108 protein-coding genes and 1 pseudogene (1 of these 109 only partly in view) are annotated in these 111,675 nt (G+C 70.1%); 62 read left to right on the top strand and 47 right to left on the bottom strand.

Annotation, left to right across the window (positions count from 1 at the left end; all coding sequences use genetic code 11):
* The 5 genes from MKL20_RS32135 to MKL20_RS32115 form a co-directional block, all read left to right on the top strand.
* A protein-coding gene (locus MKL20_RS32135; RefSeq protein WP_244040082.1) for an MBL fold metallo-hydrolase crosses the window boundary here: on the top strand, positions 1-357 show its end. The gene continues 705 nt to the left of window position 1, outside the view; only the last 357 of its 1,062 coding nucleotides appear in the window; its start codon lies beyond the left edge, outside the window; it ends in the stop codon at positions 355-357.
* Between the two features lie 128 nt (positions 358-485).
* Entirely contained in the window at positions 486-2,105 is a 1,620-nt protein-coding gene (locus tag MKL20_RS32130) for an ABC transporter substrate-binding protein (protein WP_244040124.1), read from the top strand.
* 101 nt (positions 2,106-2,206) lie between these two features.
* Positions 2,207-2,458 carry a hypothetical protein gene (locus tag MKL20_RS32125; protein ID WP_244040081.1) on the top strand — a complete coding sequence of 84 codons (252 nt, stop codon included), beginning with the start codon at positions 2,207-2,209 and terminating at the stop codon, positions 2,456-2,458.
* Positions 2,459-2,635: 177 nt separating this feature from the next.
* The gene (locus MKL20_RS32120; RefSeq protein WP_243969199.1) at positions 2,636-3,049 is read left to right on the top strand and encodes an EF-hand domain-containing protein; all 414 of its coding nucleotides are present in this window, start codon (positions 2,636-2,638) and stop codon (positions 3,047-3,049) included.
* A 298-nt stretch (positions 3,050-3,347) separates the two neighbouring features.
* Complete coding sequence (locus tag MKL20_RS32115; protein WP_244040080.1) at positions 3,348-3,689, top strand: hypothetical protein; 342 nt, start codon at positions 3,348-3,350, stop codon at positions 3,687-3,689.
* A 42-nt stretch (positions 3,690-3,731) separates the two neighbouring features.
* Here the strand turns inward: MKL20_RS32115 and MKL20_RS32110 are convergent, their stop codons facing one another.
* On the bottom strand, positions 3,732-3,971 hold the full coding sequence (locus tag MKL20_RS32110; RefSeq protein WP_244040079.1) for an alpha/beta fold hydrolase: 240 nt from the start codon (positions 3,969-3,971) through the stop codon (positions 3,732-3,734).
* 92 nt (positions 3,972-4,063) lie between these two features.
* Here MKL20_RS32110 and MKL20_RS32105 point away from each other — a divergent pair, with 92 nt between their 5' ends.
* Entirely contained in the window at positions 4,064-4,486 is a 423-nt protein-coding gene (locus tag MKL20_RS32105) for a DUF1810 domain-containing protein (protein ID WP_244040078.1), read from the top strand.
* A gap of 466 nt (positions 4,487-4,952) precedes the next feature.
* Positions 4,953-5,312 carry a hypothetical protein gene (locus MKL20_RS32100; protein ID WP_243969143.1) on the top strand — a complete coding sequence of 120 codons (360 nt, stop codon included), beginning with the start codon at positions 4,953-4,955 and terminating at the stop codon, positions 5,310-5,312.
* A 63-nt stretch (positions 5,313-5,375) separates the two neighbouring features.
* Here the strand turns inward: MKL20_RS32100 and MKL20_RS32095 are convergent, their stop codons facing one another.
* Together MKL20_RS32095 and MKL20_RS32090 are read right to left on the bottom strand one after the other, a co-directional pair.
* Entirely contained in the window at positions 5,376-7,826 is a 2,451-nt protein-coding gene (locus MKL20_RS32095; protein ID WP_244040077.1) for a PBP1A family penicillin-binding protein, read from the bottom strand.
* 145 nt (positions 7,827-7,971) lie between these two features.
* Positions 7,972-8,622, bottom strand: a complete 651-nt coding sequence (locus tag MKL20_RS32090) for an HdeD family acid-resistance protein (protein WP_244040076.1) — start codon at positions 8,620-8,622, stop codon at positions 7,972-7,974.
* A gap of 197 nt (positions 8,623-8,819) precedes the next feature.
* Here MKL20_RS32090 and MKL20_RS32085 point away from each other — a divergent pair, with 197 nt between their 5' ends.
* Both MKL20_RS32085 and MKL20_RS32080 read left to right on the top strand, forming a co-directional pair.
* Positions 8,820-10,070 (top strand): HlyD family secretion protein, encoded by a 1,251-nt coding sequence (locus MKL20_RS32085; RefSeq protein ID WP_244040075.1) that lies wholly within the window; start codon positions 8,820-8,822, stop codon positions 10,068-10,070.
* Between the two features lie 5 nt (positions 10,071-10,075).
* Positions 10,076-11,695, top strand: coding sequence for a DHA2 family efflux MFS transporter permease subunit (locus tag MKL20_RS32080; RefSeq protein ID WP_244040074.1), 1,620 nt, complete (start codon positions 10,076-10,078; stop codon positions 11,693-11,695).
* Between the two features lie 12 nt (positions 11,696-11,707).
* Here the strand turns inward: MKL20_RS32080 and MKL20_RS32075 are convergent, their stop codons facing one another.
* On the bottom strand, positions 11,708-12,961 hold the full coding sequence (locus MKL20_RS32075) for a transglycosylase SLT domain-containing protein (RefSeq protein WP_279595116.1): 1,254 nt from the start codon (positions 12,959-12,961) through the stop codon (positions 11,708-11,710).
* A gap of 322 nt (positions 12,962-13,283) precedes the next feature.
* Here MKL20_RS32075 and MKL20_RS32070 point away from each other — a divergent pair, with 322 nt between their 5' ends.
* From MKL20_RS32070 to MKL20_RS32020, 11 genes are all read left to right on the top strand, one after another.
* Entirely contained in the window at positions 13,284-14,474 is a 1,191-nt protein-coding gene (locus tag MKL20_RS32070) for an inositol-3-phosphate synthase (protein ID WP_244040072.1), read from the top strand.
* Complete coding sequence (locus MKL20_RS32065) at positions 14,474-15,379, top strand: HD domain-containing protein (RefSeq protein WP_244040071.1); 906 nt, start codon at positions 14,474-14,476, stop codon at positions 15,377-15,379. Before MKL20_RS32070 ends, MKL20_RS32065 begins: the two co-directional genes overlap by 1 nt.
* A gap of 63 nt (positions 15,380-15,442) precedes the next feature.
* Positions 15,443-16,624 carry a class I SAM-dependent methyltransferase gene (locus MKL20_RS32060; RefSeq protein ID WP_244040070.1) on the top strand — a complete coding sequence of 394 codons (1,182 nt, stop codon included), beginning with the start codon at positions 15,443-15,445 and terminating at the stop codon, positions 16,622-16,624.
* On the top strand, positions 16,624-17,619 hold the full coding sequence (locus MKL20_RS32055) for a Gfo/Idh/MocA family protein (RefSeq protein ID WP_244040069.1): 996 nt from the start codon (positions 16,624-16,626) through the stop codon (positions 17,617-17,619). Before MKL20_RS32060 ends, MKL20_RS32055 begins: the two co-directional genes overlap by 1 nt.
* A 225-nt stretch (positions 17,620-17,844) precedes the next feature.
* A complete protein-coding gene (locus MKL20_RS32050; protein WP_244040068.1) occupies positions 17,845-19,446 on the top strand; it encodes a YcaO-like family protein in 1,602 nt (533 codons plus the stop codon).
* On the top strand, positions 19,443-20,315 hold the full coding sequence (locus MKL20_RS32045) for a sugar phosphate isomerase/epimerase family protein (RefSeq protein ID WP_244040067.1): 873 nt from the start codon (positions 19,443-19,445) through the stop codon (positions 20,313-20,315). The genes MKL20_RS32050 and MKL20_RS32045 overlap by 4 nt, the downstream gene beginning before the upstream one ends.
* A 103-nt stretch (positions 20,316-20,418) precedes the next feature.
* Complete coding sequence (locus tag MKL20_RS32040) at positions 20,419-21,657, top strand: glycosyltransferase family 4 protein (RefSeq protein WP_244040066.1); 1,239 nt, start codon at positions 20,419-20,421, stop codon at positions 21,655-21,657.
* A 182-nt stretch (positions 21,658-21,839) separates the two neighbouring features.
* The gene (locus MKL20_RS32035) at positions 21,840-22,598 is read left to right on the top strand and encodes a PIG-L deacetylase family protein (protein WP_244040065.1); all 759 of its coding nucleotides are present in this window, start codon (positions 21,840-21,842) and stop codon (positions 22,596-22,598) included.
* Positions 22,588-23,211: a uracil-DNA glycosylase gene (locus tag MKL20_RS32030; RefSeq protein WP_244040064.1), complete on the top strand. Its 624-nt coding sequence runs from the start codon at positions 22,588-22,590 to the stop codon at positions 23,209-23,211. Before MKL20_RS32035 ends, MKL20_RS32030 begins: the two co-directional genes overlap by 11 nt.
* 146 nt (positions 23,212-23,357) lie before the next feature.
* On the top strand, positions 23,358-24,446 hold the full coding sequence (locus tag MKL20_RS32025; RefSeq protein WP_244040123.1) for a lysylphosphatidylglycerol synthase domain-containing protein: 1,089 nt from the start codon (positions 23,358-23,360) through the stop codon (positions 24,444-24,446).
* Between the two features lie 22 nt (positions 24,447-24,468).
* Positions 24,469-25,743, top strand: a complete 1,275-nt coding sequence (locus tag MKL20_RS32020) for an ATP-binding protein (protein ID WP_244040063.1) — start codon at positions 24,469-24,471, stop codon at positions 25,741-25,743.
* On the opposite strand, the gene MKL20_RS32015 is transcribed toward MKL20_RS32020, so the two are convergent.
* Positions 25,725-26,336 carry a glutathione S-transferase family protein gene (locus MKL20_RS32015; protein WP_244040062.1) on the bottom strand — a complete coding sequence of 204 codons (612 nt, stop codon included), beginning with the start codon at positions 26,334-26,336 and terminating at the stop codon, positions 25,725-25,727. The two genes, MKL20_RS32020 and MKL20_RS32015, sit on opposite strands and share 19 nt — an antisense overlap.
* A 111-nt stretch (positions 26,337-26,447) precedes the next feature.
* On the opposite strand from MKL20_RS32015, the gene MKL20_RS32010 reads away from it, so the two are divergent.
* From MKL20_RS32010 to chrA, 5 genes are all read left to right on the top strand, one after another.
* Complete coding sequence (locus MKL20_RS32010; protein WP_244040061.1) at positions 26,448-28,949, top strand: heavy metal translocating P-type ATPase; 2,502 nt, start codon at positions 26,448-26,450, stop codon at positions 28,947-28,949.
* Entirely contained in the window at positions 28,946-29,413 is a 468-nt protein-coding gene (gene cueR, locus MKL20_RS32005) for a Cu(I)-responsive transcriptional regulator (protein ID WP_244040060.1), read from the top strand. The genes MKL20_RS32010 and cueR overlap by 4 nt, the downstream gene beginning before the upstream one ends.
* Before the next feature lie 23 nt (positions 29,414-29,436).
* A complete protein-coding gene (locus MKL20_RS33100; RefSeq protein ID WP_279595110.1) occupies positions 29,437-29,565 on the top strand; it encodes a hypothetical protein in 129 nt (42 codons plus the stop codon).
* A 64-nt stretch (positions 29,566-29,629) separates the two neighbouring features.
* Complete coding sequence (locus tag MKL20_RS32000; RefSeq protein WP_244040059.1) at positions 29,630-30,802, top strand: M20 aminoacylase family protein; 1,173 nt, start codon at positions 29,630-29,632, stop codon at positions 30,800-30,802.
* Positions 30,799-32,160, top strand: coding sequence for a chromate efflux transporter (gene chrA, locus MKL20_RS31995; RefSeq protein ID WP_244040058.1), 1,362 nt, complete (start codon positions 30,799-30,801; stop codon positions 32,158-32,160). Before MKL20_RS32000 ends, chrA begins: the two co-directional genes overlap by 4 nt.
* Positions 32,161-32,169: 9 nt before the next feature.
* On the opposite strand, the gene MKL20_RS31990 is transcribed toward chrA, so the two are convergent.
* Positions 32,170-33,567, bottom strand: coding sequence for a leucyl aminopeptidase family protein (locus MKL20_RS31990; protein WP_244040057.1), 1,398 nt, complete (start codon positions 33,565-33,567; stop codon positions 32,170-32,172).
* Positions 33,568-33,696: 129 nt separating this feature from the next.
* Between MKL20_RS31990 and MKL20_RS31985 the strand changes: the two genes are divergently transcribed.
* The 4 genes from MKL20_RS31985 to MKL20_RS31970 all read left to right on the top strand — a co-directional run bounded on the left by MKL20_RS31985 (position 33,697) and on the right by MKL20_RS31970 (position 40,599).
* Positions 33,697-34,521, top strand: a complete 825-nt coding sequence (locus MKL20_RS31985) for a CDC27 family protein (RefSeq protein ID WP_244040056.1) — start codon at positions 33,697-33,699, stop codon at positions 34,519-34,521.
* A gap of 336 nt (positions 34,522-34,857) precedes the next feature.
* Positions 34,858-37,557 (top strand): aconitate hydratase AcnA, encoded by a 2,700-nt coding sequence (acnA, locus tag MKL20_RS31980; protein WP_243963141.1) that lies wholly within the window; start codon positions 34,858-34,860, stop codon positions 37,555-37,557.
* Between the two features lie 176 nt (positions 37,558-37,733).
* Positions 37,734-38,420: a metal ABC transporter permease gene (locus tag MKL20_RS31975; RefSeq protein WP_244040055.1), complete on the top strand. Its 687-nt coding sequence runs from the start codon at positions 37,734-37,736 to the stop codon at positions 38,418-38,420.
* A 481-nt stretch (positions 38,421-38,901) separates the two neighbouring features.
* Positions 38,902-40,599, top strand: a complete 1,698-nt coding sequence (locus tag MKL20_RS31970; RefSeq protein WP_244040054.1) for a methyl-accepting chemotaxis protein — start codon at positions 38,902-38,904, stop codon at positions 40,597-40,599.
* Between the two features lie 173 nt (positions 40,600-40,772).
* Here the strand turns inward: MKL20_RS31970 and MKL20_RS31965 are convergent, their stop codons facing one another.
* Both MKL20_RS31965 and MKL20_RS31960 read right to left on the bottom strand, forming a co-directional pair.
* On the bottom strand, positions 40,773-41,435 hold the full coding sequence (locus MKL20_RS31965; RefSeq protein WP_244040053.1) for a CoA transferase subunit B: 663 nt from the start codon (positions 41,433-41,435) through the stop codon (positions 40,773-40,775).
* A 21-nt stretch (positions 41,436-41,456) separates the two neighbouring features.
* Complete coding sequence (locus MKL20_RS31960; protein ID WP_244040052.1) at positions 41,457-42,197, bottom strand: CoA transferase subunit A; 741 nt, start codon at positions 42,195-42,197, stop codon at positions 41,457-41,459.
* Between the two features lie 314 nt (positions 42,198-42,511).
* On the opposite strand from MKL20_RS31960, the gene MKL20_RS31955 reads away from it, so the two are divergent.
* Positions 42,512-44,314 (top strand): AsmA family protein, encoded by a 1,803-nt coding sequence (locus MKL20_RS31955; protein ID WP_244040051.1) that lies wholly within the window; start codon positions 42,512-42,514, stop codon positions 44,312-44,314.
* A 162-nt stretch (positions 44,315-44,476) separates the two neighbouring features.
* The gene (locus tag MKL20_RS31950) at positions 44,477-45,256 is read left to right on the top strand and encodes a DUF1499 domain-containing protein (RefSeq protein WP_244040050.1); all 780 of its coding nucleotides are present in this window, start codon (positions 44,477-44,479) and stop codon (positions 45,254-45,256) included.
* Here MKL20_RS31950 and MKL20_RS31945 read toward each other — a convergent pair.
* Together MKL20_RS31945 and MKL20_RS31940 are read right to left on the bottom strand one after the other, a co-directional pair.
* Positions 45,214-46,161 carry an MBL fold metallo-hydrolase gene (locus tag MKL20_RS31945; RefSeq protein WP_244040049.1) on the bottom strand — a complete coding sequence of 316 codons (948 nt, stop codon included), beginning with the start codon at positions 46,159-46,161 and terminating at the stop codon, positions 45,214-45,216. The two genes, MKL20_RS31950 and MKL20_RS31945, sit on opposite strands and share 43 nt — an antisense overlap.
* A gap of 171 nt (positions 46,162-46,332) precedes the next feature.
* Positions 46,333-46,515, bottom strand: coding sequence for a hypothetical protein (locus tag MKL20_RS31940; protein WP_244040048.1), 183 nt, complete (start codon positions 46,513-46,515; stop codon positions 46,333-46,335).
* Between the two features lie 204 nt (positions 46,516-46,719).
* Here MKL20_RS31940 and MKL20_RS31935 point away from each other — a divergent pair, with 204 nt between their 5' ends.
* Positions 46,720-46,896 carry a DUF1328 domain-containing protein gene (locus MKL20_RS31935; RefSeq protein WP_007568853.1) on the top strand — a complete coding sequence of 59 codons (177 nt, stop codon included), beginning with the start codon at positions 46,720-46,722 and terminating at the stop codon, positions 46,894-46,896.
* Positions 46,897-47,024: 128 nt separating this feature from the next.
* Here the strand turns inward: MKL20_RS31935 and MKL20_RS31930 are convergent, their stop codons facing one another.
* Positions 47,025-47,297 (bottom strand): NepR family anti-sigma factor, encoded by a 273-nt coding sequence (locus MKL20_RS31930; protein WP_244040047.1) that lies wholly within the window; start codon positions 47,295-47,297, stop codon positions 47,025-47,027.
* Positions 47,298-47,530: 233 nt separating this feature from the next.
* Between MKL20_RS31930 and MKL20_RS31925 the strand changes: the two genes are divergently transcribed.
* Positions 47,531-48,334, top strand: coding sequence for a response regulator (locus tag MKL20_RS31925; protein WP_007568855.1), 804 nt, complete (start codon positions 47,531-47,533; stop codon positions 48,332-48,334).
* Between the two features lie 427 nt (positions 48,335-48,761).
* Positions 48,762-49,136, top strand: coding sequence for a hypothetical protein (locus tag MKL20_RS31920; protein WP_244040046.1), 375 nt, complete (start codon positions 48,762-48,764; stop codon positions 49,134-49,136).
* A gap of 142 nt (positions 49,137-49,278) precedes the next feature.
* On the opposite strand, the gene MKL20_RS31915 is transcribed toward MKL20_RS31920, so the two are convergent.
* Positions 49,279-49,467, bottom strand: coding sequence for a general stress protein (locus MKL20_RS31915; protein ID WP_007568857.1), 189 nt, complete (start codon positions 49,465-49,467; stop codon positions 49,279-49,281).
* Between the two features lie 251 nt (positions 49,468-49,718).
* Here MKL20_RS31915 and MKL20_RS31910 point away from each other — a divergent pair, with 251 nt between their 5' ends.
* From MKL20_RS31910 to MKL20_RS31900, 3 genes are all read left to right on the top strand, one after another.
* Entirely contained in the window at positions 49,719-49,925 is a 207-nt protein-coding gene (locus MKL20_RS31910) for a hypothetical protein (protein WP_244040045.1), read from the top strand.
* 86 nt (positions 49,926-50,011) lie between these two features.
* The gene (locus MKL20_RS31905) at positions 50,012-50,845 is read left to right on the top strand and encodes a helix-turn-helix domain-containing protein (RefSeq protein WP_244040044.1); all 834 of its coding nucleotides are present in this window, start codon (positions 50,012-50,014) and stop codon (positions 50,843-50,845) included.
* A 55-nt stretch (positions 50,846-50,900) separates the two neighbouring features.
* A complete protein-coding gene (locus MKL20_RS31900) occupies positions 50,901-51,260 on the top strand; it encodes a VOC family protein (protein WP_244040043.1) in 360 nt (119 codons plus the stop codon).
* A gap of 165 nt (positions 51,261-51,425) precedes the next feature.
* Here the strand turns inward: MKL20_RS31900 and MKL20_RS31895 are convergent, their stop codons facing one another.
* Positions 51,426-52,265 (bottom strand): SCO family protein, encoded by an 840-nt coding sequence (locus MKL20_RS31895; RefSeq protein ID WP_244040042.1) that lies wholly within the window; start codon positions 52,263-52,265, stop codon positions 51,426-51,428.
* 76 nt (positions 52,266-52,341) lie between these two features.
* On the opposite strand from MKL20_RS31895, the gene MKL20_RS31890 reads away from it, so the two are divergent.
* Entirely contained in the window at positions 52,342-52,785 is a 444-nt protein-coding gene (locus tag MKL20_RS31890) for a cyclic nucleotide-binding domain-containing protein (protein ID WP_007568861.1), read from the top strand.
* Between the two features lie 2 nt (positions 52,786-52,787).
* Here MKL20_RS31890 and MKL20_RS31885 read toward each other — a convergent pair whose 3' ends face one another.
* Positions 52,788-53,231, bottom strand: a complete 444-nt coding sequence (locus MKL20_RS31885) for a VOC family protein (RefSeq protein ID WP_244040041.1) — start codon at positions 53,229-53,231, stop codon at positions 52,788-52,790.
* A 171-nt stretch (positions 53,232-53,402) separates the two neighbouring features.
* Here MKL20_RS31885 and MKL20_RS31880 point away from each other — a divergent pair, with 171 nt between their 5' ends.
* Positions 53,403-54,083 carry a L,D-transpeptidase gene (locus MKL20_RS31880; protein WP_244040040.1) on the top strand — a complete coding sequence of 227 codons (681 nt, stop codon included), beginning with the start codon at positions 53,403-53,405 and terminating at the stop codon, positions 54,081-54,083.
* 37 nt (positions 54,084-54,120) lie between these two features.
* On the opposite strand, the gene MKL20_RS31875 is transcribed toward MKL20_RS31880, so the two are convergent.
* Positions 54,121-55,233 carry an AI-2E family transporter gene (locus tag MKL20_RS31875; RefSeq protein WP_409568221.1) on the bottom strand — a complete coding sequence of 371 codons (1,113 nt, stop codon included), beginning with the start codon at positions 55,231-55,233 and terminating at the stop codon, positions 54,121-54,123.
* A gap of 305 nt (positions 55,234-55,538) precedes the next feature.
* Here MKL20_RS31875 and MKL20_RS31870 point away from each other — a divergent pair, with 305 nt between their 5' ends.
* From MKL20_RS31870 to MKL20_RS31845, 6 genes are all read left to right on the top strand, one after another.
* Positions 55,539-55,847, top strand: a complete 309-nt coding sequence (locus tag MKL20_RS31870; RefSeq protein WP_243963159.1) for an acyl carrier protein — start codon at positions 55,539-55,541, stop codon at positions 55,845-55,847.
* Between the two features lie 24 nt (positions 55,848-55,871).
* On the top strand, positions 55,872-56,339 hold the full coding sequence (locus MKL20_RS31865; RefSeq protein WP_244040038.1) for a 3-hydroxyacyl-ACP dehydratase FabZ family protein: 468 nt from the start codon (positions 55,872-55,874) through the stop codon (positions 56,337-56,339).
* Positions 56,336-57,466 carry a beta-ketoacyl-ACP synthase gene (locus tag MKL20_RS31860; protein ID WP_244040037.1) on the top strand — a complete coding sequence of 377 codons (1,131 nt, stop codon included), beginning with the start codon at positions 56,336-56,338 and terminating at the stop codon, positions 57,464-57,466. The genes MKL20_RS31865 and MKL20_RS31860 overlap by 4 nt, the downstream gene beginning before the upstream one ends.
* Before the next feature lie 345 nt (positions 57,467-57,811).
* Positions 57,812-58,021: a cold-shock protein gene (locus MKL20_RS31855; RefSeq protein ID WP_007568877.1), complete on the top strand. Its 210-nt coding sequence runs from the start codon at positions 57,812-57,814 to the stop codon at positions 58,019-58,021.
* Positions 58,022-58,131: 110 nt separating this feature from the next.
* Positions 58,132-58,500, top strand: coding sequence for a DUF6481 family protein (locus MKL20_RS31850; protein WP_243963163.1), 369 nt, complete (start codon positions 58,132-58,134; stop codon positions 58,498-58,500).
* 135 nt (positions 58,501-58,635) lie between these two features.
* Positions 58,636-58,836 (top strand): hypothetical protein, encoded by a 201-nt coding sequence (locus MKL20_RS31845; protein WP_243963164.1) that lies wholly within the window; start codon positions 58,636-58,638, stop codon positions 58,834-58,836.
* A 12-nt stretch (positions 58,837-58,848) separates the two neighbouring features.
* Here MKL20_RS31845 and MKL20_RS31840 read toward each other — a convergent pair.
* A pseudogene (locus tag MKL20_RS31840) lies at positions 58,849-59,330 on the bottom strand (N-acetyltransferase family protein).
* A gap of 2 nt (positions 59,331-59,332) precedes the next feature.
* Complete coding sequence (locus tag MKL20_RS31835) at positions 59,333-60,100, bottom strand: NAD kinase (protein ID WP_243963165.1); 768 nt, start codon at positions 60,098-60,100, stop codon at positions 59,333-59,335.
* A gap of 146 nt (positions 60,101-60,246) precedes the next feature.
* Between MKL20_RS31835 and cutA the strand changes: the two genes are divergently transcribed.
* From cutA to MKL20_RS31820, 3 genes are all read left to right on the top strand, one after another.
* Positions 60,247-60,600, top strand: coding sequence for a divalent-cation tolerance protein CutA (gene cutA, locus MKL20_RS31830; protein ID WP_244040036.1), 354 nt, complete (start codon positions 60,247-60,249; stop codon positions 60,598-60,600).
* Positions 60,601-60,793: 193 nt separating this feature from the next.
* The gene (locus MKL20_RS31825) at positions 60,794-61,285 is read left to right on the top strand and encodes a lipocalin-like domain-containing protein (RefSeq protein WP_244040035.1); all 492 of its coding nucleotides are present in this window, start codon (positions 60,794-60,796) and stop codon (positions 61,283-61,285) included.
* Between the two features lie 33 nt (positions 61,286-61,318).
* Entirely contained in the window at positions 61,319-61,750 is a 432-nt protein-coding gene (locus MKL20_RS31820; RefSeq protein ID WP_243963169.1) for a YybH family protein, read from the top strand.
* An 8-nt stretch (positions 61,751-61,758) separates the two neighbouring features.
* Here the strand turns inward: MKL20_RS31820 and MKL20_RS31815 are convergent, their stop codons facing one another.
* Positions 61,759-62,376 (bottom strand): LpxA family transferase, encoded by a 618-nt coding sequence (locus tag MKL20_RS31815; RefSeq protein WP_244040034.1) that lies wholly within the window; start codon positions 62,374-62,376, stop codon positions 61,759-61,761.
* Between the two features lie 305 nt (positions 62,377-62,681).
* Between MKL20_RS31815 and MKL20_RS31810 the strand changes: the two genes are divergently transcribed.
* Positions 62,682-63,290 carry a hypothetical protein gene (locus MKL20_RS31810; protein WP_244040033.1) on the top strand — a complete coding sequence of 203 codons (609 nt, stop codon included), beginning with the start codon at positions 62,682-62,684 and terminating at the stop codon, positions 63,288-63,290.
* Between the two features lie 70 nt (positions 63,291-63,360).
* On the opposite strand, the gene MKL20_RS31805 is transcribed toward MKL20_RS31810, so the two are convergent.
* The 10 genes from MKL20_RS31805 to croR all read right to left on the bottom strand — a co-directional run bounded on the left by MKL20_RS31805 (position 63,361) and on the right by croR (position 74,006).
* A complete protein-coding gene (locus tag MKL20_RS31805; RefSeq protein ID WP_244040032.1) occupies positions 63,361-64,497 on the bottom strand; it encodes a glycosyltransferase in 1,137 nt (378 codons plus the stop codon).
* Positions 64,498-64,555: 58 nt separating this feature from the next.
* Positions 64,556-65,314 carry a lysophospholipid acyltransferase family protein gene (locus tag MKL20_RS31800; RefSeq protein ID WP_244040122.1) on the bottom strand — a complete coding sequence of 253 codons (759 nt, stop codon included), beginning with the start codon at positions 65,312-65,314 and terminating at the stop codon, positions 64,556-64,558.
* A gap of 454 nt (positions 65,315-65,768) precedes the next feature.
* Positions 65,769-67,298, bottom strand: a complete 1,530-nt coding sequence (locus tag MKL20_RS31795) for a phytoene desaturase family protein (protein WP_244040031.1) — start codon at positions 67,296-67,298, stop codon at positions 65,769-65,771.
* Between the two features lie 103 nt (positions 67,299-67,401).
* Entirely contained in the window at positions 67,402-68,244 is an 843-nt protein-coding gene (locus tag MKL20_RS31790; RefSeq protein ID WP_244040030.1) for a type 1 glutamine amidotransferase, read from the bottom strand.
* A 103-nt stretch (positions 68,245-68,347) separates the two neighbouring features.
* A complete protein-coding gene (locus MKL20_RS31785; protein ID WP_244040029.1) occupies positions 68,348-69,556 on the bottom strand; it encodes an ABC transporter permease in 1,209 nt (402 codons plus the stop codon).
* Positions 69,553-70,533 carry an ABC transporter ATP-binding protein gene (locus MKL20_RS31780; RefSeq protein WP_244040028.1) on the bottom strand — a complete coding sequence of 327 codons (981 nt, stop codon included), beginning with the start codon at positions 70,531-70,533 and terminating at the stop codon, positions 69,553-69,555. The genes MKL20_RS31785 and MKL20_RS31780 overlap by 4 nt, the downstream gene beginning before the upstream one ends.
* Before the next feature lie 4 nt (positions 70,534-70,537).
* Positions 70,538-70,984: a DUF2141 domain-containing protein gene (locus tag MKL20_RS31775; RefSeq protein ID WP_244040027.1), complete on the bottom strand. Its 447-nt coding sequence runs from the start codon at positions 70,982-70,984 to the stop codon at positions 70,538-70,540.
* Positions 70,981-72,570 (bottom strand): phytoene desaturase family protein, encoded by a 1,590-nt coding sequence (crtI, locus tag MKL20_RS31770; RefSeq protein ID WP_244040026.1) that lies wholly within the window; start codon positions 72,568-72,570, stop codon positions 70,981-70,983. The genes MKL20_RS31775 and crtI overlap by 4 nt, the downstream gene beginning before the upstream one ends.
* 115 nt (positions 72,571-72,685) lie before the next feature.
* Positions 72,686-73,453: a TrmH family RNA methyltransferase gene (locus tag MKL20_RS31765; RefSeq protein WP_244040121.1), complete on the bottom strand. Its 768-nt coding sequence runs from the start codon at positions 73,451-73,453 to the stop codon at positions 72,686-72,688.
* Between the two features lie 79 nt (positions 73,454-73,532).
* Complete coding sequence (gene croR, locus MKL20_RS31760) at positions 73,533-74,006, bottom strand: MaoC family dehydratase (RefSeq protein WP_244040025.1); 474 nt, start codon at positions 74,004-74,006, stop codon at positions 73,533-73,535.
* 179 nt (positions 74,007-74,185) lie between these two features.
* On the opposite strand from croR, the gene MKL20_RS31755 reads away from it, so the two are divergent.
* Positions 74,186-74,803: a cation transporter gene (locus MKL20_RS31755; protein ID WP_244040024.1), complete on the top strand. Its 618-nt coding sequence runs from the start codon at positions 74,186-74,188 to the stop codon at positions 74,801-74,803.
* 8 nt (positions 74,804-74,811) lie between these two features.
* Complete coding sequence (locus MKL20_RS31750; RefSeq protein WP_244040023.1) at positions 74,812-75,672, top strand: metallophosphoesterase; 861 nt, start codon at positions 74,812-74,814, stop codon at positions 75,670-75,672.
* A 175-nt stretch (positions 75,673-75,847) separates the two neighbouring features.
* On the opposite strand, the gene MKL20_RS31745 is transcribed toward MKL20_RS31750, so the two are convergent.
* Positions 75,848-77,533 carry a methyl-accepting chemotaxis protein gene (locus tag MKL20_RS31745; protein WP_244040022.1) on the bottom strand — a complete coding sequence of 562 codons (1,686 nt, stop codon included), beginning with the start codon at positions 77,531-77,533 and terminating at the stop codon, positions 75,848-75,850.
* A gap of 235 nt (positions 77,534-77,768) precedes the next feature.
* Between MKL20_RS31745 and MKL20_RS31740 the strand changes: the two genes are divergently transcribed.
* Both MKL20_RS31740 and MKL20_RS31735 read left to right on the top strand, forming a co-directional pair.
* Complete coding sequence (locus MKL20_RS31740; RefSeq protein ID WP_244040021.1) at positions 77,769-79,430, top strand: Na+/H+ antiporter; 1,662 nt, start codon at positions 77,769-77,771, stop codon at positions 79,428-79,430.
* A 179-nt stretch (positions 79,431-79,609) separates the two neighbouring features.
* Positions 79,610-80,491: a transporter gene (locus tag MKL20_RS31735; protein ID WP_244040020.1), complete on the top strand. Its 882-nt coding sequence runs from the start codon at positions 79,610-79,612 to the stop codon at positions 80,489-80,491.
* A gap of 12 nt (positions 80,492-80,503) precedes the next feature.
* Here the strand turns inward: MKL20_RS31735 and MKL20_RS31730 are convergent, their stop codons facing one another.
* Both MKL20_RS31730 and MKL20_RS31725 read right to left on the bottom strand, forming a co-directional pair.
* Positions 80,504-80,827 carry a TM2 domain-containing protein gene (locus MKL20_RS31730; RefSeq protein WP_244040019.1) on the bottom strand — a complete coding sequence of 108 codons (324 nt, stop codon included), beginning with the start codon at positions 80,825-80,827 and terminating at the stop codon, positions 80,504-80,506.
* Positions 80,828-80,924: 97 nt separating this feature from the next.
* Positions 80,925-82,370, bottom strand: a complete 1,446-nt coding sequence (locus tag MKL20_RS31725; protein ID WP_244040018.1) for a homospermidine synthase — start codon at positions 82,368-82,370, stop codon at positions 80,925-80,927.
* A gap of 371 nt (positions 82,371-82,741) precedes the next feature.
* Here MKL20_RS31725 and MKL20_RS31720 point away from each other — a divergent pair, with 371 nt between their 5' ends.
* The 3 genes from MKL20_RS31720 (at position 82,742) to MKL20_RS31710 (ending at position 87,171) form a co-directional block, all read left to right on the top strand.
* Positions 82,742-82,918 (top strand): hypothetical protein, encoded by a 177-nt coding sequence (locus tag MKL20_RS31720; RefSeq protein WP_244040017.1) that lies wholly within the window; start codon positions 82,742-82,744, stop codon positions 82,916-82,918.
* A gap of 101 nt (positions 82,919-83,019) precedes the next feature.
* Positions 83,020-83,688, top strand: a complete 669-nt coding sequence (locus MKL20_RS31715; protein ID WP_244040016.1) for an invasion associated locus B family protein — start codon at positions 83,020-83,022, stop codon at positions 83,686-83,688.
* A 141-nt stretch (positions 83,689-83,829) separates the two neighbouring features.
* Positions 83,830-87,171: a hypothetical protein gene (locus tag MKL20_RS31710; RefSeq protein ID WP_244040015.1), complete on the top strand. Its 3,342-nt coding sequence runs from the start codon at positions 83,830-83,832 to the stop codon at positions 87,169-87,171.
* A 279-nt stretch (positions 87,172-87,450) separates the two neighbouring features.
* Here MKL20_RS31710 and MKL20_RS31705 read toward each other — a convergent pair whose 3' ends face one another.
* The 6 genes from MKL20_RS31705 to MKL20_RS31680 form a co-directional block, all read right to left on the bottom strand.
* Entirely contained in the window at positions 87,451-88,899 is a 1,449-nt protein-coding gene (locus tag MKL20_RS31705) for a pilus assembly protein TadG-related protein (protein ID WP_244040014.1), read from the bottom strand.
* A complete protein-coding gene (locus tag MKL20_RS31700; protein WP_244040013.1) occupies positions 88,884-89,591 on the bottom strand; it encodes a TadE/TadG family type IV pilus assembly protein in 708 nt (235 codons plus the stop codon). Before MKL20_RS31700 ends, MKL20_RS31705 begins: the two co-directional genes overlap by 16 nt.
* Complete coding sequence (locus MKL20_RS31695) at positions 89,591-90,127, bottom strand: TadE/TadG family type IV pilus assembly protein (protein ID WP_244040012.1); 537 nt, start codon at positions 90,125-90,127, stop codon at positions 89,591-89,593. The genes MKL20_RS31700 and MKL20_RS31695 overlap by 1 nt, the downstream gene beginning before the upstream one ends.
* Positions 90,128-90,314: 187 nt before the next feature.
* Positions 90,315-91,103 carry a flagellar type III secretion system pore protein FliP gene (gene fliP / locus MKL20_RS31690; RefSeq protein ID WP_409568220.1) on the bottom strand — a complete coding sequence of 263 codons (789 nt, stop codon included), beginning with the start codon at positions 91,101-91,103 and terminating at the stop codon, positions 90,315-90,317.
* 5 nt (positions 91,104-91,108) lie between these two features.
* Positions 91,109-92,152 (bottom strand): flippase-like domain-containing protein, encoded by a 1,044-nt coding sequence (locus MKL20_RS31685; protein WP_279595114.1) that lies wholly within the window; start codon positions 92,150-92,152, stop codon positions 91,109-91,111.
* 87 nt (positions 92,153-92,239) lie between these two features.
* A complete protein-coding gene (locus tag MKL20_RS31680) occupies positions 92,240-92,689 on the bottom strand; it encodes a hypothetical protein (RefSeq protein ID WP_244040010.1) in 450 nt (149 codons plus the stop codon).
* Between the two features lie 181 nt (positions 92,690-92,870).
* Here MKL20_RS31680 and MKL20_RS31675 point away from each other — a divergent pair, with 181 nt between their 5' ends.
* Both MKL20_RS31675 and MKL20_RS31670 read left to right on the top strand, forming a co-directional pair.
* On the top strand, positions 92,871-94,184 hold the full coding sequence (locus MKL20_RS31675) for a capsule biosynthesis protein (protein ID WP_244040009.1): 1,314 nt from the start codon (positions 92,871-92,873) through the stop codon (positions 94,182-94,184).
* A 100-nt stretch (positions 94,185-94,284) separates the two neighbouring features.
* Positions 94,285-94,566 carry a hypothetical protein gene (locus MKL20_RS31670; RefSeq protein ID WP_243963210.1) on the top strand — a complete coding sequence of 94 codons (282 nt, stop codon included), beginning with the start codon at positions 94,285-94,287 and terminating at the stop codon, positions 94,564-94,566.
* A gap of 12 nt (positions 94,567-94,578) precedes the next feature.
* On the opposite strand, the gene MKL20_RS31665 is transcribed toward MKL20_RS31670, so the two are convergent.
* The gene (locus MKL20_RS31665; protein ID WP_244040008.1) at positions 94,579-95,274 is read right to left on the bottom strand and encodes an ArsR/SmtB family transcription factor; all 696 of its coding nucleotides are present in this window, start codon (positions 95,272-95,274) and stop codon (positions 94,579-94,581) included.
* 199 nt (positions 95,275-95,473) lie between these two features.
* On the opposite strand from MKL20_RS31665, the gene MKL20_RS31660 reads away from it, so the two are divergent.
* Positions 95,474-96,733 (top strand): MFS transporter, encoded by a 1,260-nt coding sequence (locus tag MKL20_RS31660; RefSeq protein ID WP_244040007.1) that lies wholly within the window; start codon positions 95,474-95,476, stop codon positions 96,731-96,733.
* A 23-nt stretch (positions 96,734-96,756) separates the two neighbouring features.
* On the opposite strand, the gene MKL20_RS31655 is transcribed toward MKL20_RS31660, so the two are convergent.
* The 8 genes from MKL20_RS31655 to MKL20_RS31620 form a co-directional block, all read right to left on the bottom strand.
* Complete coding sequence (locus MKL20_RS31655; protein WP_243963213.1) at positions 96,757-98,118, bottom strand: sigma-54-dependent transcriptional regulator; 1,362 nt, start codon at positions 98,116-98,118, stop codon at positions 96,757-96,759.
* A gap of 82 nt (positions 98,119-98,200) precedes the next feature.
* Positions 98,201-98,533 carry a flagellar motor switch protein FliN gene (fliN, locus tag MKL20_RS31650; RefSeq protein WP_058194015.1) on the bottom strand — a complete coding sequence of 111 codons (333 nt, stop codon included), beginning with the start codon at positions 98,531-98,533 and terminating at the stop codon, positions 98,201-98,203.
* A 9-nt stretch (positions 98,534-98,542) separates the two neighbouring features.
* Positions 98,543-99,154 (bottom strand): FliH/SctL family protein, encoded by a 612-nt coding sequence (locus tag MKL20_RS31645; RefSeq protein ID WP_244040006.1) that lies wholly within the window; start codon positions 99,152-99,154, stop codon positions 98,543-98,545.
* The gene (locus MKL20_RS31640; protein WP_243963215.1) at positions 99,151-100,197 is read right to left on the bottom strand and encodes a flagellar motor switch protein FliG; all 1,047 of its coding nucleotides are present in this window, start codon (positions 100,195-100,197) and stop codon (positions 99,151-99,153) included. The genes MKL20_RS31645 and MKL20_RS31640 overlap by 4 nt, the downstream gene beginning before the upstream one ends.
* 24 nt (positions 100,198-100,221) lie before the next feature.
* On the bottom strand, positions 100,222-101,847 hold the full coding sequence (gene fliF / locus MKL20_RS31635) for a flagellar basal-body MS-ring/collar protein FliF (protein WP_244040005.1): 1,626 nt from the start codon (positions 101,845-101,847) through the stop codon (positions 100,222-100,224).
* Positions 101,848-102,064: 217 nt separating this feature from the next.
* Complete coding sequence (locus tag MKL20_RS31630; RefSeq protein WP_007569077.1) at positions 102,065-102,340, bottom strand: DUF1153 domain-containing protein; 276 nt, start codon at positions 102,338-102,340, stop codon at positions 102,065-102,067.
* 91 nt (positions 102,341-102,431) lie between these two features.
* Positions 102,432-103,115, bottom strand: a complete 684-nt coding sequence (locus MKL20_RS31625; RefSeq protein ID WP_244040004.1) for a flagellar hook assembly protein FlgD — start codon at positions 103,113-103,115, stop codon at positions 102,432-102,434.
* Between the two features lie 72 nt (positions 103,116-103,187).
* A complete protein-coding gene (locus MKL20_RS31620) occupies positions 103,188-104,789 on the bottom strand; it encodes a flagellar hook-length control protein FliK (protein WP_244040003.1) in 1,602 nt (533 codons plus the stop codon).
* 572 nt (positions 104,790-105,361) lie between these two features.
* On the opposite strand from MKL20_RS31620, the gene mnmA reads away from it, so the two are divergent.
* From mnmA to MKL20_RS31605, 3 genes are read left to right on the top strand one after another with little or no spacing between them, the layout of a single operon-like run.
* On the top strand, positions 105,362-106,516 hold the full coding sequence (gene mnmA / locus MKL20_RS31615) for a tRNA 2-thiouridine(34) synthase MnmA (protein WP_244040002.1): 1,155 nt from the start codon (positions 105,362-105,364) through the stop codon (positions 106,514-106,516).
* Positions 106,517-106,541: 25 nt separating this feature from the next.
* Positions 106,542-107,195: a class I SAM-dependent methyltransferase gene (locus MKL20_RS31610; protein WP_147857268.1), complete on the top strand. Its 654-nt coding sequence runs from the start codon at positions 106,542-106,544 to the stop codon at positions 107,193-107,195.
* On the top strand, positions 107,192-107,974 hold the full coding sequence (locus MKL20_RS31605) for a TVP38/TMEM64 family protein (protein ID WP_244040001.1): 783 nt from the start codon (positions 107,192-107,194) through the stop codon (positions 107,972-107,974). Before MKL20_RS31610 ends, MKL20_RS31605 begins: the two co-directional genes overlap by 4 nt.
* A gap of 343 nt (positions 107,975-108,317) precedes the next feature.
* On the opposite strand, the gene addB is transcribed toward MKL20_RS31605, so the two are convergent.
* Positions 108,318-111,494, bottom strand: a complete 3,177-nt coding sequence (gene addB / locus MKL20_RS31600; protein ID WP_244040000.1) for a double-strand break repair protein AddB — start codon at positions 111,492-111,494, stop codon at positions 108,318-108,320.
* Positions 111,495-111,675: the final 181 nt, after the last annotated feature.

Here is a 111,675-nt window from a genome sequence, read left to right as displayed (position 1 = left end):
GTGATCACCTCGGCCCAGGGCGTCCATTACCACGTGGGCGATACCGGGTTCGGCGATGGCGGCCTGTTTCGCGACATCCGCGCCCGGTTCGGGGCGCCACGCCTGGCGACCCTGCCGATCGGCGCCTACGAGCCGCGCTGGTTCATGCAGGCGCAGCACGTGAACCCGGCCGAGGCCGTGGAGGCGTTCGCGCTCCTCGGAGCCGAGCAGGCGCTGGGCCACCATTGGGGCACCTTCCAGCTCACCGACGAGGGGATCGATCGGCCCGTCGAGGCGCTGGCGGCGGCGCTGGACGCGCAGGGCCTCGCTCCAGAGCGGTTCCTGGCCCTGAGGCCCGGGCAGGTCTGGGCGGGCTGAGGGTCGGAATACCGGCTGCCGCAGCGTTGGGCACGATGCATGCAAGATACCGTATGCGGCCCGCGGCGGTACTTCTCGACGGAGGAGGGCGCTGACCGGCGGTGCGTCCCCTTCTGCCGAGAGACATGATGGACCTGATCAAGCCGACACGCCGCGCGCTCATGGCCGGGGGCGCTGCCCTGGCGGCACTGGGTACGGCGGGACGGGCCGGCGCGCAGGGCGCGGCCGCCGGCAGCCTGACCTACGGCATCTCGATGACCGACCTGCCGCTCACCACCGGCCAGCCGGACCGGGGCGCCGGCGGCTACCAGTTCACCGGCCTGACCCTGTACGATCCCCTGGTCGCCTGGGACCTCGATATCACCGACCGGCCGGGCACGATGGTCCCCGGCCTCGCCACGTCCTGGGAGGTCGACAAGGCCGATCCCAAGATCTGGATCTTCCACCTGCGCGAGGGCGTGGCGTTCCATGACGGCTCGGCCTTCGATGCCGATGCGGTGATCTGGAACTTCGACAAGGTCCTCAACAAGGAGGCGCCGCATTTCGACCAGCGGCAGGCCGCCCAGGTCCGGCCGCGGCTGCCCGGTGTCGCGAGCTACCGGAAGCTCGACGCCAAGACCGTCCAGGTGACCACCAAGAATCCCGACAGCCTGTTTCCCTACCAGATGCTGTGGTTCCTGATCTCCTCGCCCGCGCAATACGAGGCGGTCGGGCGCGACTGGGCCAAGTTCGCGTTCCAACCCTCGGGCACCGGCCCGTTCAAGATGGGCCAGCTGGTCCCCCGGGTCCGCCTCGAGCTGCTGCCGAATGCCGGCTACTGGAACCCGAAGCGGGTGCCGAAGCTCTCCAAGCTGACGCTGACCTGCGTCCCCGAGGATCTCGCCCGGGTGAACGCGCTGCTCTCCGGCAATGTCGACCTGATCGAGGCGCCGGCCCCCGACGCGGTGCCGCGCCTGAAGGCGTCCGGCATGCGCGTCGTCGGCAACGACACGCCGCATGTCTGGAACTACCACCTGTCGATGCTGGAGGGTTCGCCCTGGCGGGACCTGCGCCTGCGCAAGGCCGCCAACCTCGCCATCGACCGCGAGGGCGTCGTCCAGTTGCTCGGCGGCCTCGCGCAACCCGCGGTCGGCCAGATGCAGACGTCGAGCCCGTGGTTCGGCAAGCCCAGCTTCCAGATCAAGACCGACGTCGATCAGGCGCGCAAGCTCGTGCAGGAGGCCGGCTTCTCGGTGAAGAATCCGGTGAAGACCACGATCATGATCCCCACCGGCGGGACCGGGCAGATGCTGTCCCTGCCGATCAACGAGTTCGTCCAGCAGAGCTGGGCCGAGATCGGCATCCAGGTCGAGTTCAAGACGGTGGAACTGGAGGTGGCCTACACGGCCTGGCGCCAGGGCGCGGCGGATCCGAGCCTCAAGGGCATCACCGCCGGCAACATCGCCTACGTTACCTCCGACCCGTTCTACGCGATCCTGCGCTTCTACGATTCGAAGCAGATCGCACCGGGGGGCGTGAACTGGAGCCACTACCGCAACCCGGACGTCGATGCCCTCTGCGACAAGGTAAAGGCGAGCCTGGATCCGGATGAGCAGAACAAGCTTCTCGCGCGCATCCACGAGATCGTCGTCGACGACGCGGTGCAAGTCTGGGTGGTGCACGACACCAATCCGCACGCGTTGTCGCCGCGGGTGAAGGACTATGTCCAGGCGCAGCACTGGTTTCAGGACCTGTCGACCCTGGCCTGAGGCCGGCAAGATCCCTGCGGCGCGACGGGAAAAGCCTTTGGCGAATCGGGAACGATCCTCACGAGACTGTGTTGGGCCTCCAACGCACGAAGGAGTGTCCCATGAAGACCCTGCTCGCCGGCGCCATCCTGGCCGCCTCCCTCGCGACCGTCGTTCCCGCTTCGGCTCAGCGCATCGATATCGGACCCGACGGCCCCAGCGTCGATCTGCGCTCCCGCGGCCAGCGGGAACGCGACTTCCGCCGCGAGGACTATCGCCGGGATCGCGACCGCGCCGACGACGACGACCGGATGTATCGCCGCCAGCGTTTCGATGACGACCGTCCGGCCGTTCGCCGCGGCTACGGCTATTGAGTTGGTCTGCCGACAGCACGGCGTGACCTGAAGATATTGAGAGGGGTCGGCATGCGCCGGCCCCTTTTTCTCATCTCGACCTTCCGGACGGGTGCGTTGCGCGGCCAATTTCGCACTTGCGGCAAAGCCGGCGCGCGACTAGGAAGATCGCGCATCATGTTTCGGGAGCATTTGGCAATGACACGTCGTTTCATCAGTGGTTTCGCGGTAGTCGCGTTCGCCGTCACCGGTCTCGCCGTCCCCGCCGCCCTGGCCAAGCCGGTGAGCGGCGCCAGCGCCGTCAAGATGATCGACACCGACAACGACGGCACCGTCGACCTCAAGGAAGTCGAGGCTGTCGCGTCGGCGACCTTCGATCGCCTGGAGAAGGATTCCGACGGCACCCTCGATGCCAAGGAGCTGAAGGGCCGTCTGAGCAAGGCCGGCCTGAAGCAGGCCGATCCGGACAACGACGGCACCGTCGACAAGAAAGAGTACCTCGCTGCGGTCGACGCGCGCTTCAAGGCGGCCGATCCGGACGGTGACGGCACCCTCGACGCCAAGGAGCTGAACTCCAAGGCTGGCAAGGCGCTGCTCGCCCTGATCAAGTAACGTTTCGTTAGCGCTCCTCGCGCGCACGGAAAATGCCGACGCCCTCGCGAATGTCTTCGCGGGGGCGTTCTTGCGTTCAGCGGCGAATGTCGCGCGATCCGGCGGGACGTAGCGTCGCTTGTTTCTGCATCCTAAGATTGTATAGTATTCGTCTTTAATACTTTATCGATCGAAATATTTTCAGCATAACCCTGCGACAATTGTGCTTCGGACGCCTTCTGCCTCGAAGATGCGCAGGTCGACGGTTGACGGACCGCAACCTGTAGGTGCAGTTTGGTGCCGGTTGGGGGACCGGACCATGCGTAACGACACGCCCGAAGACGCCAAGGGCTTGGAATTGCTGGCGGAGATGCGGGCGATGACCGATTCGGCACGCCAGGTCATCGAAGTCTCGCAGGTGGCACGCGACCAGCCGGTCGGCGAAACCGCGGCCGACCCAGAGCCGCAATCCGTGGACATCCACAGCGATTCCGCGGATCTGCTCGGCGACATCAGCGACAACCTGCTCGTCGCCTATCACCTCGCCCAGCACGATGGCGACCCGATGACCGTGGCGCTGATCGAGAAGGTTCTGTTCCATGTCGGGCGCCGGCTTGCACGCGGCATGTCGCCTGCCGATGCCGGCATTGCTTGCCACTAGAATATCCTTCTCAGCGACGTGCGCCTGTCGGCCCCCGGATCGTCAGGCGCCGGCGGCTTCGATGCGATCGAGGAAGGCCCGGAGGTAGCGGCCGGCCGCGTCGGCACGCTCGACGGCCAGGAGGTGCGCCGCTCGGGGGAGGACCAGCAATTCGGCCTGCGCGATGCCGGCGCAGATCGCCTCCGCCATGGCCGGGGGCGTCGACGGATCGTCGCGCCCGGCTGTGAGGGCGTGGCTCGTCGCCGGGTTCGCGATCATGAAGCCGAGGAGCCTGTCGAGCATCGATGGATCCCTCCCTATTCCCGGCACGGCGCGCCGGCCACGCATCCGGATGCCCGCGATCGGGTTGATGCCGTGCAGACCGGAGGGCGATCATGGCCGAACCGTATCATCTCGACCGTTTCGTCGCGGCCCAGGAGAGCGTCTACGAACGGGCGCTGGCCGAGTTGCAGGCCGGAGAGAAGCGGAGCCACTGGATGTGGTTCGTCTTTCCGCAGATTGCCGGCCTGGGCGCGAGCCCGATGGCCCAGCGTTACGCGATCGGTTCCCTCGGCGAGGCCCAGGCCTATTGCGACCATCCGGTGCTCGGCGCGCGCCTGCGCGCCTGCACGGCGGCGGTGAACGGCGTCACCGGGCGCTCGGCGCACGCGATCTTCGGCTCGCCCGACGACGTGAAATTCCGCTCCAGCATGACTCTGTTCGCGCGCGCCGCCCCGGAGGAGCCGGGCTTCGCTGCGGCGCTGGCGACGTACTTTGGCGGTGAGCCCGACCCGTTGACCCTGGCTAAGCTCGACTGAGCTATAGGATGCGGCAAGCCGTGATCGGGAATGCCCGGCACCGCGATGCGACATGGCGCGATTACACTGCCGGTCGGCGATGCGATCGAGGTCTTTGTTCGGGGGGGGCAGGCGCCGACTCACCTGCCTGTATCGTCCATCAGCAGAGACGCGACGGACGTCCTTGAAAGCCTGCCGATGTCTGACGCCTGATGCCGCGCCGGCCCCGATCTTCATCCTGATAGGCGCTTTTTAGGGATGGACTTAAATTTTCGGCCGCATCTCAAAGCATAGAAATTTAATTTGTCGAAATTATTGATCGAATTAACTGTGAATGTGCATGAAATCCAAATTATGTTCCTAGTAAAGAAATTGTGATGGATAGGTATATGTGGATGGACTGTTGCGTGTGAGCCATAGCGCGGCTCTGGCCCCTGCGTATGTTGCCCTCGAAACCAGGGGGACTTCCGTGTCATCGAAATTTGTCTTGGCGCTGCTTGCTTTGAGCGGCCTGTCTGCTTGCGCGTCGTCGTCGGATAAAGTCGCCGCGACCTACGTATCGCCGATCCAGTATGCGAGCCTGTCGTGCCGGCAGATCGCCGAAGAATCGGCACGGGTCTCCGTCAGGGCCTCGCAAGCCGCCGGTATCCAAGACAAGAAGCGCACGGATGACCAAGTGGTCACGGCGGTCGGAGTCGTCGTGTTCTGGCCTGCCCTGTTCTTCATTGATGGCGACAACATGCACACCGCCGAGCTCAGTCGTCTGAAGGGAGAGATCGAGGCGCTGGAGCAAACCTCGGTCCAGAAGAATTGCGGTATCCAGTTCCAGCGCCAGCCCGCTTCCTGAGGCGCAAGCGGCGTCGCGCGTCGGGGTGCCGATCGTTGCGGACGCGACCGCCCTACGAACGCGTCACCGCCCCCACAGCCCGACGCGCTCGGCCCGGGCCTGCTCCTCGGCGCCGAGGAGGTCGGGCGGGGCATCCTCCGTGGCACGCGCGCCGCCCGCCGTGAGGATCAGGGCGGCGAGGTCGTCGCCCTCGATCCGGCAGCGGGCATTCGCCCCCTCGGAGACGCTGCAGACCACCTCACGGCGGCGCAGGTAATTGGCGAGCTGGCGGGCGAGGTGGCCGCGCTCACCCGCGACGCCGAGCAGATGCACGGTCCGCCCGCGCAGCGACAGGGTCCCGGTATCGATCACCTCGGGCACGCCGCGAATCTCGGCGGATGCCACCGGGGTCGGTGGCTGCACCGGTGCGGCGGCCGGCGCCGGCTCGGCCCGCTCCGCCGAGGGGCGCGGTTTGCCCTTGGCGAGCTGCGCGGAGGCCCGCTGGACGAAATCGTGGAAGATGCCGGCCGGCATCTCGCCGCCGAACATCCGGTTCATCGGGCTGTCGTCGTCGTTGCCGATCCAGACCCCGACCACGAGGTCCGGGGTCATGCCGACGAACCAGGCATCGCGGAAATCCTGGCTGGTGCCGGTCTTGCCGCCGATGATCTGGCCCGGCACCCGCGCCGCCCGGCCGGTGCCCGACTCGACCACCGCCTGGAGCGACTCGAGCATCATCTGGCGCGGCTCCTGCGCCAGCTGGGCGGTCGGCGCCGGGTCGGCCCGGACGTAGAGCGGCTGCGGAGCCGCACCGCGGATCGCGTGGATGCCGAAGCTCGCCAGCGGCACACGGCCGGAGAGCACGGAGCCGTAGGCGCGGGTCATCTCCAGCAGGCTGACCGTGCCGGAGCCGAGGACGAGGCTCGGCACGTTCGGCAGCTCGGACTGGATCCCCAGCTTGCGCGCGGTGGCGATCACTGCCGGGATGCCGACCTCCTGCCCGAGCTGGGCCGCCACGGTGTTGATCGAGAGCGCGAATGCGGTCCGCAGGGGCACCGACCCGCGATAGCGGCCATCGTCGTTCTCGGGCTCCCAGTCGCCGATCCGCACCGGACGGTCGTCCAGCACGGTCTCAGGCGTCAGGCCCTGCTCGTAGGCCGTCAGGTAGACCAGGAGCTTGAACAGCGAGCCCGGCTGGCGCTTGGCCTGGACTGCCCGGTTGAACTGGCTGTCCTCGTAATCCCGGCCGCCGACCATCGCCAGGATCGCGCCGGCCTTCGACAGCACCACCATGGCGGCCTGACCGACCTTGCGCTTGGCCCCGTCCTTATCGAGTCGACGGGCGACGACGCCCTCGGCGAGGCTCTGCAGGTCGAGATTGAGGGTCGAGCGGACGATCATGTCGCCGTCGGTGCCGGCCAGACGCTTCACATCGCCGGCGATCATGTCGAGGAAGTAGTTGGTGCCGGGCGGCGCCTCGGGCGGCGACTTCAGGGTCACGCTCTGTTTGCGGGCCGCGTCGGCCTCGGCTTGCGTGATCGCGCCGGTCTCGACCATGGCCTGCAGCACCACGTCGGCCCGCTCCTTGGCGCCGCCCAGGTTGCGGGTCGGAGCGAGTTGCGAGGGCGCCCGCACCAGACCGGCCAGCATGGCGGCCTCAGGCATGGTCAGGGCCTTGGCGGGCTTGCCGAAATACCGCCGGGCCGCCGCGTCCGCCCCGTAGGCGCCGGCGCCGAAATAGGCGGCGTCGAGATAGCCGAGCAGGATCTCGTCCTTGCTCATCGTGGTCTCGACCCGGAGCGCCAGGAACGCCTCCTGGACCTTGCGCCAGAGCGTCTTCTCCTGGTTGAGGGAGGTCAGGCGGACATATTGCTGCGTGATCGTCGAGCCGCCCTCGCGCACGCCGCCGCCGAGAGCGTTGCGCCAGGCAGCGCGGGCGAGGCCGCGCAGGTCGATGCCCCAGTGGCTGTAGAAGCGCCGGTCCTCGATCGCCACGATCGCCTGAGAGAGATGCTTGGGCATGTCGGCGGCGGTGAGCTTCTGGCCGCGGAAGCTGCCCCGGGTGGCGAAGACCCGGCCGTCATCGGCCTCGACGGTGATCGCCCGCTGGCCGGTATCGACGACGGCTCCGCCGAGCGGCGGCAGGGTCAGGAGGGCGGCGAGCAGGTAGATCGCCAGCGCCAGGACCGGCAGCAGGATCGCGGCGGCGACAGCGAGCAGCGCGGGCCGGCGCCGCAGGCGGCCGAAGCGCCCGGTTCCGACAGGCGCGCGCACCGCCGCGTCCGCTCCCGCGCGCCGATCGGCCGCGACGGGCTGCCTGTTGTCGCGTCTGCGCGCGAGGAATCCGGCGGCGCGCCCGGATGCCGACTGCCCGAGCCGCAGGAGGCTGCGTCCGGCTGCCGCGATCAGGATCCACAGATGGCGGAAAAGATCGCGGGCGGCGCGTCCGGCCTCGCGGGCCGCTTTGCGCGGGTCCGGCGTGTCGGACCTGGAACCCTGATCGGTCGGGGCGCGCTCCGGCGCGTCTGGCGTCATCGCGATGCGTGTTCCGGGACCGGCCTCTCCGGTCGACGGCAGGTTCTAAGCCTCATTCGGCTGCAAGTCCCACCGACAAAGGGATGACGCCGATCTCGGGGCTCGACCGTGGGATGCGGGCCACGCAGCCGAGCCCACCGCCCGGTCACACGGCTCCGGCGGCCCCGTGCCGGCTGCGCAGCTGGAAGGCGAGGATCAGCAGGAGCACGCCGAACGCGAAGCTGTAGGCGCCGATCCACCAGGTCAGGACCAGGGCGGACATGCCCGGCTCCAGGATCAGCGCGATGCCGAACAGGATCGAGACGAGGCCGCCGAGCCCGAGCCACCAGCGCCCGTAATGGAGATGCAGCCGGAAGGCGGCGGCGATCATCAGGCCGCCGGTCACGAGCGCCCAGGCGGCGAGCAGCAGCACGAACGCCCAGACCGCGGCCCCCGGCACCAGCACGGCGGCGACGGCAACGATGATGTCGACGATGCCTTCGAGAAGCAGGAAGCCCCAGCGCTCGTGCCGCTGCGCGGCCCGCACCGCGCCGACGATGGCGAAGATGCCGTCGACCAGCGTGTAGGCGGCAAACAAGAGCACCAGCGACAGCACGAAAGCCTCCGGCGCCGCGAAAGCGACGATGCCGAACAGGATCGCGATCACGCCGCGCAGGGCGATGAGCCACCAGTTGCGGGCGAGGGACGCGCTCATCGCGTCGAGCCGGGCGGTTCCGGTGAGCGGGATGCCGGAGGGCGACGTCGCGGTCGAACCGAAGCCTGAGCCCTGCGGTGTCGGGGACGGGGTGCTGGTCATGGCGGAACTCCGAAACGCGCCGGGCGCGTGCCCGGCCCTTTCGCCCGCAGAACGCTGCACTGCGACAAGCGTTCCTGAACACGCCCGTGTCTCGGGCGGAACCTTGGTGCGGCCGGCGACTTTTGCTGACCGAGGCGGGCATGAGTACAGCCCGGCCGCCGCAGGGCGGCCGGCCCATCCGGTGGTGATGAGACGCCATGTTTGACGATCAGCGGCAGGCCGCCGAGCCCGCGTCACGTCCGCTGCCGGCCGAGGGCCGGCCCGAGGCACCCGATCGCGACATTCTGGATCTCGGCCGCACCGACTCCCGCCCGGAGGGCGAGACCGCGCGCAAGCCGGCCCAGGAGGGCGACGAAGGCCAGAGCGCCCCCGACGACGAGTCCCCCGACGACAGCGAGCCGGAGGACGAGGAGAAACGCCCGAATATCCTGCGCCGCCACCCCTGGGCGTTCCTGTTCGGCGGCCTCGCAGTGGTCGCCCTCTGCGTCGGCGTGTTCGTCTACTGGCTCCTGTACATGCATCCCTACGAGAGCACCGACGACGCGTTCGTCGATGCGCGCAGCATCGCGGTCCAGCCGAAGGTCGGCGGCTACTTGGTCGAGGTGCCGGTCACCGACAACCAGCATGTCGATGCCGGGCAGATGCTGTTCCAGATCGACCAGCGCGACTATCGGATCGCCCTCGAACAGGCCAAGGCACAGGTCGTGGCCGACGAGGCCGCGATCAAGAACATCGACGCCCAGATTCAGGCCCAGTACGCCAATATCGACGTGTCCAAGGCCCAGATCGCCACCGCCGAAGCGGCGCTGAAGTTCGCCCAGGAGGATGCGGCCCGCTACAAGGATCTCGCGGAGCGCGGCTCCGGCTCGGTCCAGCAATCCCAGTCGGCCACCTCGACGCTGCAGCAGCGCCAGGCTTCGGTGCAGAGCGCCAATGCCAGCCTCGTTGCGGCGCAGAAGCAGATCGGCTCGCTCGAGGCCCAGAAGGCCTCGACCCAGGCACAGATGGCCCGCGACAAGGCGCAAGTCGAGCAGGCCGAACTGAACCTCGGCTACACGACGATCCAGGCGGTGCAGCCCGGGCGCGTCGTGCGGCTGACGGGCGGCATCGGGGCGTTCGCCCAGGCCGGCCAGAGCCTGTCGATGTTCGTGCCGGACGACATCTGGGTGACGGCGAACTACAAGGAAACCCAGATCACCGACATGCGGCCGGGGCAGCCCGTCGACATCAGCATCGACGCCTATCCGGACCGTAAGATCCACGGCACGGTGGCCTCGGTGCAGCCGGGCTCGGGCACCGCCTTCAGCCTGCTGCCGGCGCAGAACGCCACCGGCAACTACGTGAAGGTCACGCAGCGCATCCCGGTGAAGATCGTGGTCAAGGAATGGCCGACGGATGTCGCGATCGGTCCCGGCATGTCGATCGTGCCCACCGTCACGGTGCGGTGACCGCGATGGCCGGCACCGGCCGGTCCTCCACCGGCAAATCGTCTGCCGCCAAGGCGCCCGGCGGCCACAACCCGTGGCTGATCGCCGGCGTGGTGGCGCTGGCGACCTTCATGGAGGTGCTCGACACCACCATCGCCAACGTCGCCCTCCGCTACATCTCCGGCGGCCTTGCGGTCGGGCCCGACGAGGCGGCCTGGGTGGTGACCAGCTACCTGGTGGCTAACGCCATCACGCTGACCGCGTCGAGCTTTCTGGCCAAGCGCTACGGCCGCAAGGCGTTCTTCATGTGGTCGGTGGGCCTGTTCACCATCGCGTCGATCCTGTGCGGCTTCGCCTGGAGCCTCGAATCGCTGCTGCTGTTCCGGGTGCTGCAGGGCCTCGGCGGCGGCGGCATGGCGCCCCTGGCGCAGTCGATCCTGGCGGATTCGTTTCCGCCCGAGAAGCGGGGGCAGGCCTTCGCGCTCTATGGCGTCGCCATCGTGGTCGCGCCGGTGATCGGCCCGACGCTCGGGGGCTGGCTGTCGGACAACGCCTCCTGGCACTGGTGCTTCCTGATCAACGGCCCGATCGGCGTGATCGCCCTCGGGCTGATGTACTGGCTGATCGAGGACAGCGAGGCGGCCAAGAAGGAGCGCCGCGCCCTGGTGCGCAAGGGCATCCGGTTCGACCTCGTCGGCTTCCTGCTGGTCGCGCTGTTCCTCGGCTCGCTGGAGGTCATCCTCGACGAGGGACAGCGCAAGGACTGGTTCGGCACCTCGACGCTGATGAACGTGTCGGGCGTGCTGATGGTGGTCTCGTTCATCGCCATGATCCCTTGGCTGTTGAACAAGAAGAACCCGGCGGTCGACCTGCGCCTGATCGGCAACCGCCAGTTCGGCTCCTGCTTCCTGGTGATGATGTTCACCGGGGCGATCCTGATCTCGACCACGCAGTTCATCCCGCAGATCACGCAGGAATATTACGGCTACACCGCCACCCTGTCGGGCCTCGTGCTCGGCCCGGGCGGCATGGTCACGGTGGTGATGATGTTCCTCACTGGCCGCGCCTCGGCCTACGTGCAGCCGAAATGGCTGATCGCCGCCGGCATGACCATCGTGGCGCTCGGGATGTACGACCTGACCCGGATCAACGGCACGACCACCTTCGCGTTCTTTGCGTGGTCGCGGGTCTATATCGGCATCGGCCTGCCCATGGTGTTCCTGTCGATCACCTCGGCCTCCTACGAGGGGCTGCGCAAGGACCAGACCGACCAGGCCTCGGCGTTGATCAACGTCGCCCGCAACGTCGGCGGCTCGATGGGCGTGTCGCTCGCCCAGAACATCCTGGCCTATCGCAGCCAGTTCCATCAGAGCCGCCTGGTCGAGAGCGTCAACCCGGCGGCGCCCGCCTACCAGGAGACCATGCGGCAGGCGACGCAGTACTTCTCCGAGCACGGCTATGCCGGCGTCGAGGCCCGGGGCCAGGCGACCGCCTGGATCGGCAGCGTGCTCCAGACCGAGGTGGCCTACTGGGCCTATATCGACGTGTTCTGGGTCCTGGGCCTGGTCGCCGCCTGCGCGGTGCCGCTCGCGCTGAGCCTGAAATCGGTCAAGCTCGGCGGCGGCGCTCCGGCAGGCGGGCATTGACGTCGGAGAGGATCAGACCCCGTCCGGAGGCAGCGCCTCCGTCACCTCGATGCGACGGGTGTCCGGCGCCGGTCCGGCTTCATTGGCTGCGGTCTCGGTCGGGGTGGACGCCTTGTCGGCAGCTCCCGCCACCGCGGCGACGCCCTGGTAGCGGGTCAGGCGGCGGTCGATCATGTCGTCGATCCGGCCGTGCAGCTCCGCCACCGTCAGGCTGCGCCGCTTGCCGCCACTCTTCTCGGTGAACAGGCTGCGATTGGCCCGGGCGGCGCTGCGGAACTCGCGCCCGGCCACCTCGTCGGGCTTCTCGGAGGACAGCGACAGGAAGCGCCCGGCGCTGGCGGTGCCGAGGAAATGGGCAAGGTACAGCTCGGTGGTGGTGAGCGCCCGCCCGACCTTCGCCTCGATCCGCTCGCGGTCGCGCTTGATCAGCTCGGCCGCCATCAGGGCGGCCACGCGGGGATCGTTGCGCAGGCCGAGCACCCGGGCGCGCATGGTGCCGGCCACGGTGATCGCGGAGCCGCGGCCCTTCACGGCGGCGGCCTCCTCGGCGAGCCCGTAGCGGGCGCCGTAATCGCGGATCATCTCCAGCCAGGTGCGCGCGACGAACTGGAACAGGCCCTGCGCCGAGGAGGTCCCGGCCTTGGCATCCGTGTCGAAGCTCGATTCCTTGTCGGCGAGGGCCATCATGTAGACCGGGTCGACGCCGGCCTCATCGGAGGCCTTCACGATCGTGTCGACCACCTTGCGCGGCACGCTGCGCTCGCCGAACCGGACGGCGTCCTCGCCCTGCTCCTGGGTCACCCGCGGCAGGGTCGCGAGGTCGTCCTGGATCAGCGCGATGGTCGCCGGCTCCTGATCCTCGATCGGCAAGCCGGTCCAGGCTTCCACGCCCTCGACCGGGGTCGCGTCCGAGAAACCGGGCCGGAGGCCCTGATCCGGCTCGCCCGCCTGAGTCCAGCCGGTCTCGCCCTCGGCGGCGAGCGCCCGGGCCGCGCGCGGGCTGGTATCGATCCGGTCATGAGCCTGCGCGGATGGCGCGAAGAAGGCCGGCGCGAAGGCCGCCTGCGGCAGCCCGAACCCGGCGACGAAGCCCAGGGCCAGCGTTCCGGTGAGGCGGCGAAGGCCGCTGCGGCGAAGTGACCGGCGCTCGTTCCCGCGCTCGGCCCGCGGCAGCCACGCCACGGTTTCACTCTCACAAAAGCTCGCGCTCGGCACGAGTCGGCTCACGTCGTCGGCGCAACGCGCCGGCTCCGGGAAAACCCCCATCATTGGTCCTTTTCAGAATGTCCCTTGTGTCGGCCCGGCGTCTGGCGGCCAGGTTCCTTGAAGCGGCGGCCCTATCGGCGCCGGCCGTGACCAGAATGGGACGGCTCCGTGATTCAAGCGTGGCACGGTCAACGAAGGGTTAACCCTGCTTTTTGAGGCCGCCTTAACGCCGCGATGAGGCCGCGCTCGGCCTCGATAAGGCGCGAAGTTGTCGCATTCGACTTGGAACGGCTGCCGTTCGGGCCAGTTAGATATCGCCCCGGGGGGTCGACTATTCATTTCCGAGACGCGGCCCGCGTCCCCACAAGGACAATATTTTCCGATGAGCATGCAGACCGGTCGCCGTGTCGGCGTCGCCTTCGTTGGCATGGGTGGCGCCGTCGCCACCACCGCCATCGCCGGCATCGAGATGATCAAATCCGGCTCGAACCGGCTCGACGGACTGCCGCTCGCCGGCCTCTCCGTGGCGGGCATGGCCGACTACAAGGACCTCGTGTTCGGCGGTTGGGACCTCAACGGTGACGACCTCGCCTCGGCCGCCTCCGGCCACGGCGTGCTGTCGAAGGACGACATCGCGGACGGCGCCCAGGCGCTCAAGGGCATCACGCCCTGGCCCGCGGTCGGCAGCGCCAAGTTCTGCAAGAACATCGACGGCAGCAACCGCATCGTCGCCGCCGGCCACCGCGAGGCGGTCTCGATCATCGCCAGCGACCTGCGGCGCTTCCAGAAGGAAAGCAACCTCGACCAGGTCGTGGTGGTGAACCTCGCCTCCACGGAGCGCTGGCCCGACCTGTCCGACCCGACGCTGAACTCCCCGGACGCCTTCGAGAAGGGGCTCGATTCCAGCGACGAGGCGATCTCGCCCGCGATGCTCTACGCCTACGCGGCGATCAAGAGCGGCATTCCCTACGCCAACTTCACCCCGAGCGTAGCCGCGGACGTGCCGGCGCTGCTCGCCCTGGCCACGGAGATGAACGTCCCGGTGGCCGGCAAGGACGGCAAGACCGGCCAGACCATGATGAAGACGGTGCTGGCCCCCGCCTTCAAGGCGCGCGCCCTCCACGTCGACGGCTGGTTCTCCACCAACATCCTGGGCAACCGCGACGGCCTCGCCCTGAACGACCCGAACTCGCTCCAGTCGAAGCTCAACACCAAGGGCACGGTGCTCGACTCGATCCTCGGCTATCCGGTCGAGGATCACCTCGTGCACATCCACTATTACCGCCCGCGCGGCGACGACAAGGAAGCCTGGGACAACATCGACGTCACCGGCTTCATGGGCCAGCGGATGCAGATCAAGGTCAATTTCCTCTGCAAGGACTCGATCCTGGCCGCGCCCCTGGTCATCGAGATCGCCCGGGTGCTCGACTTGGCGCACAAGCGCGGCGACGGCGGCGTGCAGGAGCAGCTCTCGACCTTCTTCAAGGCTCCGATGGTGAAGAACGGCCATGGGCCGGAGCACGCCTTCGGCAAGCAGGAGACGATGCTCCTCGACTGGCTCGGCGTTCACTGATGTCCGACGCGGCGGCGCCGGCCGCTTTGCGGGAACTCTTCGTCGAGATGAACGACCTCAAGCGCGTCCATTCGGCGGGCCGCGAAGGATCGATCGCCGAGCGACTGTTCGCGCAGGGCTGGAGCCTGCTCACCGGCGGCGCCGCTCCGGAGGATGTCGCCCTCGACATCACTGCGACTACGCTGGCCGCGACCCGGCTCTGCGACCTCGACGCTGCCTTCCTGGCTGCAGCGGGCCTCTCGGACTCGGCGGCTTCCGCCGTGCTGGTTGCGGGCTTCGACGCCGTGACCGGCGATCTCGACCCGGATCTGCGCGATCGCCTGCGGAGCCGGCTCGCGCCGCGCCCGCCGGGCGAGCCCGGACCGGTGCCGTCCTTCGTGGCGGCGCTGGCCCAGCAGCCGCGGGCGGGGGTGACCTGCCCGGGCCGCGCCCGGATCCTGCTGGAGCCGCCGGAGAACCACGCCGAGCATTGCCTGATCGTCGCGGTCTACGGCGTCTGCCTCAGCCCGTTCTACCGGGCGGATCCCGGAACCGTGTTCCTCGCCGCCATGGCGCACCATTTCCACAACGCCGCGATGCCGGATGCCGGCTTCACCGGTGAGATGCTGCTCGGCGACCATCTCGGGCCGATCATGGCCGTCACCACCGGTTGGGCGATGAACGAACTGGACGAGCCCCTGCGCGGGGAGGTCGAGCGCGCCCGCGCCGTACTGCCGGACGACGCCACCGCGGAGGGCCGCGCTTTCCACGCCGCGGATTGCGTCGACCGGGTCCTGCAGATCGCCCAGCACCTGCGCGGCGCCTCCACCACGATGGCGGCCGTGCTCGACGAGTGGGAGCTGGTCCATGCCGGATCGGTGAAGGGCTTCCACGACCGTGTCCTGCGCGACATGCGCATCCCTTAGGACCGAACCCGCGTTGTCCGTCAGACCCGGTCGCCCATCTGACGGGGGCGGTCCCGAGAGCCCATGATCCCGTTCGAACTCAGATCGCCGCAGACCGGCAACCCGCTGAGGCCCGATGCGCCGCACGCCCTGCGCGACGCCGGCACCGGCGCGCGCTGGCCCGTCATCGACGGCATCCCCTACCTCCGGATCGGCCGCGAGGCCCTGATCGAGCGGGTGCTGGCCCATCTCGACGCGGGCGAGCCCGACGAGGCCCTGGCCGCCCTGCTGGTCGACCAGGACGATTGGTGGAACGGCCCCCCGGCCGACCCGGCCGGGATCATCCAGCTCATCAAGGACCGTCGCCACGCGACACTGCGCGACGCGGTCGACAAGCTCGGCTGGGGTCGGGTCGGCGACTACTTCCTGCATCGCTGGACCGACCCGACCTTCCTGGCCGGCCTGACCCTGCTGGAAGCGCACTGGAACGAGCCGCGCTGCGTCTTCGAATTCGCCTGCGGCATCGGCCATTACCTGCGCGAACTCGAACGCCGCGGCTGCAAGACCGCCGGGGCCGACGTGGTCTTCGCCAAGCTCTGGGTCGCCCGCCACTGGGTCGTTGGCCCCAAGCCCCAGCTCGTCTGCTTCGATGCCGGCTCGCCGCACTGGCCGATCCCCGGTGCGCCGGTCGACCTCGTCGTCTGCAACGACGCCTTCTACTTCCTCGACGACAAGGCGACTCTGCTCGAGAACCTGCGCCAGAATGCCGGTGACGACGGCTGGCTGGCCCTCAGCCACATCCACAACCGCGAGTGCCCGGGCTTCTCCGCCGGCCGGGCCGTCACCGCCGAGGAGATCGCCGAGCTGTTCCCCGACGCCCTCGTCTACGACGATGCTGAGTTGACCCGCGCCCTGGTCGAGGCCCGGGCGCCGGTGCCGCAGGAGCCGGCTTCCCTGCGGAGCTGCGAGGCGTTCTCGGTGGTGGCCGGCCCCGGCATGCGCCCGGCGCCCCGCGCGGTGGTGGACGGGCTGACCCTGCCGAAGGCCGGGACCGTCATGCGGCTCAACCCGCTCTACCGGCCCGAGGGCGACGGCCACGCGATCCACTGGCCCTCCGACCGCTACCGAGAGGAATACGCGCCCCGGGCCACCTACCCGATGCAGACGTCGGCTCCCGAGCAGATCACCTTCGACGGCCGCATCGACGGTGCCGAGACGCAGCGGGTCCGCGCCCGGGAATTCGTCGACCTGCCGGAGCGCTGGTGATGGACGCCGTCGGCTGGGGCATCGTCGGCTACGGCTGGGTCGCCCGCGACTACATGGCTCCGGGCATCCGGGCCGCGGGGCACCGCCTCGTGGCGGTCAGCGATCCCAACCCGGAGAGCCGCGCGGCGGCCGAGCGCGAAGGCGCCCGCGCTCATGCCGACCTCGCCGGTCTCCTCGCCGAGCCCGGGGTCGAGGCGGTCTACGTGGCGACGCCGAACCACCTCCACCGGGGCGCTGTCGAGGCGCTCGCGGCCGCCGGCAAGGCGATCCTGTGCGAGAAGCCGATGGCGGCGACGCTCAGGGACGCCGAGGCGATCACGCAAGCGGTCGAGTCCAAAAAGATCTTCTACGGCACGGCCTTCGACCAGCGGCACCATCCGGCCCACCGGGCGATCCGCGCCCAGGTCGCGGCCGGTCGGATCGGGACGGTGACCACGGTGCGGATCGTCTACGCCTGCTGGCTCGGGCGCGACTGGTCCGAGGCCGGTCAGCCCAACTGGCGGATCGACGCCGCGCAGGCGGGCGGCGGCGCCCTCATGGACCTCGCCCCCCACGGCCTCGATCTCGTGGACTTTCTGCTCGGCGAGCCGATCGCCGACATCGCCGCCCTAACTCAGAGCCGCGCCCAGGATTACGCCGTCGATGACGGCGCCCTGCTGATCGGCCGCACCGCCGGCGGCGCCCTGGCGAGCCTGCACGTCGCCTACAATTGCCCCGACGCCCTGCCGCGCCGCCGCCTGGAGGTGGTCGGCACGAAGGGCCAGCTCACGGCTATCGACACGATGGGCCAGACGGCGGGCGGGTCCCTGACCTTCACCGACGGTGCGAGCGGACGCGCGGAGCCGCTGGCCTTCGACACCGACAGCTCGCCCTTCACCGAGCAGGTCCGCGCCTTCGGCTCGGCCTTGCGCCGGCTCGAGGAGCGGGCGGCTTATTCGGCCTCGCGAGACCTCCACACGATGCGACTCGTCGCCCGCGCCTACGGGCAAGGGTAGCGGCGTCAGGACAGGATAGCCAAACACGGAACCAAACTCCGGGACGTCCCACCCCCACCTTCATCCTGAGGCGCCCGCGCTAGCGGGCCTCGAAGGAGCCCTCCAGGGATCGCGCGGCCGGCTGGAAGCCTCCTTCGAGGCCTCCACTGCGCTTCGGCACCTCAGGATGAGGGGGAGGGATGGGACAGGCCTCGGCGCACGGTTCAAGGCAGACGGGAATACGACTTGACCGACACAGATCTCAGCCACGATCAGGACGACCGCGCCCGCCACGAGCGGATCAAGGCGCCGCGCCCCTATCGGTTCGGTGCCAAGCGCCGGATCGAGGGGTTGCCGGAGGCGCTGCCCGATCCCGTTCGGGCCTATCTCGACGTGCTGCCGGAGGGGCGGATCGTCGGCTTCCCCCTGGCGCCGCTCGATCGCACTGGCATACCGGTCTGGTTCGTGGCCCTGTTCCTGGACGATCCGTTCTTCGTCGGCGCGATGCCATCGGGCATCGGCTACGGTGCCACCGACGACGAGGCGCTGATCGGCGCCGTGGCGGAGATCGCCGAGAACCTGATGCCCTCGCTGGCGGTGCTGCCGCGGGCCAAGGAGCGGGCGAGCTATACCGATCTCGTCCGGGTCTACGGGGCGAACTCGGTCGCCGACCCGCTCACCCTCTGCCTGCCGGCGGGTTCGCCGGTCGGCCGCGACACGGTGCTCGAATGGACGCCGACCGTCCGGCACCGGACCGGCGAGATCGTGCTGATGCCGCTCGATGTGGCCGCCACCGATTATTTCGAGCTGTCCGAGGGCTACAAGCCCTTCACCAACCTGATCACCAACGGCCTCGGCGCCGGGCCGGACGTGCCCTTCGCGCTGGGCCACGGCGTGCTCGAACTGCTCCAGCGCGACGGCAACGGCCTGCTGTTCCGCGCCCTCGACCAGGGCGTGATGCTCGACCTCGACGGGATCGGTCCGGAGAACGCCGCGATGCTGGCCCGGCTGAAGGACCTGGGCATCCGCGCGCTGCCGAAATTCGCCACCGACCAGTTCGGCCTGACCAATCTCTACGTCGTCGGTTACGACGAGGATCCCGCCCGGGCACCGGCGCCGATCGCCCTCTCGGCCTGCGGCGAGGCCTGCGATCCGGACCGGGAGCGGGCCCTGCGCAAGGCGCTGCTCGAATTCCAGGCGGCCCGCGTGCGCAAGACCTTCGGGCACGGGCCGCTCGACCTCGCCGCCACGGTGACGCCGCCGGGCTATGTCGATGCGTTCATTCAGAAGGCGCTGCCGAGCCTCGATCTCGAGGAGAGCCGCGCCCTTCAGGCCATGCTCGCCTGGATCGAGATGCCGGCCGCCGACCTCCGGGGCGTGCTCGCCGACACCGTGTACGGCGAGCGGAGCACCAAGCGGTTTTCGGAACTGCCCTCCACCGAGGCCCCGGACGGGCATGCCCGCGGCAAGATCGCCTGCGACCGGCTCACCGAGGCCGGGTTCGACCTGCTCTATGTCGATTGCTCGCCGCCGGGTGGCGGCGTCGGGGTCGTCAAGGCGATCGTGCCGGGGCTCGAAGTCGAGACCATGAGCTACTACCGGATCGGCGAGCGCAACACGCGCAAGCTCATCGAGCGCGACCATCCGCTGATCCGCTTCGGCACCGAGAGCGAGACCCTGCGGCCGGTGCGCCTCACCCCGGAAGCCCTGGAGCGGTTCGGTGGCCAGCCGCTGTTCGACACGGCGCTCGCCGAGCAGATCGTCGGGCGGCACTATCCGCTCTACCGCGAGCCGGAATCGCACCACGCGCCGTTTCGGCTCGCCCAGAAACAGGGGAGGGCGGCGTGACGCTTCGCTTCGCGTACAACACCAACGGCGCGGCCAACCACCGCCTCGACGACGCGCTCCATCTGATCAAGGCGGCGGGCTACGACGGCGTCGCCCTGACCCTCGACATCCACCATCTCGACCCGTTCGCCGAGACCTGGGCTGCGGAGGCCGGCCGGGTGGCGAGCCTGCTGGAAAAGCTGGAGCTGGCCTGCGTCATCGAGACCGGCGCCCGCTTCCTGCTCGACCCCAATGCCAAGCATGAGCCGACTTTGGTGACAGCCGACGGCGCCGGGCGCGCCCGCCGGGTCGGCTTCCTCAAGCGCGCCGTCGAGATCTGCGCGATGCTGTCGGCCGAGGCGGTGTCGTTCTGGGCCGGCGTGCCGAAGCCGGGCGTCGACCACGACGAGGCCCGTCGCTGGCTGGCCGACGGGCTGCACGAGGTCGCGGCCTTCGCCACGCAGGCCGGCGTGGTGCCGTGCCTGGAGCCCGAGCCCGGCATGCTGATCGAGACCCTGGACGATTACGCGGCACTGGCCGTTCCCGGGCTGAAGCTCGCCCTCGACACCGGCCACTGCCTCGTCACCGGCGAGCGCGATCCGGCCGAGGCCGTGCGGGAATTTGCAGAGCGGATCGGCACCGTGGCGATCGAGGACATGAAGCGCGGCAGCCACATCCACCTGCCTTTCGGCGAGGGCGACATGAACGTTCCTGGTGTGCTCGGGGCGCTCGAGGAGATCGGCTTCGGCAAGCTGGTCTGCGTCGAGCTGTCCCGCGAGAGCCACCGGGCCGACGTGATGATCCCGCAGGCCCTGGACTACCTGCGCGGCTGCCGCCGCCCGGGTCCGGAACTCGCCGGCGAGCAGGAGACGCGGCGGCAATGGCAGTGAGGGTCGGGCCGCACCGGGTCGAGGATCGAGCCCGGGTCCCCTCTCCCGCACGGAAGAGGGGACAGCCGCGTGCGTCGTGTGTCTCGTTAAAAAGCATCGCCCGATGAGAATCCTCTTCCTCAGCCGCCGCTACTTCCCGGCGATATCCGGCATGAGCGTCTACGCCCAAAACCTGCTGCGCGAGCTGGTCGGGGCCGGCCACGACGTGACGATGATCTCGCAGTACCGGGGCGATGCCTTCGGGACCCGCGTCTATGGCGGCGGCCCGCCGCCGCCCGTGCCGGGGGTGCGGGTGATCGGCCTGGAGCAGCTGGGCGAGCAGAGTTCGGGCGATTTCGAGCGCGACATCGCCACCATGGTCGATGCGATCTGCCGGGAGCACGCGGACAAGCCCTTCGATGTGCTGCACGCGCAGTACGGCTATCCCACCGGCTGGGCGGTCCTGCTCGCCGCCCGAAGGCTCGGGGTGCCGAGCGTGGTCTCGATCCAGGGCGGCGACGGCCACTGGGTCGGCTCCTGCTGCGAGACCCATCGCGTGGCGATGTGCGAGGTCCTGGCCCACGCCAACGCCCTGCTGATCGGCGGAGCGTCTTTCGTGGACGAGGTCTGCGAGCGTCTCGGCTCCGATCCGGCCCGGTTCACGATCGTGCCCGGCGCGGTCGACACGGACCGCTTCGCGCAAGGGACGCCCGATGGCTTGCCGGCGCCGCATGCCGGCCCGGTGCGGCTGTTCTATCACGGCCGGGTCGACCGCCGGAAAGGCGTGCTCGACTTCATCAACGCCCTGGCGATCCTGCGCGCGCAGGGCACGCCCTTCGCCGCGACGATCTCGGGGATCGGGCCGGACGTGGAGCCGGCCCAGGCGCTGGCTGCGGACCTCGCCTTCTCCTCGCGGGACATCGCCTTCACCGGCTATGCCGAGTACGACCACGTGCCGGACCTCTATCGCCGGGCCGACGTGTTCGTCTCGCCGACCTATGCGGAAGGCTTCTCCAACACGATCCTGGAAGCCATGGCCGCCGGGCTCGCGGTGGTCTCCTGCCACGCGGTCGGCGTCTCGGATTGCCTGCGCGACGGCGAGAACGGCTTGTTGGTCGACCCGGGCGACGTGCCGGCTCTCGCCGCCGCGCTCACCCGCATCGTCACGGACGCGGAACTGTGCCGCACCCTGGCGACGGCCGGGCTGGAGGAGTGCCGCCGGGTCTATTCCTGGAGCGCCGTCGGCCGGCAGATCATGGAGGTCTACGCCTCTGTTCGAAGCGCGCGTCCGGCCACCAATTTCTCGGTCGACCTGCCCAAGGACCCCAGCTGCCGCTTCCGCGCTGAGCCGCATCTGCTTTGAAGGACGGTCAAATCTTCGGTTCTCCAACCCTCTCCCTCATCCTGAGGTGCGGCGAAGCCGCCTCGAAGGAGCCCTCCAGCCGGCCGCACGATCCCTGGAGCCCTCCTTCGGGGCCTGCGCTGCGCTCCGGCACCTCCGGATGAGGGGAGGGTTGGACATCGCAAGCCGATAGGCTCCAAACCATGCCCACAGCCCTCGCCCTCTCGCCCCATCTCGACGATGCGGCCTTCTCCTGCGGCGGCCTGCTGGCGAGCCTGGCCCGGGAGGGCTGGCACGTGGTGATGGCGACCCTGTTCACCGGCAGCGTCGCCGATCCGACGGGGTTCGCGCTGGCCTGCCAGCTCGACAAAGGCCTGCCGGCCGAGGTCGACTACATGGACCTGCGCCGGTCCGAGGATGTCCGCGCCGCCGCCGAGCTCGGGATCGCGCCGCCCCGGCACCTGCCGTTCCGGGAGGCGCCGCACCGGGGCTACGGCTCCGCGCCGGAGCTGTTCTCCGCGCCCCGCGCCGATGACGGCATCGCGGCCCAGCTGGCGCCGGCACTGGCCGCGCTGATCGCCGCAGTGAATCCCGACCTCATCCTCGCCCCGCAAGGGGTCGGAGGCCATGTCGACCACGTCCAGGCCGTCCGAGCGCTCCAGAGCCTTGATGTCCAGCCACCAATCCTGTGGTGGCGCGATTTCCCCTACACGGTCCGCGAAGCCACGCCCCGGGAGCCGCTGGCCGACCTGTTCGCCGCCCTCCCGGTCCAGCGGATGGCCCTCGATCCCGAGGCCCAGGCGCGGAAACGCGCCGCCTGCGCGGCCTATGCGAGCCAGATCGGCTTCCAGTTCGGCGGCGTCGCAGGTCTGGACGCACGGCTTGCCCGGGAGGAGGGGATCGAGCGCTTCCGTCTGACGGGCCGGCTCGACGCGGCGATCTCCGGCCTCGATGCCGGCTGAGCCGCAGGCGCCGAAATCCCTGGCCGACCCGGAGGCGCTCGCCGCCCGTCGCGCCCTGATCGCCGCGCCGCATATCGCCCCGATCCGCGCCCTGGCCGAGCGGATCGCCGCGGAGCGGGGCGCGCCGGTGCCGATCCCCGACCCCCTCGACGGCGGCATCGCGGCACGGATGCTGCTGCTTCTGGAGACGCCGGGTCCGGCGGTCCTGCGCACCGGCTTCGTCACCCGGGACAGCGCGAACGGTACCGCCGCCAACCTGTTCCGGTTCCTCGGGGAGGCCGGCATCAAGCGGGGCGACACCCTGATCTGGAACGCGGTGCCCTGGCTGATCCACGCCGAGGGCGCCCTGAACCGGGCGCCGCGCCGGGCGGAAGTCGCGGCGGCGGCGCCCTATCTGGCACCGCTGCTGGACCTGCTGCCCCGGCTCGCCGTGGCGGTCCTCGCCGGCCGCTACGCCGGCGGGGCGGCGCCCGCGATCGAGGCCCTGCGCCCCGGCTTGCCGCTGATCGCGATCCCCCATCCGAGCCCGACCTATGTCTGCACCGCGCCGGAGGTGCCGGCGCGGATCCGTCGCGGGCTGTCGGAAGCGGCGGCGATCCTGCGTCGTGGATAGCGTCCCCGTCTCTTGCCGGGCCTTCCCTGGCCTTGGGCGCCGGTTCGGCCTACATGGCGAGGCAACGGGCCGCGGTCCGGGATCATCCGGTACGGGCGCAGGCCTTCGGCCGGGCCGCGCAGCCGGAAGGGCGGACGCCGAACGGCATGAACTTTCAGGGACAGCACCGGGGACCGGCGGAGCCGGTCGAGCCGGTCAAGCACGACGCTGTCGCGGACAAGCCGCGCAAGAGCTGGAGCGGCCGGTATGCCTGGATCGGCACGGCCGCCAGCATCGTGCTGTTCGCGGTCTCTCTCGGCGTGCTGTGGAAGCTCGTCCAGAGCGTCAGCTGGGCGGAGGTGCGGGCCGCCGTCGCGGCGGCGACCGCCGAGCAGCTCGGCCTCGCCTTCCTGTTCGTCGGGATCAGCTACCTGTTCCTCACGGGCTACGACGCGCTGGCCCTGCGCCAGCTTCGGATCAAGGTCCCGTACCGGATCACCGCCCTCGCCTCGTTCACGAGTTACGCGGTGAGCTTCACCCTCGGCTTCCCGCTGCTGACCGCCGGCACGATCCGCTACTGGATCTACGCCCGGCAGGGCCTGTCCACGGCCAAGATCGCGGCGCTCACCGTCATCGCCGGCTTCACGTTCTGGCTCGGCATGGGCGTGGTGCTGGGCCTCAGCCTGATCATCGAGGCCGGCCAGCTCGCCGGGCTCGCCTTCACGTCGATCCGGATCAACCAGGGCGTCGGCCTCGCGGCGCTGGGCCTCGTCCTCGGCTACCTCGCCTGGGTCTCGGCCAAGAAGCGCAGCATCACCGTCAGGCAGTGGCGGCTGGAACTGCCGGGCGCCTCGGTCTCGATCGGCCAGATGCTCGTCGGGATCGGCGATGTCTGTGCGGCGGCGGCCGTGCTCTATGTCCTGCTGCCGCAGGAGATGACGCTGGGCTTCACCACCTTCCTGGCGATCTACGTGCTGGCCGCGATGCTGGGCATCGCCTCCAACGCCCCCGGAGGCATCGGGGTGTTCGAGGCCACCGTGCTGCTCGCCCTGTCGAGCCTGCCGCGCAACGAGGTGCTGACCTCGCTGCTGCTGTTCCGGGGCTGCTACTACGTCGTGCCGTTCATGACCGCGCTCGCGATGCTGGGCCTCTACGAGATCGTGAAGCGGGCCGGCGGTGCGCGCGATCCGGGGCCGCCGGAAGGCACGGCCGGCCCGTCCGGTCGGCCATGGCCCGACGACACCGAGTCCCGGTAACCGCTCCGGCCCGCCGTCGACCATGTCCGACCGCCCGCGCAGTTCCCAATCCTGGATGGGCGCCGCGATCGCGGTCGGCCTGTTCGGTGCCATCGTCGGGCTGTCCGGCCGTCTCGACCTTCCGCTGATCCTCGCCGGTCTCGTCTCGGTCTGCCTGGGCGGCTGGCTCGCCGGCCGCGGCCGGGACGCCCCACCGCCGCGGCCGGCGGCGACGGCCCAGCGCCACGCGATCGCCGAGGCGTTGCTGGCCCATGTCCCCGACCCGGTCATCCTGGTGGACCGCCGCACCCTGGTGGTGGAGGCCAACCCGGCGGCCCGGGCGCTCCTGCCGGCCCTGCATCAGGCCCGGCCCCTGTCCTTCGCCCTGCGAAGCCCGGAGGTCCTCGACGGGGTCGAGGCGGTTCTCAGTTCCGGCATGCCCCGCCGCGTCCCGCTTTCGACCCGGGTCCCCCTGGAGCGGACCTTCGAGGTCCAGATCGGCGCCCTGCCGATGCCGGACGGGTCGGGGGTCAGCGCCGTGCTGTTCCTGCGCGATCTCACCTCGGCCCGCCGCCTGGAGGCGATGCGGGTCGATTTCGTGGCCAATGCCAGCCACGAGCTGCGCACGCCGCTGGCCACCCTGATCGGGTTCATCGAGACGCTGCAGGGGCCCGCCCGCGAGGATCCGCAGGCCCGCGAGCGCTTCCTCGAGATCATGCGCGTCCAGGCCCTGCGCATGACGCGGCTGATCGACGACCTGCTGTCGCTGTCGCGGATCGAGCTGCGCGAGCACGTGGCCCCGACCACCGTGGTCGATCTCGGGGCGCTCGCCCGCCAGATGGTCGACGCGCAAGGGCCGCCCGCCGAGGCGCGGGGCGCCACGGTGCAGTTCGCGGACGGCGACGGCCCCTATCCGGTGCCCGGGGATGCCGACGAACTCGCCCGGGTGATCGAGAACCTGATCGAGAACGCCGTGAAATACGGCGGCGGCCATGTCGGCGTCGGCCTGAGCCGGGAGGACGATCCCCGGCTCGGCCGCCGGATCGTGCTGTCGGTGACGGATGACGGCCCCGGCATCCCGCCCGAGCACATCCCGCGCCTCACCGAGCGCTTCTACCGGGTCGACGTGGCCTCCAGCCGCGCCCGGGGCGGGACGGGCCTCGGCCTCGCCATCGTCAAGCACAGCCTCAACCGCCACCGCGGCCGTCTCGCCATCGAGAGCACGGTCGGGCAGGGGACGATCGTGCGCGTCAGCCTGCCGGAACACGGCGCCCTGGCGGAGGGGCCGCGCGTCGCCGATCAGGCCGGGCCAGTATAGAGGCCGATCCCCAGCCCGGCCTCGACCCGCGGGATCCAGGCGCGAATCGCCGGGTAGGCGGCCAGGTCGAATCCACCCTCGTGGGCCATGCGGGTGTAGGCGACCAGCGCCACGTCGGCGAGCGTCAGCGCATCGCCGGCCATGAAGGCGGAGCGTTCGAGCGTCCCCTGCATCAGCCGCAGCGCGTCCCCACCGCGTTCCGCGAGCTTCGGGTCGAGCTCCTCCGGTGCGCGCTTGAGATAGTGGAGCTGGTAGCGGCGGACCGCGATGTAGGGCTCGTGGCTGTACTGCTCCCAGAACATCCATTGCAGCATCCGGGCGCGGGCGCGCGCCGCCTCGGGCACGAGCGCCGAGCCTTCCGCCAGGTGGATGATGATCGCGTTCGACTCCGACAGGGTCTCGCCATCGGGAAAGACGACGAGTGGGACCCGGCCCGCGGGGTTCAGCGCCAGAAAGGCGGGATCGCGCGTCCCGCCGCCCGGGACATCGATCGTGTGCCACGTGGCCGGGATGCCGAGATGATCGGTCACCCATTTGACCTTCAGGCAGTTCCCCGAGCCGGGGTCGCCATAGATGGTCAGATTCTCGGCCATGGGGTCTCCCGCGCGGCGTGCGAAGGAAATCTGTCCGGCCACGCGCGATTTGGCAATGCGATCCGGGCGGCTCTTGACCTTCCCATGATGGGAACCCCCATCTGAGGCGGCATGGATGCTTCGATCGGAACCGCCCCCGTGCCCGAACACGTCTCCCTGAGCTTTCCCGTCACGGGAATGTCCTGCGCGTCCTGCGTCGGCCGGGTCGAGCGCGTCCTGAGGGCGCTGCCCGGCGCCCGCGACGTGGCGGTCAATCTGGCAACCAACCGCGCCAGCCTAGTCCTCGGCGCCGCCGCCAGCCCGGCCGATGCCGCGGCGGCGCTGGCCGATGCCGGCTACCCCGTCCCGGAGACGGAGAGCCGGATCGCCGTCTCCGGAATGTCCTGCGCCTCCTGCGTCGGGCGCGTCGAGCGGGCGCTCGGCGCCCTGCCGGGCGTGAGCGGCGCCAGCGTCAACCTCGTCACCGGCCAGGCCGCGATCCGCCATCCCGAGGGCCTGGTGTCCGTGGCCGACCTCGTCGCGGCCGTGGGTGCGGCGGGCTACGAGGCCCGACCCGTCGAGGACGGGCCGCGACGCGATCCCGCGGCCCGGCAGGAGGCCGAGGGCCGTGCCCTGCGCCGCGACCTCGCCGTGGCGGCGCTGCTGTCCGCCCCCGTGGTCGTCCTCGACATGGGCGGCCACATCCTGCCCACCCTCCACGGCGATCCGGTGACGGCCCTGGTCCAGGCTGCTCTGGCGACCCTGGTGCTCGCCTGGCCCGGCCGCCGCTTCTTCCTGCGGGGCGTGCCGGGCCTGTTGCGCGGCCACCCCGACATGAACGCCCTGGTCGCCCTCGGAGCCGGGGCCGCCTACCTCTATTCCTTGGTCTCGACCCTGGTCCCCGGCCTGCTGCCCGCGGGTGCGGCGCATCTCTATTTCGAGGCCAGCGTGCTGATCGTCACACTGATTCTGCTCGGGCGAACCCTGGAGGCCGGCGCCCGGGGGCGGACCGGGCAGGCCATTGCCCGGTTGATGGACCTGGCGCCCAAGACCGCCCGCGTGATCCGGGACGGGGCCGAGGCCGAGGTACCGCTCTCGGCCCTGGCACTCGGCGACGTCGTCCGCGTCCGTCCCGGCGAGCGGGTCGCCGCCGACGGTGCGGTGGTGTCCGGCACGAGCCACGTCGACGAAAGCATGGTCACGGGTGAGCCGGCGCCCGTGCGCAAGGGGCCCGGGGACCGGATGGTCGGCGGCACCCTCAACGGGCGCGGCAGCCTCGACCTGCGGGTCGATGCCGTCGGCGCCGCCACCGTGCTCGCGCAGATCGCCGCCATGGTCGAGCGCGCCCAGGGTGGCAAGCTGCCGATCCAGGCCCTGGTCGACCGCGTCACCGGGCGCTTCGTGCCGGCTGTGATCGGGATCGCTCTTCTAACCTTCCTGGCCTGGCTGATCCTCGCCCCGGCGCCCGCCCTCGGGCCGGCCCTGGTCAATGCCGTGGCCGTGCTGATCATCGCCTGCCCGTGTGCCATGGGGCTCGCCACCCCCACCGCCATCATGGTCGGGACCGGCCGCGCGGCTGGCCGGGGCATCCTGTTCCGCGACGGCGCGGCGCTGCAGGGTCTGCGCGACGTGCGCGTCGTGGCCTTCGACAAGACCGGGACCCTCACCGAGGGCCGTCCGCGCGTCACCGATCTTTTCGTCGGCGCGGGCCTCGCGGAGGACGAGGCGTTGGCGCTGGCCGCCGGGCTGGAGAGCCGGTCCGAACATCCGCTGGCCGGCGCCGTGGTGGCGGCTGCCCGTGCCCGCGGTCTCGCCATACCCGAGCCGGAGCGCTTCGAGGCGCTGGAGGGTTTTGGAATCTCCGGCCGGGTCGTGGGCCGGAGCGTGGCCCTCGGCGCGCCGCGCTACCTCGAAAAACTCGGCATCGCCCAGGACCCGGACCTCGCCGATCGGGCCGAACGTCTCGCCCGGGAGGGCAGGAGCCCGATCCATCTCGCCCTCGATGGCCGTCACGCCGCCCTGCTGGCCGTGGCCGACCCGGTGAAGCCGGGCGCCCGCGAAGCCGTGGCGGCTCTGAGAGCGCAAGGGCTCGTCGTCGCGATGGTGACCGGCGACGATCCGCGCACCGCCGCCGAGATCGCCAAAAATCTCGGCATCGACGACGTGGCCGCCGGCATCCTGCCCGGCGGGAAGGTCGAGGCCGTCCAGCGGTTCAGAGCGGCGCACGGGCCGGTGGCCTTCGTGGGCGACGGCATCAACGACGCGCCCGCTTTGGCTGAAGCCGATGTCGGCCTTGCCATCGGCACCGGCACCGACATCGCCGTCGAGAGCGCCGACGTGGTGTTGATGTCGGGGGATCCGGCGGCGCTGGTCGAGGCGCTGGCCCTGTCCCGGGCGGTGATGGCCAATATCCGCCAGAACCTGTTCTGGGCCTTCGCTTACAACGCCGCGCTGATCCCGGTGGCCGCGGGCCTGCTGGTGCCGTTCGGCGGGCCGGCCCTGTCGCCGGTCCTGGCCGCGGGTGCCATGGCCTTCTCCAGTGTCTTCGTCCTCGGCAACGCCCTGCGGCTGCGCCGGGCCGGCGGAAGGGCCGCCCCCGTCGCGGCGACCGCGCTGGCGCCGAGGCCCGCATGAGCGCGATCACGATCGGCGAGGCGGCGCGGCGCACCGGCGTCTCGGCCAAGATGATCCGCTGGTACGAGGCCACCGGCCTGCTGCCGCCCGCGACCCGCTCCGAGGCGGGCTATCGCCATTACGACGACTCGGACCTGCACACCCTGCGCTTCGTCCGCCGCGCCCGCGACCTCGGCTTCAGCGTCGAGGCCATCGCGGACCTGCTGGCACTCTGGCGCGACCGCGCCCGGCCGAGCGCCGGCGTGAAGGCGATCGCCGAGCAGCAGATCGCGGATCTCCGCCGCCGCATCACCGAGCTGGAGGGCATGGCCCGGACCCTGGAGCACCTCGCCGAGAGCTGCTGCGGCGACGAACGGCCCGAATGCCCGATTCTGGATGATCTCGCCACCGAGGATCATGCGCCGGCGCCGCGGCGGTCGACTCGCGGCCTGTCAGATCGCGGACGGGGGCGGGGAATGGTGTAAGCTGCTTCGGAGGGTTCGGATTCATGACGACGGTTCAATTCGCCAGCCTCCTTGCCGTGCCGCTCGCGGGGCTCGCCCTTGGGGTTGGGATGCTGTGGCTGACCGGGAAGACCGACCGATTTGATGTCCCGCGCGACAAGCGTGGCCGTTGACGCCATGTCTGGCCCCGGCTTTGCTGGTCGGGCTCAGACCTGAAGGCCACGAAAGCCCGGACCCATGCCCGTCCTCGAACGGATCCGCGACTTCGCCGACACGATGAATGCGTGGCGGCACGATCTGCACGCCCATCCCGAATTGCTCTACGACGTGGAGCGCACGGCGGGGTTCGTGGCCGACCAGCTCCGGGCCTTCGGCTGCGACGCGGTGGAGACCGGCATCGGCCGCACCGGCGTGGTGGGGGTGATCCGCGGCAACGGCCGGAGCTCGAACCGCGCCATCGGCTTGCGCGCCGACATGGACGCGCTGCCGATCCAGGAGGTGCGCGATCTGCCCTACCGCTCCACCGTGCCGGGCAAGATGCACGCCTGCGGGCATGACGGGCACACCACGATGCTGCTCGGGGCCGCCAAGTACCTCGCCGAGACCCGAGATTTCGACGGCGCCGCGGTGCTGATCTTCCAGCCCGCCGAGGAGGGCGGTGGCGGCGGCGAGGCGATGGTCGAGGACGGCCTGATGGAGCGGTTCGGGATCGAATCGGTCTACGGCATGCACAACATCCCCGGCATGGCGGTTGGCACCTTCGCGATCCGGCCGGGCCCGATCATGGCGTCGACCGACCGCTTCACCCTCACCATCGAGGGGCGGGGCGGCCACGCGGCCCTGCCGCAGAACGCCGTCGACAGCGTGTTGGTGGCGAGCCACGTGATCATCGCCCTGCAGAGCATCGTGTCGCGCAACCTCGATCCGCTGGCCTCGGCCGTGGTTTCGGTCTGTGCGCTGGATGCCGGCGAGGCGTTCAACGTGCTGCCGCAGAGCGTGACCATGCGCGGCACCCTGCGCACCCTGTCCCAGGCGGTGCGCAGCCAGATCAAGGCGCGGATCGAGACCCTGGTGGCGGAGATCGCGGGTGCCTTCGGCGCCACCGGCGTGGTCGAGTACGGCTCGAGCTATCCGGTGACCGAGAACCATCCGGCCGAGACGGATTTCATGGCCGGCGTGGCCGAGTCCCTGGTCGGGGCCGAGAATGTCGACCGCACGGTGGCGCCGATGATGACGGCGGAGGACTTCTCCTACATGCTCGGTCGCCGCCCCGGCGCCTACATGTTCATCGGTAACGGCGACAGTGCCTCGCTCCACCACCCGCATTACGATTTCAACGACGCCGCGGCGCCTTACGGGGCGTCGCTGTGGGCGCGCCTGATCGAGACGGCGCTGCCCCGGACGGCGTGACGGCGGCGGACGCCCCCGGCGTCCCGCTCCCGACCCTCCGGCAGGCCGTCCCGGTCTGGCTGCGGGTGGCGGCCCTGTCGTTTGGCGGTCCGGCCGGCCAGATCGCCGTGATGCACCGCCTCCTGGTGGAGGAGCGGCGCTGGATCTCCGAGCGGCGTTTCCTACACGGGCTCGGCTTCTGCACGCTGTTGCCGGGGCCGGAGGCGCAGCAGCTCGCGACCTATATCGGCTGGCTGATGCACGGACCCGCCGGTGGGCTGGTCGCGGGTGGGCTGTTCGTGCTGCCGGGCCTGTTGGCCCTGATGGGCCTGAGCTGGCTCTACGTGCTTTACGGCGCGGTCGACTGGGTCGAGGGCCTGTTCTTCGGGCTCAAGGCGGCGGTGCTCGCCATCGTGCTGCACGCGCTCTGGCGCTTGGGCGGCCGGGCGTTGCGCGGCCGGGCGGACCGGCTCATCGCGGGTGCCGCCTTCGTGGCCATCTTCGCCCTCGCGGTGCCGTTCCCGCTGGTCGTGGTCGCGGCGGGCATCCTCGGCCTCGTGCTGGGGCGGAGACCCGCACCGGCCCCGACTCCCGCGGAGGCCGCGGATGACGAGGCCGGGTTCCTGATCGGGGAAGCCATGCTGCCGCGGGAGCACGCGGGCCCGGCGGATTCTCTGCGCATCGGCGCGCTCTGGCTGGCGATCTGGCTGTTGCCGGTGGTCGCTCTGCTGGTGTTGCCCGGGCCGCCGCCGGTCTTCGGGCAGGTGGCTGTGTTCTTCGCCAAGATGGCGGTGGTGACCTTCGGGGGCGCCTACGCGGCCTTGGCCTATGTCGCGCAGCAGGCGGTGGAGCATTACGGCTGGCTGCGGCCCGGGGAGATGCTCGATGGGCTCGGACTAGCCGAGACCACCCCCGGCCCGCTGATCATGGTGCTCCAGTTCGTCGGCTTCCTGGCCGGCTACCGGGCGCCCGGCACCCTGCCACCGCTGCTCGCCGGGACGCTGGCCGGACTGCTCACCACCTGGGTGACCTTCGCACCCTGCTTCCTCTGGATCTTTGCAGGGGCGCCGCTGATCGGTCGCCTGCGCGGCAGCCGTCTGCTCGCCGGCGCACTCTCGGCGATCACCGCCGCGGTGGCGGGTGTGATCCTCAACCTCGCGGTCTGGTTCGGGCTGCGGACCTTGTTCCGCGAGGTCCGGACGGTGCCGCTCGGGCCGCTGCGCCTGGACCTGCCGGTGCTCGGCAGCCTCGACCCCGCGGCCCTGGGGCTGACGCTGCTGGCGATCCTGGCTGTCTTCCGGCTCCGGCTTGGAGCGCTGCCCACCCTGGCGCTCTGCGCCGGGGCCGGGATGGTGCTGCGGCTGACGGGCCTGGCCTGACCCGGCAGGTCAGGTCCCGTAGCGGGCCTTGAGCAGCGCGTAGGTCAGCCGCGCGGTCTGGACCTCGCCGCCCTCGGGCCGACCGGGCTTGGTCGAGGGGTTCCAGCCGTAGAGGTCGAAATGGCCGTGCGCCCGCGTCTTCGGCGCGAAGCGGTGCAGGAACAGGGCCGCGGTGATCGCCCCGGCGAACGGGCCGCCGGAGACGTTGTTGAGGTCGGCCACCTTGGAATCGAGCAGGCTCGCGTAGGGCGCGTGGAGCGGCATCCGCCAGATCGGATCGATCGCCGTCCGCCCCGCCTCCGCGACGGCGGCCGCCAGGGTCTCGTCCTCGGTGAAGAACGCCGGCAGGTCCGGCCCCAGGGCCACGCGCGCAGCCCCGGTCAGCGTCGAGAAGTCGAGGATCAGCTCGGGTCCCTCCGCGTCGGCGAGGGTCAGCGCGTCGGCCAGGATCAGCCGGCCTTCGGCGTCGGTATTGCCGATCTCGACGCTGAGCCCGGCCCGGCTGGACAGCACGTCGCTGGGGCGGAAGGCATTGCCCGAGATCGCGTTCTCCACCGCCGGGATCAGCATCCGCAAGCGGATCTTGAGGCCGGCGCCCATGATCATGTCGGCGGCGGCCAGCGCCACCGCGGCGCCGCCCATATCCTTCTTCATCAGCAGCATCGCGGAGGATGGCTTGATGTCGAGCCCGCCCGTGTCGAAGGCGACGCCCTTGCCCACCAGGGTCACCTTCGGCGCGTCCTCCGGGCCCCAGGTCAGATCGATCAGCCGCGGCGCCCGCGTCGAGGCGGCGCCGACCGCGTGGATCAGGGGAAATTCCTGGGCCAGTTCCTCGCCCTGCGTGACGTCGATGGCCGCGTCGTAGCGCTCGGCCAGGGCCCGGGCGGCAGCCTCGATCTCGGCCGGGCCGAGGTCGTTGGCCGGGGTGTTGATCAGGTCGCGGCCGAGCGCCACCGCACCGGCGACCCGCTCGACCTCCGCAGCGTCGATCCCGGCCGGCGCCGCCAGTCGGGCTTTCGTCCCGCCGGTGGACCGGTAGCGACCGAAGCGGTAGCTGCCCATCAGCCAGGCCAGGGCGGCCTCGGCGGGTTCGGGGGCATTCTCCAGGCGAAACGCGCCCTCCGGCAGCAGGCCCGGCAGCTTGCCGGCGATCAGCCGGTCGTAGGTCGGCGCCTCGGGATCACCGAGGCCGAACAGCACCCGGGCGAGGCTTCCGTCCGGTCCCGGCAGCAGCGCGAGACTCCCGGCCTTCGGCTTGAAGCCGATGGCATGCGCAAAGCTCCTGTGCGCCGGTTCCAGGGCGGCTTCGGCCTCGGGCCAGGACGCCGTCGTGACGAGGGTGACCGGCACGGAGGGCGTGTCGCCGGGCAGCAGGGCGGGCGTCGCGGAAGTGTCGGCCTGGGTCATGTGCCTCTCGTGCGACGGTCGGGCCGGCAGCGGCTTAACCGGTGGTTAGGGTTAACGCTCTATCACCGGCCGGCCGGGAGCGTGAAGCGCGAGCCAGAGCCCGCCCGGCCAGTGCCGGCGGAGCGTATCATGAAGACGGCCCCGATCCGGGTCACCACGACCCCGGCTTCCACCCGCCGCCGCGCCGGCCTCGCCGCCGCGGTCCTCGTGGCGCTGGGTCTTGCCGGCTGCAACACCCGCTCCCCGGAGACCACCGGCTCGATCGGTGAAGTCGGCGCGCGCCAGACGGCTTCACGCCAAGAGACGCCTTCACGGCAAGACCTCGACGCTCTGGCCGAGCGCTTCAACGCCAATCCCGGCGACGGGCGGACGGCGGTTGCCTACGCCCGCGCTCTCCGGTCGAACGATCAGGCGGCCCAGGCCTCCGCGGTGCTGCAGCAGGCGGCCCTGCGCAACCCACGCGACACGTTCATCCTCGGCGCCTACGGCAAGTCGCTGGTCGAGGCCGGCCGCTACCGCGAGGCGATCGACGTGCTCGCCAACGCCCATTCCCCGGCCTCGCCCGACTGGCGCATCCTGTCGGCGCAGGGCTCGGCCTCCGCGCAGCTCGGTGAGCAGGCCCGGGCCCAGAGCTTCTACGAGGCCGCGCTCAAGATCCGGCCGAACGAGCCCTCGCTGCTGTCCAATCTCGGCCTGTCCTACGCGCTGTCGCGCAATCTCGATCAGGCCGAGCAGACCCTGCGTCTCGCCGCCGACCAGCCCGGCGCCGATGCCCGCGTCCGGGCCAACCTCGCCCTTGTGCTCGGTCTCAAGGGCCGCTTCGCCGATGCCGAGACGGTTCTGCGCCGCGACATGGGACCCGAGGAGGCCGCGGCCAACGTGGCGTCCCTGCGCAAGCTCGCCGCCCAACCGAATCGCTTCAAGACGCTGTCCGGCGCGCCGCAGCAGGGCTGACGGACCCCAAGCCGCACCTGAGCAGGTCGCAAAGGCCCCCGGGATCGCTCCGCGTCCCGGGATCGGCCGTGGCGTGGGCACATGCGCGCAGGCCCGACAGGGCCGCGCGGCTGTCATCGCAACCCGGTAGCGGCCAGATTCGAAAAGTTCTATATCGAGTCCTGGCTGCGCCGCGCGGCTCCACGGGCGTCCAAATCGCCCCCGCGCATCGTCTCCTGCCCGGGCACTCCCGGGGCGGCGCGCGCCCGTCGGGCGCTACACAGGCCGAACACAGACTTCCTAGCGCAGGTCTTGCCTGCGCGTGTTCGACAACCCGCAGCGAGGATAGAACCAGCCGTGCCATCACTCGACAGCTTCAAGGCCCGCCAGACGCTCGAAGCCGGCGGCAAGACCTACACCTACTACTCGATCCCCGAGGCCGAGAAGAACGGCCTCGCCTCCGCCACCGCGCTGCCCTTCTCCATGAAGGTCATCCTCGAGAACCTGCTGCGCTTCGAGGACGACCGCTCCGTCCGGAAAGCCGACATCGCGGCGACGGTCGGCTGGCTCGCCGAGAAGGGCAAGGCCGAGGTCGAGATCGCCTTCCGGCCCGCCCGCGTGCTGATGCAGGACTTCACCGGCGTTCCGGCCGTGGTCGATCTGGCGGCCATGCGCGACGCCATGGTGGCCCTCGGCGGCGACCCGCAGAAGATCAACCCGCTGGTGCCGGTCGATCTCGTCATCGACCACTCGGTGATCGTCGACGAGTTCGGCACCCCGAAGGCGCTCGCCGACAACGTCGCCCTGGAATACTCGCGCAACGGCGAGCGCTACACCTTCCTGAAGTGGGGCCAGTCGGCCTTCGACAACTTCTCCGTGGTTCCGCCCGGCACCGGCATCTGCCACCAGGTGAACCTGGAATATCTGGCCCAGACCGTCTGGACGAAGTCCGAGGACGGGGCCGAGATCGCCTATCCCGATTCGCTGGTCGGCACCGATTCGCACACCACCATGGTCAACGGCATGGCGGTTCTGGGCTGGGGCGTCGGCGGCATCGAGGCCGAGGCGGCCATGCTCGGCCAGCCGCTCTCGATGCTGATCCCCGAGGTCGTGGGCTTCAAGCTGTCGGGCAAGCTGCCCGAGGGCACCACCGCCACCGACTTGGTGCTCACCGTTACCCAGATGCTGCGCAAGAAGGGCGTGGTCGGCAAGTTCGTGGAATTCTACGGCCCCGGCCTCGACGACATGGCGGTCGCCGACCGGGCCACGATCTCCAACATGGCCCCGGAATACGGCGCCACCTGCGGCTTCTTCCCGATCGACCAGAAGACCATCGACTTCCTGAAGGTCACCGGCCGCTCCGACGACCGGATCGCCCTGGTGGAGGCCTACGCCAAGGCGCAGGGCATGTGGCGCGACGCCAAGACGCCCGACCCGGTCTTCACCGACACGCTGCAGCTCGACATGGGTGAGGTCCGGCCCTCGCTGGCCGGCCCGAAGCGCCCGCAGGACCGCGTCCTGCTCGACGCCGCCAAGCCCGGCTTCGCGACCTCGATGGAGACCGAGTTCAAGAAGGCCGCCGACCTCGCCAGCCGCTATCCGGTCGAGGGCACGAACTTCGACATCGGCCACGGTGACGTGGTGATTGCGGCGATCACCAGCTGCACCAACACGTCGAACCCGTCGGTGATGATCGGCGCGGGCCTGCTCGCCCGCAACGCCGTCGCCAAGGGCCTGCGCTCGAAGCCGTGGGTGAAGACTTCGCTCGCCCCCGGCTCGCAGGTCGTCGGTGAATACCTGGAAAAATCCGGCCTGCAGGAGCCCCTCGACGCGCTGGGCTTCAACCTGGTCGGCTTCGGCTGCACCACCTGCATCGGCAATTCCGGCCCGCTGCCGGAGGCGATCTCCAAGGCGATCAATGACAACGACGTCGTGGCCGCTGCGGTGCTCTCGGGCAACCGCAACTTCGAGGGCCGCGTGAACCCCGACGTGCGGGCGAACTACCTCGCCTCGCCGCCGCTGGTGGTGGCCTACGCGCTGGCCGGCTCGATGCAGATCGACATCACCACCGAGCCGCTGGGCCAGGGCTCCGACGGCAAGCCGGTCTACCTCCGGGACATCTGGCCGTCCTCGGCGGAGGTCCAGCAGTTCATCGAGGAGAACATCACCTCGGAACTGTTCAAGCGCCGCTACGCCGACGTGTTCGGCGGCGACCAGAACTGGAAGGACGTTGAGGTCACCGAGGCCGAGACCTTCGCGTGGAACCCCGGCTCCACCTACGTCCAGAACCCCCCGTACTTCGTCGGCATGGAGAAGACGCCCAAGCCCGTGGAGGACATCGAGAACGCCCGCATCCTCGGGCTCTTCCTCGACTCGATCACCACCGACCACATCTCGCCCGCGGGCAACATCCGGGCGGCCTCGCCGGCCGGCGAGTACCTGCAGGCGCACCAGGTCCGCGTGCAGGACTTCAACCAGTACGGCACGCGGCGCGGCAACCACGAGGTGATGATGCGGGGCACCTTCGCCAACATCCGCATCAAGAACCAGATGGTCCGGGACCCGTCCGGCAATGTGGTCGAGGGTGGCTGGACGCTGTTCCAGCCCACCGGCGAGAAGATGTTCATCTACGACGCAGCGCAGAAATACGCCGAGAGCGGCACGCCGCTCGTCGTCTTCGCCGGCAAGGAGTACGGCACCGGCTCGTCGCGCGACTGGGCGGCCAAGGGCACGAAGCTGCTCGGCATCCGCGCCGTGGTCGCCGAGAGCTTCGAGCGCATCCACCGCTCGAACCTCGTCGGCATGGGCATCGTCCCGCTGGTGTTCCAGGGCGAGACCTCCTGGGCCTCCCTGGGCCTCAAGGGCGACGAGACCGTCACCATCAAGGGCCTGTCGGGCGAGCTGAAGCCGCGCCAGACCCTGGTCGCGGAGATCACCTCGGCGGACGGATCGAAGAAGGAGGTGCCGCTCACCTGCCGGATCGATACGCTCGACGAGCTGGAATATTTTCGCAATGGCGGCATCCTGCCGTACGTGCTGCGCTCCCTCGCGGCCTGACCCTCGGTCAGGCGGACTCCGTAGGGTCGCCTGAACCGTTACGAGGCGGCGCCGCTCCGGCGCCGCCTTTTTCATGCGCGCCGGGCTGCGCATCTTACGATTGTTGTCTTGCGCGCAATCTTGTTTTCGCCTTTCGGAACCCCATAACCCGGCTCCCGAAGCCAGGATGGGATCCCATGAAGCACCTCCAAAAAACCCTCGTCGCTGCCGGCCTGACCGCCCTGCTGTCGAGCACGGCCTTCGCCGCCCAGGTCGAGCGCGTCCGCGGCACCATCGACAAGGCCGAGGGCAGCACGCTCACGATCAAGACCGACGACGGCAAGTCCGAGACCGTCGATGTCGGCGGCGCCAAGTTCGCCTGGGTCGTCCCGTCGAGCCTCGACGCCATCAAGGACGGCGTCTTCATCGGCACCGCCACCAAGGGTGAGAACCCGATGACGGCCCTCGAAGTCGTGCTGTTCCCCGAGTCGATGCGCGGCACCGGCGAAGGCCATTACGGCTGGGACTCGATCACCGACCAGACCGGCGGCGCCGGCTCCAAGGTGAAGAGCGCCATGACCAACGGCACCGTGAAGGCCGAGACGGCCAACGCGCCGAAGGTGAAGAGCGCGATGACCAACGGCACCGTGAAGGCCGACAAGGCGGCGTCGGGCGGCGAGCGCACCCTGACGGTGAGCTACGGCAAGGACGGGTCCAAGGAGATCGTGGTGCCGTCCTCGGCGCCGATCGTCGCCTTCGAGCCGGCCGACAAGGCCATCTTGGCCCCCGGCTCCAAGGTTTTCGCGGTCGTCGCCAAGGATGGCGCCAAGGCCGAGGGCAAGCTCGTGGCGGTCGGCAAGGACGGCCTCACCCCGCCGATGTGATGGTTTTGGAGTCTTCGCGCGCCGCGGTCGGCCGGGCTGGCTGCGGCGCGCGGGTCCATCATCGAAGCTCGGGCGATTTGCAGGTTCGGAGATGATGGCTGAACCTGCAGCGTTTGGGCGGCGGCGCTTGGCGTCCGCGAATGCCGCAAGCGCGTGCACAAATCACCGGCACGGTCGGATGCCGTGAACGGGCAGGGAGCGGGCTTTTCACAACCGTGAGCAAAGGCCGTACATCAGCAACCTGTCTCGCATGTAGTGATCAGGATTAAGATGGATCAATACAGCTACAATTTGAGACAAAATACATAAAATACTGTTTCGTTCAATATTGATATACAATACGAAAAGCTGGCGGGTTATATAATCGGTCATATCATGTTCGGTTTGTGAGCAGCGTAATCCGGCTGATCTCAGGCGTTGATATTTTCGCGACTGTGCTAGAGTATCGGGTATCTAGCCTCGAAGACGCGGGACCGGCGCGATGAAATTCTTGCGCGACGCAAAAATTCTTGTAAAATTTATACTCCCGCTTGTCATTATAGCCTTCGCGGCTGGAGGATTGCTCATCTACGCCCGCTCGAGCCTGATTGCGCAATCAGGACAGACTCGGCAGATCGTCGATGTGCAGGCCAAGCGCCTCGCGCTGATCCTTGGCCTCCAAATCGATGGCAGCGAAATCTCCGTCCAGGCGCGGAACCTCGTCCTCGAGACGCGGGAATCCCAGATGGCGGGGTACGAGACCCGCATCAAGCAGGCCAAGGCTCACGCCTTCAACGTCATCGATGAGCTGGGGAAGCTCACCGATACGGCCGAGCGGCGCGCGGCGAACGAAGCGCTGCGCCAGACTTTGACGGCGCTCGGTGCGGTCATCGACCGGGTCATCGCCAGCGCGGAGCAGGGCGACAGCGAACTCGCGCGCGACATCCTGCTGGGCGATGGCAATCCGCTGCGTGCGAAGCTGTGGGAGCTGGCGCAAGCTCGGGTCGAAGTCCTGACGACCGAACTCCAGAGCGAGCGCGATGCGTCCGAGCAATCGGCCTCGCGCGCCACCCTCACGCTGGTGGCAGCAGCCTCGATCGGCCTCGTCGTCGCCATCGCGGCGGGCGTCGTGGTGGTCATCCTCGGCGTTACGGCGCCCCTCAAGAGGCTGGTCCGGACGCTCGAACGGATGGGGCGCGGGGAAATCGACAGCGACATCGCCGAGGCCGCCCGCGGCGACGAGATCGGCGCGGTCGGGCGTGCGGTCGAGGGAATCAAGCGGATGGTCGCCGAGAAGGCAGCCGAGCAGGCCGAGATCCGGCGCCGCGTTGAAGCGGAGGCTTCGGCCGAGCGCAGGCGTGCCCGGGCCGAACTGGCCGAGAGCTTCGAGCGGACCATGGGCGGCATCGTCGGTGCCGTGTCGAACTCGGCCACCGAGCTGCAGACCGCCGCCCAAAGCATGACCGACACCGCAAGTCTCGCGGCGATGCAGGCCGCCACCGTCGCGGCGGCGGCCGAGGAAGCTGCCGGCAACGTCCAGACCGTTGCGGCGGCCGCGGAGGAACTCGGCAGCTCGGTCCAGGAGATCGGCCGTCAGGTTACCGGATCGGCCGATCTGACCCGGATTGCGGCCCGGGAAGCCGGTGAGACGACCCAACTCGTCCAGGCCCTGAACCAGACTTCGGTGAAGATCGGCGAGATGGTCGGGCTGATCGCCAACATCGCCAGCCAGACCAACCTGCTGGCGCTCAACGCGACCATTGAGGCGGCCCGGGCCGGCGAGGCGGGGCGCGGCTTCGCCGTCGTCGCCAGCGAGGTGAAGGAGCTGGCCAGCCAGACCGCCAAGGTCACGGACGAGATCACCGGCCAGATCGGCGCGATCCGGGCGGTGACCGAGAACGCCGTGGCGGCCATCGGCGGCATCACCAGCCGGATCGGCGAGATCGACGGCGTCACCGCCAGCATCGCCGCGGCGGTGGAGGAGCAAGGCGCGGCGACCCAGGAGATCGTCCGCAACGTCGCGCAGGCGGCCTCTGGCACCGGCGAGGTCACCAGCAACATCGTCGGGGTCGCGGAAGCGTCGGAGAAGACCGGAGCGGCCGCGACCCAGGTGCTGGGCGCGGCGGCCGTGCTCTCGGATCAGTCCGGGCGCCTGAACGCCGAGGTCGCCCGCTTCCTCAACGGCATCCGGGCCGCCTGAGGACATGGTGCCGCTCCGATAGACGCGCAAAAGACCAAGGTTTCAAAAGGTCTTCGACCTTTTGCGGGTCCAGGGCAGAGCCCTGCGAAGACTCGGGGCTCGGCGCCCCGAACCCCGCCAAAGGGCCGCAGGCCCTTCGGAAACCCCTATTCTGGCCTTGCGATCGCTCCGTATCAGGCCGCGAGCGCGACGGTGTAATCCGCCTCGGTCTTCTTGCGGATCTCCTCCTCGGAGACGCCGTCGGCGAGTTCGATCAGCCTCATGCCGCCGTCGCCCTTCTTGTCGATCTCGAACACGCCGAGATCGGTGATCACCAGATCGACCACCCGGGTCCCGGTGAGCGGCAGGTCGCAGGCCTTGAGCAGCTTCGGGCTCTCGGTGCCGTCCTTGTTCTTGGCGACGTGCTCCATCACCACGATGACGCGCTTCACGCCGGCGACGAGGTCCATGGCGCCGCCCATCCCCTTCACCATCTTGCCGGGGATCATCCAGTTGGCGAGGTCGCCGTTGCCGGCCACCTGCATCGCCCCGAGGATCGACAGGTTGATGTGCCCGCCCCGGATCATCCCGAAGGAGTCTGCCGAAGAGAAGTAGCTCGTCGTCGGCAGCGCGGTGATCGTCTGCTTGCCGGCATTGATCAGGTCCGGGTCCTCCTCGCCTTCGTACGGGAAGGGGCCCATGCCGAGCATGCCGTTCTCGGATTGCAGCTGCACGGACATACCCTCGGGGATGTAGTTCGACACCAGCGTCGGGATGCCGATTCCGAGGTTCACGTAGAAGCCGTCTTCCAGCTCCTTGGCGGCGCGCGCCGCCATCTGCTCGCGGGTCCAGGCCATCGTTTTACTCCCTTCCCTCGATCAGTGCGTGCCGCCGCCGGCGGCGGCCGCGGGCGTGCTGTCGCCGCGCTTGCGGGTGGTGCGCTGCTCGATGCGCTTCTCGCGCACGCCGACCTCGATGATCCGCTTCACGAAGATCCCGGGCGTGTGGATCGTGTCCGGGTCGATCTCGCCGGGCTTCACGAGGTGCTCCACCTGCGCCACCGTCATCTTGGCGGCGGTCGCCATCATCGGGTTGAAGTTGCGTGCGGTCATCCGGTAGCGCAGGTTGCCCTCGGTATCGCCGGTATGGGCGTGCACGATGGCGAGGTCCGCGAACAGGCCCCGCTCCATCACGTATTCCTCGCCGTCGAACTCCCGCACCTCCTTGCCCTCGGCGACCTTGGTGCCGACGCCGGTCTTGGTGAAGAAGGCCGGGATGCCGGCGCCGCCCGCGCGGATGCGCTCGGCCAAGGTCCCCTGCGGATTGAACTCGATCTCGAGCTCGCCCCCGAGATACTGCCGGGCGAACTCCTTGTTCTCCCCGACATAGGACGAGATCATCTTGCGCACCTGCCGGGTGTCGAGGAGCTTGCCCAGGCCGACCCCGTCGATGCCAGCATTGTTCGAGACGATGGTCAGGCCCTTGACCCCCGAGGCGCGCACCGCCTCGATCAGCTCGTCGGGGATGCCGCAGAGGCCGAAGCCGCCGCACATCACCATCATGTCGTCGCGCAGCAATCCGGCCAAAGCCGCCGTGGGATCCGTGTAGACCTTCTTCATCGAACCGTCCTTTTCCCGCCCGGTCTGTCCCGGCCGAAATCTTGGGATGCGCGTTTCCTTGGGCCTGCTGTCCCTGATTCCGCTGACGAAATCCAGTACCGGTATCCTCGGCCCACATGGCGTCCGGGGCGATCCGTAACCCGCACCGCGCTGGGGAGAGCGGAGCGGCCCGCGCCGCCCCCCGCAGACAAGGGCGGCGGAGCGCGCTATGACGTGCACCCAACGAGCAGACCCGACCGGGCCGCGACGGCTTGAGGGGGCTGGCGCGGCACCTGGCCCCCGGCCGCACCCGCGGCTCGCCCATTCGGAGCATGATGTCGCCGCGCCGCCCGATCTTCGTTGTCGCCCTCGGAGGTCTGATCCTCGCGGGGCTCGGCCTGCAGGACTGGTCGGTCGATGGCGGCCGGGCGATGACCTTCGCGGGCCATGCGCTGGACGATTACGGCCTGGCGCTGACCGCTCAGGGACCGGCGAGCCTCAGGCTTCTGCCGATCCCGCGCCTGAGCCTCGGCCGCGTCCGCATCGCCGCCGGACCCACCGGGCCGACTCTCGCGGAGGGCGGCCGCCTGACGATCGACCTCGACCCGCTGGGATTGCTGGCCGGCCGCGCCGCCTTGGGCGGGCTCCGGCTCGACGATGCGCGGCTGTCGCCGGATGCCGCCGCCTGGCGCGCACCGCTGGCTCAGCTCGCCGTGCGGATGCGCTCGGGCCTGACCCAACGCCCGCGCTGGATCGCCCTGAGCGGCGCCCGCATCGGAAACGGCGACGACGCGCGGGACATCGACGTCGACCTTTCCTGGCCGTTCTGGAGCGCGTCCGCCGAAGCCCATGCCGGCCTGACCTGGCGGGGTGTGCCGACGCGGATCGCGCTGACCCATCTGCTGCCGGCCTATATCGCGCAGGGCCTGCGGACCCCATTCACGGCGTCGGTGACCTGGCCGGATGGCAGCCTGGCCGCCAAGGGGACGGCGGGGTCCCCGCCGGACGGGGATGGCCTGCCGGCGCTGGCCGGGCGCGCCCGGTTCGAGAGCCGCTCGCTTCCCCGGACCCTGGCCTGGCTCGGGCGCGATGCACCGCTCGCGGCGCTAGCCGGCGCCTTCTCGCTCGAGGGACGGTTCGAGGCTGCGGACAGATCCGTGTCGTGGCCGAGCCTGCGCGTGGGGCTCGGCGACGACGTTCTGGATGGCGCGGGCGCCGTGACCCTCGGGGCCGGGACCGCCCCGCGCCTCTCGGTCCAGGCGACGCTGGCGGCCGAGACGCTCAATCTGTCGCCGCTGATGGGCGACCTGATCAAGCTGTTCGAGTCCGAGCCGACGTCGCTGGCGCTGGCACCGCTGACCAAGGGGGATCTCGACCTGCGCCTGTCCGCGGCCGAGGGCCGGGTCGGGCCGGTCCAGGCGCAGGATCTGGCCGCCAGCATCCTGGTGCGGGACGGCGCCGTGGAAATCGCCGTGAACCGCGCCCGCCTTCAGGACGGGACGCTCAAGGGGCGTCTCACCCTGTCGAGCGCCGAGGATCCGGCCGAGACCGAGGTGCGAATGCAGGGTAGCCTGGATCGAGTCGATGCCGGGACCCTGCTGGGCGAGATCGGTGCGGGACGCTGGATGAGCGGGCCCCTGCAGGGCCAATTCAGCCTGGAGGGCAGCGCCCGCGACAGCGCCGGCCTGCTCGCCCATCTCGGCGGCCGTGCCACCCTCTCGGTGGACGGGGGCGCGATCGCGGGACTCGACCTGGCCGAGCTCGTCCATCGCAACGGCGTGGTTCCCGCCGGGGCGCTCGCGCGCCGGAACGGCCGGACCGTCTTCGAGCGCGCCGCGATCACCCTGCGCTTCTCCGACGGGATCGGCGAGTTCGCCGAATCCGGCCTGCGGGGCCCGAGCGTCGGGGCGAGCCTGCAGGGTCAGGTCTCGCTGCCGGGCCGGCGGATCGAGGCCCGGGGCGACCTCGCGCTGCGGGCCCTGGCCGACCCGGCCCGCGGGCTGCTGTTCGAGGTCTCGGGTCCGTGGGACGCGCCCACGGCGCAGATCGTGTCCCACGGCGAGGCGATGCTGCCCGATCCCTTCAAGGTGCCGGCTGCCCTCGGGCTGAGCGGCACCGCCCGCGCCTACGCACCCTGACCTTGGCCATCGCGCCCGCCCGAACCTACAGCATTGTGCCGGATATCGGAACCGGCACGATGCTGTAGATCCTTGATGTCGCATCATCTTTTTCCCGAAAGCCGGTGGCCACCTTTCGGGATGATGCTTTAAGCTCCGGCCCCGAACCCCTCCGTGACCCCCATGCGCCGCCAGCTTGTCGAGGATCCCGTCACCCGCGCCGGACCGCTGTCGCGGCAGCTCGCGGTGTTCTCCATCATCGCCACCGGGCTCGCCCTGATCCTGGTCCGGGACCCGCGCGCCGATACCGACGCGGCGCTGGTGGCTCTCGCGGCCGGGCTCTGCGTCGCCCTGGCCGCGGCGGTCGCGGCATTCTTCGCGTTCGTGCATGTCTGGCGCGAGGGCGCGCGCGGCCTGGGGGCTGCGCTGGCCGGACTGCTGCTCGCCCTGCTGCTCCTGGGCTACCCGGCCTATCTGGGCGTGCGCGGCCTGCGCCTGCCGGTCTTGTCGGACATCACCACCGATATCGACAACCCGCCGGCCTTCTCGCGCTCGCGCGCCGCCTTTGCGGCCCGGGGTGGACTCTACCCGGCCGATCCCGGCCCCGCGATCCGCGAGCGCCAGCGCGGCGCCTACCCGCAGATCGCCCCGCTGACGCTCGATATCGGCGCCGAGGAGGCCTTCGAGTTGGCCCGCAAGGCCGCCCTCAACCGGCATTGGCAGATCGTCGAGGCGATCCGTCCGGGGGGGCGTACCGGCAACGGCCGGATCGAGGCCGTGGCCCGCGGTCTCATCTTGAACCTGCCCGACGACGTGACCGTGCGGATTCGCCCCCGGGCCGACGGCGCCCGGATCGATGTCCGCTCGGCCTCGCGGCTCGGAGGCCGCGACTTCGGCAGCAATGCCGACCGCATCCGGGCCTATCTCGACGACGTCGCCAACCTGGCGCTGGCGGTTAAGTAGATCCCGTCGAGGCGCGGTGGCCCGTCGCAGGTCGCGAGCCCACGTCCGACGAGATCCTCGAGATGGGCGAACACCGACAGGGCGGCCGCCCCCCGCAGCCGTGGATCGAGGCCCTGGTAGATCGCCGCGACCACCTCCGGGATGCGCGCATCCCCGGCGGCCAGGCGAGCGCGGATCGCCGCCTCCCGCTGGCGGCGGTGGCCGATGAGGCAGCGGACGAGGCGCGCGGGTTCGCGCACCGGGCCGCCATGGCCGGGCCAGTAGATCGTCTCGCCGCGCCCGCGCAGCTTCTCCAGCGAGGCCATGTAGGCCCGCATCTCCCCGTCCGGGGGGGCGACGATCGTGGTGTTCCAGGCCATCACGTGGTCGCCCGAGAACAGCGCCTCGGCCTCCGGCAGCGCGAAGGCGAGGTGGTTCATCGTGTGGCCGGGAGTCTCCACGGCCACGAGGGTCCAGCCCGGCCCGGAAACGGTATCGCCGTCCACCATGACCCGCTCGGGGGCGTGCGCCCTGTCGGAGCTGGCATCGAGCATGGGCGCCTCGCCCTCCGTCAAGGCGCGGGCCGCGCGATGCGGGCCGCAGCCGACGATGGGCGCACCGGTCCGGGCCGCCAGGAGACGCGCCCCAGGCGAATGATCCCGATGCGTGTGGGTGACCACGATCACCGCAACCTGCTCGGTGCCGAGGTCGGTCAGCAGCGCCTCGATATGGGCGGGATCGTCCGGACCCGGATCGATGACCGCGACCCGTTCATGGCCGACCACGTAGGTGCAGGTCCCGGTCGCCGTGTAGGGGCCGCCGTTCGGGGCGATTCGCCGCCGGATCAGCGGGGCGACGTGCTCCATGCGCCCGCTCTCGGGCAAGGACCGATCGAAGGTCGGCTTGCTCTCGTCTTCAACCGCCATCGCCACCCCGTGCCTTCCCGGCGGTGGTTCTACGGCTGCGCCGGAGGGCTGCGCAATCGGGTGCGATGGTTCAGGGGGGGGGCGGACGGAGAAATGCCCCCGGCCAGCGGCTCGGGAGCCATGGTTGCGGCGATCCGCCGGTTCGCCTGTCGGTGTCAGGCGGGTCGCGATTCAGCGGTCCCGGTGGGACCGGCCGGTCCGCACACGGACGGGTACGGGAACGGGAGCCGGCACGACGCCGAGCCCAAGGGCAGCCGCGCGCGCCATGTCGGCAGCCCCATCGACGATCTCCGTCACCCGCGCCGCGAGGGCGGCGACCTTGGATCGAACGGCTCTCTTTGCAGTTTGCAGCATCTCGGATCCCGGTTCGGACCTAATGACCAATCATCGAACGCGACCGCCCAACTCCCGTTCCGTCACCCTTCGTCGCGGGGAGGTCCATCAGCGAGACGAAAAGCGGGTCCGTTGTCAAGTGCGCGGAACCGAAGTGAAACCTTGGCGTTTTCGAGTCCAGAACGACGCGGCCGCCCGCGCCGGTACTTTTAAAGGATACGCACAATGCTCGGTTGGGCCGTAACTTTCCTCGTCGTCGCTCTGGTCGCCGCTCTGCTCGGCTTCGGTGGTATTGCCGGAACCGCCATGGAAGCTGCCAAGCTGGTGTTCTTCGTAGCGATCGTCCTGTTCGCGATCTCGGCCGTCGTCGGCCTGATGCGCGGCCGTTCGCCAACTCTGTAAATCAGTCGTAACGACTGACGCTGGCGCCGAGCTGGCGCGCGAATTGGGGGAGCCGCCGTTACCAACGGCGGCTTTTCCATCTTGGGAGACTGTCCGGCCTGCAAAGCGCGTGGGCCGGTCACTGGAAATCACGCCTTTTCGCGATCGCCGCCATCGAGCTTGGCGATGAGTTCGGCAAAACGGTCAGGGACCGGCTGCTGAGCCACCGTGTCGTACATCGCACGCAACTGTGCGGCGAGGCGATTGCGGGTGTGGTCGCTGAGGCCGTGACGGGCAGCAGACCGGTCTTCCGTGGGTGGCGCAGCGCCTCGACCTTCGCCGGAGGGGGGTAGGCGATCTGCGGCGGTTCCAGCATGCGGATCTCCCGTGCGGAGGTCCGCATCCTTGCCCTGGTCCGCCATTCACACGCCCCTTGTTGCCGAAGTCCGCTGGGCCGCATTGTACTGCGGCTCGACATACGCCATGGCTGCGGCTGCAACGCCCGCCCGCCGGATCGGTTCCGCTGGGGGCGGAACGGAGTGCGGGCCTCCGCGTTGGGCGGTAGGCTGCGCAGGATACAAGCCGGCCCCGGCACGACCTCGGTCGAGGACCGAGGCATCGCGGCCGGGCAACACGGCGAGGCACAGGGGATCGAATGTCGACATCGCAACTCGTGGTACAGCACCTGCCGTACCTGCGCCGCTACGCGCGGGCGCTCACGGGGAGCCAAGTGGCGGGCGACGCCTATGTCGCCGCCACCCTGGAAACCCTCGTCAACGAGCCGGATACGCTTGGCCGCAGCACCAACATCAAGGCCGACCTGTTCCGGGTCTTCACCCGGATCTGGAATTCCCTGTCGGTGAACGGGCGCAGCGAGCAGGTCCAGCACGATTTGCCCGCCGAAGTCCGCCTCGGCCAGATCACGCCGCTGCCGCGCCAGGCGTTCCTGCTCTCCTGCCTCGAAGGCTTCTCGGAAGAGGACGCGGCGATCATCCTGGCCGTGGACGTCTCCGAGGTCCGCGACCTGGTGGACGAGGCCGGCCGCGAGCTCGCCGCCGACATGGCCACCGAGATCCTCATCATCGAGGACGAGCCGCTGATCGCCATGGATCTCGAGGCTCTGGTCGAAGGCCTCGGCCACAACGTCATCGGCGTTGCCCGCACCCGGACCGAGGCGATCAAGATCGCCAGCGAGGGCAAGCGCCCGGGCCTGATCCTGGCCGACATCCAGCTGGCCGACGGGTCCTCGGGTCTCGACGCGGTGAACGACCTGCTGAAGACCTTCGAGGTGCCGGTGATCTTCATCACCGCCTATCCGGAGCGCTTCCTCACCGGTGAGCGGCCCGAGCCGGCCTTCCTCATCGCCAAGCCGTTCCAGCCGGCAAACGTCTCCGCGGTGATCAGCCAGGCGCTGTTCTTCCAGCAGACCGCGCGCCGCCGGGAAGCCAAGACGGCTTGAAGCTCCGACCTTCGGAGCGGTTCGCCGCTCCGGACCAGCTACGAACCTCGAAAAACCCCCCGGCCCGAGCCGGGGGTTTTTTGTTGCCCTGGTCCGGTCGAACGCACGCAAAAAAACGGGCTGGAGATGGCTCCAGCCCGTCGAAAAGGTTCCGGCCGATGCACAAGGGGAATGCGGGGAGGACCAGGTGGCCGGGTCTCGATGAAACGAGCGCGGGGCTGGGAGGTTCCGGAAAGTGCGCTTTTTAGGCGAATGTGACCTTTTAAGCACATGGGACGGTTGTGGATGACGGGGGTGCGCCGCCGCACTAACAGCCGGTTCGTCAGCGAATACTCAGGAAGCACAGAGACGGCACAGTCGTGGAACCCGCGATTGCAGACCGCGTTATGGAAACATCCTGTCAAGCTCTCATGATGAGGTCGGGGCGATGCTGCGGTCTGGTTTCATTCTGGGCGTGAGTGCTCCCGCGGCTCTTCTCACCGTGTTGATCCAACCGGTGGTGCGTGAGACGGCCGACCATTGGACCCCCCCGATCCTGGCCGCTGCCTCGACGGTGCAGGCGCCGCTTCCGGGCATGCGTCCGGTCTCGCTGGCCTTGAGCCCGACGCGGGTCGCCGGCGTCCAGCGTGTCGATGGCCGCTCTGTCCCGGTCGCCGAGGAGGGGCAGGAGATCGGTATTCGGCCGATCCTGAAGCAGCCGCCGCAGCCGCGACGGCTGGTCCGCGAGGGCTGTGAGATCGCTCTCAGCTCCCTGGTCGGCCCCGAGGCGCGCCGCATGACCCCGGGTCGCTGCATCTCCTGATCGCCGCTCCCGACGAAGCATGGAAAGCAAAAGGCCCCGCTGTCCCAGCGGGGCCTTTTGCTGTTTTGGCGTTGCCTCAAACGAGAGACGGCGCCGGTCCTGGGGACACGGCGCCGTTACGCGACTCGATCTTGGCTTTGGGTCACTCGGCGCGGCCGGTCCCCGTGGATTGGCCGCCCTTGCGACCGGCCGACGAGGCCAGTTCGCGATCCTGCGAGAAGGAGCGCTTCTCGGCCGGCACGCTGCGTCCGCCCTTGCTGGCGATCTCGCGCTGCCGCGACAGGTCCATCGAGGCAAAGCCCCGCTTCGAGGTTGAATTTCCGGATGCCATCAGTTCCTCCTCAGGCTTCGCTTCACCCCGCAACAACCTTCAGCAATAACCAAGGTTCCTGTGACGAGACGTGGTCAAGTTTGGCAAAGCTAAGCTTGGCAGCAACCGCCGGCTGTGTGCGGCGTTGGTCCCCGGTTGATCTGCGCGTTTGTCCACGGGGGTCCGATGCGGACCGGCCTGAGGCCGGCCTACTCTCGTGCCGCATCCCCGGGGCACCCGACGATGCAGGCTTGGGAAGAGAGGTTTCGGCAGTGACGAACCGCAACATGGTCAAGGACGCGGCCGGATCCGAGCCGGCCGTGAAGCCGAATACGCCGCCGCTGCCGCCGATGCCGGCGCCTGAGGATTCGCCGACGCCGACCACCCGCGAGGAACCGGTGGATTCGCCCCACCTGAATGCCAGTCTGAAGCGGGAAGCCCCTGCTCCGGGCGAACAGGGGCTGTCAACGAAGCGCTGAAGCCATAGACCGTCTCACGGGCGGTCTAGCGGTGACCGACTTCCATCGATCCTTGGTCGGTGCTGCGGAGCGTGCGAGAACACGCGATGGTCTCGCTCGTCCCCTCGGAAATGCTTGCGGGCACGCCCGCACGCGCGGTGTCGGCTTATGCCCGCGGCTACGCCGGGTTCGTTGAAGAGGTCGGGGCACACGTGCGGCGGGTCGAGCCCGCGCGCCCGCACGTCTCGGTCATCATCGCTTTCAGCGGCAAGGTGACGGTCGGCCGGATCGGCAAGCCGGGGTGCGAACTGCACGCGTTTGTGACCGGCGCTGCCAGCGGGCCGCTTCTCGCGGGCCATGACGGTCAGTTGCAGTGTGTCGAAATCGACATCGTTCCCTGGGCCTCGACCGTCCTGCTCGGTGCGCCCCTCACCGCGAGCGATGACCCTGTCGCACTCGCCGACTTGCTCGGCCGCGATGCCGGCACGCTGATCGAGTGCTTGGCTGCCGCTCCCGGCTGGGCTGAACGCTTCGCGTTGCTCGATGCCCTGTTCTTGGCTCGGCTCGCCAGCGCGGCCCGTCTGCCGCGTCCAGAAATCTGGTGGGCCTGGAAGCAACTCGAACGGTCGGCCGGCGCAGTCCCGATCGGCAGGCTCGCGCGGACGATCGGTTGGAGTGACCGTCATTTCGCGCGCTGCTTCCAAGATGCGACAGGCCTGTCCCCGAAGACGGCCGCGCGGCGGATACGCTTCGATCGGGCTCGGGCCATGATGGACAAGAGCGCGATCACGCTGGCCGATGTGGCGGCCACGTGCGGCTACAGCGATCAAAGCCATCTTACGCGGGAATTCGGAGAGCTGGCTGGTTGCCCGCCCGCTGCCTACCGCGCGGCGTGCTTCGAAGATCTTCCCGGCAAGCCCGCATCCCTGCTGGGCGCCTGACACGTCGGATTTCTTCAAGACGCCCGCAGCCGCCGGTGTGAGGATGCCGGCATCGATGGCGAGCGAGCATACCCGCATGGATGGCGAAATCTCTTATTTCGAGGTCGGGAGCGGCGATGCGGCGGTGACCGCTCGGTTTCTGACTGATCTGTTCGGCTGGTCGTTCACGACGATGGGTGATACCGGCGACGGCTGGTTTCAGACGCCCAGGATCAGGGCCGGACTCCACGGCAACGATCCGGCACACGGTATCGTGCTCTACTTCAGCGTGACCGACATCGAAGCGGCGGCGGCGCGCGTGCGTGCGCTCGGCGGCGACGTAGAGGGGCCCAGCGAGGCGGAAGCCGGGTTCGGGCGCTTCTGCAACTGTCGGGATTCGCAAGGCCTCAGGTTCGGCCTGCACCAGCCCGGCTAGAGCGCTCACCGCCGAAGTGGGTACCGGTTCGGCACAAGCGAAGGCGATAAAAAGGCTTTCGAGTCGGGTCCGATTGCAATGTGATCGGGAACGGCTCTGGCGCCTCGTCTTCTTCCGAGGGCCGGCGTCACCTTTCGGAATGATGCGCTCATTGGGACACGCCCGTCAGCCGGACCGCGCCCGCGTCCTGCGGGACAGGCCGACAATGAGCAGGCCGATCGCGAGGATCGTCGCGAGACCGGCCACCATCAGGATCCGCTCGACGAGGGGCGTGTAGATGCCGCGTGCGGCATCGTAGCCGTAGCACAGCAAGGCCAAGCGATCCGCCAAGCCGCCGACCCGTCCCTCGCCGGCTTCCGTGAAGGCGAGGCGGAGGTCGCGTCCGGTCAGCGCCAGCGGTGACAACACCCGGGCCACCCGACCGTCGCGGGTGAGCAGCATCGCGGCGGCGGGGTGGGCAAAACTATCTGTCCCGGGATCGTAGACCGCCGTGTAGCCCAGGGCGCCGGTCAGCCGGGCGAGGGCGGTGTCCGAAACGATCAGGGGCGTGACGTCGGCCGTGCGCGCGCCGAGCGTCTCGTGGATCATGCGGCGTGCGGCCGCGGCATCGTCGCGGGGGTCGATCCCGACCAGCACCCATGCGTAGTCTTCTTGGGCAAGGCCGGTCGCCGCCAGCGCATCCGCGGCCATCGACACCATCGGATCGCACACATTGCCGCAGGTATAGTCCACCGGCAGCAGAAGGGCGGCGCGTCCGCCGAGCGCCTGTCCCAAGGTGGTGGCTTCGCCGGTCCGGGCATCCGTGACCGCGACGGAGAGCGGCGCCTGGGCGCCGGGCGCGGGGGCCGCCGCGACCCGGGCGAGGTCGGCCTGGACCAGCCGCGCCTCGACGGCGCCGGAACCTGCCAAGCAACTGCAGACAATCGTAAGGACGCCGACGATCAGGTACTGGACCGTGCGGGTCGCATCGTGCGTGGGACTGGACAAGGGCTTGATGAACCGCATGGATGTGTCGGCCTGTCCGGCCCTTTCAAGTCCACCCATGCCCGCGAGGGCGTGAAGCCCGTCGCGGAGCCAGCGCATGACCCTCGACACCGAGGTTTCCTCTCTACGTCAGGTGCCGCTGTTCCGCGAGGTCGAGCCGGCGCGCCTGAAGCTCCTGGCCTTCACGAGCGAGCGCGTGCATTTCGAGCCGGGACAGCGCTTCTTCGCCCGGGGCGACGTGGCCGATGCCGCCTACGTGATCCTCAAGGGCAGCGCCGAGGTGAGCATCGACGGGCCGGCGGGCCCGGTCCGGCTCGCGCTGCTCGGGCAGGACGCCCTGGTCGGTGAGATGGGTATCCTGGCCGACCAGCCCCGCTCGGCGACCGTGACGGCGGAGTCGGCCGTGACGGCCCTGCGGATCGATCGCGGCGTGTTCCTGGAGCTGCTGGCGCAGTTCCCCCAGATCAGCATCGCGCTGATGCGGGTGCTGGCACTGCGGCTGGAGCAGACCAACCAGGCGCTCGCCGAGAGCCGAGGCTGACCTCATGCGGTCGGATAGGTAATGAATTCCAGGAGCGAGCCGTCCGGATCGCGGAAGTAGACGCTGAGGCCGGGACCCGCAGCACCATTCCGCTCGACCGGGCCGAGTTCCACCGGCACGCCCGCCGCCTCGAGATGCGCCATCGCCCCCTCGATGGTACCCGACCAGCGAAAGCACAGGTCGCTATTACCCGGCAGCACGGGCTGCGCCGCCACCGGTTCCGCCGTCACGCCCGGGCCGTGGCAATTGAGCTGCACGCCGCCGAACCGGTAGGCGAAGCCGCTCCCGCGTTCGATCACCTCGGCGCCGACCACATCTTGGTAAAAGGCGTTGGACCGCGCCCAGTTGGTGACGTGGATCACGCAATGGTCGAGGTGGATCGCCGGGCGCAGCGGCATCGCGGGCGCGACCACGGCGTTGGTCGAAAGGGTCTCGGTCTCGGCCATGATCACCTTCGCGGTTGTCGCACTGGCTTCGGGTCTCGCGTTCTGAATTAGGGCGCAACCATGGCCGCGGCAGCGGCCGCTCGCGCGTCCGTGCGGCGCAAAAGCTACATCGTCGCAGACTGCGAGACGGTAGGCATAGCGCCCAGGACCGTATCCCGCATGTCAGGACCCATGATCGCACCACACCGATCGGCCTGGAGCCGAATTCGCCGGCTCCTGCTCTCGCGAATTCTGCTCGCCGTCGTGGCGATCGCGCCGCTGGCCGCCTGCCAGACGCGCCCGTCCCAGCTGGCGCAGGACGATGAATCGGCCTGGTACATCGGCACGAAGGCCGACAAACCCTACGACATCCCGCTGGTCGACACCGCCCGGCTCGATCCGAAATATCGCCGCCAGCAGGTCAGCTACAACGGTCCGGAGAAGCCCGGCACGATCCTGGTCGATATCGACCAGCGCCAGCTCCTCCTGGTCCAGGCGGACGGGACCGCGATGCAGTACGGCGTCGGCGTCGGCAAGGCGGGCTTCTCCTGGAAGGGCGAGGCGCGGGTCGGCCGCAAGGGCGTCTGGCCGGATTGGAGCCCGACCGTCACGATGGTCTCGCTCAACCCGGACCTGCCGCGCACCCGCAAGGGTGGCGTCGACAACCCGCTCGGCGCCCGTGCCCTCTACCTGTACCAGGGCAACCGCGACATCCTGTTCCGGATCCACGGCACCAACGAGCCCTGGAGCATCGGCGAGCAGATGTCGTCGGGCTGCGTCCGGATGCTCAACGAGGACGTTGCCGACCTCTACGAGCGCGTGCCGGTGGGCACCCGGGTGCTGGTGAAGCGCAGCGGCAAGTACCGGGCCTGACGCCCGGTCGCCGTGGGGAGCGGCCGAGCCGGCGCGCTCACGCCGTCTTGTCGTGGCCCTCGGTGAAGTCCCGCCACAGCAGGACCAGGGCCGCCATCACGGCCGGGCCGACGAACAGGCCGAGCAGCCCGAAGGTCTCGACGCCGCCGAGGATGCCGAGCAGCACCCACAGGAACGGCAGCTTGGTCGTGCCCCCGATCAGCGCCGGCCGGACGAAGTGGTCGGCCACAAAGGTGACGACGAAGCCGGCCACCGCCACCACGACGGCGGCCTTCACCGAGCCAGCCGCGACCAGGAGCAGCGCCGCGACCGCGATGGCGACGGCCGCGCCGAACGGGATCATCGCGGCCACCGCCGTGAACGCGCCGAGCAGCACCGGATGCGGCACGCCGGTGAAGTAATAGACGACGCCCAGGATGAACCCCTCGCCGAGGCCGACCAGCACGAGGCCGTCGACGGTGCCGTGCACCGAGGCCACCATCTGCCGCGCCACGCGCTCGCCTCGGGGGCCGAACAGCCGGTCGCAGGCGACCTGAGCCTGCTCCGTCACCATGCGCCAGTCGCGGAACAGAAAGAACAGGGCCACCAGGCTGAAGCCGAACAGTACGATCCGGTGCAGCACCTCGCGCCCGAAATTCCGCGAGGCGCCGATCACCGAGTTGTTCTCGAACCGGTGCAGCAGGTCCGAGCCGGCCTGGGCGTGCCCGAGATTGTCGTTCCACCAAGCGGTAGCCTGAGCGGCGCCGTAGGGCAGGTGCTGGAGGAAGTCCGGGGCCGGGACGCCGTTCGCCTCGGCGCTACGCACGAACTCGGCGACGTCGTGGGCTTCGCGCGCCGCCTGCACGCCGAGGATCGCGAGAGGCGCGAGGAAGACCAGCGCCACCGCCGCGGTCATCAGCGTCGGCAGCAGCAGGTTGTGCCGGCCCGGCGGGAAACGCCGCTCCAGGCGGGCGTAGAGCGGCCACAGCGCGATGGCCAGCACCACCGCCCAGGCCAGGGCCGGCAGGAAGCCGTGCAGGATCCAGAGGCCGAGCGCGGACAGCGCCAGAACCAGCATGACCCGCGCTGTCCCCTGTGAGCGCGCCCGCTCCGGCGGGGGCGGGGGGGCGGCATGCGTCGGAACCGCGACGGGTTGGGCCGTGGGTAACATCGGTTTCGTCTCCTGAGCGCCGTGCGAAGGATCCCGCGCAGATCAGCCGAACACTTCGCGGGGCGGCGCGTGGTCCCTGCGCCCATCTCGACGGACGACCCGGGACCAGCGCTGCAACGCACCGGGAACCGTTACGGTTGCCGCCTCCGACCCCCTCGTGTAGAGGTCGCGGCCGTCCGACCGGCCCGCGCAACAGGGGCCGGCATGCGTATTGGTGGCCGCGCGGGGCGTGAGCGCCGGGTCGCCCGGCGTCGAGGGGGCTCCCCGCCCGACCGGTCCGGAAACCGAACAGCCCGCGAGAAGACATGTCCGACGAGCCCGCCCACGGCACCGCCACCTTCGAGCGCGTGGCCGACATCATAGCCGAGACGGCCGACATCCCGCGGGACAAGATCACGCCGGAGAGTCACGCCATCGACGATCTCGGCATCGACAGCCTGGCCTTCCTCGACATCGCCTTCGCGGTCGACAAGGCCTTCGGGATCAAGCTGCCGCTCGAGCGCTGGACCCAGGAGGTCAACGAGGGCAAGGTCCCGGCGGAACAGTATTTCGTGCTCAAGAACTTGTGTGCGCGCATCGACGCCCTGGTGGCCGAGAAGGCCGCCAAGGTCTGACGCGCTAGAGCCCGACGCACCCCCATGCGCCTCGAATATTTCGAGATGATCGATGCCGTGCGGCACCTCGACCGGGCCGCCGGCCGGATCGAGGCGCTCGCCCGGGTGCCGCTGGAGAGCCCCGTCTTCGAGGGGCACTTCCCCGGCCATCCGCTGGTGCCGGGCGTGCTGCTGACCGAGACGATGGCGCAGGCCTCGGGCTACCTCGTGCTCGCCCATCTCGACTTCACCCGGATGCCGTTCCTCACCGGGGTCGACAAGGCCCGGTTCCGGTCCTTCGTCGGGCCCGGCGCGGAGCTGATCGTGACGGCCAGCCTGGAACATGACGGCTCGGGCTACGCGGTGACCAAGGCCGCGATCAGCCATGCCGGCAAGCCGCTCTGCGACGCGGAGCTGCGCTTCCGCACCATGCCGTTCCCGGACGGGCTCGACGCGCCGATGCGCGAGCGGGCCCGGACGATCGGCCTGTTCCCGGATCCGGTGCAGCCATGAGCCGCCCCGTCCTCGTCACCGGCCTCGGCCTCGTCTCGTGTGTGGGGGAGGGGATCGACGCGCATCTCGCCGCCCTTGAGAGCGGCGCCGCTCCCCGGGCCGACACCGAGACCTTCGCACCCTATTGCGTCCATCCGGCGCCGCCGATCGCCTGGGATGGGCAGATCCCCAAGCGCAGCGACCAGCGCCAGATGGAGGCGTGGCAGCGGCTCGGCGTCTACGCCGCCGGCCTCGCCCTCGAATCCGCCGGCGTGAAGGAGGATGCCGCCCTCAAGCAGGCGCTCCATCTCGTGGTGGCGGCCGGCGGCGGCGAGCGCGACTACGCGGTCGACGGCGCGATCCTGACCGGCTTGCGCGATGCCGCCGATCCGGGCGCCTATCTCAACGAGCGGCTGCAGAACGACCTGCGGCCGACGCTGTTCCTGGCCCAGCTCTCGAACCTGCTCGCCGGCAACATCGCGATCGTGCACGGGGTCACGGGCGCCTCGCGCACCTTCATGGGCGAGGAATCGGCCGGCGTCGATGCGTTGCGGATCGCCCAGGCCCGGGTCGCTTCGGGCCAGATCGACGCGATCCTGGTCGGCGGTTCCTACAGCGCCGAGCGGCCGGACGTGCTGGTGGTCCATGAGATGGGCGGATACCTCGCTCGCGCGCCCTACCGGCCGGTCTTCGAGCGGGCCGATGCAGCCCCAGGCTTCATCCTGGGGAGCTGCGCCGCCTTCCTGATCCTGGAATCCGAGGCGCACGCCGCCGCCCGCGGAGCCCGGGCGCTCGCCCGGCTGGACCGGGTGGCGAGCGATCGCACGCAGCGCATTCCCGGCAGCGTCGCCGCCAGCCTCGAAGCGCTCTGGCCGCAGGCCGGCCTCACGGCTCCGGACCACGTCCTGTCCGGAGCCACCGGAGTCGCACCGATCACCGCTGAGGAGCAGGACGCGCTCGCGCGGCTCGCACCCGATGCCGGCCTTCATGCCCTCGGCGACGTGATCGGGCACGGACTCGAGGTCGTCGCCCCGCTCGGAGCGGCGCTTGCCGCAGGTCTCGTCGCGGCCGGATCGGCCCGCGAGGTGGCGGTGACGACGGTCGGCCATCGCCGCGGCGAAGGCGTGCTGCGGCTGGTTCCGGCCTGACCCGCGCCTGAAGCGGGGCTTTCGGATCGGCGAAGCCGGATCATCGTCGATTCGGCGGCCCTGGCTATCTGTCTGACGACGCGGATCTTCTCCTGATGTCACATGTCTATGTCGGTCGATAATATCTCTGCCGCGTCGATCTTGGATCCGGCCGAAATATTTCTTCGGACTTGCCAACGGGGCGCCGAAGGCCTATCTCCGGTTCATCGGCACGTGTCCGGATATCTTGGACCGTTACGCCTTCGCAGGGCGGTTCTGACTTTCCTATCGCTATCGGTCGATACCGGCATTCGCTTCCAGAGCGGGTGCCATCTCTCACGACGCCTGCGAAGATCGAGGAATTCCATGAGCACCGGAACCGTCAAGTGGTTCAACGAGACCAAGGGCTACGGCTTCATCCAGCCGGATGACGGCGGCAAGGACGTGTTCGTTCACGTCTCGGCTGTCGAGCGCGCCGGCCTGCGCGGCCTGAACGAGGGCCAGAAGGTCTCCTACGAGCTGGAAACCGATCGCCGCAGCGGCAAGGAATCCGCTGGCCAGCTCCAGACGGTCTGATCGCCGCTTCGTCGGCCTTTGTCGAAGCCGCTCTTGAGGGAGCGGCTTCTTCGTATTCAAATCCGATTTCGGGACGACGGCGGCCCGCCGCGCCCAACACAGGAGTGTCTGTGAGCTTTCCGAACAAGCAAGGCGTCGTCGATCGACTGGAGGCCGCCGCCAAGGCGCGGTCCGAGATGCTGGCCCGGTTCCGGGCCCGCCCGACTGCCGATGATCCGGCCGTCCTCGCCCGCCAGTCCGCGCGCCGCGCCGTGGTTGATGCCCGCGAAGCCCGTGCGGCCGAGCGTGCCGCCCAGCGCGAGGCGGAACTCGCCCGTGCCGCCGCCCAGGCCGAGGCCGAGCGTCAGGCCGAGGCCGAGCGCAAGCTGGCCGAGCAGCTCGCCGCCCAGGAGCGTGCCAAGGCCCTTCAGGCCGAGCAGAAGCTCCAGCGCGATGCGCGCTACCTCGCCCGCAAGGCCAAGGCGGCCAAGAAGCGGTAAGGTCTCAACGCCCAGGTGGCAGCCGATCCGGCACGCGGGCGCGTGAGAGTCAAAGACATTGGGGGGCCGGTCCGATCGTGACGCGGTCGGCCGCCCTCGAGCGTCCCGTTCGAGACCCCGTCACAGGAGCTTGGCATGACCCATAAATTCAAGATCGGCCAGCGAGTCTGCCGGGTGCAGCTCGGACTTCCGGGTGACAAGGGCGGCGGCGAGATCTTCGAGGTTCTGCGCCTCATGCCTGAGGATCAGACCGGCGAGCGTTCCTACCGGATCCGGACAGAAGCCGGCGAGCGGGCGATCCGCGAGAGCGAACTGGTCGCCGTCAGCCGTCTCTGATCGGCCATCGATTCAGAGTGCCCTGAACATCACTAGGGCGTCGACAGCGCCAAGTCCCGGATGCCGAAAGGCGCTCGGGAGCCGGCCAACCACATCGAAGCCGAGGCTCTGCCAGAGCCGAATGGCTCGACTGTTGGTCGAAACTACGAAGTTGAATTGCATCGCCGAGAAGCCGTGCGCGCGTGCTCGATCGAGTGCGTGTTCGCCCATGGCCCGGCCGAGGCCGCGTCCGGCGGCAGCCTCACCGGTCATGAAGCCGCAATTGGCGACATGGGACCCGCCGCCAGCCTGATTGGTACGCAGGTAGTAGGTACCGAGCACCCCCCGTCCTGCTCCGCCACGAAGGTCTCGCGGTCCGCGCCGGTCCAGTAGGCGACGGCATCGGCCTGGCTGAGAGTCCGGTCCAGTGCGTAGGTCTCCCCGGCTCGGATGGTCGGCACGATGATCCGGGCGATCGCCCCGTGGTCCGACGTGCGGGCCGGTCGTATCGCCAAGCTCACCCGAACTGTTCCCGCAGGATGCGCTCGTCGAGGCTGTGTCCGGGATCGTGCAGGAGCACGAGCTCGGTGGCGCGGTCGAGGGAGGTCTCTACCGTGCACACCCGGCGGAACTCGGTGTGGTCGGCCACCGCCGCCACCGGGCGATGGGGGGCGTCGAGCACGTCGATTCGGATCCGGGCGTAATCCGGCAGCAGCGCGCCCCGCCAGCGCCGGGGGCGGAAGGCCGAGATCGGAGTCAGCGCCAGCAGCTTCGCGTCGAGCGGCAGGATCGGGCCGCCGACCGAGAGATTGTAGGCGGTCGAGCCCGCCGCCGTGGCGACCAGCACCCCGTCGGCGATCAACAGGTCCAGCCGGACATGCCCGTCCACGGCGATCTTCAGCTTGGCGGTCTGATGCGTCTGGCGCAGCAGATAGACCTCGTTGATCGCCCGCGCCCGGTGGCTGCGGCCCTCGGTGTCGATCACATCCATCACCAGGGGGTGGATGACGCTGCGCTGGGCGGAGTCCAGGTGCTCCAGGAGGTCGTCGTCCCGGAACTCGTTCATCAGGAAGCCGACCGTGCCGCGGTTCATCCCGTAGATCGGCTTCGGGTGATCCATAAAGCGGTGCAGCACCTGCAGCATCAGTCCGTCGCCGCCGAGCGCCACGACGACATCCGCCTCCTCGGGTGGGACATGGTCGTAGCGCCGCATCAGGGCGGCGGCGGCTTCGCGGGCGTAGCCGGTGGGGCTCGCCACGAAGGCGATTTTTTTAGATGACGGCATGGTGTCAGGCGCCGCTTGGCGGGCGCGTCGGGGTCGCGTCGGGGGTCACGTCACGGCTCCAGTCTGATGAGCGAACCGCCCGGTTGACGTCGGTGCCCCGCATGCGTCTGACTCCTCAAGCACATGCGCGATCCAGGAGGCATAGCATGGAGCGTCCGCTCCTCGTCTACACCACCTTTCCCGATGCCGCCTCCGCGCTGAATATCGGCGAGGCCCTGGTGCGCGAGCGGCTGATCGCCTGCATCAACGTCCTGCCCGGGATGCTGTCGGTCTATAGCTGGAAGGGCGCGGTGGAACGGGGCGAGGAGGTCGCGGCCATCCTCAAGAGCCGGGAGGGTTTGGCCGATGCCCTGTCGGCGGCGCTGAAGGCGCGCCATCCCTATGAGACGCCGATCATCCTGCATCTCCCGGTCGCCGGCGCGGACGCCGACACGGCGGCCTGGATCCTCGCGCAGACGCAGCCTGCCGACGCGGCCCCCGCGGCGCCGTCGTCGTCCTGATTGATGCGGCCGCGATACCGCGTTGCGATAGAGCCCGAACGGACACGAATACGGGCCTTCAATGCATTCATTGAGGGATGAATCGGGATGTCCGCAAATCGCCTGCGGCGACAATTGACTTCGTGAAAATTCAATGCTGAATTATCATCGCGCCGTAAGTCGAATACGGCTTCATGACTTGCGGTGGCGTGCGATGAAAGGATTGATTGCAATCCTTGCGATCGGATTCGGCATCCCGGCCGCGCAAGCCCTGGAGGCCGACGAGGTGGTCGGGACCTGGCGCCTCGTCACCGCCACGCGGAAAATCGTCGAGACCGGCGAGGTCATCGATGCCTATGGCGGCCCCAAGCCGAATGGCTGGATCACTTATGGTCGCGATGGGCGGATGATGGTCGTCTGCGCCTTCGAGGGACGCGCGCGGCCCGCCGCCAACGACACGATGTCCGACGCGGACAGGATCCACCTGCACAAGACCTTCTTCGCCTATGCGGGGACGTACCGGTTCGAGGCCGACCGCGTCACCCACAGCATCGACACGTCCTGGAACGAGGCCTGGACGGGGACATCCCAGGTCCGGCAGGTCGAGCAGAAGGGACGGCAACTGGTCTACACGACCACGCCGTTCAAGTTCAACGTTGACGGAAAGCTGAGCGTCATCACGTTGGTCTGGGAAAAGTACCCCTGATCTTCAAACTCGTGGCTCTATAGGGAGGACGACATGCCCCGAATGTATGGTCTGCCGGCGCTGGTTTTCGCCGCCGCCCTCATGCCCGGCCTGTGCCGCGCGGAGGCCCTGGAAGCCGATGCCCAGAGCGCGGCGACCAAGTGGGACGAGGCCTACAACCGCGACGACATGGACACGCTGGGCAAGCTCTACACACAAGACGCCATCGTCGTCACGAAGGGCGCGACCCAGACCCGCGACGGCATCCCAAAATTCTTCTCCGGCCTCAAGGCGAAGGGCTGGGACGACCACAAGACCACGGTGAAGAACGCGGTCGCGAAGGACAACCTCCTGATCGTCTCGGGCCGCTGGGAGATGACCGGGCCGGTGGACGGCGGCGCCAAGAAGAAATTCGAGGGCAATTGGGTGAACGTGCTGGAGCGCCAGAAGGATGGTTGGCGGACGGTGCTGCATACGTGGAATTGAGGGGCGCCTCACCCGCCCTGATCGATCAGCCCGAGGCGCGGCACGATGGTGTGTCGCTCGATCACCGCGCCCGGGGCGATCACGGCGTTGGCGCCGATCCGGGCGCCGTTGCCGACGAGTGCCCCGAATTTGCGGGTTCCGGTCTCGACGAGACGGCCCCCCAACCGGAGGAGAATCGGCCGGTCCGGTGCCTCGTTGCGGTGGTTGGCGATGATTGCGCCGGCTTCGAGGTTCACGTTCGCACCGAGGATGCTGTCGCCGACGAAGTTGAAATGCGCGGCCGCCGCGCCCGCGAACAGGAACGCGGATTTCAGCTCCGCGCCGGGGCCGACGATGCAATCCGCTTCCAGCCAGCATCCGCCGCGCAGGTAGGCTCCGGCCGCGACGAAGCAGCCCGGGCCGATGATCGCCGGCGGCTTCACGGTCGCGCCGGCTTCCACGATCGCCTGCGCGTGGATCGCGATGCCATCCGTGACCCGGTAGGTCCCGTCGAGGCCGGCGATGCGTTCGGCGACCAATGCCGCCGCCCGGGCCGTGATCTCCCAGGGGGCCAGGGCGAGCGCGCCCAGCCAGGAGGCGGGATAGCGCGCGATGAGGTCGCGCAGGTCCGGAAGGTCGTCAGCCATGGTCGGTCCTGGAAACGCGGCGGTGATGATCGGCGGCGCGGCTCGCGATCTTGTCAGCCCGCGTCACGTGACGCCAGCCGCCTGCGCCGAGAGAAGCGTTCGAGATCTGAGTTCATAAGAAGGCTCGAAGGCACGAATTCGGCGCGAATCACGCCAAGATATAATTTGGCAAAATCCAGAATTTCAGAGATTTAATTGGCTATTACTTTTAGTATTACAGGCGGATAATTTGGAGCCGTCGGAGTCTCAGACTATAGGGCCTGCGGCGTCGTCTTCGGCGCCGTGAATTCTGGGACGTCGAAACCATGATGTCATTCAACAAAGCCGGCCGCATCGCGATGGTGCTGCTGGCTTCCGTCGCGAGCGGGACGGGCGTCTCGGCGGCCGGCGGCAAGCCGAGCGAGCCGCTGATGACCATCGAAGCAGCTCCGTCGGGTCCGGCCGGCCTGACCGCGGCCAATCCGCCGGCGCTGCGCTATGGGACACTCTACGCGGACGCCAAGGGCCAGAGCCACGTCCAGTATTGCGACCTGAAGAACTTCATCTTCAAGAGCTACGCACCGCCCGCGGCCCCGCAATATGTCGGCTTCCCGCCGGGCGAGGTGGCGTCGATCAAGTACGCGATCCTGCCGGTCGGCTATGTCGGCACCTGGCACACCGCTCCCGGCCCGCAATGGGTGATCACCCTGTCGGGGCGCTGGTCGGTGGAGGCCACGGACGGCTCCGTGCTGGAGCAGGGGCCGGGCGAGGTCGAGTTCAACGCCGACACCGGATCGACCCCGCAGGGGCCGGAGGGTCATGTCGGGCACCTCACCCGTCAGGTCGGCGACGTGCCGAACGTCCAGCTGATCGTGTCGCTGAAGCCCCGGAAGGGGAAGCGCTCGACCGAGCCGTGCCAGCCGACCGCGCGGTGATGGCCGGGCTTGCCTGATCGCTGACGTAAACAATCCGGCGGATACGCTCCGCCGGACCATCGGAAAAAGCTCAGGCGCCGCTGACCGGGTAGGTGCGGCCCTTCCAGGTGGCCGCGCCGGCCCGGACGCCCCGCAGCAGCACGTTCCACTGGATCGCCAGCGCCACCAGCACCGCGGCCGGGTGGAGCGGGATCGTTGCCAGCGGCGCCCGGACCGCCAGGGTGATCGCCGCCCGGGTCGCAAGCGACAGCGCCCACGCTGTCGCGGAGACGATCAGGGTGAGGGGCGGGATCAGGCCGATCAGGCCGGCCAGCACGAGGAGCGGCGGCAGGATCTGGCCGCAGCCGAGGAGCAGGGTCCAGACCGGCAGGGCGCGGGGCGTGGCCATGCCCTCGTGCGCGTTCTTGGAGAAACCGGCCCAGGCCTCCGAAAAACCCCGATACATCCGGCAGGTCGCGAGCCCCGTCCCAGCGACGAGATCGGTGCGGTAGCCGGCCGCACGCAGGAGCCGGGGTAGGCGCACGCCATCGTGAAGGAAGCCGCGGATGGCGCCGTGGCCGCCGATCGCTGCGTAGGCTGCGCGCTCGAACAGGATGAGCTGCCCGCAGGCCGCGCCGAGCGCCGGATCGGGGCGGCGGCGCATCAGCGGCACCGGCAGGAAGCCGACGAGCAGAAAATCGATCATCGGCACGGTGAGCAGCTCGCCCAGGGTCTCGATGCACTGCCGGGGCACGCCGCTGACCAGGGCCGCGCCGACACGCCGGGCTCGGGCGGTGAGCGACGCCGCGGCCTCGGGCTCCAGGCTGACATCGGCGTCGATGAACAGCAGGTGGCGGCCATTGGCGAGCCCGGCGATATGCGCACAGGCGTGGTTCTTGCCGGTCCAGCCCTCGGGCAACGGCGGCACCGGGGCGACGCGCAGGCGCGGGTCGCCGATCGCCCGCACGATCTCGGCGGTGCCGTCCGTGGAATGGTCGTCGCCGACGATCACCTCCACGGGCACGGCCGTGCTGGCGAGCGCGGCCCGCACGGTCTCGGCGATGTTGCCGGCCTCATTACGGGCCGGGATCAGGATCGAGACCAGGCCAGGATCCGCCTCGGGGGTGGGCCGGCGCAGGGCGAACAGGTTCACCGCCGCCAGCACGGCCGGGAGCAGGGCGGCGATCAGGCAGAGCAGGGCCAGGGCGGTGGGGATCAGGTCGGTCATCGCCCGGGCTGAGGTAAGGCGCCGCCGGCTGCCGGCATCGCGCGCGGGCAGAAAAACATCATGCGGCCCGATCGTGCCCGTCGGCGGCGTGATGGGCTGGATCGAAGCGGCGGCCAGCCAGCCGCGCGGCGAGGCGTCGCCAGAGATCGTAGACCCCGCCGACGCCCTTGCGGCCCGCGACCAGGGCTTGGAAGCGCTCCGGCTCGCGGCTGATCACGTCGGCGCTCAGACGGTCGAGGGTCGCGGTCAGATCGGCCTCCAGGCGGGCGAGCCGTGCGGGTCGCGGCAGGGCCGCCAGCTCGGCGCCGGGTATCCCGGGCCCGAAGGCCACGAAGGCCTCGGCGCCGCGCTCGTCCCAGAAGGCGTATTCCAGGGCGAGGGGCACGAACAGCGCGTCGGGGGCGAGTTCGGCGAGGCGTGCCACGCCCGGACGCAGGCCAAGGGGCCGGACCCGAACGTCCACGAACTGGCCCTGCGCGGTGATCCAGAGGGCCGTGCCGGAGCGTGTCAGGATCGCCCGCGCGGCCGCCAAGAACTGAGCGGCGCCCCGGGGGCTGTCGAGATCGACCCCGAAGGCCCCGATCCGCTCGAACACCCGGTAGCGCGCCAGCATGGCGGCGTCGAACGGTGCCCGGTTCTCACGCCCCGGGTAGAGCCGGCCGGACAGCACGATGATCACCGCGGCATCCCACCAAGCGGGGTGGTTGCAGTAGATCACCAGCGGGCCGGGATGTGTCGGGGCCGGCTGTTCGCTCCAGAGCGGCATCCGCAGGGCGTCGAAGTGCCGATACAGGTAGCGCTCGAACCACGCTTCCATGAAGCGGCGGATCAGGGGCGAGACTGGACGCAGGGGCGCGGGTGGCGAGGAGCGCACTATCCATTCCCTCGCGGAAGGCCGGATGCGACGCGGGTCCGCTCTCCCGTGTGGGTGAGCGGATTCACAGAAGGACGTCTGGATCGCCCTGGGCGGGACGAGGAGTCTCCCCAAGTCAGACGCGCACCCTCCCTCCCTCCTCTGCGGGGGAGGGTGGCCCCCGAAGGGGGTCGGGAGAGGGGAGCGCGGGTGCAGAATAGAGCGTCGCCCGTCGTGCCGGGCGCGTCCTTGTCTGAACCCGGGTCCCCTCTCCCGACCCTCGCTGACGCGAGGCCCACCCTCCCCCGTAGAGGGGGGAGGGAGACGCACCCGAGGCCGGCCTTTGCCTTAAACCGGCAGTGATAAGCGAACACCGTAGCCCGCCCCGCCGAAGGGAGGGGAGGTGGCGGGTTTGATGTCACGCCGAGGCGCGCAGCGTTCCGCGCGCGTCCTGGTCGTGCGCGTCGGCGGCGATCCAGCCGGACATCATCACCATCGGCATGCCGGGCCCGGGATGAGCGGCGCCGCCGGCGAGGTACAGGCCGCGCACCTGCCGCGAGCGGTTGCCGGGCTTGAACGCGCCCATCACCCGCCCGTGCGAGGCCAAGCCGTAGATCGCGCCGTTGAGCACCCGGTAGCGCTCGTGGATGTCCTGCGGGGTCAGGTGGCGCTCGACGACGATGCGCTCCTCCAGGTCCGGCATGCCGGCGGTGCGCTTGAGCTTGTCCAGGATGGTCCGGCGGTAGTTCTGGAACAGAGGGCCGTCCGGGCGCCAATCGTGGTGTGGGCGCAGATACGGCGTGTGCACCAGGACGTAGAGGGCCTCGCCACCCTCGGGTGCCACGCTCGGGTCGGTGGAGGAGGGGGCCGCGAGATAGGCGGTCGGGTCCGGGGCCGGCTCGCCCTTGTTGTAGATGAAGTCGAACTCCTCCTCCGGGTCCCGGGAGAAGACGAAGTCATGGTGGTTCAGGTGCTCGTAGCGCTTGTTTAGGCCGAGATAGAGCACCACGCCCGAGCAGGCCGGCTCGGGATTCTTCTTTTCGTAGGCCTTGCCAGCGGCTCCGCCGACGAGCTCTCGGTAGGTGCGGACCGAATCCATGTTGGAGATTACCGCGTCGAACGGCGTCACGCCCTCGGCGGTGCGAACGCCCCGGACCGCGCCGTTGGCGGTCTCGATCCCGGTGACCTCGGTGTCGGTCTTGCAGGTCGCGCCGAGTTCCTGGGCGAGCTTGGCCAGCCCTTCCGCCACCGCGCGGGTGCCGCCCATCGGGTACCAGACGCCGTCGGCCATCTGCATATGGGCGATGGCGCAAAGCACCGCCGGCGCGCCGTAGGGTGAGGAGCCGACATATTGCACGAAGTGGTCGAGCATCTGCGCGAGCCGCGCATCCTTGACCTTGCCGCGGATCGTCGAGGCGACCGAGGCGTGCATGCGCAGGGACAGCACGTCGCGTAGCGTGCCGGGATTCATGTTGGCCCGGATGTTGATCGTGTCGAACAGGTCCTCGACCGGCTTCCAGAAGAAGAATTTTTCCGAGACCCCGTGCAAGTGCTCCGAGATCGAAAGGAATTTCTTGTAGCCGTCGCCGCTGCCGGGGGCGAAGCGATCCATGTCGCCAGCCATCCGCTCGATATCCTGCATCAGGTCGATGCGGCTGCCGTCGTCGAAGAAGCAGCGCCATTGCGGGTCGAGGCGGCGCAGGTCCATGTAATCGTGGACCGAGCGCCCGGCCTCGGAGAAAATCCGCTCCAGGACCCGCGGAACCGTCAGGATGGTCGGGCCCATGTCGAAGCGGAAGCCGCCCTCATGCAGCACCGCCGCCTTGCCGCCGAGCCAGCCGTTCTTGTCGTAGACCGTGACGCGGTGGCCCCGCGCGGCGGCCACGCACGCGGCCGCGAGTCCGCCGAGCCCGCTGCCGATCACGGCGACCGTCGAATCCTGGCTCATCCTGAAAGGTCGCTCCCCGGGCCCGTCTCAGCGTTGCCCACATGGTGAAGCTAGACGCAGGGCCCGGCGGGTCAACGCGCCACCCGGTCGCGGCACCGGCCGGTCAGGGCCTGTTCGCAGACAGCTGGGCCAGGAAGTTACCGATCTCGCGGCGGCGAAGGGGCGCCTCGAGCACCTCTGGGCCGAGCCCATGGCGCCAGGCGAGGCGGCGCGCCGCCTCGCGATCGTCGCCCTGCAGGCTTGCGATCTCGTCGGCATAGGCCGCTACCGCGTCCGGATCCTCGGCGAGGCCGGCCTCGACGATCGCGGTATCGCAGAGGCGCAGCATCGCGCCGACCTCCTCGAGGTCGAGTTCCGGGTGGTACTGCGTGCCCCAGAACCAGCCGGCCCCGTGCCGGATCTCGATGGCCTGGACGCCCAGCACCCGGTTGCCCGCCAACACCCGGGCCCCCGGGGGCGGCTCCAGCACCGCGTCCGAGTGGATCGCCGGCGCGTCCCAGACCGCTGGCCGGCCGGCCAGCAGCGGATGGGTGCGGCCCTCCTGGGTCGGGGTGATCGCCCGGGCGAAGCCGTATTCCGGCCCGCGCGGGTTCTCGGCCGCATGTCCGCCGGCGACGGTGGCCGCGACCTGGACGCCCCAGCAGGATCCGAACACCGGCAGCCCCGCCTCCAGGGCCGCCCGCATCAGGTCGAGCTGGCGGGTCACCGCCGGTGTGCCCTCGGAGACTTTCAGGGTCGATCCGGTAAAGATCAGCCCGTCGAACTCCGACAGGTCTTGGGGGAGTGCCGCGTCGGCATCAGCCGGGTTGAGGAAGCGGCAGGTGGTCTCGGGGACGAGGTCCTGGACCACCACGGCATAGGATTCGGCCGATGTCCGGCCTGTCGCACCAACGTGCCGTTCGCGGGCCGCCCGATCGTTGCCGTCGGCGATGAGCAGGCGGAGCATAAGTATCTCACAATGTGCAGAGGCGGACCCTGCCCGATTGGCCGGGCCGTGTCCGGGGACGGCTGGTCGCAGGCGCGGCGCGGATCGTCGCGGCGTGGGTCGATCAGGCTGTTCGCCGCGCAACCAGGCCCAGCGCCAGCCCGAGGCCGCCGAGCGTCAGCACGCCCAGGACCGCGAAGGCGGGCGCCGCGGAGCCGAACCCCTCGCCGAGCGCGTTCTGGTAGGCCTCGATCGCCCAGGCGTTCGGCGTGAGCCAGCCGGCCTGCTGCAGCCAGGGGGGCATCAGGAAGCGCGGCACCATCGAGCCGCCCACCGCGGAGAGCAGCAGCACCCCGAAGGTCGAGGCGAGATGGGCCTGCTGGCGCGAGGCGGCCAGCGCGCAGGCGGCGAGCGCCAGGCCCGCGGCCATGGCCGAGACCAGCAGGCAGGCGGTGAGGAAAGCCGGCCAGTGCGGGCCGATCTCGACGCCATAGAGGAGCCCGGCGGCTAAAAAAATCAGGCCGGCCTGGACCATGCCCTGGAGGGTCAAAAAGCCGAACTTGCCGAGCACCACCACCGGCAGGCCGCCGGGGCCGGCCATCAGGCGCTCGGCGATGCCGGTCTCCCGCTCCTCGACCAGTGAGAGCGCCCCCTGCATGGCGGCAAACAGCAGGAACACCGCGGTGATCGCGCCGGCATAGTAGCTCACCCGGGCGTTGGCGGTGCCGGCGGTGGTGCTCTGCCGCTCGACCAGCGAGGCGAAGCTGAACGGCTCCTTCTTGGCCCGTTGCTCGGCGAAGGCCTCGTCGAGGAAGCGCCGCTCGTCCGGGCCGATTTTGCCGGTGCGCTCCACGTCGGCGACGATGCGGGAGAGCACCACGTCGGGCAGCGCCTCGTTCAGCACGCGCTGGAGCTGGCCCAGGGCGATCGGCGTGGCGAGCGCCTTGGCGGGGTTCTCGACCAGCACCACCGGCTGGTCCGCGGGGCCGGGCGGGGCGTCCGCCGGGGCGGCGATCAGATCGCCCCGGAGCGCCAGGGCCACGTCGACCGCGCCGGAGCGGACCGCCTGGGTCACCTCCGCCAGATCAGTCGCCGGCAGGCGGGTCACCCGCAGGGACGGGTCGGCCACCAGGGCGTCGGCGAGGCGCTGCGTGGCCGCCGTCCGGGCGAAGTCGGCGAGGCCGAGATGGATGCGGATCCGGTCGCCGGTCGCGCCGGAAAAAATCGCGGCGAAGATCGAGAAGATCACGGTCGGCAGCACGAAGGCCATCACCAGGGCGGCGCGGTCGCGCAGGAGGCTCAGCGCCATCACCCGGAACGCGGCGCCGATCATCCGGCCGCTCCCGCCCGGCGCGGCTCGGAGGCCGCGCGCTCCGCGACTTCCCGGGGCCGGATCGCGTCGAGATACAGCGCCTCCAGCCGCGGGGCGCGGACCCGCACCTCGGCCACCGGCACGCCCTGCGCCCGCAGCGAACCCAGCAGGGCCGCCCCATCGAGGCCGGAGCGCTCGACCGAGCGCCAGACCAGGCCGTCGGGCTCAGCCGGCACGAAGCCGCTGCGGCGCAGCACGGTCTCCGCGGCCGCGTCCGCCGGCAGGGCGAGGCTCAGCTCTCGTTCGGGCGCACCGACCCGCAGCTGCGCCAGCAGGTCGGCCAGACGCCCTTCGCGCAGGATCCGCCCCTGCGCCAGGAATGCGACCCGGGAGGCGAGGCGCTCGGCCTCGGCGAAATCGTGGGTGGCGATCAGGATCGCGGTGCCTGCGGCCTTCAGCCGGTCCAGCACCGCGTGGATGGCCGCCCTTGCGGCGAGGTCGACGCCGCTGGTCGGCTCGTCGAGCAGGACCAGACTCGGCCGGTTCATCAGGCTCGCCGCGATGTTGACCCGACGCCGGTAGCCGCCGGACAGGATTCCGACCGGGCGATGCGCCACGTCGGCGATGTCGGCCATCTCCAGGGCGGCCGCGACGGCGGCGCGCCGGTCCCGCCGGGGCACGCCCGCGAGCTGGCCGAAGATCCCGAGATTCTCCGCCACGGTAAGGCGCGGATAGAGGGCGATTTCTTGGGGCACCCAGCCGATGCTCCGGCGGGCGCGGCCCTCCCGGAACGGGTCGGCGCCGGCCACCCGCACCGTCCCGGTGCTGGGCGCGAGGCGGCCCGCGACGAGGCGCATCAGCGAGGACTTGCCGGCCCCGTTCGGCCCGAGCAGCGCCAGGGTCTCGGCGGCGTCGAGCGCGAGATCGACGTGCTCCAGCACCCGCCGTCCCCGCAGATCGAGACCGACGTCGGCGATCCGTACGAGGGGATCGCTCACTCGGTCACCGCTTCGGCAAAGCGCGGGCGAGGCGCACCCGCACCGAGGCGCCGGGCTCCTGCAATGCGAAGGCCGCATCGGAGAAGTCCGGCCGCGCCCGGCGCGCGACGGCGCCGGAGAAGCCGTAGGGTTCGAGCGGCAGGCCGAGCCCGGTGCGGTCGAGGCGGCCGTTGCCGTTCTCGTCCTGGAAGGCCGCCACCGCGTAGGTGCCGGGGGCCACATCCCGGAAGGTGAACCGGGCCCGCCCCCCGGAGGCCGGCGCCTCGTCGCCCTGCGTGCAGAACGCTTCGGCGAGACCGCCCTGGCACAGGGCCACCCGGACCGGGCCGCCGCTGGGCTCGATCCCGTCGATCTCGACCTGTAGCGTTGCGGCCACGGCCGGCGCGCCCGCGAGCGCCGCGACGGCGCAGAAACCGGCGGTGAGCGTCGCCCGACCCGGCGCGCCGATCACGAAGCCTCGCCGGAGGTCGCCAGCGGTGCCGTGTCCGGGATGCCCGCCTGGGCTGCGGCGCGGGCGCCGGCCAGCTCCTCGATCAGCAGCCGCGCGGTGATGCGGGCGCCCTCGTAGATCACCGGCAGGCCGGAGCCCGGATGGGTGCCGCCGCCGACGATGTAGAGCCCAGGCCCGAAGCGGTTGTGCGGCCGGAAATACAGCATCTGCATCAGGTCGTGGGCGAGGTTGAAGGTGGCACCCTCGTGGACCGCGAAATCCTCCTCCCACTGTGTCGGATCGATGATCCGCTCGTACCGGATCCGGGATTCGATATCCTCCAACCCGAGATGCTTCAGGCGCTCCAGGATCAGGGCGCGGTAGCTCGCCCGGGTCGCCGGCCAGTCGATCCCGGCCTTCAGGTTCGGCACCGGCACCAGGACGTAGAGGGCGGTGTGTCCGGGGGGCGCCATGCCGCCATCGGTGTAGCCGGCATGCTGGACGTAGAGGGAGGGCTGCATCGGCAGCGTCCCCTCGGTGATCTCGCGAATGTTCTTCTCATAGCCGTCGGCCAGCAGAATCGTGTGGTGCCCGAGGCTCTCGGGCACGTTTCCCTCGATCCCGAGATACAGCATGAAGGTCGAGCAGGAGAGCCGGGCCTTCTTGATCTTGGCGTCGCGCCAGCGCGGGCGGTGCCGCTCCGGCACCAGGGCGCGCATCACTTTGGCGAAGTCGCCGTTGATCAGCACCGCGTCGGCGTTGAAGGTCTCGCCGTCCACCACGACGCCGCTGGCGCGCTTGCCGTCGAACACAACCCGCTCGACGTTGGCGTTGAGCCGAAGATCGACGCCCATGCGCCCGGCCAGGCCGGCCATCGCCTCCGACACCGCGCCGCAGCCGCCGACCGGGTGGTAGACCCCGTGCTCGTATTCCAGGAACGACAGGATCGTGAACAGGCTCGGGCAGCGGAACGGCGACATGCCGAGGTATTTGGTCTGGAACGAGAAGGCGAGGCGCACCCGCGGATCCGCGAAATAGCGCTTCAGGTCGCGGTCGACGCTGCGGCCGGGATGCAGGTGGGGCAGGGCGGCCAGCATCGCCGGGCTCGCCATGCTGCGCAGCGTGTGGAAGGCCTGCTGCAGGATCGGCTTGAAGTAGTCGAGCTTCGTCCGGTTCTCGGTGAAGAACGCCTGGACGTTCTTGGCGTCGTCCGGGGCCATCCGGGCGATCTCCGTCTCCATGCGGGCGATGTCGCCGGTCGCGCGGATCGTGCCGGAGATGCCGTCCGAGCCCTCGAACACCAGGTTGTATTGCGGATCGAGCCGCTCCAGCTTGACGTGGTCTTCGAGCCGCTCGCCGCAGCTTGTGAAGATGTCGGCGAGGATCTGGGGATAGAGGAAGAAGGTCGGGCCGATATCGAACTTGTAGCCGCCGGGCGCCGTCACCGTCTTCGTGCGGCCGCCGACCTGGGCGTCCTTCTCGAACAGGGTCACGTGGATCCCGGCGCGGGCCAGCAACAGGGCCGAGGCCAAGCCGCCCGGACCGGCGCCGACCACGGCCACCCGGCGTCCGGTCAGCGCCCGCAAACCATCCCCAGACTGAAGCAACGCCGCCGACTCCCCTCGCAACCCCCAAACCCTATCGGCCAAGCTAGCCTCACATCGGCGCTCGGCAATTGCAGCCCTTTGTCGCGCGTTCGGCGCCCGACGCAAAGAGATGGGTTCAAACGGCCGAAACGAGCCGGCCTTGGCTGCGGGCGATCGTCTGGAGAGCGATCCCCGCCGCAGTCGCCACGTTGAGCGAATCGAAGCCCGGGGCCATTGGAATCCGCACCGGGCGGGCGCGACTGAGCGTCGTCGCGTCGAGGCCCGGCCCCTCGGTCCCGAGGATCAGAAGCACCCGCGCCGGCACGGGGCGGTCACCGAGGGATTCGGACGCTCCGGGGCTGAGCGCCAGGGCCTCGAGTTCGAGCGCGCGGGCCAGGGCCAGCCAGTCCTGCCCGGGGCTGAGCCGGGCGAAGGGCTGGATCAGCGCGGCGCCTGCCGAGACCCGGATGCTCTTGCGGTAGAGCGGATCGCAACTCGCGGCGTCGAGGAGCACGGCGTCGGCCCCGAAGGCTGCGGCGTTGCGGAAGGCGGCGCCGACATTGTCGTGGTTGGTCAGGCCCGCAAGGCCGAGCACCAGCGCCGGTGCGGGAGCCGGCGGCACGAGGGCGGCGGGTTCGGGCTCCGGCCCGCGAAGGCCCACGGCCAGGACGCCGCGATGGATCGGGAAGCCGGTCACCGCGCTCATCACCGCCTTCGCGGCGAGATAGACCGGCGGCTTCTCCGGGCAGGCGGACAGGTCCGGTGCGAGGCCCGGCCAGCGCTCCGGGGCGAGCAGGATCGATTCGGGCCGGAAGCGAGCACGGCGGCCGAGCAGCAGCCGGAGGGTGACTTCGCCCTCGACGATGAAGCGCCCGGCGCGGCCGACGAGGTCGCGCTCGCGCATCCGGGTGTAGGGTTCGAGGCGCGGGTCGTCCGGATCCGCGATCGTCTCCGCGGCGATCGTGTCCCGGGCCTCGTCCACCTCAGCCCTGCTGGCGCTCGGTGCGGATCGCGAGTGGGTCGGCCTCGGCCTTGGTCGGCACCTTCACCAGGGCCTCGCCGTCGAGGACGGTCTCGCCGGCCACCGAGCAGCGGCAGGCGAGACGCGCGCGCCGACGCTCCGGCATCAGCTCCGCCACTGTCACGGTGACGTCGACGACATCGCCGATACGCACCGGCGCGCGGAAATTGAGGGTCTGCGAGATGTAGACCGCCCCCGGCCCCGGCAGGCGGGTGCCGAGCACCGCCGAGATCAGCCCGGCTGTGTACAGGCCGTGGGCGATGCGGGTGCCGAACGGCGTGCGCGCGGCGAAGTGCTCGGACAGGTGGATCGGGTTGCGGTCGCCGGTGATCTCGGCGAACCCGACCACGTCGGAGGAGGCGATGGTCTTCGAGAGGGTTTCCGACAACCCGACCTCGAGATCCTCGAAATAGAGCACGCGCAATTCGGGCAGCATGGCTCGGCAGACCTCCGGTTCCGGCCGGTCGCATCTCTGGCGCAGCCGGCTCAACAAGACCGCGTCGCACGATCGCGCCGCCGAATCCACCCGGACGAAGGCGCAAGAACCTTGGAACTTTCTTGAGGCGCGGACAGGGTTTTCTCAACATCCGCTCGACAGGCGCGCCGCACTCGGCGATGACGCGCCCCGTGACCGCTGACACCGCCGCCCGCCCCGAGCCGCCCGCCCTGCGCCCGGTCGTCGCCCGCGTGGCGGCGCTCAACCTCGGCTATTTCGGCATCGAGATCGCGGTGGCGCTCGCCATCGGCTCGGTGGCGCTGATCGCCGACAGCCTCGATTTCCTGGAAGACGCGGCGATCAACCTGCTGATCGTCGCCGGCCTGTCCTGGAGCGCGCGCAACCGGGCGCGGCTCGGCACCGCCATGGCGTTCATCCTGCTGGTGCCGGCTCTGGCGACGGCCTACGCCGCCTACGACAAGTTTGCCGACTTCGTGCCCCCGGCGGCCCTGCCGCTGACGCTGACCGGGCTCGGGGCGCTCGCGGTGAACCTCACCTGCGCGCTGATGCTCGCCCGGCACCGGTCCGGTTCGGGCAGCCTGACCCGGGCGGCCTATCTCTCGGCCCGCAACGACGCCTACGCCAACCTGGCGATCATCGCCGCCGGGCTGGTCACCGCTCTCCATCCCAGCCCGTGGCCGGACCTGATCGCGGCGGCCGGCATCGCGATCCTCAACGCCGATTCCGCCGCCGACATCTTCCGGGCCGCCGCGGCCGAGCGCCGGGCCGCGAAATAGGCATCCCCATGCGCATCTTTCCGATCTCGGACCTACATCTGGAGCGGCGGCGGCTCGACCTGATCGCGCTGCCCGAGGAGCCGTTCGACCTGCTCGCCTGCCCGGGGGACCTCTACGAGGGGCATCCCGAGCGGGGGCTGGCCGCCCTGGTGCATCTGGCGCAGGGCAGGCCGATCGTGCTGGTGCCGGGCAACCACGAACGCTACGCCCCCACGGGCGACATGCGCACGGCGCCGGAACTGCTGGCGGCTCTGGAGGCCGAGGTCGCCCGGGTGAACGCGCTGGGCGCGCGCATCCACCTGCTCCAGGGCGCGCAGGCTTGTGTCATCGACGGCGTGCGCTTCGTCGGGACGACCCTGTGGAGCGACTGGCGGCTGGCCGGACGCTGGCTCACCGCCGACGCGCCCGAGCGCCCGGAGGATCCGGTCGCCTATGCGGCTGCGCGCATGACCGACCCGGTCACCGGCTCGCGCGAATATCTCGGCTCGATCCGCAAGGCCGATGGTGGGGCGTGGCAGCCCATGGACGCCATGGCGGCGCATGCAGCCGAGCGCGCGGCGCTGCACGACGCGCTCCGCGTACCCCATGACGGCCCGACCGTGGTGGTGACCCATCATCCGGCGAGCCCCCTGGCGGCGGATCGCTACCGCGGCCAGCCCGGCGTGCCCTGGTGGGTGCCGGCCTTCTACGCCAGCACCGCGCTCGACGACCTCCCCGATGCCGAGCGCCCGGAGCTGTGGATCTCGGGCCATTTCCACGCCGGCCACGACCTGCGGATCGGCCGCTGCCGCTGGGTGTCGAACCCGGTCGAGGGTCAGAGCTACCGGGCGGATTTTTGCGTGACGGTCGGGGCGGAGGGCCGGGTTTAAAGCGTCCTCTTCGTCATCCCGGGCTCGCCTGCGGCGCCCCGGAATGGCGGCGTTGTTTATCGGGCGGCCACCTGCATCGCCGACGGAACATGATTCAAGCGATCGCAGTGCGCCAGCGCAGCCCGACCGGCGAAGATCGCCGCCGGTCGGGCCGGTTCGATCGCTTCCAAAAAGATCAGGCGGCGCGGACGGTGGCGAGGAAGTTCCGGACCTCGGCCGAGAGATGCTCGGACTGGCGCGACAGCGCGGAGGCGGCGGACAGAACCTGGGACGCCGCAGCTCCGGTCTCGTCGGCGGCGCCGGCCACGCCGGCAATGTTCATCGTGACTTCGGCTGTGCCGCTCGCTGCCTGCCCGACGTTGCGCACGATCTCCTGCGTGGCCGCCTGCTGCTGCTCGACGGAGGCCGCGATCGCGGTGGCGACGCCGCTGATCTCCTGGATCCGCGCCGTGATGCCGCCGATCGCCGTGACCGCCTGTCCGGTCGAGCCCCGGACCTGCGCGATCTGTCCGGAGATCTCCTGCGTGGCCTTGGCGGTCTGCTCGGCCAGCGCCTTCACCTCGGAGGCGACCACGGCGAAGCCCTTGCCGGCCGCGCCCGCGCGGGCGGCCTCGATGGTCGCGTTCAGGGCGAGCAGGTTGGTCTGCCCGGCGATATCCGAGATCAGTCCGACCACGTCGCCGATCCGTCCGACGACCGTGCTCAGCTCCTGTACCAGCGCGCCGGTCTGGTCGGCTTCGGACACGGCCAGCCGGGCCAGCTGCGCTGAGCCGTCGACCTGCCGGCCGATTTCCTGAACCGACGAGCCCAGCTCTTCCGCGGCGGCGGCCACGGTGTTGACGTTGGACACCGCCTCCTCGGCCGCGGCTGCGACCGTGGTCGACTGGCTGGCGGTCTGGGCGGCGGTGGCGTTCATCGTCTGTGCGGTGGATTGGAGCTCGGTGGCCGAGGCCGAGACCTGGCCGATGATGCCGCCGACCGTCTGCTCGAAGCTGTCGGCCATCTGGCGCATGCCGGCCTTGCGCTGCGCCTCCGCTTCCAGCCGCGCCTGCGCGGTCTCCGTCTCCAGCCGACGGGTCTGGATCATGTTCTCCTTGAAGACCTGGACGGCCCCTGCCATCGCGCCGACCTCGTCGCGCCGCCCGACGGCGGGGATCTCCGTCCCGGTATCGCCCGAGGCGAGCTGATGCATCGCCGCGGTCATGCGTCCGAGCGGGCGGCTGATCTCCAGGACAAGCATCACGACGGCGCCGATCGCCAGGATCGCGGCCAGCGCCAGGAAGCCCGTCATCTGCCGGTGGGCGCGCTCATAGGCGTCCTGCGCCTCCGCCCCGCTGGCCGCCGCCGCCGCACTCTGCTGATCCGACATCGCGACGAGGGTTGCGATGGTCGTCCGGATCGTGTCCGACATCGTGGTGTTGTATTGTTCCTGGGCGCCGACGAGGTCGCCCCGCTCGGCCCGCGCGAATCCATCGGCCTGCTGGTCCAGATACGTCGCCCATTGCCGCTCGAAGGTCTTGTAGAGCTCGCGGGCCGCGTCGGTCTCCAGGAGGCTCGCATAGCTGGCCTGATAGGTCCGCAACTCGGCCAGCCGCCGCTGGATCGAGTCGAAGGCGTCCTTTCTGTGCTCGGCCGACTTCGCCGTCAGAGCACGGCTGCCGTTGACGCGGATCCGTAGGGTCACGACCTGGATGCCGGTGAGGGCCTGCGCCGCCGGCAGGCGGCTGGCGCGCATGTCCGTGGCAACACGATTGATCGTTTCAATGTGGTAGTAGGACAGCGCGGCCAGGCTACAGATCAGAGCAAGCATAACCGAAAAGCAGATGATCAGTTTGCCTTTGATTGACATAAAGTCGAGCATTATACTTCCAGAATAGACTCGCATCAGCGCCCTCTGCGCTCTTCGAATGCTATATAATGATTTCTAAAAATTCCGATTAATCGATCGGCATCGTTTCGCTCGATCGGTCGCCGGGCGTCGTCGATCGCCGGCATCCCGCAGCCCGGCAGATGCTACAAGGCCCGATCCCGGCCATCCGCGCATCACCCGGTCGACGCCTCCCGAGGGGAGGCCGGCCCTCGTTCGAAAGACACGCATGGAAAGCGTCACCGTCGTCCTGGCCCTGTTGCTGTCCGTGCTGGTGAGCGGCGCCCTCGGCCGTCTGGTGCCGCTGCCGCTGCCCCTGATCCAGATCGCGATCGGCGTGGCCCTGGCGCTGGGGCCGTTGCCCAGCACGGCCCTCGATCCCGAGATCTTCTTCCTGGTGTTCCTGCCGCCGCTGCTGTTCCTCGACGGCTGGCGCATCCCGAAGCGCGACCTGTTCCGCAACGGACGGACCGTTCTGGCGCTCGCGCTGGGGCTCGTGGCGCTGACGGTGCTGGGCATCGGCATGCTGATCCACGCCATGATCCCGGGCATCCCGCTGGCGGTCGCCTTCGCGCTCGCGGCCGTCCTGTCCCCGACCGACCCGATTGCGGTCTCGTCGGTCGCCGCGCAGGCCCCGGTGCCGCGGCGTCTCATGCACATCCTCGAGGGCGAGGCACTCCTGAACGACGCCACCGGCCTCGTCTGCCTGCGCTTCGCCATCGCGGCGGCGCTCACCGGCACCTTCTCGCTGTCGGAGGCCGCGACCACCTTCGTCTGGCTGGCGCTCGGCGGCCTCGGCATCGGCGCCGCCACGACCTTCCTGCTGATGGGGGCCCAGGACCTGCTGCGGCGGCGGACCGGCGAGGATCCGGGCCTCCAGATCCTGTTCAGCCTGCTCACGCCGTTCGGGGCCTATCTCGCCGCCGAGCACGTCCACGCCTCGGGCATCCTGGCCGCGGTCGCGGCCGGCATCGCCATGACCTACGTGGAGATCCAGGGGCGCAGCCTCGGCACCACCCGGGTCCGCCGCACCGCCGTGTGGGACACCGTCGCGCTCGCCGCCAACGGGTCGATCTTCGTCCTGCTGGGTGAGCAATTGCCCGAGGTCCTCGGCCACGCGGTCAAGCAGGCCGACGTGCAGGGCGCCGGCTGGCTGGTGGCCTGGGTGCTGGCCATCACCGCCGGCCTGATGGCGATCCGGTTCGCCTGGGTCTGGGTCTCGCTCCACTTCGTCCTGGTGAAGGCGCATCGCCGGGGCGAGCGGCGCGAGGGCCTGACCTGGCGGCTCGTGGCGGCCACGACGCTCGCGGGCGTGAAGGGCGCGATCACGCTCGCCGGCATCCTGACCCTGCCGCTCACTCTCAAGGACGGCACGCCGTTCCCGGCCCGGGATCTCGCGATCCTGCTGGCGATGGGGGTGATCATGACCTCGCTGCTACTGGCCACTACGGTCCTGCCGCCGCTGTTGCGGGGCCTGCGCCTGCCAGCCGATTCCAGCCACGACGCCGAGGAGGATTCGGCCCGCGCCGCCGCGCGCCACGACGCCGTGACGGCGATCGAGGCGCTCCAGCACCGGCTGGTTGAGGAGCAGGAGGATGCGTCCATCGCGGTCGAGGCCGGCGCCCGGGCCATGGACCGTTACGAAGGCCTGGAAGCGCCGACCGGGGCCCCCCGGGAGGGAGGCGGCCGCGCCCGGCAGCTCGCGGTGGCCGAGAAGCGCCTGCGGCTCGCCGGGATCGAGGCCGAGCGCGAGGCGCTCTATCGCCTGCGCCGGTCGCGGGCCATCGACGACGTGGTCCTGCGCCAGCTCGTCCGCGAGGTCGATCTGGTCGAGGCGCGACTGCTGGCCTGGAATCCCGCCGGCCGGGCCCTGTCGACGCCGCGCAGCTGAACCGCGGCGGGCGCGCACGGACTGGACGGAGCCGGCCGGTTTAGTCCCGGCCGGCGGGCGCGACACGTCCAGGGCGTGTCGTTGCACACAGCTTGGCCGTAGAGCCCGGATGAGCCTGGTTCGACCGAGCGTCATACCTCGATCAGCCCCCAGTCACGGGGCTCTGGATCGGGGGTTTCATGACCGGTTTTGGTCTGGGATTACGCGGGATCGCGTTGGCTGCTCTGGCCCTCTACAGTGCGAGCGGCATGAATTCGGCCTACGCTGCTTCCGCGGCCCAGCCCGGACAGACCATCGGCCTGCCGGTGGGCGCGCAGCTCCCGGTCGGCTTGTACTTCGTGAACCTGTCGAGCTTCGGCACGCGCAGCGCGCGGCCGGGCGACACCGCGACGAACGTCAACCTGCCGACCTTCGCCTGGGCGACGCCGTGGGACATCGCGGGCGGGCGCCTCCAGGTCTTCGTCACCCAGCCGGTCGTGGCCGCGATCCTCCAGGGCGCACCCTACCAGAGCGGCATCGGCCAGCCGCTGCTCGCCGCCCAACTCGCCTGGGATCTCGGCAACGATGTCGGCGTCAGCTACTTTTTCGGCGGCTACCTGCCGATCGAGACGCGTTTCCTGACCCAGTCCGCCTCGCTGACCCATCGTTTCGCGATCAGCTACACCGGCCAGGATTGGAGCCTGACCGCGAACTTGCTCCACGGGATCTTCCTCGAGACGCGCTCGCCCTTCGGCACCCTCTACCCGGACTACCTGAACCTGGATCTCACGGCGGCGAAGAAGTTCGGCAAGTGGCAGGTCGGCGCCGTCGCGTTCGGATCGAGCGACCTGCCGACCGGCGTGTCCAGCTACCGGGCCCAGGGCCAGATCGCGGTGGGCGGCTTGGTCGGGTACAATTTCGGGCCGGTGAACCTGCAGGCCTATCTCACCCGCGATGTGGTCCAGCGCAATTACCGCGGCCGCGAGACCCGCGGCTGGCTGCGGGTGATCATGCCGCTCTACCAGGACCCGAACGAGGTCGAGCCGAATCGCACGCTGGTGACGCGCCGGCAGGCCGAGTAGCCGGACCGGGGCTCAAACCGCAGCGGGTGAGGCCAGGGCTGCGCCACCGGCGGGGAGGGACGGTCCGAGTTCCTGCGTCAGGCGCGCGCGGAGGCTGGCCTGTTTCGCGCGCACCAACCCGGGAATCAGGAACAGGTCGATGACGAGCCAGACGAGCCCGACGACAATGCAGTTGAGCACGATCTGAAGGATCGCTGTGCAGGTTCGGCCGAGATAGAATCGGTGGGCAGAGAAAAAGCCCAAGAAGAACCAAAGCACGTAGGCCAGGACGACGCTCGGTCCTTCGTTGGCGACGCGCTGCTCGATCAGGATCTTCTCTTGGGTCGTCGCTGTCATCTGTCGTGCTCCCCCTCAAGTCACGGCTAAGCTTGAGACAGGGGGCGACCGAAAGCAAGGCCGGGCCGGCGGACAGCATCCGCCGGCCCGGGAGACCTCAGCCGTGCACCAGCACGTTGCGGAACTGCCAGGGATCGCTGGTGTCGATGTCCTCCGGGAACAGGCCCGGACGGTCGGTGAGCGGGGTCCAGTCGGTGTAGACGCCCACGACCGGGCCGAGATACGGGGTCTGGACCTCCAGGCAGCGGCGGAAATCCATCTCGTCGGCCTCGACGATGCCGGCCTCCGGGTTCTCCAGGGCCCAGACCATGCCGGCGAGCACCGCGGAGGTCACCTGCAGGCCGGTGGCGTTCTGGTAGGGGGCGATCGCCCTCGTCTCCTCGATGGAGAGCTGCGAGCCGTACCAGTAGGCGTTCTTGGCGTGGCCGTAGACCAGCACGCCCAGCTCGTCGATGCCGTCGACGATCTCGGTCTCGTCGAGGATGTGGTGCTGCTCCTGCACCTTGGCGGCCTTGCCGAACATCTCGTGGAGCGAGAGCACGGCGTCGTCGGCCGGGTGGTAGGCGTAGTGACAGGTCGGCCGGAAGACGGCCTGATCGCCCTCGCGCACCGTGTAGTAGTCGGCGATCGAGATCGCCTCGTTGTGGGTCACCAGGAAGCCGAACTGCGAGCCGGCGGTGGGCACCCAGGTGCGCACGCGGGTGTCGGCGCCCGGCTGCAGCAGGTAGATCGCGCAGCGCGAGCCCTTCTCCTGCTCGCGGGCATTGGCGGGCTTCCAGGTCTCGTGGGTGCCCCAGCCGAGCTCGGCCGGCTGGTTGCCCTCGGAGACGAAGCCCTCCACCGACCAGGTGTTGACGAACACGCCCCGGGGCTTGGGGTTCTTGGCGCGCTGGGTGTCGCGCTCGGCGATGTGCACGCCCTTCACGCCCAGGGTCTTCATCAGGGCGGCCCAGTCCTCGCGGGACTTCGGCTCGGGCGTGGTGACGCCGGTATCCTTGGCGATGTTCAGGAGCGCCTGCTTGACGAACCATGAGACCATGCCGGGATTGGCGCCGCAGCAGGAGACCGCCGTGGGGCCGCCCGGCTTCTGGGCGCGGGCATCCAGGATGTCCTGGCGCAGGGCGTAGTTGGTGCGGTCGCCCTGGCCGCGGCTCTTGTCGAAATAGAAGCCCGGCCAGGGCTCGGCCACGGTGTCGATGTAGAGGGCGCCGAGCTCGCGGCACAGCTCCAGGATCGCCCGCGACGAGGTATCGACCGAGAGGTTCACACAGAAGCCCTGGCCGCCGCCCTCGGTGAGGAGGGGCGTGAGCACTTCGCGCAGGTTCTCCGGGGTCAGCGCGACCTTCTCGAAGCGCAGGCCGTGCTTCTCGGCGAGCGCCCGGTGGGTGTCGACCGGGTCGATCACGGTGAAGCGGGCGCGGTCGTACGCGAAGTGCCGTTCGATGAGCGGCAGGGTGCCGCGTCCGATCGAGCCGAAGCCGATCATCACGATGGGACCGCTGATACGGCCATGGATCGGGTGACGGGACGGCTGTTCGGTCATGAAAAAATCCTTGTCTGGCGGACGCCTGAGGTCCGCTCTGAGGCTCGCGAGCGGGTTATGGCGCGCGTGTGACAGTGGGGCGACAGGCGTGCTGCGCGGCCTGCGCCGGCGCGTACGTCGAATCCGGTCGTCGGAAAGCCGCTCAATGGCGGCTCACCCGCCGGCGGTCAACTGCGCTGCACCATAGACGGTTAAGGCGCCATTGAGGAACGGCGCGTGTCATCATGTTTGCAGTGCATGTGGCCTGCGCGCGAAGGCGAGTGGCGAGCAGTCTCCGCATGGCTCATATTGCGGTGCAGCAAAGGTCCCGCAGAACAATCAACATCCTTGGGACCGAGGAAACGTCCGAGATCCTGATCTTCGGAGTCGTCATGCTCGCTTTCATCGCCACCCGCATCCCCGGCCCGGTCGCCGAAACCGCCGACCGCGATCCCGGCATCCTCACCCTCGTGTTCACCCTGGCCCGCGCCGTCCGCATCGGGACCGAGGCCGCCTTCGCGCGCCGCTGCGCCCTCGCCGAGGCCGCCGGCGGACCGAATCCGTTCTGAGGCTTGCCGACGGAGTGGACCGGCGTCTGCCGGTGATTGCCTCACCCCGATTGGGACGTTAGGCGGCTTTGCCGTCAATGGCCCCGGGGGATCGTGATTCCATGTCGACGTTTCGAGCAGTCGTTCGCCTCAGTCTGATCGCGACGCTGCTGCTTGCCGTTCCGTTCGCGTCGCCACGTGCCCAGGATGCCGAGCCCGAGGCGCCGGCCGCCGGCGACGCGCCTGCCAAAGCCAAGCTCAAACCCAAGCCGAAGCCGCCCGCTCCGAAGCCGGCGGCCAAGGCGGCTGCCGCCTCCGCGCCCGCTGCAGCGCACGCGACCTGGCCCACCGGCGCCAGCACGGTCAGCGAGAGCTACGGTGACTGGACCATGACCTGCACCCGCCCGAGCGAGAAGGTCACCTGCATCATCGCCCAGTCCCAGGGTGATTCGCAGACCGGCCGGCGCAAGTTCGGCGTGGAGCTGCAGGTTCCGAATGACGGCCGCTCGGAAGGCATCGTGCTGATGCCCTTCGGCCTGTCCATCGAGGCCGGCGTGACCTTCAAGCTCGACGAGCAGACCCTCGGCAAGGGCGCACCCTACAGCCTGTGCGTCTCCGACGGCTGCCTCGTGCCGATCAGCTTCCCGGCGCTGGCGCTCGATGGGATGCGCAATGCCAAGCAGCTGTTCGTGACCGGCCAGAAGTCGAGCGGCACCGAGCCCGCCACCATCACGGTGCCGCTGGAAGGGTTTCCGCAGGCGCTCGACCGCGCCGTCGCCCTCAGCGGCTGAAACCGATCGGACCGGATCCGGCCAATCCCCGGGTTACGGTTAAGCCAGCGTTAGCCGCGGTGCCGCAAGGTGGATCCCATGTGTGGCGCCGGGCGTCGCGGCCCGAGGGGGCCCGCGCGCCGGGATCGGATCGGCGAGGCGATGGGTTCGGAGGGCAAGCGATCCCGGATCGGCCGATACGGCGGCGCGCTGCTGCGCGTGTCGCTGCCCGCGCTTGCCCTTCTGGCGGCAATCGACCCGGCGCTCGCCGCCCGGTTGATCGCCGCCAAGGGCAGCGAATCGGGCACCGGCCCCGGCGGCTACGGCCGGATCGTGCTCACCTTCGACAAGCCGGTCACCGTCAAGGCGAAGCTCGCCGGCGGCATCCTGCTGCTCGGCTACGGCGAGCGCGTCGCGCCCGGTCCCGAGCATCTCGCCGAAGAGATGCCGGCCTTCGTGTCCACGGTTCGGCGTGATCCCGACGGCTCGGGCTTGCGGGTCGCGCTGCAGCGGCCGTTCCGGGCCAATGTCCAGTCGGCCGGCGAGCGCGTGTTCGTCGATCTGCTGCCGGAGGGCTGGTCCGGCCTGCCGCCGCCGCTGCCCCCCGAGGTGGTCGCCGAACTCGCCCGCCGGGCGCGGGTCGCCGAGGAGGCGTTGCGGGCGCGCACGCCGCCGCCGGTGCGCAAGCCCCTCAGCCTGGAACTCGCCCGGCTCCCGACCCTGACGCGCCTGTCCCTGCGCCTGCCCGACGACACGATGGCGACCGTGAGTGCCGAGGGGGCGACGACGCGCCTGCGCGTGGCCGGAGCCTGGACCATCGATTCGAACGACGCCCGCGGCCGCCCGCGGCCCGGCATCGCCAAGCTCGCCACCGAATCCGACGAGGGCTCGGCCAGCATCCTGGTGACCCCCGCCGAGGGTTTTTCCATCACCACGGAGCGCGAGGACGGCGCCTACACGATCGATGTCGTGACCAAGGCGCCGCCGGAGGCCGCCAAGTCCAAGGCCGCCGACGTGCCCGGCCCGGCCGAGCCGAGCGTCGCAAAGCCGGCCGCACCCATCCCCGCACCGACCCGGAAGGCCGAGGCCCCGGCCGTCCCGGACGCTGCCCCCCAGGCCCCGCCGAAGCGCCAGGCGGGGGCCGGCTTGGTCTTCCCGTTCCAGACCCTGCCGCCCGCGGCCCTGTTCGAGCGCGGCGGCGTCGCTACGCTGGTGTTCGAGACCGCCGAGCCCGTGACCGTGCCGGCGAGCCGCCAGGGCCTCGCGCCGGTGGGAGCACCGGAGCGGATCGGCGCGGTCACAATCCTGCGCTTCACGGTGCCGCCGGGCCGGCTGGTCGATCTGGCCGCCGTCACCACCGGGGCCGGTCCGGCCTGGGAGCTGTCGGCCGGCGACGCCCTGAGCCCGAGCGACAGCCTCGACCCGGTCCGCAAGCCCGACCCGACCGGCCGGATCACCGTCGCCCTGGCGCTGCCCCGGCCCGGATCGGCGACCTGGCTCGACCGCGACGGCGAGCGCATCGCCGTGGTCACCTCGGCGGCGCAGCGCGCCATCGGCAATCCGAAGAGCCGCCGCTTCGTGGATTTCGAGATCCTGCCGAGCCGGCACGGCGTTGCGGTGCTGGCCGGCGCCGACGATCTCGCGGTGCGGCCCCAGCTCGACGGGGTGACGATCGGCCGGGAGGGCGGTCTCGCCGCCTCGACGGCCGCCCGCAAGGCCGATCCCGCCCTGGCCGAGGCCGGCACTCTCGCGGTCATGCCCGATGCGTGGGATCGAGCCCGGGCCGGCAACGTGCGCGAGACCCTCCGGGCCCTGGCCGATGCCGCCGCGACCGTGCCGCCCGCCCAGCGCGGCCCGGCGCGGCTCGCACACGCCCGCGCCAACATCGCCAATGGCTTCGACCTCGAAGGGCTCGCGGCCCTGGAGGCGGCCGCCGCCGACGACCCGCTGCTGGCGACCCAGCGCGACGTCGCCGTCCTGCGCGGCCTGGCGCTGGTGCGCAGCGGCCGCAATGCCGAGGCCTTGAAGGCCCTGTCGGCGCCGCAGCTCGCCAGCGACCCGGAGGCCGCCCTGTGGCGGGCGATGGCCGCGGCCGGGCTCAGCGACTGGAAGGCCGCCGAGACCGGCTTCCTCAACACGCTGCCGCTGTCCGAGAGCTATCCCCCGGACCTCGCCCAGCAGATTCGCGCCCAGGCCGCGGAATCGGCCATCGAGAACGGCGATGCCGAGACGGCTGCCGCCCGGGCCGAGGACGCGCCCAACCTGCCTCCCTGGATCCGCGATCGCCTCGCCCTGGTCCGCGCCCGCGTCTCGGAGGCCACCGGCCAGACCGAAGCGGCCCTCGACGCCTATGCCCGCCTGGAGAAGGTCGGCCAGCGGCCGGTGGCGGCCGAAGCGCAACTGCGCGGCACGTTCTTGGCCCGCGCCTCCGGCAAGCTCGAACCGGATGCGGCGATCGACCGGCTGGAGCGGCTGGCGCTCACCTGGCACGGCGGCCCGACCGAGACCGGCATCTCGGCCGGCTTGGCGCGGCTTTATCTCGGCGCCGGCCGCTGGCGCGACGCCTTCACGGCCTTGCGCCGGGCCAGCGCCTTCGCGCCGAACGACACCGCCACCCAGGCCCTCGCCCGTGAGGTGCGCGCCGCCTTCGAGAACCTCTACCTCACCGACAAGGGCGACGCGCTCTCCGGGGTCGACGCGGTGGCGCTGTATTTCGATTTCCGCGAGCTCGCCCCGATCGGGCGGCGCGGCGACGAGGTGGTGCGCCGGCTGGCCGACCGCCTGGTCGGGCTCGACCTGCTCGATTCGGCCGCCGACCTGCTCCAGTACCAGATCGACAACCGCCTCACCGGCCCGGCCAAGTCCGCCGTGGCCGCCCGGCTCGCCACGATCCGGCTGATGGACGACAAGCCGATGCGGGCGCTGCAGGTGCTCGACGCCACCAACCTGCCCGAGCTGCCCGGCGAGCTGAAGCGCGCCCGCGCCCTGGTCCGCGCCCGCGCCCTCTCGGACCTCACCCGCACCGACCTCGCCCTGGAGACGATCGAGGACGAGAGCGGCTCCGATATCGAGCGCCTGCGCGCCGACATATACTGGGGCGCCCGCCGCTGGCGCGAGGCCGGCGAATCGCATGAGGCGCTGCTCGGAGACGCATGGCGCGCCGGCCGGCCGCTGGACGAGCAGGCCCGGGCCGACGCGGTCCGCGCCGCCATCGCCTACGACCTCGCCGGCGAGGCGATCGGCCTGGAGCGGCTGAAGGCGAAGTTCTCCGAAGCGATGGCCGAGAGCCCGGACGCCCGCACCTTCGCGCTGCTCACCGGTGCCAACCCGACGAAGACGCCGGAATTCCGCGCCATCGCGGCCCGCGCCACCAAGGCCGAGACCCTGTCGGCCTTCCTGGCCGAGTACCGCAAGCGCTATCCCGAGACCGCCTTGCCGGAGCGCGGCGCGGCGAACGGCGCGCGTCAGAGCAGCGTCGAGACCCCAGGCACGCCGCCAGGCTGAGGGATGTTCTCCGCGCTGTCACCCCGGGGCGAAACCCGCGGCGGCGGGGCGACAAGCATGTCCCGCTCGTAAGCACCCGTTCGAGCAGCCGACGCGCGAAGTGGGGTTTTCGGCCATGCGGATCGTTGACGCCCGATCCCGGACTTCCATCGCCCCGCGCCGTCATTGCGAGCGCAGCGAAGCAACCTTAGGGAACCGCCACATTCGGAGATCGCGCGCCGCACTGGGTTGCTTCGCTGCGCTCGCAATGACGGTGAAGCGACTTGGACGGGCCGATCCTCACTGCGTCAGCCGCGCGACCTGCAGCGCTTGATCGAACATGGCGTTGAGCGAACTCTTGATGTCAGCCGGGCTGTTGGCCGTGTAGAAATATCCTGGCGAGGCGCAGCTCTGCAGAGGCGTCGCGAGTGTCGGGCTGAACGCGTTCACCTTCTTGTTTTCCCCGGCGACGATCCCGCCGTAATCCGTGAAGGTGATGATGTTGTAGGGGATGTACAGGATCGAGATCGTCGCTCCGGCATTCTTCAGCGCCGTGCAGAGTGACGGATCGATCTGTGAAGGGGTCGATGTGTCGAAGTCGGCGTTGGCGTAGCCCGAGAATTTCGAAGGGTTGCCCGGGTAGTAGTATTTGTTGTTCTTGAAGATGGAATAGTGCTGACCGTTCTGCATCCCATCCGTGATCAGGAAGACGAATGGCTTGCGTGCGTTGATGCTGGAGCCGTCGCCGAACCCGCCGGTATTGGTGATGGCGGTCCTCATCTGCGGCAGGACGACCTCGAAATGCGTGCCGCCGGAGCCGATGCCGGTGCTCGGGTCGTTGTTCGTGTAGAGTTGGGTGGTTCCGGTATCGAGCAGGCCTGTCAGGGCGAGGGGCCAGGCCAGGGAACACTGGGCGGCGGTGTTCAGGGTCGCGATCGAACTGTTGATGTCGGCGAGCGTGCCCATCTGGTTGATGAACGGGTACAGGCCGACGCGGTACTGATTCGTCACCGTCGGGTTGGCTGCCCGCTGGATCAGCGAGCAGACCGCGTTGTTGACGGCGTCGGAGCGCAGCTGGATCTTGCCTGCGGCCAAGCCCCAGCCGTCGTTGCCTGGATAATGGCAGGCGAACTGGCAGCCCTGCTGGTAATCCCATTTCATGTCGTTGTTCTTGGAGGCGAGCTGGCTCATGCCGGCGGTGGTCGCCGGCAGGCCCATCGAGCCGGACACGTCCAGGAGCAGGTAGAAGTCGAGATAGCTCGCGAGGTCGGCCGAGGCCGTGACCGTGTTGGAGAAATTCGTGGTCGGTGTCCGGAAGATCTGCCCGAAATTGTTCTTCACCGCGGCGCTGTAGACGACCGTCGACACCAGGGTCTGGCTTCGTCGCACGATCGTCGGCGTCCGGAGCTGCACCTGCGCGAACGGCACGGTGCCGGCATTGACCGTGAAGGCGTTGGTCGCCTGGGCGATGCCGGCCGCGATGGCGTTGGCGGTCACGTTCGCCTGGGCCGGATTGGCGGCGATGTAGGCCTTGGCGGTCGCCACCGCAGCAATGGCGGCCGCATCCGCGGCGGCGTCGAGCTTGGCCTTGTCGGTGATCGCCACGCCGTAATCGACCCCATAGCCGAGCAGGCCGACCATCGGCAGCAGACTCAAGGCGAACAGGATCGTCACGTTGCCGGCGCGCGCGCCCGAAAGGGGCGCCGCCCGGGCGACGAGGCGGCGCGCGCGGTTCAGAAACCCGGGCATTTCACGGCGATCCCATCGTTGCCCGCCGGGTCGAAATTGACCAGGGAGGCGTAGCGCGGCTGCACGTACATCGAGCGGGCGATCCGAACGGCGGGGACGAACCGCGCGCCGAAGGACGGCCGGAAGTTGAAGACCACGTCCACCGCGACGATCGAACCCGGCCCGAAGACCGAGCGCGGGAGCGTCGTCCGGTTGGGCGGGGCGGTGTCGGCGGCGGGAAGCTGCGGGACCGCGCAGGGCCGGTAATTGTTCCCGGTGGTGCCCGAACTCGTCCAGGCGACGGCGGCCGTGTAGCAGGCGCTCAGGTCGCTGCCCGTACAGTTCGACGCCGTCTGGGTGAACGCGACCGCGGCGTAGGTGATGGCGATGTCCTGCCACCATTGCAGGCCCTGCCGCGGCGCGTCCTTCATCAGGTACGGGAACAGGACCAGGGCGGAGTCGAAGCTGAAATGCAGGTCGGCGGCGTTGACGGTCGCCACCGTCGAGCCCGAGGGCGGCATCGCCTGGGAGATCATCTGGCTGATCGACTGGGCGATCAGCCCGACCTTGCGGCTGGCGTTGACGTAGGTGACCAGCTGGATGCCGCCGAGCATCAGGATCAGCAGAACCGGCAGGAGCAGGGCGAACTCGATCGCCGAGACCGCCCGCGTGTCCCGGAAGAAGGACGCCGCCGAGGGCAAGCCACCCGCCATCAGAACAGCTCGTTGCGGAACGCCGCCGTCGAGATCGTCAGGTAGGCCGGTGCGCCGTTGAAGATCGCACCGCCGCCGAGCATCGACGCGAACGCCGAAGGCAGAAAGGTGATCGGATAGATCACCAAAAGGTACTGGTACTGCCCGCGCGTGCCGAGGCTGTACTGGCCGGAACCCGGGGTCAGCGCCGGGATCGCCAGGCCGCTGAGGTCGGATTTCACGTAGGTGTAGTAGCCGCTGGAGGAAGAACCGGTCGGCACCACGTACAGGTTCACGACGAGGTTGCTGCATTTCAGCGTCGCCGGCAGGTTGCGGCACAGCGAGGCCTTGAAGCTCGCCTGGTCGAGGGCGCTCGCCTGGGCCGCCCCGGTGAGGATCTGCCGGGCGGCCCGCGTCGTGGCGTAGTCCAGGGACTGGTTGATGAACAGGATCGTGGCCACGGTCATGACGAACAGCAGGGCCAGGATGAACAGCATCGCGACCAGGGCGAACTCGACCGCAGCCGCCCCTTTCCGATCGCGAACGTAGTGACGCATGAAAAACATGCGCTCAGTTAGCAAGAGATTGCTAAACCCAAGTTAAAACAGACTTTGAGACTCTATGGACTTACCTTGGTGAATCTTGGGCCGCATCCGGCCTGATCGCATTGGGCCGGCCTCTCCAAGTCATTGCCATGACGCGCCGACTGGCGCCGGACCGGTATCCACTTCGGCGACGCGCGTTCTATCCGCCGTAGCTCTGGACCAGTGACCCGGCCACCAGGGTCCAGCCATCGACCAGCACGAAGAAGATCAGCTTGAACGGCAGGGCGACGGTCGCGGGCGGCACCATCATCATGCCCACCGCCATCAGCACCGAGGCGACCACGAGGTCGATGATCAGGAACGGGATGAACAGCAGGAACCCGATCTCGAAGGCGCGGCGCAGCTCCGAGATCATGAAGGCCGGGGTCACGATCTCGAGGCCGACATCCTCCGGCCCCTTCGGCACCGGCACCTTGGCGAGGTCGAGGAACAGCTTCAGGTCCTTCTCGCGCACGTTCTTCAGCATGAACGTCTTGAACGGCGCCGAGGCCCGCTCGAAGGCCTGGACCTGGGTTATCCGCCCAGCGACCAGGGGCTCGATTCCGGCGCTGTAGGCGGCTCGCCCGGTGGGGGCCATCACGAAGGCGGTGAGGAACAGCGCGAGACTGACGATCACCGCGGTCGGCGGCGCCGTCTGGGTGCCCAGCGCCGAGCGCAGGATCGACAGCACGACGACGATCCGGGTGAAGGCGGTGGCCATCACCAGCACGGAGGGGGCCACCGCCAGGACGGTGATCAGCGCGACGAGCTGGAGCGCCCGCTCGGTGGTGCCGCCCGCACCGAGATCGACGCTGAGGCTCTGGGCCAGGGCCGGTCCGGCGGCGAGCACGGTGCCGGCCAGCCCGGCGAGGCTCAGGATACGGCGTTTTCGGACAAGGGACCGTTTCGCGTCGCCGGCCGGCGCGTCATCCATCGGGGTCACGGGCATCGGGGTCACGGACGGTCGCAGGTGGGGGTGGCCGGGCGCACGCCCGTGCGCCGCGCCTCAAGGTTCTGCCAGACCAGCAGCGCCGGCAGGCCGAGCACGACATCCGGGATCCGGCGGGCCAGGGAGAGGGCGATCGCCGTGCCGGCATCGATCCCGAACAGGCCGCAGACCAGAACGAGGCCGCCCTCCTGCACGCCGAGCCCGCTCGGCACCAGGAAGGCCGCGGCCTTGATCGCCTGGCTCAGCGCCTCGATCACGAGGACCTCCGACAGGCTGAGATTCTCGACGCCGATGCAGGTGAGCACGACCGCGACCTCGGCGGCGCCGAGCAGCCAGGCCAGGGCGTGCAGGGCGAAGGACTGGACGAGGCGGCCGCGCCGTTCCGCCGCCCAGACTGTGTCGAGGGCACCCTGGATCCGCGGCGCCGGCTCGGAACGCGCCTCCGTCTCGCGCACGAAGCGCCGGCCCAGAGCCGCGACGCGATCCTCGAGCACGCGCACGATTCCGGTGCGCTGGAGCGCGAAGAACGCCGCCACCGCGAGGCCCGCCACCGCGAGGGTCCGCAAGGTCCAGTGCGCCAACTCGGCGGCCGCCGGACCCTCGACCCGGCTCAGCAGGCCGGCGCCGAGGCCGGCGAACAGCGCCAGCGTCCCAACCTGGAACAGCATGTCGGCGAGCACCGAGGCCGCCGCCAGGGTTCCGGTCACGCCCCAGAAGGTCAGGAGCCGCGCCCCGAGCACGTCGCCGCCCACCGAGGCCACGGGCAGCAGCACGTTGATGCCCTCGCGCACGAAGCGCAGGATCAGGCAAGCCGAGGCCGGGGCGGGCGACAGCCCGTCCAGGATGCGCGCCCAGGCGAGGCCGCAGACCAGCACCACGAGGGCGCGGACCAGCGTGACGCCGGCAAAACCCACGAAGCCGATCCGCCCGAACGCCGCGGCCACCGCGGAGAGATCGTTGGTCGCCACCAGCCAGACCGCGAGGCCGAGGCCGATCAGCGTGCCGATCAGGGGCAGCCGGCGCAGGACGGCGAGGCCGAAGCGGCGCATCGGGGAGGCGCGGTCGCCGCTCACGGCCGGCCCGCAGGGGATGTGCGCCGAATGGCGGGCAAGGGCGAGCGCTCCAGGTTGCGCCAGTCAAGCATCCGGCGGCGATTCGGCAGGTGCCACCGCCGCTAGGGGGGTATTGGGGCCGAATTCGGGGGCGCGCCGCCGCGGTAGCACGGGGCGCAGCACCGCGGCGAGGGCGTCCTGGGGGGCGGCCTCGGGATCGAGCAGGACGACGCGGCCCTCCGCCAGGCTCGCGCCCGTGGCCACGGCCACCGCGCGTTTTGGGCAAGGCCCGAGGCAGCCCGACTCGACGATGCAGAGCTTGGTCCGCCCGGTGAGCAGCCCGTCCTTGGCCGCCTGCTTGGCCGCGCCCTTCAGCATCGCCCGCACCGCCCGCGGGCGCAGGCCCTGGCGCTTGGCGCATTTTGAGCACACCACCACGACCTCCGCGAGCTTAGTCTTGGCCGACTTGGTGAGGGCCGGCCGGCCGGCGGGGCGGTCTCCGGGGCCGGGGGAGACGCGAGGGCGTGTCATCATCGGGAGACTCTACGGCGCGATACCGGGGCCGGCTACGCTGCCCGTCGCCGCGGTGCGGCAGGGGCGGAGGGCGGTGCCTTAAAAAGGGCCTAAAAGAACGGGATTCCGACCCTGCGCACGGGCCGTCCTCCGGCCGGTTTCGCGGTGGCGGATCCGGCGCAGACCCAGGAACAGTGAGCGGATGAGCTTCGACGACGTCAAGGACGACACGCGCGAAGGCGAACTCGTGACGTTCGCCCCATCGACGATGACCGAGCTGCGCCACGGCGCGGAGACGATCCGTCCGGTGCCTGAGAAGCGCGGCGCCCGGGCGCTGGTGGCCGCGGCGCGCGAGCGCCTCGACTGGACCCGCCTGCCCGGCTTCGGCCGGCGCCGGGAGGACACGTCGAGCTACGGGGCGCGGATCATCCGCCGCGTCGGGATGTTCGTGCTGCTGCCGACCCTGGTGATCGGCCTGTACCTGTTCGCCTTCGCGTCCAACCAGTACATCGCCGAGGCGCAGTTCACGGTGCGCGGCAACGTCGAGCCGATGGAGAACATCTCGCTCGGCCAGTACACGAACCTGATTCAGAAGCACAACAGCCAGGACAGCTTCATCGTCCGCGACTTCATCGCCAGCCAGACCCTGGTGGAGGCGCTGGAGAAGAGCATCGGCATCTCGAAGATGTTCTCCCGGCCCGAGGCCGATTTCTGGGCCCGGTTCGATCCGAGCAACCCGATCGAGGACCTGACGAAATATTGGCGCAAGCACGTCGACGCGCATATCGATTCGATCTCGGGCGTGATCCGCCTGTCGGTGCGCGCCTTCACCCCGCAGGACGCCCTGACCATCGCCCGCGAGGTGGTGAGCCGGTCCGAGGCGCTGATCAACGACATCTCGAAGCGCGCCCAGGCCGACATGGTCAAGCAGGCCCAGGCGGATGCGACGGTGGCGCAGGAGCGCCTGCGCAAGGCGCATCTCGGGCTGCAGAGCTTTCGCAACCAGTGGGGCGTGATCGACCCGATCAAGACCGCCGAGGGGACGCTCACCACCCTGACGATCCTGCGCAAGGAGAAGCTGAAGCTCGAGACCGACCTGCAGGTCCTGCGCGGCTCGAACCTCGATGAGCGCTCGCGCTCGATCCAGACGCTGGTCTCGAACATCGCGGCCATCGAGCAGCAGATGAAGACGCTGCAGGACGAGCTGACCAATGCCGGCGCGGCCGCGGGCGGCGGCACCAACCTGACCGAGGCGCTGCTCCAGTACGAAGGCCTGCTGGTCGAGCGGACCATCGCGGAAAAACTCGAGGAATCGGCGCACATGCTGCTCGACCGGGCCCGGGTCTCGGCCAGCAAGCAGCATATCTTCCTGGCGACTTTCGTGCCGCCGGTGCTGCCGACCGACAGCCTCTACCCGGAGCGGGGCCATACCCTGATCGTGGCGTTCTTCTGCTTCTTCGTGCTCTGGAGCTCGTCCTCGCTCCTGATCGCCGGCATCCGCGACCAGCGGATGTGAGCCGGCGCCGCGGGGTCTGGATCCCGCGCCGCGCGGTCTGTAGAGGGAGACGGCCCGGTGTCCCGGGCCTCCCCGGTCAATGCGTGAAGTCTAACGGTCCATGTCGGATTTCTCCGATCTCGTCGCGAAGGCGATCCGGCCCTCGATGAGCCGGGCGGAGCGCGAGGCGGTCTACACGGTCGTGCGGCAGGCCGTGCTCCGCCTGCAGGAGCGCGAGGCGCTGCCCCCCGACGACCCGCGCGTCGCGCTCCAGCGCCACCTCGTCGAGGAGACGATCCGCGACGTGGAGGGCGATGTCGCCCGCTACGAATCCCTGCGCAAGCTCGACGCGGCCTTCGCGGCCCAGAACGAGGCCAACAAGGCGTCCCGCAACGGGCGGTGACGCGGGCCGGACTCAGGGCGCCGCGGGCGGCCTGATATCGAACAGCTCGTGGAAGGCCCGCCAGCCGGCGGGCGTGACATTGAGCGCGCGCGAGCCGGACTGCCGGCGGACCCAGCCCCGTTGCAGGCTATGCGTGCACAGCGCCGCGCCGAGTCGACCGGCGAGATGCGGGCGGCGCTCGCTCCAATCCAGGCATGGGCGGCACTGAAGCTTCGCCCGCCCGCCGGCCGCCGCGTCGAGACCGAGGGCAGCCAGCCGATTCAGTCCCTCCGGTGTGACCAGCGCCCCGTCCTCGGCAAGCTCGACCCAGTTCCGGGCCACCAGCGCATCGGCGAGCTGGACGCCGAGCCAGCCAGCCATGTGATCGTAGCAGGTCCGCGCCAGGCGCAGGTGCGGATCCCGCGGTCCGGTGCGGGGCCGACGCACCGCCGCATTGGAGGCAAGGAGCATGAGGCTTTCCAGCAGCCGGGCTACCTCCGGGCTGGCCAGGCGGTGGTAGCGGTGCCGACCCTGCTTCGACACGGTCACGAGGGACGCCGCCGCCAGCTGCGCGAGATGGCCGCTCGCCGTCTGCGGCGTGATCCCGGCGGCCTGCGCCAGCTCGGAGGCCGTCAGGGCGCGCCCGTCCATCAGGGCTTGCAGCATGGCCACGCGCGCCGGATCGCCCACCAGGGCGCCGACCTGCGCGACCGAGACCGTCGTCACCATCGCTCCACCTCGCGCATCCGATCGTAACGCGCTTCCACGACCGATGCTTCGGCGTCCACCGAAGCATCGGTCCGGTTTCCTCGGCCATAGGTCCGCCCTGGGCCGACGATCCCGACGACCTCCGAGGCCGAGCGCAGGACCGCCGGATCGGGCGGCGCTTCCCGTTGTCCAGTCCCTTCGACCGCGTGGAGTTTCGGGCATGCACGGCCCATCGGATTTCTATGGCTGGCGCGTCGTGGCCGCCGCCTTCGTCGTCGCGGTGTTCGGCTGGGGCGTCGGCTTCTACGGGCCGCCGGTCTATCTGGAGGTGGTCCGGCAGGCCTATGGCTGGCCGATCGCCCTGGTCTCCGGGGCGGTGACCCTGCATTTTCTGGCGGGCGTCGGCATCGTCGCCAACCTGCCCGCCCTGCATCGACGCTTCGGCTTGCCCGCCGTCACCTTCGCCGGGGCCGTGGTGCTGGCGCTGGGCGTCCTGGGCTGGGCCTGTGCCCAGACCCCCGGGCAGCTCTATGCCGCCGCGCTGCTGACCGGCGCGGGCTGGCCGGCGCTCGGTGCCGCGGCCGTGAACGCCATGATCGCCCCGTGGTTCGTCGCGCGGCGCCCGGCCGCCTTGAGCATGGCCTATAACGGCGCCAGCATCGGCGGGGTCCTGTTCTCCCCGCTCTGGGTCGCGCTGATCGGCCGGGTCGGCTTTCCGGTGGCGGCTCTGATGGTCGGTGCCGTCATGGTCGGCACGCTCGGGCTGCTTGCGCTGATCGTGCTCCCACGGACCCCCGGCGGAATGGGGCAAATTCCCGATGGCGATGCCGGTGCAGCCGCGAATCCGAAGATGGAGAGTGCCTACATGCGCCCCGTGGCGCGTCTGGCGCACGACCGGGCGTTCCTGACGCTGAGCCTCGGCATGGCCCTGGCGCTGTTCGCGCAGATCGGCCTGATCGCCCAGTTCGTCTCCGTGCTCGCGCCGGCCCTTGGGACGCAGGGGGCGGGCCTCGCGGCCGGGCTCTCGACCGCCGCGGCCATCGCCGGGCGGATGCTCGTCGGCTGGTGCATGCCGGCTGGCGCGGATCGCCGCGCCGTCGCCGCGCTCAGCCTGCTGGTCCAGGCGTTGGGCTGCGGCGTGCTGATCCTGTCCGGCAGCACCGACGTTGCCCTGCTGCTCCTCGGAATCGTCCTGGTCGGGTCCGGCATCGGAAACGCGACCTCGCTGCCGCCGCTCATCGCGCAGGTCGAGTTCACCCAGGCCGACGCGCCGCGGATGGTCGCGCTGATCGTGGCGATCTCGCAGGCCGCCTACGCCTTCGCGCCGGCCCTGTTCGGCTTGCTGCGGCAGCTCGGATCGGACAACGCGATCTTTTGGGCCGCCGCCGCCATCCAGCTCGCGGCAAGCGGCGCCTATCTCGTGGGTCGCCGCGCGTGCAAGCTGCGCCGGAGCGCGATCGGGCCGCTTCCACGCGCGTGATACGGCCTCGCGTCCAAGACAGCTCAGCCGTAAGCCGCGCTCGCCCGCACGGCGCCGGGCTCGGCCACGTCGAGGCCGGCCGAGACGTATTCGTTGAGCTTGTTGCGCAGGGTGCGGATCGAGATGCCGAGGATCTTGGCCGCGTGGGTGCGGTTGCCGAGGCAATGGTCGAGGGTGTCGAGGATCAGGTCGCACTCGACCTGCGCCACGGTCCGACCGACCAGGCCGCGGGTGGCGGCCTCGGCGGCTTGCACGGCGCGGCCGGCGGGCCCTTCCGTGGCGATCGACTCGCCGTCGGGGGACAGGATCGCGTCGGGGCCGATCTCGGGCCCGGAGGCCAGAAGGACCGCCCGGTGCAGGGTGTTCTCGAGCTCGCGAACGTTGCCGCGCCAGGGGTTCTTCAGCATCAGCGCCCGCGCCTCCGCGCTGAGCGGCCGGGCCGGCACGCCGTTCACCTCGGCGTATTTCCGGGCGAAATGGGCGGCGAGTTCCAGGATGTCGGCCGGCCGGTCGCGCAGGGCCGGCAGCTTCAGCGAGACGACGTTGAGCCGGTAGAACAGATCCTCCCGGAACGTGCCCTTGCGGACTTCCTCCATCAGGTTGCGGTTGGAGGTCGCCAGCACCCGGATATCGACCCGCACCGGGGCGGTGCCGCCGACCCGGTCGATCACCCGCTCCTGGAGGGCGCGCAGCAGCTTCGACTGCAGGCGGACATCCATCTCGGAGATCTCGTCGAGCAGCAGGGTCCCGCCATTGGCCTCCTCGAACCGGCCGATCCGCCGAGCGACCGCGCCGGTGAACGCACCCTTCTCGTGGCCGAACAGCTCGGATTCGAGCAGGGCCTCGGGGATCGCCGCGCAATTGACCGAGACGAACGGCTTGCCGGCCCGGTGGGATTTCAGGTGGACGTGACGCGCCAGTACCTCCTTGCCGGTGCCGCTCTCGCCGGTGATCAGCACCGAGGCCTCGGAGGGGGCGACCTGCTCGGCGAGCTTGACCACCCGCTCCATCGACGGGTCGCGCCAGACGAAGGCGGCGCGGTCGGAGGCGACCGCCTCCAGCACCGCCGCGATCAGCTCGGGATCGGGCGGAAGCGGGATGTACTCCTTGGCGCCGGCCCGGATCGCCGCGACGGCGGTCTGCGCGTCGGCCGAGACCCCGCAGGCCACGACCGGCGTGCGGATGCGCTCGGCTTCCAGCGCGTCGACGAGATCGCGCACCTCCAGCGACACGTCGATCATGATCAGGTCGGCGCCCTTGGCGCGCAGGACGTTGAGGCCCTGCGGGATCGCGTCCGCCTGCGTCACCGAGGCGCCGCGCCGCATCGCGATCTTGGAGGCGGTGATCAGCTCGCCGTTGAGCCGCCCGATCATCAGGAGCCGCATGGTTCGTCCCTCTCAAATGTCGTGGCGTGAGGTGCAAGCCGCCTCGCAAGGCGGCGGTCTCCCGCGCAAAGTCCCAAAAAAATCATTCGCCCTTGACGATCTCGGTCATCGTCACGCCGAGCCGGTCCTCGACGAGGACGACCTCGCCGCGGGCGACGAGTCGGTTGTTGACGAACACGTCGATCGCCTCGCCGACCTTCCGGTCGAGTTCGAGCACGGCGCCGGGGGCGAGCCGGAGCAGGTCGCCGATCGGCATCCGCGAGGAGCCGAGCACCGCCGAGACCATCACGGGCACGTCGAACAGCTGCTCCAGGTCGGCGGCCGTCTTCGGGGTGGTGGGCGTGTCGCGGATCGAGCCCGCGGCGTAGTCGGGATCGGTGTCGCCGAGCTGGGGCAGGCTGAAATCGTCGGACATCCGGGCTCCTTAGGCGGTCGGGGGCAGGCCGAGGGCGTCGGCGACGGCGGCCTCGATGCGGGCGCGCTCGCGGACGATGCCGCCGTCGGCCCATTCGATGCGGGCGTCGCCCGCCTGCATCTCGGGATCGCCCAGCACCACGAGGCGGCCCTCGTAGCCGCGCTCGCGGGCGAGTTTCTTCACCAGGGCCTCGGCGTCCTCGACGAGGCCGTCATGCACGCGGACCACGAGATGAGGCACGCCGCGCAGGTGCTGGAGCGCCGTGCGGGCGGCCTCGCCGATGCTGGCCAGCGGAGCGGCGTCGAGGGCGTCGCCGGCGACCTTCCGGGCGATCAGCACGGCGACCTCGACCGCCTGCGCCTCGCGCTCGGCATCGTGGGCGTCGGCCCGGGCGAGGAGGGCGGCGGCGGCCTGGGCCAGGTGGCTCAGCGCGGCGGTAAGCCGGCCCTGGATCTGGGCCTCGGCCTGGATCAGGCCCTCCTGCACGCCGCGCGCATGCGCCTCCACCTCCGCGCGGGCCGCCGCCTCGGCGGCGCGCTGGGCCGCCGCGCTCGGGCGCGGGCTGCGAAAGTCGGTCTCGAACAGGAACGGCTTCGCGATCTGGGGCGACGAGGCGTTCAATAGACCAGCTCCTCCTCGGCGCTGTTCTTGGCGATCATGATCTCGCCCTTCTCGGCGAGGTCCTTGGCGACCTCGGTCATCTTCGTTTGCGCCTCATCGACCTCCTTGAGGCGGACCGGACCCAGCGACGCCATCTCGTCCGTGAGGTTCTTGGCGGCCCGGGTCGACATCTGCTTCATGAAGAAGGCCCGGGTCGGCTCGTTGGCGCCCTTGAGCGCCCGGCACAGGGTCGCGCCGTCGATCCTCTGCATCAGGGTCTGGACGCTGCCCGGATCGAGCTTCAGCAGATCCTCGAAGGTGAACATCAGCTCGCGGATGCGCTTGGCCGAGCCGCGATTGGCCTGGTCGAGGGCGGCCAGGAACCGGCCCTCGGTCTGGCGGTCGAAGGCGTTGAACACGTCCGCCATCATCTCGTGGGCGTCGCGGCGCTGGGTCTGGGCGATGGTCGAGACGAACTCGACCCGCAGGGTCTCCTCGATGTGGCGCAGGGCCTCCTTCTGCACCGTCTCCATGCGGAGCATCCGGTTCAGGACGTCGATGGCGAATTCCTCGGGCAGGATGGTGAGCACCTTGGCGGCGTAGTCGGCCCGCACCCGCGACAGCACCACCGCCACGGTCTGCGGGTACTCGTTGCGCAGGAACGAGGCCAGGATCTCCGGATCGACCTGGGCGATCGAGGCCCAGACGCGCTTGCCCGAGGCGCCCTTGATCTCGGCCATGATCAGGGAGACCTGATCGCTGGGGAAGATCTTCAGGAGCAGCGCCTCGGTGCGCTCGAAGTTCGACGAGATGCCGCCGCTGTTGCTGAGCTTCGTCACGAACTCGATGATCAGCCGCTCGACGGTGGCGACCTCCAGCGTGCCGAGCTGGACCATCGCGTGGCTGACCTTCTTGACCTCGTCCTCCTCCAGCATCTGCCAGATCGGCGCGCCCTCGGCCTCGCCGAGCATGAGCAGGAGCGCGGCCGCGCGCTGCGCGCCGGGCATCGCCGCGAAGGCGTCGCCGCCCTCGGCCGTCAGGGAATTCGCCAGTCCTGCCGCCATCGTTCGTCCCCGATCCTCGACGCGCTACTCTTCCTGGATCCAACCGCGCAGCACCTCGACGGTCTCGGCCGGGCTGGCCCGGACCATGTCGACGACGCGCTGCACGGTGTCGGCCTGGATCTGGCCGTTGATCTTGGCGAACTCCATCAGCCGGGCGGTCGGGCTGTCGCGCTCGATCATCGTGACCGTGGCACCCGCGGCCGCCGCGGCGGCGGCCTCGGCGAGGGTCGCGGGGGCGGCCAGGACCGGCGGGGCCGGGACCGGCGCCAGCACCTGCCGCACGAGCGGCCGCACCACCGTGAGCAGGACGATCAGGGTCAGGAGCGCCAGCACCGAGAGCTCGGCCATGCGCAGCACGTCCTCCTTGGTCGGCGCGAGCAGCGACTCGATCAGGGTCGGCTCGGTGAATTGCGGCACGCTCGGCGCCTCGGCGAAGCGCAGGTTCACCACCTCGATCTGATCGCCGCGGGCCTTGTCGAAGCCGACCGCGCTGCGCACCAGGGCGGTGATCCGCTCGATCTCGGCGGGCGGGCGCGGCGTGTAGGTCTGCTTGCCGTCGGGGGCGATGGCGTAGATCCCGTCGACCACCACGGCGACCGACAGGCGCTTGACCCGGCCGCCCTCGGCGATCTCGGTCTTTGTGACCTTCGAGATCTCGTAGTTGGTGGTCTCCTCGTTCTTGTTGGTCGCATCCTTCGGGGCCGGGGGCTTGTCGCCGCCATTGGCGCCCGGCAGCTCGTTGCCGACCGTGACCTGGCCGTCGGCATTGCCGGTGACGGCCGATTCGGTCCGGGTCTGGGCCGAGCGCACGACCCGGCTCTCCGGGTCGAAGGTCTCGGAGCGGCTCTCGATCCGGTTGAGGTCCAGCTCGGCATTCACCTGGACCCGGGCACGGCCCGGGCCGACGATGCCGGCCATCACGTCCTCGATCTGGCCGCGCAGGCGCCGCTCCAGACCGATCTGCCGGTCCTCGAAGGCGCTCGCAGCGTTGGGATCGGCGTCCTTGGCGCCGTCGGCCAGCAGCCGGCCGCGCTCGTCGACGATCGAGACCCGCTCGGGCTTCAGGCCCTCCACGGCGGAGGCCGCGAGGTGCCGGATCGCCCGCACCTGCCCGGCATCGAGCTCGCCCATCAGCTTCAGCACGATGGCGGCGCTCGGGGTCTCCCGGTCGCGCTCGAACAGGCGCCGCTCGGGCAGGACCAGGTGGACCCGGGCCGCCTGGACCCGGCCGATCGCCCGGATCGACCGCGACAGCTCGCCCTCCAGGGCGCGCAGGTGGTTCACGTTCTGCACGAAGTTGGTGGACGAGAACGCGTCGCCCTTGTCGAAGATCTCGTAGCCGACGCCGGCCTGGACCGGCAGGCCCTTGCCGGCGAGGTCCATCCGCAGCCGGGCGAGGTCGGCCCGGGGCGCCATGATGGTCTGGCCGGTATCGCCCTTCGATTCGTAGCGGATGCCGCGGCTGTCGAGCTCGCGGATCACGGCGGCCGAATCCTGCATCGTCAGGTCGGAGAACAGCACGCCCATGTCGGGGCGCGAGACCCGCAGGATGATGAAGGCGAAGAAGCCGATGAGGGTCAGCGTCACCGCCGCCATGGCGGCGATCCGGGCGGGTCCGAGCTTCGTGACGAGATCGAGGACCGGCTTCACGGGATGGTTCGCTGCACTCTAACGCTGGCGGCGCCCGACGGGCCGCCCGGCAGAAATTGCCCAGCCCATGGTTAGCGGGGCGTTAATGCCGGGCGCCGTACGGGCGTTTAAGATGGCCCTGGAACGGAACGAAGCCGCATCCGGGGTGCGGAAGCGGCTTCGGACGGCTTTTTTGGGGGATCGGGCCGCACGGGGCGCGATCCCGACTCCCATCGGCTCAGTGCCGGTAGTGCTGGATCCGGGTCGTCCGCAGCCCGGCCAGGCCGTGCTGGTCGATCGAGAACTGCCAGCTCAGGAATTCCTCGGTGGTCAAGGTGTAGCGCTTGCACGCCTCCTCGAGACTGAGGAGGCCACCGCGCACGGCGGCCACGACCTCTGCCTTGCGCCGGATCACCCAGCGGCGGGTGCTCGGCGGCGGAAGATCCGCGATGGTCAGAGGAGAGCCGTCGGGCCCGATCACGTATTTGACTCTCGGGCGGCTGGGTTCGGTCATGATACGCTCTACACTCGACTGACCTGTCGAGCGTTGAAGGTACTTGCCTCCGCTTAAGAGATGTTGAAGCGGATCACTCGGATATGATTCGTCAGGTGCCACTTGTGGACAACCCTATGCTTTGGACGCTGCTGAGCGGAACTTTCTGGGAGCCGATCATCAGGACCGGCGCCGCGCCGCTGAGGTCGACCGAGTCCACCGTCCCGTTGAGGCTGGTGTCGACCGCCACGTTCGCGCCGGTCGTGTCGGAGGCCGAGACCTTGATCGAATAGGCCCCGTCGGGCGCGGTCAGCCCTGCCGAAGTCTTGCCGTTCCAGCTGTAGGTTTGGCTGCCGGCGGTGAGCGACGTGGTCTGTGTCGCCACGACGTTGTTCTTGGAATCGAGGATCGTCACCACCGCCTTGGGGGCGGCCCGGGCGGGTGTCAGCGTCCAGGATGCCGAGCCCTTGGACAGCTGGGACGCGCTGCCATCGGCCGTGATGCTCTTGCCGATATAGCTCGTGGCCGAGGCGGAACTCGCCGATTTCGACGCGGTCAGGATGCTGTCGAGGCGATCGTTGGACTTGAGCTGCTGCTCGACGCCCGCGAACTGGACCAGCTGCTGGGTGAACTGGTTGGTATCCATCGGGTCGAGCGGGTTCTGGTTCTTGAGCTGCGTGGTGAGCAGCGTCAGGAACTGCGTGAAGTTGCCGGCGATCTCGCTGGCATTGCCGCTCGCGGTGGCGCTCGACGCTGTGGATGACGTGTTGGTAACGCTGGATATGCCGGAGGTCATGCGGCTCGCTCCCGTGGCGCGTCGGGGCTGACAGCCGGGACGCGTGATGTTTCGATGTGGTCGCGCATCGCGCTAGATCCGGATGTCGAGGCCGCCGTAACCGCGCAGCCAGCGCGTCGGGGCGGTCTCCTGGGGCGCCTCGGCGCGATCCTGCGCCCAGGCCGTCTGGCCGCTCCGGGGCGCCTCGCCCTGGCCGCCGCCCGCGCCGCCCTGGGCGTTGCCGTCGCTGCGCAGCGACAGGTTGAGCCCGCCCGCGGACGGATCGAGCCCGGCCTGGGACAGGGCCTGCTGCAATTGGCCGGCATCGCGCTGGAGCATGGCCAGCGTCTCGGGCCGCTCGACAACCAAATGGGTCGTCACCGTGCCGCGGGCCTTGTCGATCTCGAGCTTGACGTCGATCCGCCCGAGTTCGGCGGGGTCGAGCCGGATCTGGAATTCGCTCGACCCCGCAAGCGAGCGCAACCCGATGGTCATCGGCACCTGGCCGATCGGCACCGCCGGATCCACCGGGGCCTGCGCCTGGGTCGGGGTCGGCGCGGCGGCCTGCGTCGCGGCGGTATGCGTCCCGGCCGCCTGCGGGGCGAGAACGGATGCGTCCGGATTGCCCTGGGGCAGGGCTGGGGCCGGCGCCTGCAGGCCCGCGGCCGCGCCCTGTCCGTTCCCCTGGCCGGCATCCGCCAGGGCGGCCATGAAGTCCGAGCCGGCGGACGCGCTTGAAGCCGCCTCCGTCCCCGCGGGATCAACCGCACCGGCCTTGACGGCCTCCACCGGGCTCGCGCCCTGGCCCGAAGCCCGCAGAGTTGTGGGCGCCACGCCCATCTTGGTCCCGGCGCCGGCCGAAGCCGCGGCGGCATCGGCGATGTCGGCATGCGCCGTCGCTGAACCCGCCGCGCCCGAACCCGCGGCACCGGCGCCGACCGCTCCGGTCGCCCCCACTTCTCCGCTCTCTCCACCGGCCGCGGCGCCGCCGGCCAGGACGGGGGCACCCTTGACCAACTCGGCCAGCAGGGCCTGCAGCGTTCCCGGCACCGCTGGGCTCGCCGGCTGAGGTGCTGTCTGCGGCGGCGCCTCGCTCGGCACGGCTTCGATCTGGGCGGTCTCGGTGGCGGCTGAATCACCCGCTTTCGTGTCGGTCTTGGCGGCATCGGCGGCCGTCGCATCGGTTGCGGCATTCGGCGCGGAGGCGCTGGCCGTATCGGAGGCCGGCTGCGCCTTCGGATCCGTGTCCCGGGCAGCCCCGGCGGGGGTGGATGTCGAGGCTTTCGCCGGAGCCTGCGCCCCGGCGCGGGTCATCGATGTGTCAGACCGCGTGTTCGCAGGCGTCGCGGTCTGAGCCTGCGCGTGGGGCTCCGGCGGCTTGGCGGGATTGGTGGGTCGGGCGTCCGGCCGGGCGGTGGCGCGGGACTTCGCGGCATCGGCCGCATCCCGCGCACGCTCAGAAGCGGTGCGGGCCGCGTCGGCTTGGCTGCGCTGGGTTTCGTCGCGGGCGCGGGTCGCCGCCGCATCGTCCCGAGCCCGGGCCGCGCTCAGCGCCGCGCCGAAACGATCCTGCGACGAGTCGCCGGATCGGGCAGCAACACCCGCCGCATCCCAGCTCGATCGCGTGGTCGACGCCGCGCGGGCGGACGGAATCCACCCGGTGACATCCAACCGATCCGCTGCACCGCTCGCCATGCTGGGGCTCCTCTCGAAGGGAGTTGAGCAAGGGCCAGGCCATTGGGGCGGTTGGATAAGTGGCTGACGGATAATGGTTTTTGTCGCGCCGCTCTCGGGTGCCGGATATCGTCCGGGTCCGAAGCTGCCGCGCGCCCGGCAGCATTTGCCGGGTGGGGGGCACTCGATTGCTGGGTCAGGCAGGCCGGCAACGACACCCGCGCCTCCCTCCCATCGCAGCGGGCTGTGATGATCACCATCGTTACTTTGGAGACGGGACGTGCCCCCTCTCCCGTGCGGGAGAGGGTTGGGGTGAGGGACCAGGGTCTTCCGGAGAGGTCGCATCCCTCACCCTGTCCCTCTCCCGCACGGGAGAGGGGACTTGCGCGTCCTCCGGAAACCTCTGGTTCCTTTAGGCTGCAGTGAGGGTGGACGGCGCTTGCTGCCGGGATTGATCCCACGCCTCGCACCGCGCCCGCGCAAACCGGCTCGCCCCCGTCAAAAAACGCCGCCCTGGAAAGCCAACCCGACTCCCGCTATAGACGGGCCGTGCAGCCGAGACGCCTTTCAGCCGGCGGCGGCGGACCCTTGCGATGAACGCCCTCGACCTTCCCAAGCCAGCCCACGAGACGCGCGTCGTCGTCGCCATGTCCGGCGGCGTCGATTCCTCCGTGGTCGCGGGGCTCCTGAAGCGGCAGGGCTTCGACGTGGTCGGGGTCACGCTCCAGCTCTACGACCACGGCGCCGCGACCCATCGCAAGGGCGCCTGCTGCGCCGGCCAGGACATTAACGACGCCCGGGCCGCGGCCGAGCATCTCGGCATCCCGCATTATGTCCTCGATTATGAGGACCGGTTCCGCGACGCGGTGATCGAGAAATTCGCCGAGAGCTACCTCGCCGGCGAGACGCCGATCCCCTGCGTCGAGTGCAATCGCACCGTGAAGTTCCGCGACCTCCTGGGTCTCGCCCGGGATCTCGACGCCGACGCCCTGGCCACCGGCCACTACGTGGCGAGTCGCGCCCTGCCGGAGGGCGGCCGGGCGCTCCACCGCGCGCTCGATCCGGCCCGGGACCAGAGCTACTTCCTGTACGCGACGACAGCCGAGCAACTCGCCTACCTGCGCTTTCCCCTGGGCGAGATGTCCAAGGTCGAGACCCGGGCGCTCGCCAAGGATCTCGGCCTGTCGCTCGCCGAGAAGCCGGACAGCCAGGACATCTGCTTCGTGCCACAGGGCCGCTACAGCGACGTGATCGCCCGCCTGCGGCCGGACGCGGCCCGGCCCGGCGAGATCGTCGACCTTGCCGGCCACGTCCTCGGCCGGCACGACGGCATCGTTCATTATACGGTCGGCCAGCGCCGGGGCCTCGGCCTGTCGGGCTCCGAGCCGCTCTACGTGGTACGCCTGGAGCCGGACACCGCCCGGGTGGTGGTCGGCCCCCGTACCGCCCTGGCGACGACCCGGATCCGCCTGTCGGACCTCAACTGGCTGGGCGAGGGCCGGCCCGAGTCGGTGCGCGACCTGCCCGTGGCGGTCCGCGTGCGCTCGACCCGGCCGCCCCGGCCGGCGACGCTCAGCATCGGTCCGGACGGCACCGCTGAGGTGGTGCTGGCCGAGCCCGAGGATGGCGTATCCCCGGGTCAGGCCTGCGCGATCTACGGCGACGACGGCCCCCGGGCCCGGGTGCTCGGCGGCGGCACCATCCGCAGGGTCGATGCGTTGTCGGCCCGGCCCCGCGAAGCCGCCTGATCTCAATCTCTGGATAGTCTGAACGATGCTGAGCGAGCCGCAGATGGCCGGGCCGAGCACGGCCCTGATGCGTAAGGCCTATGCCCGCTGGGCCCCCGTCTACGACGTGGTCTACGACAAGCTCACCGAGCCGGCGGCCCGCGCGGCCGTCGAGGCGGCGGCCGAGCACGGTCCGCGGATCCTGGAGGCCGGCGTCGGCACCGGGCTGGCGCTGGGCTACTACCCGAAGGCGAGCTTCGTCTGCGGGGTCGACCTCTCCGAGGACATGCTCAAGCGCGCCCGCGCCAAGGTGAAGCGCCGGAACCTGGCTCACGTGAAGGGCCTGCAGGTGATGGATGTCTGCCACCTCGGCTACGCCGATGCGAGCTTCGACGCCGTGGTGGCGCAGTTCCTGATCACCCTGGTGCCCGACCCCGAAGCCGCGATGTCGGAGTTCCTCCGGGTGGTCCGGCCGGGCGGCGGCATCGTGCTCGCCAACCATTTCGGCCAGAGCGACGGCCCGCTGGCCCGGGTCGAGGAGGTGGTGGCGCCGCTCTGCACCAAGATCGGCTGGTCGTCGGACTTCAAGGCGACCCGGATCGAGGCCTGGGCGCGGCGCAACGGCGTCGAGGTGCTGGGCTTGAAGCCGACCTTCCCGGGCGGCTTCTTCAAGATCCTGCGGATGCGCAAAGCCGGGTGAGCGAGGCCGGATCAGCCCCCGTCCCCGAGGGCCTCTGGAAGCGGCTGCGGCGCTGGCTGCCGCTGGTGCTGCTGCTCTGCATCTCGGCGGTCGTGCTGGTCTCGGGGGCCGCGCAGCTCCTGAGCCTCGACCGCCTGCTCGCCTCGCGGGCTTGGCTGCACGGCTTCGTCGAGGCCGGGTTCGTGCGCGCCCTGGTGGCGGCCTACCTGCTCTACGTCATCTCCGTGGTCGTTTCGGTGCCGGCCACGCTGATCCTGACCATGATCTGCGGTTTTCTGTTCGGGATCGTGCCGGGGGCGCTGACCGCAGTCTGCGCCGCCACCACCGGGGCGGCGATCGTGTTCGCCATCGGCAAGGGGCCGGGCGCCGACCTGCTGCGCCGGGTCGGCGGGACACGTCTCGCCGCCTTCACGGACGGGTTCCGGCGCGACGCCTTCGGGTACATCGCGGTGATGCGGCTGCTGCCGCTGTTCCCGTTCTGGATGACGAATCTCGCGCCCGCCGCCTGCGGGGTGAAGATGCGGATCTTCGTGCTGGCGACCTTCCTGGGCCTGCTGCCGGGCGCGCTGGTCTACGCTACCACCGGCGCCGGGATCGACGACGTGGTCGCCGCCCACGAGACCGCCAAGGCCGCCTGCCTGGCCTCGGGCGCGCCCGGCTGCGACGAAGCCCTGACCCTGCGGGCGCTGATTACGCCCAAGATGGTGGCGGGGCTGGCGATGCTGGCGCTGTTCGCGCTGGGGAGCGTGTTTCTGAGCCGCCGGTTTCGCCGGGCCTGATCCGGGTCGGTCGGGAGACTTGCGGCGGTGCTTAACGGCTTTGCGCGGTTGGATAGACCGCACCAGAACCGAAGGCTGGCATCGAGATCCGTCACGCTGAGTTCCGGAACGAGGGCGGCGAACCCGCCCTGCGGCGCGGCACCCGATCCCGAGGACGCCGCCCTGTCGGCCGGATTGGCCAGCGGCTTCTCGTCGGCCATCACAACCCCCAGGAACAGACCGGCTCCCCCTTCAGAGCCCCATCCGGTCAGACTGGATCGGACGCAGATGGGACGAGCCATCGAGAGATGTACTTACCGCGATTCGGACCCGAGCCCGAGTCTCGCCCGCCGTCCAGTGCGGCTCACTCCCCACCCTCCTCCCCGCCCAAAGACCATTCCAGCACCCGCGCCAAGTGATCATACGCCCCGTACTGGCTGGCATATTGCGGGTAGGGCCGGGCCGTGTAGGCGGCTTCGCCGGTGAGGAAGCGGGCGATCAGGCCCTTCAGGCGGGTGGCGTGCTCGGCCACGATCGCGTCGACGCTGCGTTCCTCGCCGCGGGGCGGTTTCACCGGGGCCGGGACGAACGGCTTCCTCCCGCCCGAGGCATGGACGTAGAGCAGGTCCGGCGTGGTCTTCACCGGCGGCAGGCCGTCGAAGGCGCCGTGCATCAGCATCGCCGCCTCCAGGGTGAGCTGCGGCGAGAATCCCGAAAAAATCATCTTCGCCGAGGGCGGCGTGCCGGTCTTGTAATCGACGATGCAGGCGCTGCCGTCCGGGCGCAGCTCGATCCGGTCGGCCCGGGCGCGCAGGGTGAAGCTCTCGCGGCCTAGGGGGATCACCCAGCGACCGGACACCTCCGGGTGGATGCGGCGCAAGACTGGCCGGCGCTCCGTCTCCCAGGTGAGATAGGCCGCGGCCATGCGCTCGTAGCGCGGCCACCACTCGGCGTAGAGTTCCGGATAGGTGTCGGCGATCTCGCCGAAGGCGTTGGTGGCGATGGCGAAGAGATGCTCCTCCGGCCGCCCGGGCAGGCCCTCCGGATGGGCACTGGCGAACTCCGAAAAAATGTCGTGCACCAGGGAGCCGCGGGTGGCGACGCTCGGCACCGCGGCCAGCGACTCCAGGGGATCGAGCCCGAGCACGTGGCGCGCGAAGATGCTGTAGGGGTCGCGGACCAGCGTCTCGATCTCGGTGACGCTGAGCGAGCGCGGGAACAGGGCCGGGTCCGGCTTCGGCGCCGGGCGCTTCAACCGCTTCTCGGGCGGGGCGGTGTCGAGGCGGGCGGCGAGACCGGTGAAGCGCCGTCCGGCCGCCAGCACCGCCTCCCAGCGGGCGTCGCCGGAAAGCGCGCGCAGGCGCTGGATCAGGCGCGACGGCACGGTCGGCGAGCCCTCCCGCTTGAGCGCCCGGGTGATCACCGCGTCGCGGCAGCCGAGCGCCTGCACGAAGTCGTGCGCCATCTGGCCGATCCGGCGCTCGGGCGGGTTGAGGCCGACCCGCTCGCGCATCGGCCGGTTGAGGAAGGCGTCGGTCAGGGTCCGCACCGGCCAGACGCCCTCGTCGAGCCCGCCGAGCACCACTCGGTCGACCGAGAGCAGCCGCGCCTCCAGCAGGCCGAGGATGCGCAGCCGCGGATGCGGCGCCTCGCCGGAGCAGCCGACCAGGCGCTCCCGGGCGAGCGAAGTGAAGAAGGTCGCGTAATCGTCGAACCGCCCTGGCATCAGGCCGGGCTCGGCCATCTCCAGGTCGTCGAACAGGGCATCGAGGCAGGACAGGGAGCCGTCCTCGACCGCATCCGGGGCATCCTCCGGGCCGGCGAGCAGCCAGTCGCAGGCGGCGCGATGCCGGGCGGCGGTGGCGACGAGATCGCACTCGCCGGCCCCGTCCGGGCCCGGGAAGTCGGCGAAGACCTGATCCAGCCGGTCGAGCAGGGCCGCGGCGAGATCCCAGTCGATATCCTTCAGGCGGCGCTTGGCCCGGGGGCGGCGCTCCAGAGGCCCGACCCGCTCGGCCGCCAGAGCATTCCGCAGCCCGGAAAAACCCGGGGCCGGGACGGGGCCGCGCAGCAGCCCGATCTCCAGGGCGGCGGCACCGCGCACCACATCGGACCGGGCCAGGCCCAGGCGGACCATCGGGTGCGACAGCAGCGCGATCAGCCGCGCGGGGATCGCGTCGGCCTGGTTGCGGGCGAGGTCGGCGGCCAACTCCGCCGTGAGCCGGGCGAGCCGTCCGGCGGGGCTTCCGGCCAGCGCCAGCCCGGCCGAATCCTCGGCGACGATGCCCCAGCGCAGCAGTTCCACCGCGACCCGGCCGGCGAGCCCGCGATCGGGCGTGACCAGGGCCGCGGTGGCGCCGGGGACCTGAAGGGTCTCGCGCAGGGCGAGCGCCGCGACCAGGGCCTCTTCGCGCTCGTCGGCGGCCTCGGCCAGAGCGAGCCCCGTCAGGCCGGTTTCGGCGACCGAGTCCCGCTTCTCCGGGTCGAGATCGGCCCAGGCGTCGGTGGTGTCGGCCGGGCGCAGGGCCTGGGACAGCAAAGCGGCCCGGGCCGCCTGGCCGGCATCGGGATCGCCCAAAGCCACCACCTCCGCCCGCGACAGGGCGAGATTGTCCGCCCCGAGCAGCCGGTGCAGCACCGCCTGGGGGTGCCCGTGGGCGATCACCCGGGAAAACCCCTCGCCGGTGTCGATGCCGGACCAGCCGGCTTCGTCGAGGTCGAGATCGAGCCCGGGCAGCACCACGGCGCCCCGGGGCAGCTTCGCCACCGCCGCGATCAGCCGGGCGGTGGCGGGCACGGAGCCGAGCGAGCCGGCGACGACCACGGGATCCGTCGGCGCGGTCCGCGCCAGGCGCTGGCCCTCGGCGAGGACGAGGCCGCGGGCGCGGGCGACCGGATCGGATAGGCCGCGCTCGGCCAGGAGTTTTGGCCAGTTCTCGGCGGCGATCTTCACGAAATCCAGGGTCAGGCCGAAATAGCGCGAATACTCGGCCTCCACGGCGGCGCCGATCTCCGACCAGGGCAGGCCCTCGACGGTGAGCGCATCCATCAGCCGTTCGAGATCGCCCGCCAGCCCGACCGCGTCGGCGGGCGAGGACGGCACCAGGAACGGCACCTCGGCATCCAGCGGCAGCAGGGTCCGGTCGACCGACTTCGCCCAGGCCTGGACCAGGCGGGCCAGGATCAGCCGGCGCTCCAGCGGCGGCATCGGCGTGCTGAGCGGATCGTTGTCCTCCAGCAGCGGCTCGGAGGCGAGGTCGAGCTCGGCCTCGTCGGCCTCGCCGAGGGGGATCATCCGCGGCAGCAGGGCCGCGTAGCCGGGCGCGCCCCGCTCATGCGCTCTTTGGCCGAGCCGGTCGGCCAGGATCGCGCCGAGCGCCCGCGCCGCCCGGCGCTTCGGCAGGTAGATCGTGACCGCGGCAAGCGCCAGCGGATCCTCCGCCACCGGCCCGACCAGCCGGCCGGACAGCAGCGCCTCAGCCAGCGTCGGCAGGAACGGGACGCCCCGGGTGATGGTGAAGACGGCCTGCCGCTCTGACATGGAGCGCCTTTTACGCGGGCTCGGCGGGTCGGGACAGGGGCGTGCGACGACGACGAACGCGTGCCGTCATTGCGAGCGCAGCGAAGCAACCCAGCGCAGCGCGCGATCCCCGGACGTAGCGTTGCCCTAGGTTGCTTCGCTGCGCTTGCAATGACGGTGGGCGGTGAGAACCTATGCCCCC

Origin of the sequence: Methylobacterium sp. E-066 (genome assembly GCF_022829635.1) — a bacterium.
GTDB lineage: Bacteria > Pseudomonadota > Alphaproteobacteria > Rhizobiales > Beijerinckiaceae > Methylobacterium.
The sequence above is the reverse complement of the archived record's forward strand: the minus strand, read 5'-3'. Positions and strand labels throughout refer to the sequence as shown.

Coding starts and splice junctions, on each gene's coding strand:
- MKL20_RS32035 (WP_244040065.1), top strand. CDS start 21,840: ATGCCCACAGCCCTCGCCCTCTCGCCCCATCTCGACGATGCGGCCTTC.
- MKL20_RS31975 (WP_244040055.1), top strand. CDS start 37,734: ATGAAGCACCTCCAAAAAACCCTCGTCGCTGCCGGCCTGACCGCCCTG.
- MKL20_RS31935 (WP_007568853.1), top strand. CDS start 46,720: ATGCTCGGTTGGGCCGTAACTTTCCTCGTCGTCGCTCTGGTCGCCGCT.
- MKL20_RS31700 (WP_244040013.1), bottom strand. CDS start 89,591: ATGGCGGGTGGCTTGCCCTCGGCGGCGTCCTTCTTCCGGGACACGCGG.
- MKL20_RS31885 (WP_244040041.1), bottom strand. CDS start 53,231: ATGGCCGAGACCGAGACCCTTTCGACCAACGCCGTGGTCGCGCCCGCG.
- MKL20_RS32085 (WP_244040075.1), top strand. CDS start 8,820: ATGTTTGACGATCAGCGGCAGGCCGCCGAGCCCGCGTCACGTCCGCTG.
- MKL20_RS31965 (WP_244040053.1), bottom strand. CDS start 41,435: ATGGCCTGGACCCGCGAGCAGATGGCGGCGCGCGCCGCCAAGGAGCTG.
- MKL20_RS31800 (WP_244040122.1), bottom strand. CDS start 65,314: ATGGAAGCGTGGTTCGAGCGCTACCTGTATCGGCACTTCGACGCCCTG.
- MKL20_RS32030 (WP_244040064.1), top strand. CDS start 22,588: ATGCCGGCTGAGCCGCAGGCGCCGAAATCCCTGGCCGACCCGGAGGCG.
- MKL20_RS31720 (WP_244040017.1), top strand. CDS start 82,742: ATGCTCGCTTTCATCGCCACCCGCATCCCCGGCCCGGTCGCCGAAACC.
- MKL20_RS31725 (WP_244040018.1), bottom strand. CDS start 82,370: ATGACCGAACAGCCGTCCCGTCACCCGATCCATGGCCGTATCAGCGGT.
- MKL20_RS31660 (WP_244040007.1), top strand. CDS start 95,474: ATGCACGGCCCATCGGATTTCTATGGCTGGCGCGTCGTGGCCGCCGCC.
- MKL20_RS31930 (WP_244040047.1), bottom strand. CDS start 47,297: ATGGCGGACCAGGGCAAGGATGCGGACCTCCGCACGGGAGATCCGCAT.
- MKL20_RS31715 (WP_244040016.1), top strand. CDS start 83,020: ATGTCGACGTTTCGAGCAGTCGTTCGCCTCAGTCTGATCGCGACGCTG.
- MKL20_RS31815 (WP_244040034.1), bottom strand. CDS start 62,376: ATGGCTGACGACCTTCCGGACCTGCGCGACCTCATCGCGCGCTATCCC.
- fliP (WP_409568220.1), bottom strand. CDS start 91,103: ATGCCCGTGACCCCGATGGATGACGCGCCGGCCGGCGACGCGAAACGG.
- MKL20_RS31630 (WP_007569077.1), bottom strand. CDS start 102,340: ATGACCGAACCCAGCCGCCCGAGAGTCAAATACGTGATCGGGCCCGAC.
- MKL20_RS31765 (WP_244040121.1), bottom strand. CDS start 73,453: ATGCGCGAGCGCGACCTCGTCGGCCGCGCCGGGCGCTTCATCGTCGAG.
- MKL20_RS31795 (WP_244040031.1), bottom strand. CDS start 67,298: ATGAGCCAGGATTCGACGGTCGCCGTGATCGGCAGCGGGCTCGGCGGA.
- MKL20_RS31825 (WP_244040035.1), top strand. CDS start 60,794: ATGAAAGGATTGATTGCAATCCTTGCGATCGGATTCGGCATCCCGGCC.
- MKL20_RS31640 (WP_243963215.1), bottom strand. CDS start 100,197: ATGGCGGCAGGACTGGCGAATTCCCTGACGGCCGAGGGCGGCGACGCC.
- MKL20_RS31820 (WP_243963169.1), top strand. CDS start 61,319: ATGCCCCGAATGTATGGTCTGCCGGCGCTGGTTTTCGCCGCCGCCCTC.
- MKL20_RS31990 (WP_244040057.1), bottom strand. CDS start 33,567: ATGACCCAGGCCGACACTTCCGCGACGCCCGCCCTGCTGCCCGGCGAC.
- MKL20_RS32105 (WP_244040078.1), top strand. CDS start 4,064: ATGGCCGAACCGTATCATCTCGACCGTTTCGTCGCGGCCCAGGAGAGC.
- MKL20_RS31710 (WP_244040015.1), top strand. CDS start 83,830: ATGGGTTCGGAGGGCAAGCGATCCCGGATCGGCCGATACGGCGGCGCG.
- MKL20_RS32110 (WP_244040079.1), bottom strand. CDS start 3,971: ATGCTCGACAGGCTCCTCGGCTTCATGATCGCGAACCCGGCGACGAGC.
- MKL20_RS31755 (WP_244040024.1), top strand. CDS start 74,186: ATGACGCGCCCCGTGACCGCTGACACCGCCGCCCGCCCCGAGCCGCCC.
- MKL20_RS31740 (WP_244040021.1), top strand. CDS start 77,769: ATGGAAAGCGTCACCGTCGTCCTGGCCCTGTTGCTGTCCGTGCTGGTG.
- MKL20_RS31905 (WP_244040044.1), top strand. CDS start 50,012: ATGGTCTCGCTCGTCCCCTCGGAAATGCTTGCGGGCACGCCCGCACGC.
- MKL20_RS32125 (WP_244040081.1), top strand. CDS start 2,207: ATGAAGACCCTGCTCGCCGGCGCCATCCTGGCCGCCTCCCTCGCGACC.
- MKL20_RS32095 (WP_244040077.1), bottom strand. CDS start 7,826: ATGACGCCAGACGCGCCGGAGCGCGCCCCGACCGATCAGGGTTCCAGG.
- MKL20_RS31845 (WP_243963164.1), top strand. CDS start 58,636: ATGACCCATAAATTCAAGATCGGCCAGCGAGTCTGCCGGGTGCAGCTC.
- MKL20_RS31960 (WP_244040052.1), bottom strand. CDS start 42,197: ATGAAGAAGGTCTACACGGATCCCACGGCGGCTTTGGCCGGATTGCTG.
- MKL20_RS31685 (WP_279595114.1), bottom strand. CDS start 92,152: ATGCGCCGCTTCGGCCTCGCCGTCCTGCGCCGGCTGCCCCTGATCGGC.
- MKL20_RS31925 (WP_007568855.1), top strand. CDS start 47,531: ATGTCGACATCGCAACTCGTGGTACAGCACCTGCCGTACCTGCGCCGC.
- MKL20_RS31915 (WP_007568857.1), bottom strand. CDS start 49,467: ATGGCATCCGGAAATTCAACCTCGAAGCGGGGCTTTGCCTCGATGGAC.
- MKL20_RS31920 (WP_244040046.1), top strand. CDS start 48,762: ATGCTGCGGTCTGGTTTCATTCTGGGCGTGAGTGCTCCCGCGGCTCTT.
- MKL20_RS32060 (WP_244040070.1), top strand. CDS start 15,443: ATGATCCCGTTCGAACTCAGATCGCCGCAGACCGGCAACCCGCTGAGG.
- MKL20_RS32025 (WP_244040123.1), top strand. CDS start 23,358: ATGAACTTTCAGGGACAGCACCGGGGACCGGCGGAGCCGGTCGAGCCG.
- MKL20_RS31870 (WP_243963159.1), top strand. CDS start 55,539: ATGTCCGACGAGCCCGCCCACGGCACCGCCACCTTCGAGCGCGTGGCC.
- MKL20_RS31865 (WP_244040038.1), top strand. CDS start 55,872: ATGCGCCTCGAATATTTCGAGATGATCGATGCCGTGCGGCACCTCGAC.
- MKL20_RS31970 (WP_244040054.1), top strand. CDS start 38,902: ATGAAATTCTTGCGCGACGCAAAAATTCTTGTAAAATTTATACTCCCG.
- MKL20_RS31810 (WP_244040033.1), top strand. CDS start 62,682: ATGATGTCATTCAACAAAGCCGGCCGCATCGCGATGGTGCTGCTGGCT.
- MKL20_RS31895 (WP_244040042.1), bottom strand. CDS start 52,265: ATGCGGTTCATCAAGCCCTTGTCCAGTCCCACGCACGATGCGACCCGC.
- MKL20_RS31855 (WP_007568877.1), top strand. CDS start 57,812: ATGAGCACCGGAACCGTCAAGTGGTTCAACGAGACCAAGGGCTACGGC.
- MKL20_RS31745 (WP_244040022.1), bottom strand. CDS start 77,533: ATGCTCGACTTTATGTCAATCAAAGGCAAACTGATCATCTGCTTTTCG.
- MKL20_RS32000 (WP_244040059.1), top strand. CDS start 29,630: ATGCCCGTCCTCGAACGGATCCGCGACTTCGCCGACACGATGAATGCG.
- MKL20_RS31665 (WP_244040008.1), bottom strand. CDS start 95,274: ATGGTGACGACGGTCTCGGTCGCGCAGGTCGGCGCCCTGGTGGGCGAT.
- MKL20_RS32120 (WP_243969199.1), top strand. CDS start 2,636: ATGACACGTCGTTTCATCAGTGGTTTCGCGGTAGTCGCGTTCGCCGTC.
- MKL20_RS32040 (WP_244040066.1), top strand. CDS start 20,419: ATGAGAATCCTCTTCCTCAGCCGCCGCTACTTCCCGGCGATATCCGGC.
- MKL20_RS31880 (WP_244040040.1), top strand. CDS start 53,403: ATGATCGCACCACACCGATCGGCCTGGAGCCGAATTCGCCGGCTCCTG.
- MKL20_RS32080 (WP_244040074.1), top strand. CDS start 10,076: ATGGCCGGCACCGGCCGGTCCTCCACCGGCAAATCGTCTGCCGCCAAG.
- MKL20_RS31950 (WP_244040050.1), top strand. CDS start 44,477: ATGCGCCGCCAGCTTGTCGAGGATCCCGTCACCCGCGCCGGACCGCTG.
- MKL20_RS31955 (WP_244040051.1), top strand. CDS start 42,512: ATGTCGCCGCGCCGCCCGATCTTCGTTGTCGCCCTCGGAGGTCTGATC.
- MKL20_RS32075 (WP_279595116.1), bottom strand. CDS start 12,961: ATGGGGGTTTTCCCGGAGCCGGCGCGTTGCGCCGACGACGTGAGCCGA.
- MKL20_RS32055 (WP_244040069.1), top strand. CDS start 16,624: ATGGACGCCGTCGGCTGGGGCATCGTCGGCTACGGCTGGGTCGCCCGC.
- MKL20_RS31875 (WP_409568221.1), bottom strand. CDS start 55,233: ATGTTACCCACGGCCCAACCCGTCGCGGTTCCGACGCATGCCGCCCCC.
- MKL20_RS31620 (WP_244040003.1), bottom strand. CDS start 104,789: ATGGCGAGCGGTGCAGCGGATCGGTTGGATGTCACCGGGTGGATTCCG.
- addB (WP_244040000.1), bottom strand. CDS start 111,494: ATGTCAGAGCGGCAGGCCGTCTTCACCATCACCCGGGGCGTCCCGTTC.
- MKL20_RS31610 (WP_147857268.1), top strand. CDS start 106,542: ATGCTGAGCGAGCCGCAGATGGCCGGGCCGAGCACGGCCCTGATGCGT.
- MKL20_RS31730 (WP_244040019.1), bottom strand. CDS start 80,827: ATGACAGCGACGACCCAAGAGAAGATCCTGATCGAGCAGCGCGTCGCC.
- mnmA (WP_244040002.1), top strand. CDS start 105,362: ATGAACGCCCTCGACCTTCCCAAGCCAGCCCACGAGACGCGCGTCGTC.
- cutA (WP_244040036.1), top strand. CDS start 60,247: ATGGAGCGTCCGCTCCTCGTCTACACCACCTTTCCCGATGCCGCCTCC.
- MKL20_RS31900 (WP_244040043.1), top strand. CDS start 50,901: ATGGCGAGCGAGCATACCCGCATGGATGGCGAAATCTCTTATTTCGAG.
- MKL20_RS31785 (WP_244040029.1), bottom strand. CDS start 69,556: ATGATCGGCGCCGCGTTCCGGGTGATGGCGCTGAGCCTCCTGCGCGAC.
- fliN (WP_058194015.1), bottom strand. CDS start 98,533: ATGTCCGACGATTTCAGCCTGCCCCAGCTCGGCGACACCGATCCCGAC.
- MKL20_RS32015 (WP_244040062.1), bottom strand. CDS start 26,336: ATGGCCGAGAATCTGACCATCTATGGCGACCCCGGCTCGGGGAACTGC.
- MKL20_RS32115 (WP_244040080.1), top strand. CDS start 3,348: ATGCGTAACGACACGCCCGAAGACGCCAAGGGCTTGGAATTGCTGGCG.
- MKL20_RS31670 (WP_243963210.1), top strand. CDS start 94,285: ATGTCGGATTTCTCCGATCTCGTCGCGAAGGCGATCCGGCCCTCGATG.
- MKL20_RS31860 (WP_244040037.1), top strand. CDS start 56,336: ATGAGCCGCCCCGTCCTCGTCACCGGCCTCGGCCTCGTCTCGTGTGTG.
- MKL20_RS32020 (WP_244040063.1), top strand. CDS start 24,469: ATGTCCGACCGCCCGCGCAGTTCCCAATCCTGGATGGGCGCCGCGATC.
- MKL20_RS31750 (WP_244040023.1), top strand. CDS start 74,812: ATGCGCATCTTTCCGATCTCGGACCTACATCTGGAGCGGCGGCGGCTC.
- MKL20_RS31945 (WP_244040049.1), bottom strand. CDS start 46,161: ATGGCGGTTGAAGACGAGAGCAAGCCGACCTTCGATCGGTCCTTGCCC.
- croR (WP_244040025.1), bottom strand. CDS start 74,006: ATGCTGCCCGAATTGCGCGTGCTCTATTTCGAGGATCTCGAGGTCGGG.
- MKL20_RS31985 (WP_244040056.1), top strand. CDS start 33,697: ATGAAGACGGCCCCGATCCGGGTCACCACGACCCCGGCTTCCACCCGC.
- MKL20_RS31835 (WP_243963165.1), bottom strand. CDS start 60,100: ATGCCGTCATCTAAAAAAATCGCCTTCGTGGCGAGCCCCACCGGCTAC.
- MKL20_RS32130 (WP_244040124.1), top strand. CDS start 486: ATGGACCTGATCAAGCCGACACGCCGCGCGCTCATGGCCGGGGGCGCT.
- MKL20_RS31695 (WP_244040012.1), bottom strand. CDS start 90,127: ATGCGTCACTACGTTCGCGATCGGAAAGGGGCGGCTGCGGTCGAGTTC.
- MKL20_RS31655 (WP_243963213.1), bottom strand. CDS start 98,118: ATGCGGCTCCTGATGATCGGGCGGCTCAACGGCGAGCTGATCACCGCC.
- cueR (WP_244040060.1), top strand. CDS start 28,946: ATGAGCGCGATCACGATCGGCGAGGCGGCGCGGCGCACCGGCGTCTCG.
- MKL20_RS31805 (WP_244040032.1), bottom strand. CDS start 64,497: ATGACCGACCTGATCCCCACCGCCCTGGCCCTGCTCTGCCTGATCGCC.
- MKL20_RS31735 (WP_244040020.1), top strand. CDS start 79,610: ATGACCGGTTTTGGTCTGGGATTACGCGGGATCGCGTTGGCTGCTCTG.
- MKL20_RS31890 (WP_007568861.1), top strand. CDS start 52,342: ATGACCCTCGACACCGAGGTTTCCTCTCTACGTCAGGTGCCGCTGTTC.
- MKL20_RS31675 (WP_244040009.1), top strand. CDS start 92,871: ATGAGCTTCGACGACGTCAAGGACGACACGCGCGAAGGCGAACTCGTG.
- MKL20_RS32010 (WP_244040061.1), top strand. CDS start 26,448: ATGGATGCTTCGATCGGAACCGCCCCCGTGCCCGAACACGTCTCCCTG.
- MKL20_RS31940 (WP_244040048.1), bottom strand. CDS start 46,515: ATGCTGCAAACTGCAAAGAGAGCCGTTCGATCCAAGGTCGCCGCCCTC.
- MKL20_RS31625 (WP_244040004.1), bottom strand. CDS start 103,115: ATGACCTCCGGCATATCCAGCGTTACCAACACGTCATCCACAGCGTCG.
- MKL20_RS31680 (WP_244040010.1), bottom strand. CDS start 92,689: ATGATGACACGCCCTCGCGTCTCCCCCGGCCCCGGAGACCGCCCCGCC.
- MKL20_RS33100 (WP_279595110.1), top strand. CDS start 29,437: ATGACGACGGTTCAATTCGCCAGCCTCCTTGCCGTGCCGCTCGCGGGG.
- MKL20_RS31705 (WP_244040014.1), bottom strand. CDS start 88,899: ATGCCCGGGTTTCTGAACCGCGCGCGCCGCCTCGTCGCCCGGGCGGCG.
- MKL20_RS31790 (WP_244040030.1), bottom strand. CDS start 68,244: ATGCTCCGCCTGCTCATCGCCGACGGCAACGATCGGGCGGCCCGCGAA.
- MKL20_RS32090 (WP_244040076.1), bottom strand. CDS start 8,622: ATGACCAGCACCCCGTCCCCGACACCGCAGGGCTCAGGCTTCGGTTCG.
- MKL20_RS32070 (WP_244040072.1), top strand. CDS start 13,284: ATGAGCATGCAGACCGGTCGCCGTGTCGGCGTCGCCTTCGTTGGCATG.
- MKL20_RS32065 (WP_244040071.1), top strand. CDS start 14,474: ATGTCCGACGCGGCGGCGCCGGCCGCTTTGCGGGAACTCTTCGTCGAG.